Below are 112,039 nucleotides of genomic sequence, written 5' to 3' on the forward strand. Positions count from 1 at the left end.
CGTGCCTACGGGCGCGATTGCCGCACCGGCGGCGGTCGGTGCTGGTGGGCAGGTCGGGGCAGCTCGACCCGGGTTGGGAGGTCGCCGACCTGATGGGGATCGAGCACGTCGCCACCCTGCCCGCAGCCGAGCCCTGGCTGGTCGACCGGCTCGCCGAGTGCGGGCCGGACCAGGCGGTTCCGGGTGGCGCCCGGGCGGTCGCCGTGCTCGGCGGGCGAGGCGGTGCCGGCGCGAGCGTGCTCGCCGGCGGTCTCGCCGTCACGGCGGCCCGGTCCCGGCTCCGGACGCTGCTGGTCGACGCCGACCCGCTCGGCGGGGGACTGGACCTGGTGCTCGGCTGGGAGCAGTTGGACGGCCTCCGCTGGCCCGCGCTGACCGACGCCGAGGGGCGGGTCGACGCACCGTCGCTGGTACGGGCCCTGCCGAGCAGGGGCGACCTGGTCGTCCTCTCCTGGGATCGGGGTGACCTGCTGCCGCTGCCGGCCCCGGCGATGGCCGCGGCCCTCGACGCCGCCCGACGCGGTCGGGACGTTGTCGTGGTCGACCTGCCCCGACACCTGGACGACGCGGCGGTGATCGCCCTGCAGTCGGTCGACCGTGCCTTCGTGGTGGTACCCGCCGAGCTCCGCGCCACCGCGGCGGCGGCCCGCGTCGTCGCCGCCGCCGCGCCGCACTGCGTCGACCTGGCGTTGATCGTCCGTGGGCCGGCCCCGGGCCGACTCAAGGCCGCCGAGGTCGCGCGGGCGCTCGGGCTTCCGCTGGCCGGTACGTTGCGCCCGGAGCCCGCGCTGGGTCGAGGGCTGGAACGCGGTGAGGCGCCGGCCGCGGACGGGCGGGGATCGTTGGCCGCGCTGTGCCAGCGGCTCGTCGGCGAGCTGACCGGCAGGTCCACGGCGGGTGCGGCGTGACAGCCGGGGGAGAGGGCCTCGCCAGCCGGGTCCGGCAGCGGATCGCGTCGTCGGCCGCTCCGGTCACCCCGGCCGCGATCGTTTCCGCCGTACGGGCCGAGCCGACCGCCGCGGTGCTCGGCGACACCACCCTCCTCCGCCTGGCCGACCGGGTGCACGACGACCTGGTCGGTGCCGGCCCGCTGGCCCCGCTGCTGGCGGACCCCGAGGTCACCGACGTTCTCGTCAACGGCGTCCGCGTCTGGGTCGACCGCGGAGCGGGCCTCCGGCAGGTGGCGGTGCCGGTGGGTTCGGTGGACGACGTACGCCGGCTCGCCCAGCGGCTCGCGGCCGGCGCCGGTCGGCGGCTGGACGACGGCTCCCCGTACGCCGACGCCCGCCTCGCCGACGGCACCCGGCTGCACGCCGTCCTGCCTCCGGTGGCCACCGACGGGCCGTACCTTTCCCTGCGGACCTTCCGGCAGCGCCCGTTCACGCTCGACGAGTTGGTCCGCGACGGCGCCGTGCCGCGTTCGGTGGCCCCGGTGCTGGCGGCGGTGGTCGCGGCCCGGCTCGCGTACCTGGTCGTGGGTGGCACGGGATCCGGCAAGACGACTCTGCTCAACACGATGCTCGGTCTGGTGCCGGCGACGGAACGCATCGTGCTGGTCGAGGACGCCGCGGAACTCCATCCGGGCCACCCACACGTCGTCGGCCTGCAGGCCCGGACGGCCAACGTGGAGGGAACCGGTGCCATCGGCCTGACCGACCTGGTCCGGCAGGCCCTGCGGATGCGGCCGGACCGGCTGGTGGTCGGCGAGTGCCGGGGCCGCGAGGTCGTCGACCTGCTCGCCGCGCTCAACACGGGTCACGAAGGCGGCGCCGGGACGCTGCACGCCAACGCGCCGTCCGACGTGCCCGCCCGGCTGGAGGCGCTCGGTCTGCTCGGTGGGTTGCCCCGGCCCGCGCTGCACGCCCAGGTGGCCGCGGCGCTCCAGGTGGTGCTCCACGTCCGCCGCTCCACCTCCGGGCGGGTCCTGGAGTCCATCTGCCTGCTCCTGCCCGACGGCGCTGACCGGCTGGTCCGGGCCGTGCCCGCCTGGGCGCGCGCCGGGCTGGGGCCGGCGGCCGGCCGGCTGGCCGAGCTGCTGCGGGCGAGGGATGTGGCGGTGCCGCCCGTGCTGCGCGGACCCTGGCCCGGATCGGCGGGCCCCGAATGAACCGGCCCTACCTCCTGGCGGTCCTGGTCCTGGTCACCCTGACGGCCGTCGCGGCTCGTCCGGTGCTCGGTCAGCTTGCCCGCCGTCGTGCCGCTGCCGCCGGTGCCCTCCGGGTGGCCGAGGATCCGCTGGTCGCCTGGGTCGCCAGCCTGCGTCACGACGCCACGGCACCGGCTGACCGCCGCCCGACGGGTCGGGGCGGCGTAACGTCGTCCGGTCTCCCGCAGCGCGCGACCCCGGCTCGACCGCGCGCTCGGGCGCTCGACGCGACTCGCCCGGCCGGGCAGGGGGAGCAGACAGGTCCACCACCCCGGCGGGACTCCCGTCGCCCCGCCGGGTCGCCCCCACCGGCGGCGGACAGGCGTCACGTGCCCACGTCCGCCGGTGCGCCGGCGACGGGAACGGGGTCCGCATCGGCACGACGGTGGGGTGGCGTCCAGCTGACGCCGTTCATGGCTGGCCTGGTGGCGGCACCGCGACGGGCCCTGCTGACGGTGGGCGCGGCGACCGCTGCCGGGGGTGCCGTGCTGGGTGGTCCGGTGGCGGCCGTTGCCGGCGGCGCGTACGGGGCGCTGGCCGTCCGTGCGCTGCTGAGGCAGCGCGCGGTGCGCAGCGCCGAGCGGGCGCGGCGGCGTCGCCTGGACCAGCTTTGCGATCTGGCGGCCGACCTGCGGGCCGGCCTGCCGGTCGGCCAGGCGGTCGCGCTCTCGACCAGTGGCGCTCCGGCCGGCCTGGTCCGGGCCGCTGTCCAGCTCGCCGACCGCACCGGCGCGCCACTGGCCGAGTTGCTGGAGCGGATCGACGTGGACGCCCGGGCGGCCGACCGAGGTCTGGCCGCGGCGGCGGCGCAGGCCGCCGGTGCACGGGCCACCGCCTGGCTGCTCGCGGCCCTTCCGCTCGGAGGCATCGGCCTGGGGTACGGCATCGGTGTCGACCCGGTCGCGGTGCTCCTGCACACCCCGGTGGGCGGTGGTTGCGCCGGGCTCGCCGTCGTGCTCCAGGTCGCCGGCCTGCTCTGGGCCGAACGGCTCACCTCGGTTCCGCGCCGGGACGTCGGATGACCGGAGCGATGCTGGCCGCCTGCTTGCTGGCTGGCGGGGCCCTGCTGGTGCTGGTCGGACGGGTACGGCGTCGCCCGCTGCGCCGCCTGCGTGGCCTGGGCCAAACCCCGGCCGGCACATCCCCGGTCGAGCCGGACGGCACGCAGGGTCGCGCGGCACCTGGCCGGTCCCGTCTCCGGCCGGATGCGATCCGCCTCGTGGCGGTGCTCGCCGGTGTGTCGGTCGGCGTGGTGGTCGGCGGCTGGCCGGGCGCGCTCGGTGCCCCGCTCGCCGCGGCGCTGCTCGACCGGATGCTCCGGCGGATCGAACCGCCAGCGGTACGCGAGCGACGCCGGCGCGAGGCAGCGGACCTGCCGCTCGCCGCCGACCTCCTCGCGTCGGCGATGCGCGCGGGCGCCCCGGTCGACCGCTCGGTGTTGGCGGTGGCGGAGGCGCTCGACGGGCCGCTCGCGCAGCGGCTGGCCCGCGTCGGCCGCCTGCTCCGTCTCGGTGCCGAGCCGGAGGAGGCGTGGGCGACCCTCCACCCCGTGCCCGGCGCCGAGCGCCTGACCGCGGCCGCGCTCCGCTCCGCCGCCAGCGGAGCCGCGCTGGCCGGCGCGCTGACCCGGCTCGCTGACGACCTGCGCGCCGACCGGGCCACGGCCGCGGAGGCGGCCGCCCGCCGGGCCGGTGTGCTGATCGTGCTGCCGCTGGGACTGTGCTTCCTGCCGGCCTTCATTCTCGCCGGTCTGGTGCCGGTGATCGTCGCCGTACTCGGCGACGTGCTCTGAACACACTCAAGAAAGGACCATGCACGTGCGCAGAATCATCGCCCGCCTGCGCGGGGACGCCGGGATGAACACGGCCGAGTACGCCGTCGGCACGCTCGCCGCGGTCGCCTTCGCCGGCATCCTGCTCAAGGTGCTGACCTCCGGCAACGTGCAGTCGGCGTTGACCGCCGTCATCGACCGGGCACTCAAGTGAGGTGGCGCCGGAGGGCCGGCCGCGACCGGGGGTCCTTCACCGCCGAACTGGCGGCCGGCCTTCCGGCGCTGCTGCTCCTCCTGTTCGCCGGCCTGACCGCGGTCGACGCCGTGGGCACCAAGGGTGCCTGCCTGCACGCGGCCCGGGAGGCGGCGATCGCCACCTCCCGGGGCGAGGACGGGCGGGTCGCGGCGGGCCGGGTGGCCCCGACGGGAGCCGACATCTCGATCAGCAGCGACGGTGAGCGGGTACGCGTGACCGTCCACGCCCCGGTCCGGGTCATCGGTGCGCGACTGCCCCGGCTCACCGTCACGGCGACCGCGGTCGCGGCGATCGAGCCCGGTCCGGGGCCTCCCGCACCGGCGGTGGGCGTCCCGGGGGCGCCAGCGACGGAGGCGGGACGGTGATCGGACACGCCGTGGCGACTCGACCCGCCGGTCAGGGTGCCGCTGACCCGTATTCGATCAAGAACAGGAGGTCCGGGGTGAGGGTGGGCGCCGGCTCCGATCGGGGTGGCGCCACCCTCCTGCTGCTGGCGGTCGGGGTCGCGTTCGTCGTGTTCGGCACGGCCGGTGCGGCGATCGGTGCCGCCCGGGTCGCGCGGCAGCAGGCCGGCGTCGCCGCCGATCTCGGAGCCCTCGCCGGCGCCGCGGACGCCGCCCTCGGCCCGCCGACCGCCTGCGAAACGGCCGGCGAGGTCGTGCGGGACAACGGTGGGCGGCTCGTGGACTGCCGGCTCGACGGGCTGGACGTCCTGGTCACGGTCGAAATGGCCGCCACACCGTTGCCGGGGCTGGCCCGGGTCGCGACCGCCCGCGCCCGCGCCGGCCCCGTCCGGGCATGAGTGCCCGCAGGGCCGGCACAGGCCGGCGCGGGCGCGCTGCCGTCCCCGGCGCAGGCCGGCGGAATCGTCTGGTCGTCCCCGGGGGCAGGCCGGCGGAATCTCTGGCCCTCCCCGGGGCAGGCCGGCCGGGACCGTTGCCGGCCCGGCGCAGGCCCGTAGGCGGTGCCGGGCGGGGTCGGATCGGGTCAGCGGGACTGCAGCGCGTCCAAGGCGACGGCCATCGCGATGACCAGCCGACGGTCGATCTGGGGGTGCTGGATCTGGACGACGTACCGGTCGCGGAGGCCCCACTTCTTCACCACCGAGAAGACGGGCTGGCCGTTCGCGACGAAGTCGAAGTGGTACGGCAGCCAGGACAGCGAGTCGACGAAGCGGCGGAGCAGGGCCACCGGCAGGGACCGCTCCTGTCCGGTCACCTGGGGCAGCCCGGACTGCTCGACGTGCCAGGTGGACCGGAGCAGGGACTGGGCGAAGTCCTTGCGGAACAGGCCGATCGGGTTGCCGGCGTGGTCCGTGACGTCGTACGTGGCACCCAGGTCGAGGCGTTGCCGTGCCTTGAACCCGAGCAGCGGCTGCTGCTTCGAGTCGTCGGTGTAGATGGTCACCTGCTCCTTGAAGGCGAGCCGCTTCTGCTGTGCGAACGCCAGCAGGCCGCCCTCGGAGCCGTCCGGCGCGACGGAGTGGACCTCGTACTGGTTGACCATCATCCGGATGCGCTGCCGGATGTGGAACTGCTGCTGGGACTGCAGGATGTCGGGCTGCATCAGATCTCCTTCGAAAAGATGGGCGGGAGTCTCGCACAGCCGGGGCGTCCGCGCCTGCCCGCCGCCCCGGAGGAAGGACGCCGGCCCGCCGCCGAAAGGGATGGACGGCCCGCCGGGGAAGGAGGGATGCCGGCCGTCGGCCGAGGAGGGACGCCGGCCCGCCGGCGAAGGAAGGACGCTGGCCCGCCGGCGAAGGAAGACCCCCCATCCGGAAAGGACGCTGGTGCCCGCCAGGGATGGACGCGGGCCCTGCCCGCCCGGGAAGGTGAGGGTCAGCGTGTCCCGTCCACCGTCGAGCGCAGGGCCCAGCTCTGCAGGACCTGGTGGATGCCGTGCAGCCGTTCGTTGATCTGTTCCAGCCGCTCGGCTTGGGCGAGCGCGGCGAGCGCCGCACCGAACGCGATCTGCTGGTCGACGGTGAGGTTGTCCTGGTCGACCGTGTAGAGCAGGTCGACGGCCTCGGCGATGGTGTCGGCCACGGTCCCTCCTGCGACAAGAAGAAACAGGTCTATGGAAGCGCTCCCATTATTGCCCCGTCCCCCACCGATCCATGCGGGTCGAAGGACCTCAAGCCGGGCCTCCGGCACCGGTGAGCGCCGTGCCGGGACGGCCGTCCGACCGGGCGGTGCGGTCAGGAGGGCAGGCTCGCCAGCACCACGTCGAGGACGCGGATCGCGTCCGGTTTGGAGAGTGGGTTGTTGCCGTTGCCGCACTTCGGGGACTGCACGCAGGACGGGCAACCCGTCTCGCATCCGCACTCCGCGATCGCGTCCCGGGTCGCGCCCAGCCAGGCCGCCGCCGTCGCGTACGCGCGCTCGGCGAAGCCCGCCCCGCCCGAGTGCCCGTCGTAGACGAAGACCGTCGGCGCCTCGGTGTCCGGGTGGACGGCGGTCGACAGCCCGCCGATGTCCCACCGGTCGCACGTCGCCATCAGCGGTAGCAGCCCGATCGCGGCGTGCTCGGCGGCGTGCAGCGCGCCCGGCACGTCGGCCGGGTCCACCCCGGCCGACGTCAGGGACTCCGGCGAGAGGGTGAACCACACGGCCACGGTGCGCAGCTCCCGGGCCGGCAGGTCCAGCGGGCGGGTGTCGATGACCTCGCCGGTGGCGATCCGCCGCCGCTGGTACGACACCACCTGGCTGGTCACGTCGACCTCGCCGAGGAATAGCCCCACCGGGCCGGCGTCCACGTACGACCGCACCGACACCACGGACAGCGACGTGACGTCCCGGGCGTGGGTGGACCAGTCCGGCTCCTCGGGATGCACGAGCGCGCACCCGTCGGCGAGGTCGAGGGCGTCGACCACGTACGAGGCCCCCTGGTGCAGGTAGACCGCGCCGGGGTGGAGCAGGAAGTGCGACGATCCACCGTCGACCGTGCCGAGCAGCCGGCCGGTCGCGGCCTCCACCACGCAGACCGGCGCGCCGCCCTCCCCGCGCAGGTCCACCTCGGGGCGTTCGCGGTGCCGCCAGTACCAGCCGGTCGGCCGCTGCCGCAGCGCGCCGGCCTCGACCAGCGCGTCGACCGCCTCCTTCGCGCCGTCACCGAACAGCGCCAGGTCGGCCGGGGTGAGTGGCGCCTCGACCGCCGCGCAGGCGAGCTGCGGCCCGAGCACGTACGGGTTCGCCGGGTCGAGCACCGTCGCCTCGACGGGAGCGCCGAAGACCGCCTCGGGATGGTGGACGAGATAGGTGTCGAGCGGGTCGTCCCGGGCGACCAGCACCGCCAGGGCCTCCTGTCCGGAGCGCCCGGCCCGCCCGGCCTGCTGCCAGAGCGACGCGCGGGTGCCCGGATAACCGCAGATCAACACCGCGTCCAGCCCGACCAGGTCGACGCCCAGCTCCAGCGCGTTGGTCGAGGCGAGCCCGAGCAGGTCACCGCGCAGCAGCGCGCGCTCCAGTCCCCGCCGCTCCTCGCGCAGGTACCCGGCGCGGTAGGCGGCCACCCGGTCGCCGAGCCCGGGCACCGCCTCGTCGAGCGCCCGCCGGGCGTTGGCCGCCACCACCTCCGCCCCGCGCCGCGACCGCACGAACGCGAGCGTGCGGACCCCGGCGGCCACCGTGTCGGCGAGCAGGTCGGCGGTCTCGCGCAGCGCCGACCGCCGGACCGGTGCGAGGTCGGCGTCGTCGAGGGCGGTGGTGGAGGCCGGCAGCAGCGGCGGCTCCCACAGCGCGAAGGTCACCCCGCCCCGGGGCGAGGTGTCCTCGGTCACGGCCGTGACCGGCAGGCCGGTGAGCCGCTCGGCCGCCGCGGCCGGGTCGCCCGACGTGGCGGAGGCCAGCACGAAGACCGGGGTACGCCCGAGGCGGGCGCACTGCCGCCGCAGCCGGCGCAGCACGTGCGCGACGTGTGACCCGAACACGCCCCGGTAGGTGTGGCACTCGTCGACCACCACGTACGCGAGCCGGCGCAGGAACCCGGACCACTGGGCGTGGCCGGGAAGGATGCCGTGGTGGAGCATGTCGGGGTTGGTCAGCACGAACCGCGAGTGCCGCCGGATCCACTCCCGCTCGGCGCGCGGGGTGTCCCCGTCGTAGCAGGCGGGGCGTACCCCCTCCAGCTCCAGCTCGACGACGGACCGCAGCTGGTCGGCGGCGAGCGCCTTGGTCGGCGCCAGGTAGAGCACGGTGGCGCGGGGGTCGGCCAGCAGCGTGGCCAGCGCGGGCAACTGGTACGCCAGGGACTTGCCGGACGCCGTGCCGGTGGCGACGACCACGTGGGTGCCGGCGTACGCGAGACGGGCCGCCTCGGCCTGGTGCCGCCACGGCGCGGTCACCCCCCGCCGGGCGAACGCCGTGCGTAGCTCGTCCGGGGCCCAGTCGGGCCACGGCGCTGGCTCACCTTCCCGGGCGGGCACCCGTTCGACGTGGGTGACCGGGTCGGCCTCGCCGCGGGTGCGCAGCCGGCCCAGCAGATCGGCCGGCGACGGGCCGGCGCCCGCGCTGGGTCCGGCCGGGGACGACGGCTCCAGGTCCTGGCGCGGCCGCGGGCGCGCGGAGCTGAGGCTGTCGACAGTCACGTCCTGCACTCTCGCACGGGTGTTCGGAGATGGAAAGCAGCGGCTCGGGGTAAGAGGTGGAGCGCCGCCGGTGACCACGAGGTTCTCCGGCGGTAGTGGTTAGATGCCCTGGAGAGTTTACGGCTCTTGGAGGAGGGACCGATGGAGCTGTCGCTGGCGACCCGCACCGTGGGGGAGCACACGGTGCTCGAGGTCGGCGGTGAGGTGGACGTCTACACCGCCCCGCGGCTCCGGGAGCGGCTCCTCGAGCTGATCGACAGCGGGGCCCGGCACGTCGTGGTCGATCTGGGCCGGGTGGACTTCCTCGACTCGACGGGGCTCGGCGTGCTGGTGGGAGCCCTCAAGCGGCTGCGCACCGCGGGTGGCACGTTTTCCCTGGTCTGCGACAAGGAGCCGTTGCTCAAGATCTTCCGGATCACCGCGCTCGACCAGGTGTTCCCGCTGCACCCGACGGTCGACGCGGCGACCGGCGCGTGATGGCCACGGTCCGTCTCTCCTTCTCACCCGCGCCGGTGCACGTCCGTACCGCACGGTTGGTCGGCGTCGCGGTCGCCCGGCGGGCGGGTGTGCGGGAGGACCTGCTGGACGAGGTGCGCCTGGCGATCGGCGAGGCCTGCACCCGGGCGGTCGCCCTGCACCGGCAGTACGGCCTGACCGATCCGGTGCTGGTGGAGATGTCCGACTCCGGGACGTACACCGTGCGGGTCGTCGACCGCGCGCCGATCGAGGCGGGGATCGGTCTGGCGGCGTTGCCGCCGGACGAGCTGGCGAAGGAGTCGCTCAGCGAGGACGCGTTGACCACCGGCGTGGGCTTCGCGCTGCTCGCCGGCTTCGTGGAGGACCTTCAGGTGCGCCCGGTGGACGAGGGGGTCGGCACCGAGGTGCGGATGGTGTGGCCGGTCGGCCGCTGACCCTGATCTTCATACCGCAGGCCGTGTCCCGAGCGTGGGGCCCGGCCTGATCGCATGGACGCCCCCATATAACAGATTTTTCCTCATAACACAGCGACGAAGATCATCCGGACATGGTGCCCCCTCCCTGTGACCTCCGACACGGCGGACGGCTACAGTACGCGGGTTGTCAGCAAGTGATCCATCCCGCAGCCAGCGGGAACGGTGTTCCATCGCTGGTCCGCTCGGGGTGGGTTGGCGCGCGCTTGCGACACCGCATCCAGGCGCCGTCCGGTGCGTCTCCACTGGTCGGCGCGAGCGTTCGGTACAGGAGGACACAGATGTCCGACACCTTGGCCGCCGACAGCGGCGGGATATCCCTCACCGGGAACAATGTCACGTACGTGGTACTCGCCGCCGTGATCGCGGCCGTGGCGCTGGTCTTCGCCGCCACGCTGACGAGGACCGTGCTGGCTGCCGGCAAGGGCACCACAAACATGCAGGAGATCTCCGGGGCCGTGCAGGAGGGCGCCTCGGCGTACCTGCTCCGGCAGTTCCGCACCCTGGCGATCTTCGTGGTCGTAGCCGTCGTGCTGCTCTTCCTTCTGCCGGTGCACGACACCGACGGCAGCGAGACCGCGGTGAAGATCGGCCGGTCCGCCTTCTTCGTCGTCGGCGCGCTGTTCAGCGCGTTCATCGGCGGCGCCGGGATGTGGCTGGCCACCCGGGCCAACCTGCGGGTCGCGGCCGCCGCCCGCGAGCGTGAGGGCGGCCGGGAAGCGGCCATGAAGATCGCGTTCCGCACCGGTGGCGTCGTCGGCTTCCTCACCGTCGGCCTCGGCCTCCTCGGCGCCGCGCTGGTCGTCCTCTTCTACCGGGGTGACGCCCCCACCGTCCTGGAGGGCTTCGGCTTCGGCGCCGCCCTGCTGGCGATGTTCATGCGGGTCGGCGGCGGCATCTTCACCAAGGCCGCCGACGTCGGCGCCGACCTGGTCGGCAAGGTAGAGCAGGGCATCCCCGAGGACGACCCGCGTAACGCCGCCACCATCGCCGACAACGTGGGCGACAACGTCGGCGACTGCGCCGGCATGGCCGCCGACCTGTTCGAGTCGTACGCGGTCACCCTGGTCGCCGCGCTGATCCTCGGTCGCGCCGCCTTCGGCGAGCAGGGCCTGGTCTTCCCGCTGATCGTCTCCGGCATCGGCGCGATCATCGCGATCATCGGCGTCTTCATCACCCGGCTGCGCGCCTCGGACCGGTCCGGCCTGACCGCCATCAACCGGGCCTTCTACGCCTCCGCCCTCATCTCGGCGGTGCTGGTCGCCATCGCGACGTGGGCGTACCTGCCGGCGAGCTTCGCCGAGCTGGAGGGCGGCCTGACCGACGTCAACGAGAACCCGCGCGTGGTCGCCATCGGCGCGGTCGTCATCGGTATCGTGCTGGCCGCCGCGATCCAGGCGCTGACCGGCTACTTCACCGAGACCAACCGCCGCCCGGTGCAGGACATCGGCAAGAGCTCGCAGACCGGCCCGGCCACCGTCATCCTCGCCGGCATCAGCGTCGGCCTGGAGTCCGCCGTCTACTCGGCGCTGCTGATCGGCGCGGGCGTCTTCGGCGCGTTCCTGCTCGGTGGCAGCTCCATCACGCTGTCGCTGTTCGCGGTCGCGCTGGCCGGCACCGGCCTGCTCACCACGGTCGGCGTGATCGTGGCGATGGACACCTTCGGCCCGATCTCCGACAACGCGCAGGGCGTGGCCGAGATGTCCGGTGACATCGACGAGGAGGGCGCGCGCACGCTCACCGAGCTGGACGCGGTCGGCAACACCACCAAGGCGATCACCAAGGGCATCGCGATCGCGACGGCGGTGCTCGCCGCCACCGCGCTGTTCGGCTCGTACACCGACACGCTGCGCATCGCGTACGCCGACGCCGGTATCACCGACGTGGGCGGCGAGATCCTCAACTCGCTGAACGTGGCGAACCCGCGCAACCTGGTCGGCCTCATCATCGGTGCGGCGGTGGTCTTCCTCTTCTCCGGGCTCGCCATCAACGCGGTGTCCCGCTCGGCCGGCGCGGTCGTGATGGAGGTCCGCCGGCAGTTCCGCGAGCTGCCCGGGATCATGGACCGCACGCAGCGTCCCGAGTACGGCAAGGTCGTCGACATCTGCACCCGGGACGCGCAGCGCGAGCTGATGACCCCCGGCCTGCTGGCGATCCTGGCGCCGATCGCGGTCGGCTTCGGCCTCGGCCCGGGCGCCCTGGCGTCGTACCTGGCCGGTGCCATCGGGGCCGGCACGCTGATGGCCGTCTTCCTGGCCAACTCGGGCGGCGCCTGGGACAACGCCAAGAAGATGGTCGAGGACGGCGCGTACGGCGGCAAGGGCTCCGAGTCGCACGCCGCGACCGTCATCGGCGACACCGTCGGTGACCCGTTCAAGGACACCGCCGGTCCGGCGATCAACCCGCTGATCAAGGTGATGAACCTGGTCTCGCTGCTGATCGCCCCGGCCGTGGTGGCGTGGAGCGTGGGCGACGACCGCAACACCGGCCTGCGGATCACGATCGCGGTGGTGGCGACGCTGATCGTCGTCGCGGCGGTGGTGTTCAGCAAGCGCAAGGGAGTGGCCATGTCCGACTCCGACACCGGCGCGGGCAGCGCGGACCAGCGGCCGGAGACGGTCAACGCCTGATCCCCGGCCATCGGTCCCCGGCCGGCCCGCGCCGGCCGGGGACCGGTCGCCCGGCGCACCTGACCGGTGTGCCGGGCGACGCGACGCCGTACGCTGCAACGCATGCGTACGTGCCGGGCGGCAGCCGCCGGAAAGCTGACGGCGGTGCTGGCCACGGTCGTCGCGCTGGCCGCCGGCTGCGGCGGCGGGCCCAGCGCCCAGGCGTGGGCGGCGTCGGTCTGCTCGGCACTGACGCCCTGGCGGGCCGAGATCAGCAAGCTCACCAGCAGCACCGACCAGCAGATGACCGCCCAGACCACCCCGGCGCAGGCCAAGGAGAACCTCGTGCGGCTGTTCGGCGGCGCGGAGCAGGCCAGTGAGACCGCCCGGCGCAAGGTCGAGGAGGCCGGCGTCCCCGACGCCGAGCAGGGCGAGGAGGTCTCCGAGGGCTTCCGGACGTCGCTGGCGCGGATGCGCGACGCGTACGGCAAGGCGCGCGACACCATCGACGGCCTCAGCACCAGCCAGCCGACCGTGTTCTACGACGGCGTGCGGTCAGCGGTGGACACGCTGAACCAGGAGTACGACGCCGGCGCGCTGGACACCACCCGCCTCAACTCGGAGGAGTTGAAGCGCGCCTTCGCCGAGGTCCCCGAGTGCCGCTGACCGGTGCCGCCGAGCCGTCGGACGCGGAATCGCTGCCGGCGCTCTTCCCGGTGCCCGAGCCGGCCCAGCCGGCGCCCCGCCGCACCCCCGAGCCGGCCGCGCCGGCGCCCCGCGGTACCACCCGCCGGGCCGCGGGCCGGGCCGGTGGCGCGGCGGAGCCGCCCGCCCCGGAGGCGCCCGCCCGCGGCGCCGGCCCGGGGGATCCGCGCCGGCAGCTCGCCTTCTTCGGAGCCGAGGCCACCGATCCCGCCGTCGCCGACCTGGCCGGCCTGCTCGCCGGGCCCGCCGAGGCGTCGGTCATGGGCGGCACGGCCCGCCTGTCGCTGGTGGTCGACCACGCCTGGCGGGTGCACGCGCTGGTCGCCGAACTGGCGGCGCGCGGGCTGACCGCGAGCTGGGAGGCGACCGGTGACGGGCGGCACACGGTGCGCACGTCGTACACCAGGATCCTGAAACCGCTCGCGGCCGCGTGGCTGGGCGGTCCGGCGAAGCGCCCGCCGGACGGCTTCCACCTGAACGGCCGTCGGCTGCGGCTCTGGCTCGCGGCCGCCGGGTCGGTGGAGCCACCCGACCTCCTGCTGCACCTGGGCGCGGCCGGGGAGGAGCACGCGGCGGCCGTCGGCACCGCCCTCGCGGCGGTCGGCCTGCCGAACGCCGTCCTGGACCCCGGGCGGGCGGCCTACCGCATCACCAACCCCCGCGACCTGACCCGCCTGACCGAGTTGGTCGGCGACCCACCACCCCGGACCCCACCGTCAGCCTGGCCCGTCCGCCCCTGACCACGCGCCGATCATGGAGTTGTGGTGCCCGACAAAAGGCGCGAAACCCCGCGCTTCGCCCACCATGGCTCCATGATCGACGGGGTGGGGGCGGCCCGTTTCGTCACGGGGAGAAGCTAACGGGGGCACGGGCGGTGTACGGTGACGCCGGTCGGGGCTGGACGTCACTGGTTTGTCGCCCGCGAAACCGGAATCGCGGGCGACGCGTTACGTTGGACATCCGGGCCGGCGGGTACCGGAGGGTCGAGTGCGGTCCGAAACCGGGCACCCGAAGCGGTTGTGAGCAGGAGTTAGGTCAGGGAGAGACGTGCCGAGCAACGCTGGAACCACCCGTTTGGTCATCGTCGAGTCACCGGCGAAGGCCAAGACGATCTCGGGCTACCTGGGCCCGGGGTACGTCGTGGAGGCCAGCTTCGGGCACGTCCGCGACCTGCCGCGCAACGCCGCCGACGTGCCGGCGAAGTACAAGGGCGAGCCGTGGGCCCGGCTCGGGGTCGACGTCGACAACGGCTTCCACGCCCTCTACGTCGTGTCGTCGGACCGTAAGCAGCAGATCAGCAAGCTGACCAAGCTGGCCAAGGAGGTCGACGAGATCCTCCTGGCGACGGACGAGGACCGCGAGGGCGAGGCGATCGCCTGGCACCTGGTGGAGACGCTCAAGCCCAAGGTGCCGGTCAAGCGGATGGTCTTCCACGAGATCACCAAGCCGGCGATCCAGGCCGCCGTGGCGAACCCGCGCGAGATCGACCGGGACCTGGTCGACGCGCAGGAGGCCCGGCGCATCCTCGACCGCCTGTACGGCTACGAGGTCTCCCCGGTGCTGTGGAAGAAGGTCATGCCGAAGCTCTCGGCCGGCCGGGTGCAGTCGGTGGCGACCCGCATCGTGGTCGAGCGGGAGCGGCAGCGGATGGCGTTCCGCACCGCCGAGTACTGGGACGTCCTGGCCACGCTGGCCGTCGAGAAGACCGGCGAGGGACCGCGCACCTTCAACGCCACCCTGGTCGCGTTGAACGGTGACCGGATCGCCACCGGCAAGGACTTCGAGCCCACCACCGGCCGGGTGCGGCCGGGCGCGGGGGTCGTCCACCTTGACGAGGGCGGGGCGCGCGGGCTGGCCGCCCGGCTGGAGGGCCGGCCGTTCACCGTCACCCGGGTCGAGGAGAAGCCCTACCGGCGCCGCCCGTACGCGCCGTTCATCACCTCCACCCTCCAGCAGGAGGCGGCCCGCAAGCTGCGGTTCTCGTCGCAGCAGACGATGCGCACGGCGCAGCGGCTCTACGAGAACGGCTACATCACCTACATGCGTACCGACTCGGTGAACCTGTCGGAGACCGCCATCGCGGCGGCCCGCCGGCAGATCGTCGAGCTGTACGGCGAGCGCAGCGTCCCGCCGGAGCCGCGTCGCTACACCGGCAAGGTGAAGAACGCGCAGGAGGCGCACGAGGCGATCCGTCCGGCGGGGGACAACTTCCGCACCCCGGGCGAGGTGCGCAACGAGCTGTCGGTCGAGGAGTACAAGCTCTACGAGCTGATCTGGCGGCGCACCATCGCCTCGCAGATGACCGACGCGGTCGGCTCCAGCGTGTCGGTGCGCATCCGGGCGACCACTGCCGGCGGCGAGGAAGCCGACTTCGGGGCCACCGGCAAGACCATCACCGACCCGGGCTTCCTGCGGGCGTACGTGGAGTCGAGCGACGACGAGAACGCCGAGGCGGAGGACGCCGAGCGTCGCCTGCCGACACTGGTGAAGGACCAGCCGCTCACCGCCGAGGAGCTGGCCGCGCAGGGCCACCACACCCAGCCGCCCGCCCGGTACACCGAGGCGTCGCTGGTCAAGGCGCTGGAGGAGCTGGGCATCGGCCGCCCCTCGACGTACGCCTCGATCATGCAGACCATCCAGGACCGGGGGTACGTCTTCAAGCGCGGCCAGGCGATGATCCCGTCGTTCCTGGCGTTCGCGGTGGTCGGGCTGATGGAGCGGCACTATCCGCGCCTGATCGACTACGACTTCACCGCCAGCATGGAGAACGAGCTGGACGAGATCGCCGGTGGTGACCACGCGGCGGTTGACTTCCTCACCGCGTTCTACTTCGGCACCACGAACGGCGCCGGTGACCAGGACATCGCCCGCTCGGGCGGGCTGAAGAAGCTGGTCACCGAGAACCTGAGCGACATCGACGCGCGCAGCGTCAACTCGATCCCGCTCTTCACCGACGACGAGGGGCGTGAGGTGGTGGTGCGGGTCGGCCGGTACGGGCCGTACCTGCAGCGGGCGGTCCCCGGTGAGCAGCCCGCGCCCGCGGCGGAGGGCGAGGAGGGCGGCGGCCAGGGCGACCGCGCGCCGATCCCGGAGGGCCTCGCGCCGGACGAGCTGACCCCGGAGAAGGTGCACGAGCTGTTCCTCGGCGGTGGTGGCGAGCGCAAGCTCGGCGACGACCCCGCGACCGGGGAGCCGATCCTGCTCAAGTCCGGCCGGTTCGGCCCGTACGTGGCCAGCGGCGAGCGAAAGTCGTCGCTGCTGCGCTCCCAGTCGCCGGACACGCTCACCTTCGACGAGGCGCTCAAGCTGCTCAGCCTGCCCCGGCTGATCGGCGTCGACCCGGAGGGCAACGAGGTCTTCGCCAACAACGGCCGCTACGGCCCGTACGTCAAGCGGGGCGAGGAGTTCCGGTCGCTGGACTCCGAGGAGAAGATGTTCACGGTCACGCTCGACGAGGCGCTGGCCCTGCTCGCCGCGCCGAAGACCCGGCAGCGCCGGGCGGCCGCGCCCCCGCTGCGCGAGATGGGCGTCGACCCGCTGACCGAGAAGCCGCTGGTCATCAAGGACGGGCGGTTCGGGCCGTACGTGACCGACGGGGAGACCAACGCGTCGCTGCGGCGCGGCCAGACCCCGGAGGCGCTGAGCCTGGCGGAGGCGTCGGAGATGCTCGCCGAGAAGCGGGCGAAGGGTCCGGCGCCGCGCAAGAAGGCCGCCAAGAAGGCCGCGCCGGCCAAGAAGGCGGCGGCGAAGAAGACCGCTGCGGCGGCCAAGGCGACGAAGAAGACGGCCACGGCCAAGGCGACCCCCGCCAAGAAGGCGGCCCCGAAGAAGGCCACGGCCACCTCGGACTAACCCGGTTTCGACGGCGGGCCGCCGGTCGCTGCCGGCGCCCGCTGACGACCCTCGTGTCGCCCCCTTTGCTCTGCTTCAATCCACGCACTGGTTCTGGCCGGGTTCTGTTGCGTCCGTTGAAGCAGAGCAAAGGGGGACGAGCGGGCATCCGGGCCGCCGGTCGCCTCGAAGGACGCGGAACCGGCGGCGACGCCGACTCAGGAACCGAGGACGCGGGCCAGGTGCGGACTGGTGAAGACCCGGCCGGGGTCGAGCCGGTCGCGGGCGGCCTGGAAGTCGGCCCACCGGGGGTACGCGGGCGCCAGCGACGCCGCGTCGCGCCAGTGCAGCTTGCCCCAGTGCGGCCGGCCACCCAATCCCGCCGCCACCTCCTCGAAGGCGCGGAAGTACGGCTCGTACGGTGCGCCGACGTACTGGTGGATCGCGATGTACGCGGAGTCCCGGCCGTGGCCGTGGGACAGCCACACGTCGTCGGCGGCGGTGAAGCGCACCTCCACCGGGAAGAGCACCTTGAACGGCAGCCCGTCGACGATGCGGCGCAGCGCGTCCAGGGCCGGCACGAGGGCGTCGCGCGGCAGCGCGTACTCCATCTCGACGAAGCGGACCCGGCGCGGGGTGCAGAAGACCGCGTCGGACCGGCCGGTGTAGCGGCGTTCGGTGAGCGCCCGGGCGGACACGGCGCTGATCGTCGGGGCGAGCGCCGGTACGGCGCGGCCGAGCCGGCAGGCTCCGGCGAAGACGGTGTTGGAGAGCAGCTCGTCGTCCAGCCAGCCGCGCCAGCGGCGCAGCGGCTGGTCGTCGGTGGGCACCCGGTCGTTGCTCTTGACCTGCACCCGGTCGGTGTACGGGAACCAGTAGAACTCGACGTGGTCGTGGGCGGCGATCAGGCCGGGCAGGTCGGCGAGGACGGTGTCCAACGGCGCCGGCCGCTCGTGGGCGAGCAGCACGAACGCGTCCACGCAGCGCAGGGTCACGTCGACCAGCACGCCGAGCGCCCCGAGGGAGACCCGGGCGGCGGCCAGCACGTCGGGGTGCTCGTCGGCCGAGCAGCGCAGCACCTCGCCGGTGCCGGTGACCAGGGTGAGCGCCTCGACGAACGTCGAGAGGCAGCCGTACCCGGCGCCGGTGCCGTGGGTACCGGTCGAGATCGCGCCCGCCACGGTCTGCGCGTCGATGTCGCCGAGGTTGGGCAGCGCCAACCCGTGTCCGGCGAGCAGCCGGTTGAGTGCGCGCAGCGTGGTCCCGGCGGGTACGGTGACCAGTCGGCGATCGATGTCGACCCGGACATCGGTGGCCAGGTCCGCCAGCTCCAACCGACGACCGTCGGTCAGGGCGACGGCGGTGAAGGAGTGGCCGCTGCCGACCGCGCGGATCCGCTCCCCGTCCGCGGCGGCGGCCCGCACCGCGTCGGCGACCTCGGCGACGGAGGTGGGCCGCAGGACGGTGGTGGCGGTGCCACGCTGGTTGCCGGCCCAGTTGGACCAGGCGGCGGTTACGGAGGGTGCGGTGGCGGCCATGGACGCTCCTCGACATGAATATGAACTGACTTCATATCAGGAACGTTGTGCCTGGTAAATACCGCAATCGAGGTCCGCTCGTTGTACCGGTAGTCACAGACTCGTGACGTGCAGATATGTTCATCCGTCGAAGGGGGGTGGCGCCGAGTGTCCACACCAGCCGCCACGACCGGGCCGCTGCGCCGCGTACCGGTGCAGGGTCGAAGTGTCGCGCGGGTCCAGCGGATGCTGGACGCCTGCGCCGAGCTCGTCGACGAGGTGGGGTACGAAGGGCTGACCACGACTCTGCTCGCCGAGCGCGCCGAGGTGGCGATCGGGTCGGTCTACCAGTTCTTTCCGGACAAGCGGGCGATCGTGCAGGCGCTGACCCTGCGCACGATGGAGTCCTACCTCCAGCGGCTCGACGAGAGGTTCGCCTCGGACGACCTGACCCACTGGTGGGACGGCGTCGACGCGGCGATCGACGAGTACATCACGATGCACCGTACTGTCCCGGGGTTCCGTACCCTGCACTTCGGCGACGTGGTCGACCTGCACCTGCTCGATGAGCAGCGGGACAACAACGGGGTCATCGCGGACCAACTGGCCCGCGTCCTCACCGAACGCTTCGGGCTCACCGACGTCCCGGAGCTCCGGTTCCATCTCGAGATCGCGGTCGAGGCCGCCGACGCGCTCATCAAGCTGGCGTTCCGCCGCCGCCCGGAGGGCGACGACCAGGTGCTCAGCGAGGCGAAGGCGCTCATCCGGGAGTACCTGCACCGGCAGGTCGACGCCCGCGAGAGCGCGGCCCGGCCGGCGGAGGTGGCCCAGCCGGCCTGACGGCGTCCGACCTGCCCGGACCGCCCGCAACCGGCCCGGTCGACGGACGCGGGACCGGATACCCGGTCCCGTCGCCGGCGGCTCAGAGGAACGCCCGACCCTCGCCGCGGTACGTGGGGACGGTCGCCACGACGGCGTCCCCCTCCACCAGGTGCAGCTCGTTGACGTGCTCGGCGAGTTCGCCGGCCTTGGCGTGCCGGAACCAGACCCGGTCGCCGACCCGCAGCGCCCCGGCCGCGCGGCCGGTCAGCGGGGTCTGCACCTCACCGGCGCCCTCCGTGCCGACCAACTCCAGGCCGGCCGGCAGGACCGGGCGGGGGAGGCGGCTCCGCTCGGCGGGGCCGGAGGCGATCCAGCCGCCGCCGAGCACGGTGGCGTAGCCGGGTGCCGGGCGGCGGACCACCGCGCAGGCGAAGAACGCCGACGGGGTGGGCCGCCAGGCCCGGTAGGCGTCGAACAGGGTCGGCCCGTACAGGCCCGATCCCGCGGTCACCTCGGTGACCGCGGGATCGGCGCTGGTGGCGGCCACGCTGCCGGTGCCGCCGCCGTTGACGAATTCCAGCTCGGCGTGCTCGCGGACGGCGGCCACCGCCGCGCTCCGGCGCGCCAGCAGTTCCCGGTACGAACCGCGCTGGGCCAGCCGGATCGCGGCGCCGAGCAGCGCCCGCCCGGGCGGCGCGTCGCCCAGACCGGCGATCTGCGCCTCGTACGCCATCAGCCCGACCAGCCGGAAGCCGGGCCGGGCGGCGATGGTGGCGGCCAGCGCGCCGGCCGCCCGGGCGCTGTGCACCGGCGAGCGGCGGACCCCGACGTGCACCTTCCCGCCCAGCGGTCGCCAGGAGGCGTCCAGGTCGAGGCAGACCCGCAGCGCGGGCCGCCGGTCGGCGGCGCACACCGCGTCCACCAGGTCGAGCTGGTCGGTGCTGTCGACCATCAGCGTCACCGCGGCGGCGAGCGCCGGGTCACCGGCCAGCTCGGCGAGCGCGGCCCGGTCGGCGGTGGGGTACGCCACCAGCGCGTCGTCGGTCACGCCGCGGCGGACCAGCCAGAGCGCCTCCGGCAGGGTGAATGCCATCACGCCGTGCCAGCCGGGCCTGGCCAGGGCCCGGGAGATCAGCTCCCGGCAGCGTACGGACTTGCTGGCGACGCGGACCGGCTTTCCGGCCGCACGGCCGGCGAGGGCGGTGGCGTTGGCGTCGAACGCCGCGAGGTCGACCACCGCGTACGGCGGGTCGAGGTGCGCGGTCGCCCGGTCGAGTCGACCACGGAGGTCGGTGCTGTCGGTGGCCACATGGTGCACGCTAACCGTCTGATGGCTCAATGCGAAATACCCTCGCGTCCGGCCGAGCTGACGGCGGTGGTCCGGGCGGCCTAGGCTCGGCGAGCAGGAGAACGTAGCGGCGGGAAGGCTCCCCGCCGGGTTTAGAGTGTTGCACCGGGACCGCCCAGCGATGGGCCGCCACGTGGAGGTACGGCCATCGAAAACCAGCAGAACGGCGAGTCGCCCGGCGTGTCGCCGTCCGGAGCCCAGCCCGACCCGTCCGGCCCGACATCCGGCGGCCAACCCGGCCCGTCCGCGTCCGGGGGCCAGGCCACCGCGCAGCCCGACCACTCCGGCTACGCGGCCATCCGCTCGGTGCTGCGCATCCGCCCGTTCCGGCGGCTCTGGATCGTGCTCGGCGCCGCCTCGTTCGGCGACTGGTTCGGTCTGCTCGCCACCTCCGTCTTCGCCGCCTCCCAGGTCGAGGGGAGCACCGCCAAGGGCGCCGCGTTCGGCACGGTCATCGCGATCCGGCTGCTGCCCGCGCTCGTGCTCGGGCCGATCGCCGGCGTGCTCGCCGACCGGTTCGACCGGCGGTGGACCATGGTCATCTGCGACGTGCTGCGATTCGTGCTGTTCGCCTCGATCCCGCTCGTCGCCGTGCTGGGGGCCAGCGGCCCGGTGGTGGTCGGCTGGGCCACCGTCGCCACCTTCCTGATCGAGTCGATCACGCTGCTCTGGATCCCGGCCAAGGAGGCCGCGGTCCCGAACCTGATCCCCCGGGCCCGGCTCGAGGCGGCCAACCAGCTCACCCTCATCACCACGTACGGCCTCACCCCGGTCGTCGCCGCGCTCGTCCTCGCCGCGCTGGACGGCGCGGTCCGGGCCGCCACCGGCGGCGCCGCCCCGGACTGGGCCGAACCGGCCCAGCTCGCGCTCTGGTTCAACGCGCTCTCCCGGCTGGCCACCGCCGTCGTCGTGGCCTTCGGCATCCGCGAGATCAGCCAGGGCCGGGCCGCCGAGCGGGAGCGCGCCGAGCAGACGATGCTGCGCCAGTTCAAGGAGGGCTGGCGGTTCATCGGTCAGACCCCGCTGGTCCGGGGCCTGGTGCTGGGCATCTTCGGCGCCTTCGCCGGCGGCGGCATCGTGATCGGCACCGCCCGGTTCTTCGCCAACTCGCTCGGTGCCGGTGACGCCGCCTTCTACCTGCTGTTCGGCGCCATCTTCATCGGCCTGGCGGTCGGCATCGGGCTCGGCCCGATGATCGTCAAGGACATGTCGCGGCGGCGCTGGTTCGGCATGAGCATCGTGCTGGCCAGCGCGGCGGTGATGACGCTGGCGTTCGCGATCCACCTCTCCATGGCCATGGTCGGCGCCGTTCTGGTCGGCGCGGGCGCCGGGATGGCCTTCCTGGCCGGCACCACGCTGCTCGGTGGCGAGATCGCCGACGAGGTACGCGGCCGGGTCTTCGCGGTCGTCCAGATCGGCACCCGGCTGGTGCTGATCCTGGCCATCGCGCTGAGCAGCCTGCTCGCCGGTGTCGGCGGCTCCCGCCGGTTCGAGATCGCCGACCTGGGCGTGTCGATCTCCTCCACCCGCCTGCTGCTGCTCGCCGCCGGCGCCGCCGGCATCTTCGCCGGGATCAGCGCGTTCGGGCAGATGGACGACAAGAAGGGCGTTCCGGTCCTGGCCGACCTGTGGGGCTCGGTACGCGGGCGTCCGCTGATGCCGGCCGAGCCGTTCGTCTCCGCCGGGCTGTTCGTGGTCTTCGAGGGCGGCGAGGGGGCCGGCAAGTCCACCCAGCTCGCCCTGCTCGCCGGCCGGCTGCGCGACCAGGGCCGGGACGTGGTGGTCACCCGCGAGCCCGGTGCCACGTCGGTCGGCGAGCGGATCCGGTCCCTGCTGCTCGGCCAGCCCGGCTCCGAGGTGCCGTCGCCGCGCGCCGAGGCGCTGCTGTACGCCGCCGACCGGGCCCACCACGTGGCGACCGTGGTCCGGCCGGCGTTGGTGCGGGGTGCCGTGGTGATCAGTGACCGCTACGTCGACTCGTCCCTGGCGTACCAGGGCGCGGGGCGGACCCTGCCCGCCGACGAGGTCTCCTGGCTCTCCTCCTGGGCCACCGGCGGGCTCAAGCCCGACCTGGTGGTGCTCCTCGACGTCGACCCGCGCATCGGCCTGTCCCGGGTGGCCAGCCGCGGCGCGAACCCGGACCATCTCGAGGCGGAGTCGATCGGTTTCCACGAGCGGGTCCGGTACGCCTTCCTCGACCTCGCCGCCGCCGACCCGAAGCGCTACCTGGTGCTGGACGCCTCCCGCTCGCCCGACGAGATCGCCGCCGCGGTGGCCCACCGGATCGACGAGATGCTCGGTGCGCCGGGCGGCATCGTGCACCCGCGCCCGGCGCACGGGCCGGACACCTCGGTGCAGCCCGAGTTATCCGACTCGGAGCTGGTGACGATGGAGCATCGAACTTGATGCCGGACGTCTTCGCCGACCTGGTCGGCCAGGACGAGGCGGTCGACACCCTGCGCCGGGCCGCCGCGGCGGCCGCCGCCGTGCTGCGCGCCGCCGCGCCGGGGCCGGACGACGCCCCGGCCGCCCTCGCGGCGGAGGCGGAGGTGGCGCCCGCCGCCGGCGGCGTCGCGGCCGGCGATCCCGGCGCCGGGATGACCCACGCCTGGATCTTCACCGGGCCGCCCGGATCGGGCCGCTCGGTCGCCGCGCGGGCCTTCGCCGCCGCCCTGCAGTGCGTGCACGGCACCGGCTGCGGCACCTGCCCTGGCTGCCACACCACGATGGCCGGCACTCACGCCGACGTGCGCCTCGTGGTGCCCGAGGGGCTCTCCATCGGCGTCAGCGAGATGCGGGCCCTGGTGCTCCGCGCCGCCAGCACCCCGTCCGGCGGGCGGTGGCAGGTGGTGGTCATCGAGGACGCCGACCGGCTCACCGAGGCCGCCGGCAACGCCCTGCTGAAGGCGATCGAGGAGCCGCCGCCGCGTACCGTCTTCCTGCTCTGCGCCCCGTCCACGCACCCGGACGACATCTCGGTGACCATCCGGTCGCGCTGCCGGGTCGTACCGTTGCGGCAGCCGCCGGCGGACGCGGTGGCCGAGGTGCTGGTCCGGCGGGACGGCATCGCGCCGGACGTGGCGCGGTGGGCGGCGGCGGCCGCCCAGGGGCACGTCGGGCGGGCCCGGCGGCTGGCCCGCGACCCGGAGGCGCGCAAGCGCCGGGACGCGGTGCTCGCGGTGCCGCGGCGGCTGACCGGGGTCGGGGCCGCCTTCGACGCGGCCTCCGCGTTGATCGAGGCGGCCGAGGCGGAGGCCGAGGCCTCGGTGGCGGAGACGGACGCGGCCGAGCGGGCCGCGCTGGAGACGGCCCTGGGTGCCGGCGGCACCGGCCGCGGGGCGGCCGGCGCGATCCGGGGCGCCGCCAGCCAGCTCAAGGACCTGGAGCGGCGGCAGAAGTCGCGGGCCACCCGGGCGCAGCGGGACGCCCTGGACCGGGCCCTGGTGGACCTCGCCGGCTTCTACCGGGACGCCCTCACGATGGCGCTGCGCGCGCCGGTCGAGCCGGTGCACACCGACACCGCCACCGTCGCCGAGGCCGGGGCGCGCAAGTGGGCGGCCGAGGGCGCCCTGCGCCGCCTGGAGGCCGTCCTCGCCTGCCGGACCGCGATCGAGGCGAACGTGAAGCCCCGGATCGCCGTCGAGGCGATGATGCTCGCCCTCTGGAAGGGCTGACCTCCCGCGCGGTTGTGCACAGGCATCGACAGGCGCGATTCCGGTGCGGTACGGTCCGGTGTGCCGATGTGACGGCAGCGCCACGCAGAGTGACATCCGTCCGGGAGGAGTCCGCCGATGCCGCGGGGGGAGATCGACGAAGCCTGGATCGAGGAGGCGGTCCGGCGCTACCGCCGCATCGAGTCCCTCCAGGCCGAGTTCGACCAGGCGGTGACGACGGTGGAGGTCACCGTCCGCTCGCCGGACGGTCTGGTCGAGGTCGTGGTCACCGCCGGCGGGCGGATCACCGACGTGCGCTTCCTCGGTCCGCTGCACAACCGTCATCCGCGTGACGTCGCCGGGTCCGTGCAGGCCGCGGTCGCCGCGGCCGCCGACGCCGCACAGTGGGCGAGGGAGAAGCTGCACAACGAGACCTTCGCCGCCTACCGCCCGCTCGCGGGGGCCTGAGATGGACACCCTGCACGCCCTCGCCGCCCGGCTGGACGCGGCGAGCGAGACACTGGCCGGCCTGTCCCGTGCGGTCCCCGCCACCGACCCGGCGCAGGTCGCCTTCGGCGCCGACGCCGGCGGGCGGCCCGGCGAGATCGGCCGGGCCCTGCACCGGCAGTGGGCGGCCGCGACCGGTGACCGCGCCCGTGAGGCGTACGCCGCCGCGCTGCGGCTGGCCGCCGCCGCGTCCGCGGTACGGGAGGCGGCCGACCGCTACGCCGACGTCGACCGGGCCGCCGCGCGGCGGGTCGCCGGGGAGGCGTGATGGATCCGCTGGACCGGCTCGCCGAGCCCGGCCTCGACCTGCTGCGCCGCGTCGACACCCTGCTCGCCGCCGGTGCGCCCGAGGGCCACCGGGTCTGGCCGCTGCTGCGCCGCATGCAGGTGCTCCCCGGCGAGGCGGTGCGGAGCTTTCTGGACCTGCACCCCGCGCCGCTGGCCGGTGCCGGCCGGTCGGTGCGCCGGCTCGTCCGGGGGTACGACGAGGTGTCCGCCGCCCTCACCGACCCGCTGCTGTGGTCCGGTGCGGCCGCCGCCGCGTACGGGGAGGCCCGCACGGCGCTGCTCCGGCACCTCGACGAGGGGCCGGAGAGCCTGGTGGGGAGACTGGAGTCGACCGCCGGCTATGCCGACGCGCTCGCCGACTGGGTGGAGGGCAGCCGGCGGGCGCTGGCCCGGGCGCTGGCGGACGTGCTGGGGTCGACCGAGGCGGTGGCGGTGGTCGCCGCGACCTCGGTGCCGCTCGCCGTGTCCGCCCCGCGCGCCTCAGCCGGTTCGGAGGCCGCGGAGATCGCCGCACGGGTGCTGGCCGTGCTGTGCGTCGCGTACGACGGGGCGGAGACGATCCTGCGGCAGTGGGGGCCGAGCCTGGCTGAGTCCCGGTGGCGGACGCCGGTCGCCGAGCGGCCGCGGTACGACACCACGACCCGGGTCGGCGGGTAGGAGGTCGGGTCCCGGCCCGCTGGCCGGCCGGTTACATGGCACACGGCGTCGCGCTCGCGAGCCGGTCTCCGGCTCCGGCGGCGACGCCGCGGCCATCCCCTGCACCCCCCGCAGGTCTGTCTTCACTCAACGCTGCGCGACGGTGTTTGTCCCGTGCGTGGCGGCGGAATCAACCGTCCGGACGAGGACATCGGCACGGCGGGACGGCTCACGGGTCAGCCGATTCGATCGATATGGATGGCTGCATGGGGTAGCCGGATCGCGACGCCCGTCCGGCCGCGGCACGCCGCGGGACGTAGGGTGAGGGGATGGGCATGCTGTGCGCGGTCAGCTTCCACCGGTACGGGCGCCTCTACTACCTCGACCCCGGTGACCTCCGGCCGCAGGTGGGCGACAAGGTGCTGGTGCCCACGGACGAAGGGCCCGAGGTGGCCGAGTGCGTCTGGGCCGCCCAGTGGGTCGCCGAGGACACCGCCGGGTTCCCCCGGCTGGCCGGGGTGGCGCAGGAGGAGGACCTGCGCCGCGACGAGTCGCTGCGGCGGCGCAAGGCCGAGGCGAAGGTCGCGGCGAAGCGCCTGATCCGGGAGCACCTCCTGCCGATGAAGGTGGTGGCCGTGGACCACGTGCTCGGCGGCGCGGAGGGCGGCGAGCGGAGCACGATCTACTTCACCGCCCCGCACCGGGTGGACTTCCGGTCACTGGTCCGCGACCTCGGCGCGACGCTGCACTGCCGGGTCGAGCTGCGCCAGCTCTCCGCCCGCGACTCCGCCCGGGTGCAGGGCGGGATCGGGTCCTGCGGGCGGGACCTGTGCTGCGCGACGTTCCTGACCGACTTCGAGCCGGTGACCATCCGGATGGCCAAGGACCAGGACCTGCCGCTCAACCCGTTGCGCATCTCCGGCGCGTGCGGCCGGCTCATGTGCTGCCTGAAGTACGAACACCCCCTGTACGCGAAATTCCAGGAATCCGCCCCGGCGGTCGGCGCCCGCGTCACGACGCCGGAGGGCGAGGGCCGCGTAGTGGGCCACAGCGTCCCGCGAGACGCGGTCACGGTCCGCCTGGACGCCGACGGCTCGCGCTTCAGGTGCTCTCGCGCCGACGTCTGCGGCCCCCGCCAAGCCCACGAAACCCAGCACCCCCGCTGACCCCCGCCCTCTCACCCGACCCGGCGCGGCGGCCCCGTTGATCAAGGAGTTATTGCCGCGCCGACCGACGAATCGCCGCGACAAACTTCGTGATCAACTTGAGGTCTGGTCAGTGGATGACCACCGGGGGTTCGGCCAGGCGGGGGCGCAGGGGGGTGCCGGGGATCAGCCAGGAGGACTCGGCGGACTGGTCGGGATTGATCTGCCAGTCGCGGGACACCCGGTCGATGCCGACCGGATAGATGGTCAAGGTGCCGTCCGGGTCGATCCGCAGGCGGAGGAAGGCCTTCGAGTCCTCGATGCCCTGGCCGGCGAACAGCTCGTTGACGTTCACCCCGAACGCGCCGGCCACCAGCAGGTACGCCGCCACCAGCTGGCTCGCCACCAGTCCGCTGACCGGGCCGTACAGAACCACCGCGGCGACCGCCGACAGCGGCCACTGCCAGTCCTGGAACGGCAGGGCCAGCCACGCCCACGTGCCGGCCGCTGCCAGCCCCACGTGGGCCAGGCCGTGCCCGACGCCGAGGATCCAGTGCCGGGCGTGCCGCTTGCCGCCGGAGCTGGGCGGCTTGGCGAAGAAGGCAGCGCCGAGCAGGGTCACCAACAGCATCGCCACCAGCGGCACGCTGAACAGTCGCTGCTCGGTGCCGTCGGGGTTCGTCACCACTCCGACCATCGCCAGCATCAGCAGCGTGTGCAGGGTGCCGAGCAGGGTGGTGAAGCCCGGGTTGCGCAGCGGCAGCCGGGGGAAGATCCCCCAGGCGTACCGCCGGGACCGCGCCGCGGTCGGATAACGGCCCGCCAACTCGTACGTCTGGGAGGTGCTCGCCCGCCGCGCCAGCGTGTCCTTCGGCGGCACCTCGATCCGCTCCGGCAGCTTGTGCGTCGGGTAGAGGTACGCGCCGCCACTGCCACACGTGATGAGCTGGCGGTCCGGGCCGGCGTACCGGGCGTAGTGGTGCAGATCGCCGGAGATCAGCAGCCGCACCTGCGCGCCGGTCGGCGCGACGATCGTACGGATGAAGTAGTCGACCGAGTCGTACGCCGTGGGGTGGTCGACGGCCTTGACCCACGTCGGCGCCGGCACGGCCAGGATCACCCGGCTCTGCGGCCCCAGCCGCTCCGCCACCGCGTCGAAGTAGGTGAGCTGCGGGTCGTCCAGGTACGAGCCGGACTGGTCGTCCAGGCCGAGCAGCCACCAGTCGGCCGGCAGCCCCACGGCGAAGTACGAGCGGGACTGCCCGGTGTCCCAGCCGCCGAAGTGGCGGTCCCGGGACCGGACGAAGAGACGCAGGAAGGCGGTGAGACCGTCGTACCAGTCGTGGTTGCCGGGGACCGCGAACAGCGTCGGCCGCTCGGGCGGGGTGACCGGCAGCGCGGCCTGGTAAGGGCCCTTGCAACGGTCCTCGTACGCCTCGAACGCCGCCGACGGGTAGACCTGGTCGCCGCCCATCACCAGCACCTGCGCGCGGGGCAGGCGATGCCCGTCCACCTCGAGCTCGCGCTGGGCGAGCAGGTAGGCGACCGAGTACGTGGCGTTGAAGCCGTCGCCCAGGTCGGCCACGTAGTCCAGCCACAGCCCGCCGTCCGGCCCGACCGCGTCGGCGATCCCCGCGTCGAGGGAGTTCTGCAGCTCCCGCTTGTCCAGGTACGCCCCGAAGAGCATCGCCAGCAGCGTCCGGATGCCGGTGCTGATCAGCAGGAACGGTGCCAACCACGGCACCGGCTTGCGCGGGGTGAAGCCCAGCGCGAGAGGATCGGTGCTCCGCGGTCGCCGTGCCGGCCGGCCGCCGGCCGCCTCGCTGGCGTGCGGGTCGTCGTGCGGCGCTCGCCGGTCGGTGTGACGTGCCGGCTCGGAACCGCTGGTGTTGCCGTCCGGCGATCCGGAGGGATGATCGTCCGTCATCCGCCGGAGCGTAGTGGGGTGCGGCCGGTGGCGCTGTCCGGTGGACGTCCGAACGCGCGGCGTGTCCGGAACCGCGACCTGGCGGGGATCCCGTTCGGCGGCACGCCGGGGGTGGCGTACACTTGCTGATCGTTGCCGCCTTAGCTCAGTCGGCTAGAGCGACGCACTCGTAATGCGTAGGTCGACGGTTCGATTCCGTCAGGCGGCTCAGAGTAGAAGCCCAGGTCAACGGCCTGGGCTTCGCCGTTTCCGGAGGTCGATCACGTCGCCGCCGGCCGTGCCAGTCCGCAAATGGTCCGCATCCCGCGCCGCGACCGCCTCGTCCAGCCGGTTGGCAACGGCGTCCAGGTCGTCACCGAACAGCCCCGCGTACACGTCCAGCGTCATCGACGCCGAGGCGTGCCCGAGCATCCGCTGCACCGCCTTGACGTTCGCGCCCGCCGCCACCGCCAGACTCGCCGCCGTGTGCCGCAGGTCGTGGGGAGTCAGCCCGGCCAGCCCGACCGACGCCGCCGCCGGCCCGAAGACCCGAGTCCGGAAGTTGGTGTTGCGCAGCGGCCCGCCGTGCGGGGCGGTGAGCACCAGCTCGTCCCGGCGCTTCCCGGCGACCTGCGCGGCCAGCTCGTCGACGAGGAAGCGCGGGATCGGCACCGACCGGCGCTGGTGGTTCTTCGGCGTGCCCTCCACCAGCTCCCCGCCAACCTCTGCGAACGCCACGGCCACCGTGACCCGACGCCGCAGCAGATCCAGCCGCGACACCCGCAGCGCCGACGCCTCACCCCACCGCAACCCGGGGTAGGCAGGAACCGCACCAGCAGCCCGTAGGAGATCTTCACAGCGTGGCTACCAATCCGTACGGTGGCGGCGTGAACGACGAGGCCGATGATGGTCGGCGAGCAGGCTTGGCCAAGGTTGGGGCAGGCGCGTCACCGGTTGCTGGGCCAGCGACGCTACAGCCGTGCACCGAAACCGGTCCCGGCAGTGAGAGCCAGACGTACGGCGCGGTAACGGTCGAGTATCGCAGCGGCTTGTCGGACGCGGAGATCCGAGGCACCTACGAGGTGGTCGCCCGCGAGTCGGGCTGGAGGTTGGTGTCCGACCCCTCCGACCGACGGCTGCTGTTCGCCTTCTGGCCCAAATACCACGACCACTACTGCCATAAGTTCCCGTAAGGCAATCCCGCTCGTGTCCTTGTCCCGTGCGGCGACCGCCCCGTGGCCTTGACATCACGTGGATGATCGGTCGCATGAGCGTGGCTGATCCAGAGCCGGTGTGGGTCGCCCTGCGCCTGGTTGTCGTCGTACTCGGCCTTGTCCTGGTCATGTTCGGGGTGCGTGTCGCGGCGACACGACGGTTTCCGGTGACCTGGGTGCGGGTTGCGCGTTTGACGGCGAGCCAGCGATCCCAGCCTGTCCGCCACGGTGCTTGTGTCGCCCTGCTCGGTGCGAGCGTGCTCCTCCAGCAGGCACCGTTTCTCGTGCCCGTGCCCATCGCGGTAGGACGTGCTCTGTTCGCGGTGGCCCTACTCCTCGTGATGACTGCGGTGGGAGGGCTCGTCCTGCTCCGGCGCTAGACATCGAGCATGAGCACGTCCAGGTCGGTCACCGAGCGGGACCGTGTCCTACGGTTCGGGGACTGCCCGGCGAGTGGCCGCCGAGGCCGGTGACAGCTTGCGCAGGAGTCGGCCGACCACCTTCGGGGGTCAGGAGGTTGCCTGCTCGCTGTCGAACTGCTCGCTGTACGCGGCCGCGCCCCGTACCGAGTCCACCGCGAAGGCCACATGCCCAACGGGGATCCGACCGTCGACGGCGGCGACGACCTCCGCGGCTGCGGCCAGGCTGAAGCCGCCGCACAGCTCGATCAGGGCAACTCCCTCCTCGACGAGGGCGGCCGCCGCGCTGGGAGCCAGCGTCGCCTCCGGCACCGGCACCAGGAACGTCCGCTGCCCGCCACGGTCGATGACCACGCGGTCCGCAACCGGATCGGTATCGGGTTGTTCGAAGATGTACGCCCAACTGACGGTCACGTCACGTCTCCAGTCCTCATCACGGATCCCCGATCCGGTTCACCTTCGGTGCGCGGCGGCCGACACGCGTGCAGGAGAACCTAGGAGCTCAAGTCAGGTTGAGGTCAAGGCGGGACGCCGGCAGTGCAGCCAGTCGGGGCGCAGGCCGGCAAGCACGCCCCGGCCGCCGATTGACAATCGATAGGTTCTAGCTGATAGTCGATGTGTGTTCACAGAACGTCGGGCGGTAGCCGCCCTCCGGGTCTTCCTCGTCCTGCTGTTCGGGATCCTGGTGCTGCTCCAGACCATGTCGCTGCCCGGGCAGTTCGCGCACATGGCCGAGGAGTCCCCCGATTTCGCGTACCTCAGGTGGCCGGCGACGGCCGTGTCGGTGTTCCTGGTGCTGTGTGTCCAGGTGGTGATCGTGTCCACCTGGAAGCTGCTCACCCGGGTCAAGAACGACCGCATCTTCAGCGAGGACTCCCTCGTGTGGGTGGACGCGATCGTGTGGGCGATCGGTGCCGCGTGGGTGGTGCTGCTCGGCGTGTTCCTCTACGTCGGCTTCAACGCTGAAGACCCCGGACTGCCGCTCCTGCTGCTCCTGATGGTCGTGGGTGTCACCGTGCTGGGGCTCCTGATGGTGGTCATGCGCGCGCTGCTGCGGCAGGCCACCACGCTGCGCACCGACATGGAGGCGGTGATCTGATGCCCATCGTCGTGCGCATCGACGTCGAGCTGGCCAAGCGCAAGATGAGCGTCGGTGAGTTTGCCGAGCGGGTCGGGCTCACCCCGGCGAACGTGGCCGTGCTGAAGAACGGCCGCGCCAAGGCCGTCCGCTTCAGCACTCTGGAAGCGATGTGCCGGGTGCTCGGCTGCCAGCCCGGCGACCTGCTCGAGTACGTCGAGGAATGAACCGGCCGGAGAAGGAGTCCGTCATGAGCTACGTCCTCGCCGCCCTCGCCGTCGCGGTCGGCGTCGCCGCCATCGTGTACGGCGAGGGCGACGACTCGCCCGGCCTCCAGCTGATCGGCGTCGTGCTGGTCGTCGGCGCCGTCGTGCTCGCCGTGCGGGCCGCCCGACGCCGCCGGTAGCCCGGTCAGCGGGCGCGATCGGTGATCGCGGCCTCGATCCGCAGGCCGATTCCGGTCACGACCAGGAAGGCCGCGAGGATCTGCGGCTCGTGCCCGTCGTAGTCACTGCCGCTCGTGAGCAACGAGATCACGAAGCCGGCGAACAGCGACAGGGTGCCGAACGCCCGTACGGTGTCGGCCCGGGACGATCTGAAATTCATTCCTCCGAATCTAGAGCCCTTCGGTTCTTGTCGGACCGGCGGCGCCGGGACGAGAATCGATCCATGCCTGTGAAGACGCACGTCCCGCGTCTCGCCTGGGACGCGGCCCGGGCCGTCGTCGGTGCCCCGGACGACCCGGCGCGGACGGTTCGTTACGCCGACTGGCTCGACGCGCACGCCGGCCAGCCCTACGGGCAGCTGGTGCGCGAGTCCCGCGACCGCCTGATCGCACGCCACGACCTGGAGTCGAGGGCCGTGGAGTCGGGCGTCTGGCGGGTGCGGTTCGACGACCTCCTCCACGACCGGCCGGACCTGGTCGATCCACTGGCGAACCTGCTCCAGGAGCGCCGGGCCGCCTGACGCCGGCTGCCGCCCCGGCGACCCCCAGTGCCGGTGGTGGCAGCTCGTGCCCCTTGCCGGCAAGAAGTGAACGGTGATTCAATTCTTGCGTGGCGTACCGGACGACCGAGCGGGTCAAGGCTCGGCTCACCGCGTCGCGCGAGCGGACGATCGCGGCGGCGCTGGAGATCATGGCCGAGCACGGTTACGCCGGCTGCACGGTCGCGGCCGTCGCCGAGCGGGCCGGCATCGCCACCGGCAGCGTCTACCGGCACTTCCCCACCAAGGCCGAGCTGTTCGCCGAGGTGTTCCGGGCGGCGTCGCAGCGGGAGATCCACGCCGTCGCCCGCGCGGCCGGCCGGGAGCGTACGGCGGCCGCCCGGCTGTCCGCCGTCGTCGCGACCTTCGCCGGTCGTGCGCTGCAGTCGCCGCGCCTGGCGTACGCGCTGCTGGCCGAACCCGTCGACCCGGCGGTCGACGCGCAGCGGCTGGTCTTCCGCCGGGCCCACGCCGAGCTGATCGCCGGCTATGTGGCCGACGGCGTGGCGTCCGGCGAGCTGCCCCCGCAGGACCCGGAGCTGACCGCCACCGCGCTGGTCGGCGCCCTCGCCGAGGCCATGGTCGGCCCGCTGGCCGCCGGGGTGGCCGGCCCGGACACCATCCCCGGCCTCACCCGATTCATCCACCGCGCACTGGGAGTGTCATCGTGACCACGCACGAGGTGTTCAACCAGGTACCGCCGCTGGTCGGCTACGACGCGGCGGACGACCCGGCGCTGCTGACGGGGGTCGAGCGGGAGGGTGCCGGCTGGGCGATCGGCGAGCTGCACGAGCTCGGCCGGCTCGGGGGCGGAGCGGAGGCGATCGAGCACGGGCGGCTGGCCAACGAGTACCCGCCGGTGCTGCGGACCCACGACCGGTACGGCCACCGGGTGGACGAGGTGGAGTTCCACCCCTCCTGGCACGAGCTGATGCGGACCGCCGTCACCCACGGCCTGCACGCCGCGCCCTGGGCCGACGACCGGCCGGGCGCACACGTCGCCCGCGCCGCGAAGTTCTACACGTGGCGGCCGGATGCCGGCCACGGCTGCCCGATCTCGATGACGTACGCGGCCGTGCCCGCGCTGCGGCACGCACCGGAGCTGGCCGAGCGGTACGAGCCGCTGCTGGCCGCGTCCACCTACGACCCGGGGCTGCGGTCACCGCTGGGCAAGCGGGGGCTGCTGGCCGGCATGTCGATGACCGAGAAGCAGGGCGGCTCCGACGTCCGCGCCAACACCACCACCGCCCGGCCCGAACCGGACGGCACCTACCGGCTCGTCGGGCACAAGTGGTTCACCTCGGCGCCGATGTGCGACCTCTTCCTCACCCTCGCCCAGGCGCCCGGTGGGCTCACCTGCTTCCTGGTGCCCCGGGTGCTGCCCGACGGCACCCGCAACCCGATGCGGCTGATGCGGCTCAAGGACAAGCTCGGCAACCGGTCGAACGCCTCGTCGGAGGTCGAGTACGAGCACGCGCTCGCCTGGCGGGTCGGCGACGAGGGCCGCGGCGTCCGCACGATCATCGACATGGTCAACCTGACCCGGCTCGACTGCCTCATCGGCGCCGCCGCCGGGATGCGGCAGGGGCTCATCACGGCCGCCCACCATGTGGCGCACCGGCAGGCGTTCGGCCGCTACCTGGTCGACCAGCCGCTGATGCGCAACGTCCTGGCCGACCTGGCGGTCGAGTCCGAGGCGGCCACCGTACTCATGCTGCGGCTGGCGGGCGCGACGGACCGTTCGGCGCGGGGTGACGCCGGGGAGACCGCGGTCAAGCGGCTCGCCCTCGCGGTCGGCAAGTACTGGGTCTGCAAGCGCTGGCCCGGGCACGCGGCCGAGGCCCTGGAGTGCCTGGGCGGCAACGGGTACGTGGAGGAGTCCGGCATGCCCCGGCTGTTCCGCGAGTCGCCGCTGAACTCGATCTGGGAGGGCTCGGGCAACGTGGCCGCGCTGGACGTCCTGCGGGCCCTGACCCGGGAGCCGCAGGTCCTGGCCGCGTTCGAGGCCGAGGTGGACGCGGCGGCCGGCGGAGACGCGCGGCTGGACGCCGCGGTCCGGCGGCTGCGCGCGGACCTGACCGACCCGGCCGAGGCGGAACTGCGGGCCCGGCACCTGGTGGAGCGCCTGGCCCTCGTCCTGCAGGGCTCGCTGCTGGTCCGGCACGGTCACCCGGCCGTCGCCGACGCGTTCTGCGCGTCCCGGCTGGGCGGCGAGCACGGCTACGCGTACGGGACGCTGCCGGCCGGCGTCGACCACGCCGCGATCATCGACCGGGCGACGCCGAAGCTGGGCTGACGACATTGATGACAGTCAACCGCATCCGGTTGACTGCCGAACGCGGGGACCGCCCGGCGGACCCCTGACGATGAGTTCCGGTGCGCGGGCTGGTCCATCCTGGGTGTCCCGTCCCAGCCTGGAGGTCAGTCACGTGCCGAACGCACCCGTCGTCGTCAGCCTGCCCACCGCCGACCGCGCCGTCTCGTACCGCTTCTACGTCGAGGCCCTCGGCCTGGCCGCGATCGGCGAGCCGGCCGACGACGGCCTCCCGGAGCCCTTGCAGTTCGTCGTCAACGACGGGCTCCGCCTCATGTTCATTCCCACCGGCGGTTTCGGCTGGGTGACCAGCCCGCACCAGGTCACGGCCCCGGGGACGAACGAGTGCCTGCTCAGCTTCGCCGTCGCGACCGAGGCCGAGGTGGACGGGGCCGTCGAGCGGGCGCGGGCCGCCGGGGCGCGGGTCACGCTCGCCCCGGGCCCACAACCCTGGGGGTACGCGGGCACGTTCGCCGACCCGGACGGCCACCTGTGGATGGTGACGGTCCAGCCGCGGGCGGCCTGACTCGGACGCGCCGGGAACTGATCGCCGGCGTGGGCCGGGCGGACAGCACTGACCGGGCCCGGCAGACCGGGCCCGGTCAGGCGAAACGGTGGTCAGCTGCCGCGGCGCGGCTCGGGCGGGTAGGTGGCGACGCCGCTCTCCGGGACATCGGTGACCACGTACTCCGGCTCCGTGGTCGGCGTCGGCTCGTCCTCGTCGCCGGAGCGGTGCTTCGCCGCGGCCGCCGCCCCCGCGGCCGCCGCGCCGGCCACCGCCGCGCCGGCGGCCACGGCCTTGCCGGAGACGCCGGCCTTGCCACTGTCACCCTGGGTGCCGGCCGCGTACTCGACGCCCGGCGTACCGACACCGGCACCCGTGTCGACGGTGCCGCGCCAGGCGCCGGTCTCGGCACCCTGGCTCTCGATGAACGACTTGAACTTCGCCAGGTCCGACTCGGCCTGCCGCTCGACGACGTTCAGCTTGTCGCCGGCCTTCTCGACCAGGCCCTCCGGCTCGTACTCCAGGTGCAGCCGGACCATTGTGCGGTCGGTGCCGACCGGCTGGAAGTAGACGGCGCCGGCGTTGGTCGCGCCCTCGGTCGCCGCCCAGGCGACCTTGCGGTCCGGCACCTGCTCCAGGATCGTGGCGTCCCACTCGCGCCGGACGCCGGCGATCTCGGCGATCCAGTGCATCCGCCGGTCGTCGAGCTGGCGAACCTCGCGGACGCCGCCCATGAACTTCGGGAACTCCTCGAACTGCGTCCACTGGTTGTAGGCGGTGCGGACGGGCACCCGCACCTCGATGGACTTCTCGACCTTCGTGGTCATGGGTTTGAACCTCCTGGTCAGCTCCGACCGCCCGGCACGTTCGACGAACACCGGCGGGGGCGGTCCGTCAAAGGGAAGTCAGTACCCTCGGCTGCCAGCTCAAACGTGACCGTGGTCAGACGTACAGGCGGCGGGCGTACTCCGGGCCGTAGTGGCGCTCCAGGTCGGCCAGGCTCTCCGCCGGCGCCTCGACCTCCTTGACCAGCCGCGCCCGGGACGGCAGCACCTCCGGCGCCCAGGTCTCCGGCCGCCACAGCTCCGACCGGAGGAACGCCTTCGCGCAGTGGTAGAAGATCTGCTCGATCTCGACCACCACCGCGAGCACCGGCCGGTGCCCGTTGACCGTCATGTCGTCGAAGTAGGGAGCGTCGCGGACCAGCCGGGCCCGCCCGTTGATCCGCAGGGTGTCGGTGCGCCTGGGAATCAGGGAGATCAACCCGACGTGCGGATTGTCCAGGATGTTGCGGTAGCCGTCGGCGCGCTTGTTGCCGGGCCGCTCCGGGACGGCGATCGTCGTGTCGTCCAGCACCCGGACGAAGCCGGGCGGGTCGCCCTTCGGCGAGACGTCGCAGGTGCCGTCCGCACCCGCCGTGGCGATCAGGCAGAACGGGGAAGCGGCCAGCCACTGCCGGTCCCGCTCGTGCAGCCGTGTCCGCTCCTTCGCGGCGGCCCGGGGCGCCGGGACGCCCAACAGCTCCCGTAGCTCCTCGTGAGTCGTGATCTGCACCGTCACGCGACCCTCCCCCCGTCCGTTGAACCCAGGTGGCGGCATGGCCCGCCACCGACAGCCTAGGCGGTCCGAGCAGGGCGAGGTTTGCCCGCCGCGAGCACGGGTACCGCCTTCCCGACCTGCCAGCGGACCGAACTGTGGAGGCCCGGCCATGGAGAGCCGTATCAAGGTGCTGGGTCACCCCGTCCACCCGATGCTGGTGACGTTCCCGGTCGCCCTGTTCGTGACCGCGGTGCTCTTCGACGTCATCAATACCGTCGGCGGCCCCGACTTCCTCGGCGAGGTCGCGTACTGGAACATCGCCGTCGGCCTGATCGGCGGCCTGCTGGCCGCGGCCGCCGGAGCCGTCGACCTGCTCGCCATCCCCACCGGCACGCGTGCGAAGCGGGTGGGGGTCACGCACGCCGCCGCGAACCTGGCGGTGGTCCTGCTCTTCGCCGCGGTCTGGGTGGTCCGGCTCAACGCCGACTCCCGGGACGCCGGCGGCGCGCTGATCGCGATCGAGGTCGTCGCCCTGGCCATCCTCGGGGTCAGCGCCTGGCTCGGTGGGGAACTGGTCGACCGGCTCGGCGTCGGCGTGGACCGCGAGGCCAACCTGAACGCGCCCAGTTCCCTGCGGTCCCCGTCGGCCAGCCGGATCGGCGAGGCGTCATGAGCGGGCGCGGGCCGGGACGGGACGGAGGGCCGGCATGAGCGAACAGAGCGGTGGTGCGTCCGGCCGGGGCTGGCGTGGCCGGCAGCAGGGCTGGGACCCGATGGGGGAGCTGCAGTCGCTGCGGTCCGAGCTGAGCCGGCTCGTCGGCGGCCGTTCCGGCCCACCCGACCTGGAGTTGAACGAGACGGCCGACGGCTGGGAGGTCGTCGTCCGCCTGCCCGGCGTCGCGCCCGAGGAGGTGGCGGTCGAGCTGGACGACCGCGAGCTGTGCGTCCGGGCCCGGTCGGAGGCCGAGGTCAACGCCGACCACGGCATCCCGGGCGGCTTCGAGACCCGTGGCTTCGAGTACCGGGTGGACCTGCCGTCCCGGGTCGACCCGGACGCCATCGACGCGGTGATGGACCACGGCCTGCTCCGGGTCCGGCTGCCCCGGGCCGCCCGGCCCGCGCCGCGCACCATCACCGTCGGCCGCACCGGCGTCCGCGGCCCCACCACCGGTACGCCGAAGCCGGTCGACCCGGCCGCGGACCGGGAGCTGCACCAGCCGGACACCGAGATCGACCGGCCGTAGGGGTCGCGTGGTCGCCCCGCACCTGCTCGGCCCGGTCGCCGAGCGCGTACCCGACGTCGAGCGGATCGCCGTGCTGCGGGCCAACGCGCTCGGTGACTTCATCTTCGTCCTGCCGGCGCTGGAGGCGCTGCGGTCCGCGTACCCGGAAGCGGAGATCGTGCTGCTCGGCGCGCCGTGGCACGCGAAGCTGTGGCGCGACCGGCCCGGCCCGGTGGACCGCGTCCTGGTGATCCCGCCCGCGCCGGGGATCCGCTCCCCGGAGCCCGGCGAGCCCGAGTCGGCGCTGGCGGACTTCCTCGCGGCCGCCCGCAAGGAGCGCTTCGACCTGGCGTTGCAGGTCCACGGCGGCGGCGCCAACTCCAACCCGGTCGTCGCCGGCCTGGGCGCGCGGGTCACCGCCGGCCTGCGCGCCGACGACGCGCCGCCGCTGGACCGCTGGCTCCGGTACGTCTACTACCAGCACGAGGTGATCCGCTACCTGGAGGTGGCGGCGCTGGTGGGCGCGCCGGCCACGACGATCGTCCCGACCCTCGCCGTCACCGACGCCGACCGCGCCGAGGCGGCCGAGGTGCTCGGCCCCGCGGACCGGCCCCGCGTCGCGCTGCACCCGGGCGCCACCGACCCGCGGCGACGCTGGCCGCCGGAGCGGTTCGCGGAGGTGGCCCGGGAGCTGCACGGCGACGGGTACGAGGTGCTGGTCACCGGCACGCCCGCCGAGCAGGAGGTGGTGGACCGGGTGGTCACGGTGGCCGGGGTGGCGGTACGGCCGCTGGTCGGCGTGCTCAGTCTGGGCGGGCTCGCCGGCGCCTACGCCGGCTGCGCGCTGGTGATCTCCAACGACACCGGCCCGGTGCACCTGGCGGCGGCCCTGGGCACCGCGACCGTCGGCGTCTACTGGGTCGGCAACCTCATCAACACGGCCAACCCGCTGCGCGGCCGGCACCGCCCGATCAGCTCGTGGCGGGTGCACTGCCCGGTCTGCGGTGTCGACTGCACCCCGGGCATTTACCCGCACCGCCCGGGGGACGGCGAGTGCGCGCACCGCGACTCGTTCGTGGCCGACGTGCCGACGATCGAGGTGCTGGAGGCCGCCCGCGAACTGCTCGCCTGAGGGCGGTCAGGCGGGCTGGGGAGCGTCCTCCCCGAGGAGCACCTCCCACGCCTCCACCTCGCGCTCGGTGACCGTGGTCGGCGACTCCAGGTGGTACGCCCCGCTGGGCAGGACGCCGGCGCCGCCGTGCCGCTCCAGCACGGCGAGCTGGGCGGCGACGTCCTCGCCCTGGTGGTTCTCCTGCACCCGCTGCCAGAAGTCGAAGCCGCCCGCGTCCACCAGCTTCGTCCGGTCGTACAGCACGCACCCGCCGATCCAGGAGACCTTGTACGCCCGCCAGGCCCCCGGCGGCAGGTCCAGCTGCTCGGTCACGTGCAGCAGGTTCGCGGCCGGGTGGATCGACGCGCGCTGCCACTCCGGGGTGCCCGGTCGGACCCGCTCCGGCACCGGCGGCCCGTCCCACTCCTCGTAGTGCCGGTGCGTCTCCGGCCGAACGTCGTCGACGTACGACAGACCGTGCACGGCGTTGCCGACGAAGCCGCAGCCCAGCTCCCCGATCACGGTGACCAGCCGGCGCAGCGTCCCCGGTTCCAGCCACACGTCGTCGTCGAGGCAGAGCACGTACCGGGCGGCCGAGGCGGCCAGCAGCGAGGCGCGGTGCTCGGCCAGGCCACGCCGGGGCAGCCGGCGGGTCAGCAGCACCGGGTGTCCCCGGTGGCGCAGCGCCCGGACCATGGTCGCCGCCGCCGGATGCGCGTATGCGGGCTCGCCGTCGGACTGGTCGCTGACCACCACCCCGAAGTCCCCCACGCCCTCCTGCGCGGCCAACCCGGACAGGGTGACCGCCAGTTCGGCCGGCCGGTTCCGGGTGGGGATCAGGACGTCGAGCTGCCGGTCGGCGCGGAACCGGTCGGGCGCGCCGAGGTCGAGCGGTCGGTTCACGCCTGCTCCGTCACCGTCGAGTGGGCGCCGTGGGCGCGGATCCGGTCGATGATCGCCGAGGTGGAGCGGTCCGCCACGTACCCGAGGGTGCGTACCTGGCCGCCGAGCCGGCGCACGAGCGGTGCCTCCGGCACCATCTCCGGCGGGTAGTCGCCGCCCTTGACGTAGACGTCGGGCCGTACGGTCTCGATGAGCCGGGCCGGGGAGTCCTCCTCGAAGACCACCACATGGTCCACGCAGGACAGTGCCGCCAGCAGGGCCACGCGGTCCTCGACCGGGTTCACCGGCCGGTCCGCGCCTTTCAGGCGACGTACGCTGCCGTCGGAGTTCACCGCCACCACCAGCAGGTCGCCGAGCGCGCGGGCCTGCTCCAGGTACCGGACGTGGCCCGGGTGCAGCACGTCGAAGCAGCCGTTGGTGAAGACCACCGAGCGGCCGGCCCGGCGGTGTTGCCCGACGATCGTCGCCAGCTCGGTGGCGTCGACGACCGCCGGCCGGCCCTCGTCGACCGGGGAGTCGAGCGCGGTGAGCAGGTCCGTCCGCCGGCACACGCAGGTGCCCGTCTCGGAGACCGTGATGGTGGCCGCGAGCTGGGCGAGCTGCGCGGCGGTCGGCAGCGGCGCGTCGGCCGCCAGCGCGAGCGTCATCGCCGCCAGGTACGCGTCACCGGCGCCGACGGCGTGGCTCGCCGGCACCGGGGTGCTATGGCTGCGGCTGGGCTCGCCGTCGGGCCCGGCGACCACCGCGCCGTCGGTGTCCAGGGTGACCGCCACGACGTCCGCGCCGGTGTGCTCCCGCAGCTCGGCCAGGCGTGACTCGGCGAGCACCGCCCGGTCCACGCCCTCGCCCCCGCCCACGGTCAGCCCCGTGCCGGCGACGCTGAGCCCGTCGCCGGTCAGGGCGATCCGGTCCTCGCCGGGGCCGGGCTCGCCGGTCGGCCCGAGGTGCCCGGCGCCGCCGGGGCCGCTGATCCCGCCGGTGGTCCCGGGGCCGGCGGCTGCCAGGCGGGTGGTGTCCCCGGCGAGGCCGAGGCGGGCGGACGAGCCGTCGCCGGGCGCCACGCCCACGGTCAGCTCGGACGGGCCGTCGGACGGGTCGCCGTCGGGGTGGTCCAGGTGCAGGTCGTCGCCGGCCGGCCGGGCCGCCGCGCGGGCGAGCAGCCGGGTGGCCTCGGCGAAGCTCGGGGTGACCACCGTGGGCGCGAGGCCGCGCCAGTCCGCGAGGTCGTGCGCGTCGAGCGCGACGGTCGCGTACCGCTCCCGGTTGTTCACCAGCCAGGAGCGTACCGGCGCGGGCAGGGCGCCCAGCGCGTAGTCGCAGACCACCAGCGTCGGGGCCTCGCCACCCGCGGCGCGCAGCTCCTCGGTGGCGCAGTCCAGCGCGGTGAGCAGCCGGGCCACCCCCTCGTGGTCGAGCGGGTCGTCCGGGTCGCCGGAGTCCTCCCGGAGCAGGATCTGGTTGCCGGCGAGCATCCGCCGCTTCACCGGCGTCGGGCGGCTCGGATGGCTGACCGTCCGGTCCCAGACGCCCGCCCGGTCCAGGCAGTCGTGCAGCTCGTCGCCGGCCACGTCCGCGCCGACTGGTGCGACCAGCGCGGCCCGTCCGCCGAGCGCGGCGATGTTCACGGCGGTGTTCGCCGCCCCGCCGGCTGCGGAGATCCGCCGGCGCAGAGTGAGCACCGGGGCCGGCGCCTCCCGGCAGAGCCGGTCGGACTCGGCGAACCGCCACTCGTCGAGCATCGCGTCCCCGAGGACCAGGACGGGGCGCCCCAGCCAGCTCTCCACCACGGCGGCGAGCCGGCGCTGTTCCGCTGCTGCTCCTGCCATGCCCTTCGGGGTCCCCCCGGTCCGCCGGGTCAAACCTGGCGTGACGGCCGCCGCGTTTCGTGCCGGAGGCGGCGGGAACCGACGAAAGGTAACCCCGGAGAGGAGAAGGATCGAGATGGCAGCGACGACACTTGAGGGCAAGCGGATCGCGTTCCTCGCCGCCGACGGCGTGGAGGAGGTGGAGTACACCCAGCCCCGCGAAGCGGTGGAGCAGGCCGGTGCGACGGTCGAGCTGGTCTCGCTGAAGCCCGGGTCGATCCAGTCCGTCAACCATCTGGACCAGAGCAAGACGTACGACGTCGACGTGACCGCGGCCGACGCGGACGCCGGGCGGTACGACGCGCTGGTGCTGCCGGGCGGTGTGGCCAACCCGGACTTCCTGCGCACGGACCCGGATGCGGTGCGCTTCGTGAGGGCGTTCTTCGAGGCCGGCAAGCCGGTCGGGGTGATCTGCCACGGGCCGTGGACGCTGGTCGAGGCGGACGTGGTGCGCGGCCGCCGGATCACGAGCTGGCCGAGCCTGCGTACCGACCTGACGAACGCCGGCGCGACCTGGGTCGACGAGCCGGTGGTGACGGACAACGGCCTGGTCAGCAGCCGCAAGCCCGACGACCTCCCGGCCTTCTGCGCCAAGATCATCGAGGAGTTCGCCGAAGGCCCGCACTGAGCACGCCCCCGAGCCCGGGGGTGCCGTACGCCGGCACTCCCCGGGCTCGGCCAGCCCTACGCGCAGGTGGCGGTCGGTGTGGTGTTGTTGCCGTTCTTGTAGAGGGTGATGCCGAAGTTGTTGCCGTTGCCGTTGGGTCGGGCCGTCAGCGTGCCGGAGGTGCCCGAGATGGAGGCGTTCCAGCTGTTCTGCAGGCTCTGGCCGCCGTTCAGCCTGATGGTGACGGTCCAGGAGGTCTTGCCGCTGACCGACATGTTCACGTTGAACCGGTCGTTCCACTCCTGGCCGCGGTTGACGCTGACGGTGCAGCTGCCGGAGCCGCCGCCGGGGGTGGTCGGCGGCGGGTTGACGACGCCGCCCTCGCTGACGGTGATGTTCGAGCTGCCGTTGCTCTGGTAGCCCTCGACGGCCATGATCTGGTAGTTGTGCGTGCCGAGGTTCAGGCCGAAGTTGCGCCACGCGTTGAAGTGGTTGGCGACGGTGATGGTGCCGCTGCTGCGCTTCTGCTGGCGGACGCTCCAGTACTGGTAGAACGTCGCGGTCCCGTCGATCGACGGCGCGTTGACCCGCTGGGTGCGGTAGATGTCGTAGGTGCCGCCGTCGCTGCTCACCGAGCCGAGCCGGGTCGCGCCGGTGCTGGGGTTGTAGCTGCCGAAGTTCTCCACGACGTAGTACTCGATGAGCGGGTTCCTGGTCCATCCGTACAGGGCCAGGTAACCGTTGCCGTTCGGGCTGAAGGTGCCGGAGTAGTTGACGACCCGGTTGCTGCTGCCGGGGTTCCAGCCCTTGCCGCCGACCCAGTTGTTGATGCCGCTCATCTGGACCCGGAAGTTGCCGCCGGCACCCAGCGTCATCGTGACGTTGCCGCTGTCCTTCCAGTACGAGAAGAAGTAGCCGTTGTGCGTGCCCGTCGTGTTGGACGTGATGACCCGGTCCGCCTCGGCGTGCGCGGTGCCGGCCCACATCGCGCCGGTCACGGCTAGCGCGACCGCGGAGGCGGCACCGACGACGAGCTTGATCGCCCTGCGGGTGCGACGCCTGGGGTGAGCGGGAGCCTCGGACATGTCCATGTACCTCCTTGTGGAGCCCGGCCGGCAGGCCAGGCGGTGTGGCGACACCGACGACGCGGTCCGTGGCCGGTGCGGAGCGGCGGCGGTGGCCCGGCCGGCCCGGCGCCGGGGCCCGGCCGAACAAACCGACGTTCATAGATGTTTCGATGAAAGACTGTCGCGTGACGGCGTGGTCATGTCAATAACTTCCGGGAAACTTCCGGGACGCTTCCGGAGCGACGATAATGGGTATTCGCAGGTCACTGACCAGGGCGGCGTCGCATCACCGATGACCGGGCGGCCAGACCAGCTGTGCAATGAGTGAAAATTCCGGATGCCTTCCGGTGGTCTGGTAACGCCGCGCCGCCGCTCGTCCTGCCGCCCGGAGCGCATGGTCCCGGCCCGATCCGTCGGGACCGGAGCGGTAGTGGCGCAGCGGGCTCGGCGCGCATGTTCCGGGCAGGCCGGGAAAGAACCCGGAATGACGACCCAGACCGCGGTGCTGACCGCGCGCCAGATCCGGCTGCTGATGCTCGGCCTGATGACCGGCATGCTGCTGGCCGCGCTGGACCAGACCATCGTGGGCACCGCCCTGCCGACCATCGTCGGCGAACTGGGCGGGATCAACCACTACTCGTGGGTGGTGACGGCGTACCTGCTCGCGTCGACCGCCTCGACCCCGCTCTACGGCAAGATGGCCGACCTGTACGGACGCCGGCCGGTCTTCCTCTTCTCGATCGGGACGTTCCTGCTCGGCTCGCTGCTCGCCGGCCTGTCGCAGGACATGACCCAGCTGATCGTCACCCGGGGTGTGCAGGGCCTGGGCGCCGGTGGTCTGCTGACACTCGCGTTCACCATCATCTCGGACGTGGTGTCGCCCCGGGAGCGGGGCCGTTACCAGGGCCTCTTCGGCGCGGTCTTCGGGGTCTCGTCGGTGGCCGGCCCGCTGGTCGGCGGGTACTTCGCCGAGACCGACTGGCGGTGGATCTTCTACATCAACGTGCCGCTGGCGATCCTGGCCATCGTGGTGTGCTCGCGGGTGCTGCGGCTGGTCCCCTTCGAGCGCCGGAAGCACGCGATCGACTGGGTCGGCGCGGCGCTGCTGGTGGCCGGGGTGAGCAGCCTGCTGCTCGCGTTGAGCTGGGGCGGCAACGAGTACGCCTGGAGCTCCGGCGTGATCATCGGGCTCTTCGTCGCCGGGGCGGTGCTGGGGACGCTGTTCGTCCTCCAGGAGGCCCGCGTGGCCGAGCCGATCCTGCCGCTGCGGCTGTTCCGCAGCGCGACCTTCGCCCTGGCCAACTCGGCGGGCTTCGTGCTGGGCCTGGTGATGTTCGGGTCGATCATCTTCATTCCGCTCTACCTGCAGATCGTCAAGGGCGCCTCGCCGACCCGCAGCGGCCTGCTGATGCTGCCGATGATGGCCGGGGTCATCGTCACCTCGGTGCTGACCGGCCGGGCGATGAGCCGGATCGGCCGCTACAAGTGGTTCCCGGTCGCCGGGTCGGTGGTGCTGCTGGCCGGGATGCTGCTCTTCACCCGACTCGAGGTACGGACGTCCCTCTGGATCGCCTTCGGCTTCATGGTGGTGATCGGTATCAGCCTCGGCCTGTGCATGCAGTCGCTGGTCCTCGCGGTGCAGAACGCGGTGTCGACGCGGGACCTGGGCGCGGGCACCTCCGCCGCGACGTTCTTCCGGTCGCTGGGCGGGTCGTTCGGGGTGGCCATCCTCGGCGCGGTGCTGTCGTCCCGGCTCACGTCCGAACTGGCCGGCCGGCTGCCCGGCGCGATCGCCCAGCTCCCGCCCGAGCAGCGGGCCGCGGTGGCGGCGAGCGGCGGCGCCGACGTGTCGGTCAACGATCCGGCCACCATCCTCGCGCTGCCCGGGCCGGTGCGGGAGGCCGTCCAGGGATCCTTCGTGACGGCGCTGGACCTGGTGTTCCTCACCGCCGGGCTGATCGCGATCGTGGCGGTGCTGGTCACGCTGCTGCTGCCGGACGAGAAGCTGCGCGGGGCGGGGCCGCGGGGCGCGACCGGTGGCACCGACGGCCTGGGCGGTGTGGCGCCGGCGGCCGGCGGCAAGCCGCTGGCGAGGGAGTCGAAGGAGGAGGCCGCCGCCGACATGGAGGCCAGGTCGCAGACCCTGCTGTGACCGGAAGCCGGGCGCGGACGGCGGGTGGCTCGTACGCGCCGGCGGGCGCGGCGGTGCTGCGTCGTCGGACGGCAGGTGGCGGGGTTGCCGTTACTTCAGGATCAGGCGGTTGGTCTGCTCGAAGACGTCCAGGTCGGCCAGGGTCTCCGGGACGCTGGCCGACAGCGGGCTCGGCAGGTGCGTGCGGTGGAAGAAACCGGCGTCGCTGGTCTCGTCGGTGACCCGGGCGAGCTCACCGTCCCACTCCTCGACCCGGAACGCGGTGGTGAAGATCTGGTAGGTGTGCCCGTACATGTTGGTGTGGGTCCGGTCCGGGCCGGTGTAGAGGGCGAACGCGCTCACCCGCAGGGCGCGCAGCCCGGTCTCCTCGCGGACCTCGCGGACCGCGCAGTCGGCGATCGACTCGCCCAGCTCCATCGCCCCCGCCGGCATGGCCCACTGGCCGTTGTCGGAGCGCTGGATCAGCAGGACGCGGCCGGCGTTGTCCCGGACCACCGCGCGGGCCCCGACGAACATCAGCGTCCGGTCCCCGGCGAGGGCGCGCAGCTGCCCGACGTAGGAGTCTGCCCAGGAGATGCTCACCCGGACAATCTACGCAGCTTCCCCGGGTTGGTCCGGAGTTCCGGGGTTCCCAAGCTGTGACCGGCGACACTAGCTTGTTACCCATGCGTAGCACGATGATGGACGCCCCCCTCCAGGTCTCCCGGATCCTCGATCACGGCTCCACCGTGCACGGCACGGCCGAGGTGGTCACCTGGACCGGTGCCGAGCCCCGCCGCTCGACGTACGCCGAAGTCGGCCGGCTGGCCGCCCGGCTGGCGCACGCGCTGCGCGACGAGTGCGGCGTGACCGGTGACGAGCGCGTCGCCACCTTCATGTGGAACAACACCGAGCACCTGGTGGCGTACTTCGCCGTGCCCAGCATGGGCGCGGTGCTCCACACCCTCAACATCCGCCTCTTCCCCGACCAGGTCGCCTACATCGCCAACCACGCCGAGGACCGGGTGATCCTGGTCGACACGACGCTCATCCCGCTGCTCGCGAGGGTCATCGGTGACATGACCACCGTCCGGCACGTGGTGGTGGTCGGCGGCGGTGACCCCGCGCCGCTGGTCGCGGCGGCCGGCGACCGGATCGCCGTACACCACTGGGACGCCCTGCTGGACGGCCGGCCGGACACCTACGACTGGCCGGAGGTGGACGAGCGCGACGCCGCCGCCCTCTGCTACACCTCCGGGACCACCGGCAACCCCAAGGGCGTGGCCTACTCGCACCGCTCGATCTACCTGCACTCCCTCCAGGTCTGCATGCCGGAGTCGTTCGGGCTCGGGCCGCGCGACCGGGTGCTCGCCATCGTGCCGATGTTCCACGCCATGTCGTGGGGCCTGCCGTACGCGGCGTTCCTCTCCGGCGCCTCGCTGATCATGCCGGACCGCTTCCTCCAGGCCGCGCCGATCGCCGAGATGATCTCCGCCGAGCAGCCCACCCTGGCCGGTGCCGTCCCGACCATCTGGACCGACCTGCTCGCGTACCTGGACAGCCACGACGTCGACACCGCCTCGCTGGCGGAGGTGATCGTCGGCGGTTCGGCGTGCCCGCCGGCGCTGATGCACGCGTTCGAGGAGCGCCACGGCATCCGGGTCATCCACGCCTGGGGTATGACCGAGACCTCGCCGCTGGGCTCGGTGGCCCGCCCGCCGGCCGGCGTGGACGGCGCGGAGGCCTGGCGCTACCGCTACACCCAGGGCCGGGTGCCGGCCGGCGTCGAGGCCCGGATCGTCGGCCCGCTGGCCGAGCCGCTGCCCGCCGACGGGGCGTCGGTGGGCGAGCTGGAGGTGCGCGGGCCGTGGGTGACCGGGCGGTACGTCGGCGACGACACCCCGGACGAGGAGAAGTTCCGGGACGGCTGGCTGCGGACCGGTGACGTCGGCATCCTGTCGCCGGACGGGTTCATCACGCTGACCGACCGCGCGAAGGACGTCATCAAGTCCGGCGGGGAGTGGATCTCCTCGGTCGAGCTGGAGAACGCCCTGATGGCCCACCCGGACGTGGTCGAGGCCTGCGTGGTGGGCGTACCGGACCAGCGCTGGGGCGAGCGGCCGTTGGCCACGGTGGTGCTCCGGGAAGGCGCGGCCACCGGCGCCGAGGAACTGCGGGAGTTCCTCGCCGGCTCGGTGGCCCGCTGGCAGCTGCCCGAGCGGTGGGCGGTCATCGACGCCGTGCCGAAGACCAGCGTGGGCAAGTTCGACAAGAAGGTGGTCCGTTCCCGGTACGCCGAAGGCGGCCTGGAGGTTCGCGAACTCACCGCGCCGTAACGTTTTCCGGCACCCCGTCGCCTATTGGGGCAGGGGCTCATTGAGGCATCCCTCCCCAGGGGCGGCCCCGGCGTTCGCACCGCGCCGGGGCCGCCCGTTCCATGCGGGGCGACCCGCACCGTCATTCTTGCGAAACTTGTTCGCCTCTGTCCCGCTGATGGGAAAAAAGCCCAGGTCAGCCCTCGTCCGTGGTGCCGATCAGCACCTTGCCGACGACACCGTCCTCGACCACCTGGTGCGCCGCCGCGGCCGCCGCCAGCGAGTAGTGGTGCAACGGCAGGCCCGCGTCCTCACCGACCCGGATGCCGCCCTGCGCCACCGCCGCCGCCACGTCCCGCACCGCCTGCGCCTTCGCCGCCTTCGGCTCGGTGTAGACCAGCACGAACTGCCAGCGCGCGTTCGGCACCATGAGCGGCCGGATCGGCAGCGTCACCTCGGCGCCGCCGTCGTCGGCGTACACGCAGACCGCGCCGCCCGGCCGGAGCAGCTGGACGTCGGTGGCGGCGTTGCGCGCGGCGGAGACCTCGACGATCGTGTGGACCCCGTCGGGCGCGACCTTGCGGACCTCCTCGACCACGTCCTGCTCGCGGTAGTTGATCACGAGGTCGGCCCCGGCCGCCGCCGCCAGCTGCGCCTTCTCCGCACTGCTCACCGTCGCGATCACGCAGGCGTCGGCCCAACGGGCGAGCTGGATCGCCGCGTTGCCGACGGCACCCGCCCCACCCTGCACCAGCACCGTGTGATCGCCGAGGGCGCCCGCGTGCAGCGCGTCCGGCAGGTACTCACCCGCGGTCAGGCACCGGTGCGCGGTCAGGAACGGGATGCCCAGGCAGGCGCCGAGGTCGAAGGCGGCGTCGCCGAGGCGTACCGCCTGCCGGACCGGGACCACCGTGTACTCGGCGGCGGTCCCCCAGGGCCGCTGCCACGCGGCCTCCCACAGCCAGACCCGCTCGCCGATGAGCTGCTGGTCGACGCCCTCGCCGACCGCCTCCACCACACCCGCGCCGTCCTGACCGGGCGTCTGCCAACCGGCTGGCAGCGGCCACTGCCGCCGCGCCTTCCAGTCGGTCGGGTTCACCCCGGAGACCGCCACCCGGACCAGCACCTCACCGGGGCCGGGCTCCGGCACCGGCCGGTCGACCAGCTGCAGCACCGAGGGGTCACCGGTGCGCTCGTACACGATCGCCTTCATCCCCGTCTCCTCACCTGTGCCGCGGTGCGCCGCTGCCGTACCCGGCCGGCCCCCGCTCATGCCGGCCCCAGGTGTTCGCGCCGCACCCGATCCCGGCGGGACGACGACCGCGCACACCGATCCCGGCGGCCCCGGAAACCGTACAACGAGGTAGTTCGCGGGAGGGATGGGGACATGCGTCACAGGTTGCTGGAGAAGGACGCCGAACCGGCCTGCGGCGCCGGGTGGCCGGCGGATGCCGGAACCGGCCCGGAGGGCAGGTCGGCAGCGGCCGGACCGGGCGGGGAGCAGGCGGCCCGCCGGTTCCTGCCCCGGTCGAGCCGGAGCCGGTCGATCTGACCGCACCGCCGGAGCGTCAGCCCAGCGCCGCCACCGTCTCCGGGGTCAGCTCGCCGATCGACCCGAGCACCACCGCGGCGAGCCGCCCGGCGTCCGGGTCCAACGGGTACGACCCGTGCGGCACCGCCACCACGGCCATCCCCGCGGCGGCCGCGGATCGCACCCCGTTGGACGAGTCCTCCACCGCGACGCAGCGGGCCGGATCGACGCCGAGCCGCGCGGCGACGGCGAGGTAGACGTCCGGCGCGGGCTTGCCGTGCGCCGTCTCCTCGGTGGACAGCATCGCGCCGAACACGTCGGTGAGGCCGGTCGCGGCCAGCGCCGCCCCGATCAGCCGGGTCGGGGACGAGCTGGCCAGACCCAGCGGCCACCGCCCGGCCAGCCGGCGCACGACGTCGTCGGCGCCGTCGATCAGCGGTACGCGCTCCGCGTACCGCCGGGTCATCTCGTCGACGACCTCGGCGGCGACCTGCTCGGCCGTCCGGTCGACGCCCAGCTCCGCACTCAGGTAGCGGGACCACTCGCCGGTGCTCATGCCCATCAGCCGGCGCTGCGTGTCGGCCTGCCAGGTGCCGCCGTGCGCGGCCACGTACGCCCGCCGGACCTCCTCCCAGACCGGCTCGGAATCCACGATCACGCCGTCCAGGTCGAAGATCACCGCGTCCGCCACGTACCCATCCTGCCGGACCGGGGCCGGGGCGTCAGCTCTGCAGCGCGGGCAGGCCGATCGGGCTACCCGGCGGGATGACCGTGTGGCCGGCCCGCGCGACGGGGTCGAGCAACTCGCGGGCCCGCTCGGTACGCGCCGCGCCGAGCGCCCGCCACGGCCGGGCGGCGGCCGCGTCGGTGGCGTCCTCGACGGCGCGGAACCCGGCGCGACCCCGCTCGGTCGGCTCGCCCTCCGGAGTGAGCCAACCCCGCTCGACCAACCGGCCCCGGGCCGCCGCCCACTGCTCCTCGGTCCAGCCCCGACCCAGCAGGTTGGCCGGTGACATGTCGACCGCGACCCGCCAGGCGAGCGTCTCCACCGGGTCGAGGTCGGCGGCGACCAGCGCCGCGACGTGCCCGTCCCCCCGGTGCTCGCGCAGCGTGGTGGCGGCCTGCCAGAGCCGGGCGAGCGGGTACTCGCCGCGGGGCAGCGCCGCGTTCGCCGCGCCCAGCACCCGGCCGGCCACCTCGACCTCGGCCGCCGCGGCCTCCAGCAGGTCGGCGGCCTCCGCCAGGTGCGACTCGGGCAGCTCGTACGTCAGCTCGGCGAGCGCCTGGACGGCGCCGGTGAGCCGGGCCCGCAGCGCCTCCTGCGGGGTGGCCAGCTTCCAGACCGCCGGCAGGGCACGCCGCACCATGTGCGGGGCGAAGTTGTAGAAGGCGGCCACCACCGGCGCCGCCTCGGTCGCGCCGAGCGGCGCGGACCGGCCGGCGAAGTAACCCCGCCAGTAGCCGCGCAGGCCGACCGCCTCGTAGGCGGCCCGGGCGCGGGGATGGAAGTAGGTCACCGCGTGGACCGGCTCGAAGTGGGTCCACATCAACCGGGCGATCCGCCCCGGGTCGTCCGTCACGTGCACCTCCGCGTCCGCTCGGGTCACCCCGGTCGGCGGGGCGCCCGGGGTGACGCTGAAGCTACTGCCGGAAGGTGACGGGTCGGAAGCCCTCTGTGGGCAACGGCACCGCCCCGGGGTGGCACCCCGAGACGGTGCGGCCGGGTCACTGGGCGGCCAGCACGTCCACGACGAAGCGCAGCGGGCCGGTCGGCCGGCCGCTCGACGCGTCGTTGCCGTACGCCAGCTCCGCGGGGATGTCCAGCTGCACCCGGCTGCCGACGGTCACCCCGACCAGGCCCTGGTCCCAGCCCGGGATGACCTGCCCGACGCCGATCGCGAAGCTCGCCGGCTCCCCACGGGACCAGGAGGAGTCGAACTCCTTGCCGTCGGCGTAGAAGACGCCCACGTAGTTGGTGGTGATGTTCTGACCCTGCTTCACCTCGGGGCCGGTGCCCTCGATCAGCGGGGTGACGACGAGCTTCGTCAGCTCGCCGTTGCCCGCCGCCACGGTCGGCTTGGAGTTCAGCGCCGGGTCGGCCCCCTCCGGCAGCGGGGCGCCGGCACCGCCGGCGGCCGGGGCGGAGGCGCTCGCCGACGGGTTGCCCGCGGCCTGGTCCGCCGCGTCGTCCTTACCCCGGTCCACCAGCACGAACACGGTGATCAGGATCGCCACCACGGCGATCCCGGCGACGCCGCCGGCCCAGGCCTGCCGGCGCCGCTTGGCCTCGGCCGCCTTCTGCGCCGCCAGCTGCGCGGCCAGCCGCCGCTCCGACTTCTGTGCCCGGTTCTGCGTACGCTCGCTCACCGCGTCGACTCCCTGCTCGAAGGTGGTGGCCGGCACCGGGTGCCGGGGGGATGGCCGACGCACACGGTACCCGCCCGGAGCCCCTCCGTGCCTCCTGCACCGTCGCCGCATCGGGCGCAGGCGTCACGCCGTTCCCGGCACCACCACGAAGTCGGTTCCCGGGTGCTCCCCGCGACGGCGGATTCCGCCGGGGCTGAGGACGCCCGGTGCCGGCCGGGCCCGGACGCCCCGCCGGCACCGGACGGGCCAGGTCAGCTTTCCTTGGTGCAGGTCAGTACGACGAGGTCCGTGACGTCGACCTTGCTGCCCTTCTTGTGGGACTGCTTGGTCACCGTCCAGTTGGCCGCCAGGAGCACGAGGGTGTCGTTCTTGTCCTGGCTGCCCAGCTGGACGTTGGTGATGCCGAGCTTCCGGAGCTTGTCCTGCGCCACGGCGGCGTTCATGCCGACCAGGTCCGGCATCACGACCGTCGTGGGCGTCGGCGAGGGGGCCGGCTCGGTCGTGGCCACGCTGCTCGGCGTGGTGAGGACCGGCGCGGGCGCGGAGGTGGTCGGGGCGACGGACGCCACCGCCGCCTGAGCGGAAGGGCTCGACTGGGCGGTCGGCTCGCTGTCCTCGCCGACGATCGCGGCGATGGCGCCCAGTCCGCAGCAGCCGAGCACCACCGCGCCGAGGACGATCGCCACGATCGCGCCGGTGCCCAGTTTCCGTTTCGGAGGCGGAGCCGGCGCGAAGGGCGGCTGGCCGGGCGGCTGTTCGGGCGGGAAGGGGGTGGTAGGGGGTTCGCTAGTCACGATCGAGATCTTGACTTTCTCACCGGCAATAGTTGAACGCCCAAGCAGCTATTCCGGCCGACCGGCCGTCCGATCAAGTCAGCACGAGTGGATCACGAGAAAATCCGCCGGTCGGGGTCAGGCGGACTTGCGGGCGGTCTTCTTCGCGGCGGCCTTCTTGGCCGGGGCCTTCTTCGCCGGCTCCGCCTTCTTCTCGGCCGTCTTCTTGGCGGCGGCCTTCTTCGAGGCCGCCTTCTTCTCCGCTGTCTTCTTGGCGGCGGCCTTCTTGGGCGCGGCCTTCTTCTCGGCGGCCTTCTTCTGCGCCGAGCGGGCCGCCGAGATCGGGGTCGGCTCGCCGGCACCGCGGCCGGCCGGTGCCTCGCCACGAGCGGCCCGGGCCCGCTCCACGGACGCCTTCAGCGCCGCCATCAGGTCCACCGCCGCCGCCGGAGCCTCCTCGACCTCCTCCGGCTGGACGACCTCGCGGCCCTCCACCTTCGCGTCGATGACCTCCTGCAGCGCGGCCCGGTAGTCGTCGGTGAACGCGTCCGGCTGGAAGTCGCCGGCCATCGAGTCGATCAGGGAGCTGGCCATCGCCAGCTCGGGCGGGCGAACCTTCAGGTCCTCGTCCAGGAAGCCGAAGTCCGGCTTCCGGATCTCGTCCGGCCAGAGCATCGTGTTGAGCAGCAGCACGCCCTGGTGGACCCGCAGCGTGGCGAGCTGCTCCCGCTGCCGGATCGCCACCTTGACGATCGCCACCCGCTCGGAGTCGACGAGCGCGTCGCGCAGCAGCACGTACGGCTTGGTGGCGGTGCCCTCCGGCTCCAGGAAGTAGGACTTGGCGTAGAGGATCGGGTCGACCTGCTCGGCGGGGACGAACTCCAGCACGTCGATCGCCCGCGAGGTGCTCAGCGGCAGGTCGGCGAAGTCCTCGTCGGTGAGGATGACCATCTCGCCGCCGCCGATGTCGTACCCCTTGGCGATGTCGTCGTAGCTGACCTCCTCGCCGCAGACCTGGCAGGTGCGCTTGTAGCGGATCCGGCCGCCGTCCTCCCGGTGCACCTGGTGGAACCGGATGTCCTTCTCCTCGGTCGCCGAGTACAGCTTCACGCCGATCGAGACCAGCCCGAACGACACGGCTCCCTTCCAGATGGCGCGCATGCTGCACTCCCTTCCCCGGTATCGACCATGCTCCCATCCGATCGAACGAGGCGCGAGGCGTTCGGCGTGCCACTACAGTCGGGTCGTGCCCGGCGCGCCGATCAAGCCGATGCTCGCGATGACCGGGCAGCTCCCGGCGGGTGACGGCTGGGCGTACGAGTTCAAGTGGGACGGGGTGCGGGCCCTGGCCGACATCTCCGGTGGCCGGCAGCACCTGTACGCGCGCTCGGGCGTCGAGATCACCGTCGCCTACCCCGAACTGGCCACCCTGCGGACGCAGGTGGGCGACGCGCTGCTCGACGGCGAGGTGGTGCTCCTCGGCGAGACCGGGCAGCCCTCGTTCACCGCTCTCGCCGAACGGATGCACGTCCGGGACCGGACCAAGGCGGCCCGGCTGGCGGCGGCCATGCCCGTCACGTACATGATCTTCGACCTGCTCCGCCTCGACGGCGTCGACCTGACCGGCCGGCCGTGGCAGGAGCGGCGGGCCGCCCTGGAGGGGCTGGGGCTCGGCGGCGCGCGGTGGGCCGTACCCCCGGTCTTCCCGGACGGCCTGGCCACCTACCAGGCGGCGGGGGAGCACGGCCTGGAGGGGGTGATGGCCAAGCGGGTCGACTCGGTCTACCGGCCGGGCGTGCGTTCGCCGGACTGGGTGAAGGTCAAGCTGGAGGTGACCGGCGACTTCGTGGTGGGCGGCTGGCGGCCGGGGGCGCGCAAGATCGGCGGGTTGCTGGTCGGGGTGCCCCGGCCGGACGGCCGGCTCACCTACCGGGGGCGGGTCGGCGGCGGCATCGGCGCGGCGCTGGAGCGGGAACTGCTGCGCGAACTGGAGCCGCTGCGGACGACCGGGTCGCCGTTCGCCGCGGACGTGCCCCGCGAGGATGCCCGGGGCGCGATCTGGGTAACACCCCGGGTCGTGGTGGAGGTGAAGTACGGCCAGCGCACCCCGGACGGGCGGCTGCGCTTCCCCCGCGTGCTGCGGCTGCGGCCGGACAAGCCCGCCGAGGAGGTCGACGATGCCGGCTGACCGGTTCCGGGTCGAGGTCGAGGGCCGCACGCTGGAGCTGTCCAACCTGGACAAGGTGCTCTACCCGGCGGCCGGGTTCACCAAGGGCGAGGTGATCGACTACTACACCCGGATCGCCCCGGTGCTCCTGCCGCACCTGGCCGACCGGGCGCTGACCCGGATCCGTTTCCCCAACGGCGTGGACGGTGGCTCCTTCTTCGAGAAGAACGCCCCGGCCGCGACACCCGGGTGGGTCCGCACCGAGACGCTGCCCGCGCCCGGCTCGACGAAGGGCCGGGAGACCATCGACTACGTCGTCGCCGACGACCTGCCGACCCTGGTGTGGCTGGCCAACCTCGCCGCGCTGGAGCTGCACACGCCGCAGTGGAAGATCGGCGAGCACCCGGACATGATGGTCGTCGACCTCGACCCGGGTGCGCCGGCGGCGCTCAAGCAGTGCTGTGAGGTGGCGCTGCTGATGCGGGACCGGCTCGCCGACGACGGCGTCGACTCCTATCCGAAGACGTCCGGGAAGAAGGGCATGCAGCTCTGCTGCCCGATCGCCGGGACGCAGTCCTCGGACGACGTGTCGGCCTACGCGAAGCGGATCGCGCAGGAGCTGGAGAAGGCGCACCCGAAGCTGATCGTGTCGAAGATGGCGAAGAACCTGCGGCCGGGGAAGGTCTTCATCGACTGGAGCCAGAACAACGCGGCCAAGACCACCGTCGCGCCGTACTCGCTGCGGGCGCAGTCGGTGCCCTCCGTGTCCACGCCGCTGACCTGGGACGAGGTGGCGGCGGGCGCGGCCGGAAAGCGGCCGGCGACGAAGCCGTACACCGCGCAGGAGGTGCTCACCCGGGTGGCGAAGTCCGGCGACCTGCTCGCCCCGCTCCTCGACGGCGGCCCGGAGCTCCCGCTGTGAGAAAGGCCCCCGGTCAACGCCTGCGGTAGAGGAAGGGCTCCTTGTCGACACCGGCGCGGCGCGCCGACGGCTCGCGGCGCAGCCGCCAGTACGCCCCACCCACCAAGGCGAGCGCGATCACGCCGACGGCGATGTCGCCGACCAGGGCCGCCGCCGGCGACGCCGGTGCGTAGTTCGGGACGGTGTACACGCCCGCCGCCGCGACCAGCAGGCCCGCCGTGCCGGTGGCCAGGACGTGCCGCTGTCCCCAGCCCTCCCGCCCGGACCAGGCGAGGACGGCCAGCCCACCGGCGACACTCACCGCGACGGCGACGCCGATGCCGAGCCAGCCGGGCACCAGGTTCGGCGTCAGGTACGCGGGTAGCACGGCCAGCGCTCCCCAGACCGGGCGCGGCGCGCGAGCTGGCTCCGGGCGGGACACGCGACGGGCATCCGGGTGGGGCGCCAGGCCGGCCTCCGGGGCGGGACCCGCCTCCAGCGTGGGACCGGCTTCCGCGGCGCGGCCGGTTTCCGGATCGGCACCGGCCTGCGGACGACGCCCGCTCCACCGCCCGGTCAGCAGGGCTGCGCCGATCAGGAGCAGGGCGAGTACGGCCGCGAAAGCCAGCTGCCCGGGGCTGGCGAGGAAGTCCTTGCGGCCCGAGTCGTCCGCGAAGATCAGCGCGCTGCCGAGCAGGTACAGCACCCCCACGACGGCGAGGCCGGGGACGCCCAGCCACGGCCGGTGGCGGCGGTCTCCGCCCAGGTACGACTCGATGATCGCGATCGGCGCGCAGATGCTCAGCAGCACGTGTCCGCCGATGAAGCTCAACGCCTGCTGCGCGCTGAAGCCGAGCCCGGGCACCATGGTCGACTCCGCCATCTCCCGGGCGTCGGCGAACTCGGTGTCCGCCAGGTGATCGGAGTTGAACAGCGACTGGTCCACCAGCCCGGCCTGGACCACCCCGAAGGCGGCGGCGAGGAGCACGATCGCCGGCCAGCCACCGCCGGTGCGGCGGGCCGCTTCCCGGATGAGCACCGCCGCACCGCCGTACATCGGGGCGAGCACGACCACCACCAGCGGCATGTCGGCGAGGGTGAACCCACCCCACGAGCACTCGGCGGCCCACGGTGCGAGGAACAGCAGCGCCAGGACGGGCAGGAGCCGCCGCGACCGGGACGGCCGCTCGACCCGTACCTGCTGCGGCATCCCGCCTCACGCTCCTCCCCGGCAACGGCGGCAGGCCCCGCCCGCCCGCTCGTCGCCACAGGGTCTCCTGGCCGGCCGGCCCGGCGATACCGCCATCGGCCGATGACCGGGCCGACCAAAGTCGACGGGCCGGTGGTACCGGTTCGTGGTGGTGGGGGCGCGGCAGGTGGCAGTGCGTTGGGCGTCCGCGCGGAACGGGTTCCCGGTGCTGGACGGGCCGCGGACCGGCGGGGCACGCTGGGCCGTACCCGGTGGTGTTTGCATAGGGTGGTTGGGTGCGCGGCATGGCCGCGGGGGCCGGGCAGAGCAGCGAAGGAGTCCCGATGGCCAGCATCGACATCGCCGTGCCGGCGCCGAGCGGCGTCGTCCCGCCCGCAGCGGCCGACCGCCCGCTGCTCAGCTGGCTCGACGGCGCGACCGGCGAACGGGTCGACCTGACCGCGACACAGCTCGGCGGGTGGGCGGCACGCTCCGCCGGCCTGCTGCGCGACGGCTGCGGGCTGGCGCCGGGCAGCCGGGTGGCGGTGCTGCTGCCGCCGCACTGGCGTACCGCCGCGGTCCTGCTGGGCGCCTGGGCGGTCGGGCTGGCGGTGTCGTTCCGGCCGCGCGCCACCGCCGGGCTGCCGGTGCTCGAGCCGGGGGCGGATCGACCGTACGACGCGGTGTTCGTCACCCCGGAGCGCCTCGACGACTGGCTGGAGGACGTGCCGGACGGGCTGCACCGCTACCTGGTCGGTGCGTCCGGGCCGCTGACCGACGTGCCCGCCGGCTGGCTCGACTGGTCCGTCGAGGTGCTCCGGCACACCGCCACCCCGCCGGACCACGCGACGATCCGCGCGACCGACCCGGCCAGCCCGGACGGCACCAGCTACGGCGAGTGGGGCGGGCTGGCGAAGGCGGTCGCCGACCAACTCGACCTGCGCGCCGGCGACCGGCTGCTGGTCGACGTCGCCGAGCACGAACAGCCGGTCAAGTGGCTGCTCGCCCCGCTGTCGGCCGGGGCGTCCGTGGTGCTGGCCGCCAACCTCGACCCGGCCCGCCGGGACGCGCTGATCGCCGCCGAACAGGTCACCCGCGCCATCTGACGGCCGGATCCGCGCGGCCTCCGGGACTCACTCGGTGTCCAGTCGTTCGAGCAGGTCGACGGCGGCCCGCATGTACCCGCTGATCCAGCGGTCGTGGATGCGTTTGATCGGCAGCGGGGCGAGCGACAGGTGGCGCTCCCGGCCCACCTTGCGTCCGGTCACCAACCCGGCGCGCTCCAGCACCTTCAGGTGCTGCAGCACGGTGGTGCGGTCCAGCTCCGGCAGCAGGGCGCAGAGCGACCCGGTCGTGTGTGGGGACGCCTTGAGCGCGTCGAGCATCCGCCGGCGCGCCGGCGACGCGAGGGCCTTGAACACCAGATCGTCATCGTCCGGGTCCTTGGCGACCGAGCCAGTCATGTTGTAAAAATACAACATGAACGTCGACGGCACACTCACGGAACTGTCCTTCACCGTCTCCGGGCGGATCGCGCGACCGCGCGCCGAGGTGTACGAGGCGGTCGCCGATCCCGCGCAGCTCTCCCGCTACTTCACCACCGGTGGGGCGCGCGGGCGGCTGACGCCGGGGGAGCAGGTGACCTGGGACTTCCACGACTTCCCGGGCGCCTTCCCGGTCACGGTGGCCGAGGCCGACCCGCCGCGCCGGATCGTCATCGAGTGGGACGGCGAGGCGACCACCGGCGAGGGCGGCAACACCCGCGTCGTTTTCGAGTTCGAGTCGATCGACGACGACACCCGGACCCTGGTGACCATCACCGAGACGTCCTGGCAGCCGACCCCCGAGGGCGCCCGGGCGGCGTTCGGCAACTGCGCGGGATGGACGGGCATGCTCGCTGCCCTCAAGGTCTGGCTGGAGCACGGCATCAACCTGCGGGAAGGCTTCTACAAGTGAGCTGACCGCCCGTGCTCGCCGCCCGCCGGCCCCGGCTCGGGTGCGTCTCGGCGGTACCGAATCCGGTTGACGCCGGGCCCGTCGCCGGGTTGCCTCTGCCCAACTGGTGCCCGTCGCGCCGGCCGGTGCCGGCCAGTCGCACGGCGGGCGAGCGACGGGAGCAGAGGGCCATGCCGGAACCGCGGGATCTCACCTGGAAGGAGTACGGCGAGGAGCAGCTCGCGGAGCTGACCGAGCTGGCCGGGGCGTGCCTGGCCGTCGACGGTGGACTGCCGCTGTTCGCCGATCCTCCGTTGCTGCGGGCGCGACTGCTCCAGACCCGTACCCTCGGGGCCTGGCACGAAGGCCGCGTGGTCGCGGCCGTGAGCGTCGGCGCCACCGGGCAGCCGGCCACCAGCACCGGCCTGGTGCATCCGGCCTGGCGCGGGCGGGGTCTCGGCGACCGGCTGCTGCGCTGGGCGAGGGAGCAGGCCGGCGACGCCGACCTGCTGCTGACCACCGAGACGTGGAGTCCCGGCGCGGACGCGCTCTGCACGGCGCACGGCTTCGAGCGGACCTTCACCGAGTGGGTGCTGCGGCACGACCTCACCGCGCTCCCGGACGTCGCGCGCCCCGAGGGCGTACGCGTCGAGCCGGTGACCCGGGAGGCCGGTGCGGAGCTGTTCGCCACCTACCGGGCGTCGTTCGCCGACCGGCCCGGCTTCACCGAGCCTCCCGCCGAGGAGTGGCTGGACGACCTGTTCGGGGACGACGGGTACCGGCCGGACCTGTCGGTGATCGCTCGCGGTCGCGACGGTGGCGCGGTCGGCTTCCTGAACGTCCTCGACACCTGGGTCGACCAGGTGGGTGTCGTACCCGGGTGGCGGCAGCGGCGGGTCGGGGCGTACCTCGTGGCGGGCGCGCTGCGGTCGCTGGCCGCGGACGGCGCCCGGGAGGGGTGGCTCTGCGTCAACGACGACAACCCGGCCGGCGCGCTGTACCGGCGGCTCGGGTTCCGCGACGCCGGCCGCCGCGCCCGCTACCTGCGCCGCGCCGGGTGACGGCGGGGGCCGGGCGATTCGGCCTGCGGGGGTCTGTTGCCGGACGGCAATGACGTGGTCTCATACCGGAACGACGACGTCATTGACCGCACTTTGACAACCCCGCGTCGGTTCCGCACTCCTTTCATAGCTCTCGAAAGGTGCAACGATGCACAGAAGACCGACGTTCAGACTGGCCGTCCTCACCACCACCGCCGCGACATTCCTGGCGGCCGGCGCCGCCTCCGGGGCGGTCGCCTCGGCCGCGCCGGTGACCGCCTCCCCGGGCGTCGAGGCGTGTGAGCCGGGCGCCGACGCGCACAGCACGGCACGCGTCAAGGCGGGCGCCAATATCAAGGAGCCGGCGCTCTACTCCCAGAACGAGGCGAAGGCCTACGGCGTCATCAAGGACTCGCCGCGGCTGGCCAACGGCAGCGTCACCGTGCCCACGGTGTTCCACATGATCTCCGACCACCCGCTCACGGCGGCGGAGACCGCGCGGTTCAACACCATGATCGGGGACCAGATGAAGGTGCTCAACGACTCGTTCTCGGGCAAGACCGCGCCGGACGCCTCCGACACCCCGTTCCGGTTCGAGCTCGTCGACACGACGTGGACGGTCAACAGCACCTGGTACACCGTCGTGCCGGGCAAGAACGAGCGGGACATGAAGAAGGCGCTCTACACCGGCGACTCGGAGACGCTCAACGTGTACGCGGCCAACATCGGCGGCGGGCTGCTCGGCTGGGCGTACTTCCCGAAGGACTACAACAACGGCCGGGACTACATCGACGGAGTGGTGATGCTCGACGAGTCGATGCCGGGCGGCACGGCCGGCAAGTACGCGCTGGGTGACACGCTGACCCACGAGGTCGGCCACTGGCTGATGCTGGAGCACACCTTCGCGCACGGCTGCTCGGCCGCCGGCGACTTCGTCGCCGACACGCCGCGCGAGGCGTTCCCGCAGTTCAACTGCCCGGTCGGCGCGGACAGCTGCGACGCGCCCGGGCTGGACCCGATCCACAACTTCATGGACTACACGCAGGACTCCTGCATGAACATGTTCACCCCGGGCCAGGCGGACCGGATGAGCGACGCCTGGGTGGCCTTCCGGGCCGGCGGGCGCGGCTAACCACGCCGTTTGAAGGGGTTGACGGGTCGCGGCACGGCGACCCGTCAACCCCTTCGCCGTTCCAGGCCGGCCGCGCTCCGCGAACAGGGCGCGGTGTGGTCGACCGGCAGCGCACACCGCGCGCCGCCGGGCAGCAGCCGGTCGCAGAAGACCCAGTGGCGTACGGCCTGCTGGTCCTCGGCCGAGACGGTCACCCCGCCCGGCTCGACCCGGGCGCTGAGCCGGGCCAGTACCCGGGCGGCGGTGCGGGCGAAGATCCGGGCGCGCACGAGGTCGGGTGCGGTGACCGGCAGGTGGATCACCCAGCGCTCGCTCATCGGTAGCGGCGATTCGCGGACTGGGCGCTCTGCCAGGCACGCAGGGCGCTCTTGATTCGTACGTTCTCCTCCTGCACCGCGACCAGGGCGGTCTGCGCGGTGGCGAGCTCGTCGGCCACCTGGTGCAGGAAGGCGCGGATCTCGACCGGGTCGAGGCCACGCCGGCGGACGTTGAAGCACCGGTCCCGGATCTGCCAGGGCCGGAGCGGGAGCCGGGCCGGGTGTGGCCGGCTCGGTTCGGCCGCGATCGTTCGATGCCGGCGCGCGAGCCGGCGGAGCAGGTTGCGCACGCTGACCACCCTTCGTCGGTTCGGGTGACGGTGGAGGATCGGTTTCCGCCGGTTGCGGTCGGCGGAGACCGCCCGCGCCCTGCCGCCTTGTCGTGGCGGTAGGGCCGCGCCGGGGAAGGCGCGGAGGTGAGGTCTCGGCGGCGATGCGAGACCGGTACGAGAGGCGCCAACCGACCGCAGCGGAACCGCATCACCGAGAGCGACGCTACCGATACCTCTCACCTCTGTCAACGCTCTCTTACCTGCCGAATCTGGCTGGCCTGTGCCTGCTGCACCTCCTTCAGTTATTGCCGCTCTTTCACCTGGTGCTCGATACTGGGAGGGCCAACCGACTGCAAGGGGCCTTCACGTGCCGATTCCGCCGACTATGAACGAGTTGATCAAGGATCTGCTGAGGCGGATCGAGGTAGGCGAGTTTCAGCCTGGGTCGCAGATTCCGTCCACACAGGAGCTGTCCGACCATTACGACGTATCGGTGTCGACGATTCACCGTGCGGTGGCGAAGCTGCGAGGGCAGGGTGTGCTGGTCGGCCGCCCGGGTCGCGGCGTCTTTGTTGCCGAGGCGAGGAAGCGCTGACTCCGCTGACAGGATCAGGCCAGAGCGGGCCGCCGCCGGACCGCGATCTGCTGGACTTCGCCGTCGGGTTGGCCGACCGTGCGGGCGCACTGGCCGCCGAACGATTCTTCGCCGCCGATTTTGCGTTGACGCTCAAGGCGGACGGCACCGAGGTCACCGATGCCGACGTCGCGGTCGAGGCGCTGATCCGGAGTGAGCTGGCGGAGCGCTTCCCGACCGACGGGGTGTACGGCGAGGAGGCTGGTGTCACCGCCGGCACGTCCGGCCGCCAGTGGATCATCGACCCGATCGACGGAACCAGGTACTTCGCGTACCGGATTCCGATCTTCGGCACCAACCTCGCCCTGGAGGACGAGCACGGCCCGGTCCTCGCCGTCATCAACCAGCCCGTCGCCCGCCAGCTGATCTACGCGGCTCGCGGCCGCGGTAGCCGGATCCGCATCGGCGGCAGGGAGCTGACGCCGCTGCTACGGGACACTGCTGCCCTGGCCGATGCCCGAGTGGAGCTGGTCAACCCCGCAGGCTGGCCCACAGACCTGTTGGTCGCTCTGCACCGGCACACTCGGATCACCGGCCATCTGGGCGGCATGGGTGGCCTGCTCACCGGGTTGGTCGACGCGATGGTGATCGCCGGCTCGGAGATGGGGTACGAGGACCTGGCGCCGTTGCCGCTGATCGTTGAGGAGGCAGGTGGGCGAGCGACGGATCTGCGCGGTCGCCCGCTCCTCGCCGGGGACGGAACCGCGCTGCTCAGCACCGGCCGCCACCACGACGCGCTGCTGGACCTGCTGGCGCCGGTCCTGCCTAATTGATCCGCTCCATGCCGCCGGCATGGCGGTATCCGCAGCGGCCGGATGCCCCGATGCCGCCGGCATGGAGTCGATCAAGCCGAACGACAGCGCCGTACAACGGGATTAGCGCCCCGAGGGCCGCATCAAGCGGCGGCGTTCTCCTGCCTCTCCGGAATCCTGATCGCCCACCACGAGCCCGAGCGCGTGCACCTGGCGGTGTACTTCATCGACGCCCCCTCTCACCTCAAGCCCAGGGTGCGCCGGATGCCCCGCGCCGTACGCTCGTGGATTTCTTTGTGTCGAGGTCTGACCACGTTCTGCGAGTTGAGTCGTTTGCGACATCAGCTCCAAAGGCAGCGAGCGGCGACCTGTCCGGTCCGGACCGGAGGGCCGGTCAGTCGAACGAGGGCAGGGTCGGGCCGAGGACGTCGTCGGCGTCGACGATCGTGTACGCGTACCCCTGCTCGGCGAGGAAGCGCTGCCGGTGGGCCGCGTACTCGGTGTCGATCGTGTCCCGGGACACCACCGTGTAGAAGTGCGCCTGCCGCCCGTCCGCCTTCGGCCGCAGCACCCGGCCCAGCCGCTGCGCCTCCTCCTGCCGCGACCCGAACGTCCCCGACACCTGGATCGCCACCGCCGCCTCCGGCAGGTCGATCGAGAAGTTGCCGACCTTGGAGATCACCAGCGTGCGCAACTCCCCGGACCGGAAGGCGTCGAACAACCGCTCGCGTTCGCGATTCGTCGTCGAGCCCTGCACGATCGGCGCGTCCAGATACTCGCCGAGCTGGTGCAGCTGGTCGATGTACGCGCCGATCACCAGCGTCTGGTCGCCCGCGTGCCGCTCGACCAGGGCGCGCACCACCGGCAGCTTCGTGCGGGCGGTCGCCGCCATCCGGTAGCGCTCCTCGGCCTCCGCCGTCGCGTACGACATCCGCTCCGCGTCGGTCAGCGTCACCCGTACCTCGGTGCACTCGGCCGGGGCGATCCAGCCCTGCGCCTCGATGTCCTTCCACGGCGCGTCGTACCGCTTCGGGCCGATCAGGCTGAACACGTCACCCTCCCGGCCGTCCTCGCGTACCAGGGTCGCCGTGAGGCCCAGCCGGCGGCGGGCCTGGAGGTCCGCGGTGAACCGGAAGATCGGCGCCGGCAGCAGGTGCACCTCGTCGTAGATGACCAGGCCCCAGTCACGGGCGCCGAACAGGTCCAGATGGGTGAACACGCCCTTCTTGCGGGAGGTGAGCACCTGGTACGTGGCGATGGTGACCGGGCGGATCTCCTTGCGCTCGCCCGAGTACTCGCCGATCTCCTCCTCGGTCAGCGACGTGCGCGCGACCAGTTCCCGCTTCCACTGCCGCCCGGCCACCGTGTTGGTGACCAGGATCAGCGTGGTCGCCTGCGCCTCGGCCATCGCCGCCGCCCCGACCAGCGTCTTGCCGGCGCCGCACGGCAGCACCACCACGCCCGACCCGCCGGCCCAGAACGAGTCCACGGCCTCCCGCTGATACGACCGCAGCGTCCACGGCTTCCGGCCGTCCCTGCCGGCCTCGGCCAGCTCGATCGGGTGCGCCTCGCCGTCCACGTACCCGGCCAGGTCCTCCGCGGGCCAGCCCAGCTTCAGCAGGGCCTGCTTGAGCCGGCCCCGCTCGGACGGGTGCACCGCGATCGTGTCATCGTCGATCTTGTTGCCGAGCATCCCGGCGAGCTTCTTGCTCTTGGCGACCTCGACCAGCACCACCCGGTCCAGGGCACGCAGGACGAGGCCGTGCGCCGGGTCGTTGGCGAGCTGGAGCCGGCCGTACCGGTCCATCGTCTCCGCCACGTCGACCAGCAGCGCGTGCGGCACCGGGTAGCGGCTGTACTTGATCAGCGCGTCCACCACGCCCTCGGCGTCGTGACCGGCGGCCCGCGCGTTCCACAGCCCCAGCGGCGTGAGCCGGTACGTGTGCACGTGCTCGGGAGAGCGCTCCAGCTCCGCGAAGGGCGCGATCGCCATCCGGCAGGCCTGCGCGTCGGGGTGGTCGATCTCCAGCAGCAGGGTCTTGTCCGACTGCACGATCAGGGGTCCACCGCTCACGAAAGCGCCTCTCCTCCGCTCGGGACGCCGGCCACCGCCTGCGGGCTGACCTGCCCCGGGCCGACCATCCAGTGTTGCACGTCGGCAGCTGCCGGCAGGAAAACGCGTACCCGTGCAACCTTGTGACGCATTTACACGTCTAGGAGGGTGACGACCGTCGCAGGGGGAGGCGCCATGTTCACGTTCACGTTCGCCACCCGGCTCGTCGCCCTCGTGGTCGTCACGCTGGTCGGCGCCGGTGCGTGCGCGTTCGAGCCGCGGTCCGCGGGCGGTGTGGGCGGGGGAGCCGCACCGGTCGGGGCGGCGGAGCAGCCAACGGGGGCGAGCGGTACGCCCGGGCCGGACCGATCGGCCCCGGCGTCGCCGAAACCGAAGGCCACGCCGACCGGCCCCAGCGCGAAGCCCGAGCCGAGCCGCAGCGCGAAGCCCGAACCGACCCGCGGTTCACCCCGGCCCAGCAGCTCACCGTCGCCCGCCGGCTGCCCGCAGGGCGAGCGGCAGCGCGAGGTCGAGACGTACCTCACTCGGCTGGGCGGGTTCGGGAAGCTGACCGTGGACGGCCGCCAGTCCGCCGCCGACTGCGCGGCCATCAAGCGCTTCCAGAAGAGGTACGACATCCGCCCGGCCCACGGTCGTGCCGGGCCGCTGACGTACGCCGTGGCGAAGCGCCTCGCCACCACGAACACTGACGTGTGCGGCAAGCGTTCCGGGCTCACCTTCTGCGTCGACCTGACCCGGCAGACCACCTGGGTGATGCGGGACGGGAAGGTGATCGTGAAGCCGACCGTCACCCGCACCGGCATGGCCGGCTTCCGCACCCCGGCCGGCACGTTCACCATCGACCGGCGGAACCGGAAGGAGTGGTCCAACCCGTACGAGGTTTGGCTGCCCTACTGGCAGCACTTCACGCGCGGGATGGGCTTCCACGAGACCACCACCTACCTGCACGACTTCTCGCTCGGCTCGCACGGCTGCGTCAACCTGCTGCACGCCGACGCCGTCCGCTACTGGGAGCTCGGCCGGATCGGCAGCCGTGTGGTGCTGGTCGGCAGCCGCTCCGGGTGACACGCTGGACCCCTGGTTCGCATGCGGACGGGGAGGACGCAGATGACCGTCGACCAGGACGTGCCAGCCGAGGCGCGACAGGCGCCGGCCGAGCCGGTCTCCACCGCGACCGTGGTCGCGTACGTGATGGCCGGGGTGCTCCTCTTCGGCTGGTTCCTCTTCGGCTGGCTGGTGCAGCGGCAGGGCTTCGTCGCGTCGGTCGGCGAGACCGCCGGGACGGCGTTCGGCCTGCTGCTGGTGATCGCGATCGTCGGGACGTACCGCCGCGACCGGCGCTGACCCGCCGGCCGCGACCGGTCACTCCTCCAGCACCGCCGCCGTGATCCGGTGCAGGGCGAACGTGTGCAGCATCTCGGTGCGCTCGTCCTCCGCGCGCAGGTAGCCGGCCCCGATCGACACCGGCCGCACCAGCCGCGACGCGGTCGCCCCGTGCGCGTCGACGTAGCCGACCCAGACCAGCGCCCTGTCGCGTACCGCCTGCTGGAGCACGGCCAGCGTGTCGGCGTGACTGTGCACGGGCACCGGGCCGGCGGGCGGCTGCCCGCGTACCACCGCCGGCGCGCGCCGGGCGGCGCGGGCGGCGGCGTCGCCCCGGCGGATCTGCTCGACCACCCCGAGCAGCCGGGGCATCGGGAGTTTCGGGGCGGCGAGCGGGTCCATGGTCCGCGCGGCCACCACCACCCGGGTCGGCGCGCGCCGGGTCTTCGGCCGGGTGAGGACCGCGGCGCCGGTGGCGTCCTCGGGCACCGGCGCGTACCCGGCCTCGCGCAGCGCGGTGAGCATCCGGCCCACCTGGTACGGGGTGGCCAGCACGGTCGGGGCGAGCCGGCGCAGCGCCAGCACCTCCAGCCGCTTGTCCGCCAGCACCTCGGTGAGCAGCGCCTCGTCGTCGCTGCGCACGTACGCCCCGGCGGAGCCGACGCGCAGGCCGCCGTGCCGGCGGGCGATGTCGTCGACCAGGTACGTCAGCCCCTGCGGCACGGGTGTCCGCGACCGGCGCTTGAACAGCCCGTGCAGGTCGTCGGCGGAGTAGCCGGCGTCCAGCGCCCGCCGGACGCTCGCCGGGGTGAGCCGGTGCACGCTGGCACCGCCGGCCGACTCGTGCTCGGCCACCACGTCCAGTTCGGCGGCGAGCGCCGGGTCGGGCGGGCCGGGCACGACGACGGTGAGGTCGGCCTGCACCAGGAAGTGGTCGACCGGAGCGGGCAGCAGCGCGTCCAGCGCCCGTACGGCCGTCGACGCCTCGCCCCCGGCTTCGTCGCGTACCCCGAGCGGGTCGTCGGCGGCCCGCTCGTCGGCGGTGACGTCGGCGAGCAGCAGCCGCCCGTACGAGGTGAGCGCCCCCAGCCCGGTCACGCCCAGCGTGGCCGCCTCGGCCAGCACCTCCCGGTGCGCGGCCTCGCGTCCCCGGCTGCGCCGGGGCGCCTTCCAGTCGAGCAGCTCCAGCACCTCCTCGGGGGTCGGCGCGGTCGCCGGTTCCAGCTCGGCGAGGACGCCGAGGACAGCCCGTCGGGTGGCGGGCGCACCGGCCCGCTCCGCCTCGGGGGAGAGCACCGTGATCGGGCGGTCCCGGTCGTCACGCTGGCCGACCAGCCCCGGCTGCCGGGTCATCGTCAGCCACGCCCGGGCCAGCTGCTCCCACCGCTGCGCCAGTGACCCGGCGCGCCACACCTCGTACCCGGCGCTCGGCACCACCTGCTGGTCGGCGCCGTGGCGGGTGGACACCGCACCGGGCAGCTCCAGCTCCCCGGTCAGCCCCGCCGCGTACGACGTCTCCAGCAGCAGCGCGGCGGTCGGCTCGTCCAGACCCACGGCGCGGGCCAGCCGGCGCAGGTCGCGGACGCCCAGACCGCCGGAGCGCAGCACCGGTGCCGGTTCGGCGGCGAGCTGCTCCAGCAGCGCCTCGGTCTGCCGGACCACCTCCATGGTCTGCCCGGCGCCGGCCGAGTCGACCGCTTTCGGTTCCCGCGGCGGCGCCGAGACCGGCGGCGGGGTGGTGGACAGCGGGCCGAGCGGGCCGGTGTCCCGGCGCAGCAGCAGCCCGACCTCCCGGGGCAGCTCGACCGTTCCGGGCCCGCCGCTCCGCCCGGTGGGGACCCGCACCAGCAGCCGGTGGTCGACCAGCCAGCGCACCGGCGAGCCGGTCGGCGCACCGCCGTTGGTGGGGTCCGGCGGCAGTTCGTCCTCCGCGCCGACGGGCGGAGCCTGCAGCGCGCTCAGCGGCACGCTGCCCACCGGTGGGCCGGCGGCGAGCCGGTCCAGGATCGCCCGGGCCGAGGGCGGTGCCGACAGCACCGTGCGCCGCAGCTTCGCCGGGTCCGCGCAGAGGGCCGCCGTCCGCAGGTCCAGCTCCGCGGCGGGCCGGCCCAGCCCTGCCGGGTACGGGGAGATCTCGTCGATGCCGCCGACCAGGTGTACGCGGTCGTCCGGCCCGTACAGCAGCAGGAGGGACCGGAGTCGCTGCACGGCCGCCCGGACGGCGGCCGGGGCGGGTGGCTGCGCACCGGCGGTGGCCATGGCGAGCACGGCGTCGACGCTGGTGGTGCCGTCGGACGCGTTCCGGGTCAGCCGGGCGGCGTCGAGGATCAGCAGCGTGAACCGGTCCAGGCCGTCCAGGGCGCGGGCCACCGACACCCGGGACTGGGCCCGGATGGCGAGCGCGGAGACGTCGGCCGGTACCGGGACGACGAGGTCCGGCCGCTGCTGGAGCAGGGCCGCGAGCGTCTCGTCGGGCAGCGCGCGCAGGTGGTCGGCGAGTGAGGTGGTCATCGTCGTTCCACGCTAGCCCGGCGGGGGGCCGTCCCGCCCCTCGGACGTTCGGCTCGCCCGGTTACGGTCTCGGCATGCCCGCACCGCCGACGGTCGGTTTCGACCTCGACATGACCCTGGTCGACTCCCGCCCCGGGATCGCCGCCACGTACCGGGCGTTGACCGCCCAGACCGGCGTACCCGTGGACGCCGAGGCGGCGGTGTCCCGCCTCGGCCCGCCGTTGCGGACCGAGATCGCCCGCTGGTTCCCGCCGGAGCAGGTCGAGGGCGCGGTCCGCACCTACCGCGAGCTCTACCCGGCGTACGCGATCACGCCGACCGTGCCGCTGCCGGGCGCCCGGGGCGCGATCGAGGCGGTGCGGGCGTACGGCGGGCGGGTGCTCGTGGTCACGTCGAAGCTCGGCCGGCTGGCCCGGCTGCACCTGGACCACCTCGGCCTGGCGGTCGACGAGGTCGCCGGCGACCTGTTCGCCGAGGAGAAGGCGACCGCGCTGCGGGCGCACGGCGCCACGCACTACGTGGGGGACCACGTGGCCGACATGACGGCGGCCCGGGCGGCGGAGGTGCCGGGGATCGCGGTGACGACCGGCCCGTGCTCGGCCGACGAGCTGCGTGCGGCGGGCGCGGAGGTGGTGCTGGATGATCTCACCGGATTCCCGGCGGCGCTCGACCGCATGATCGGGCTAGCCTTGTAGGCCGTAGACGTCTTGAGCGAAGCAGAGGTTCTCAGGTGCCGACGGGTCGAGTGAAGTGGTACGACGCGACCAAGGGATACGGGTTCGTCACCAGTGACGAGGGTGGCGACGTGTTCCTGCCCAAGGCCGCGCTACCGGCGGGTGTCACCGACCTGAAGGGCGGGCAGCGGGTCGACTTCAGTGTGGTCGACAGCCGCCGGGGCGCCCAGGCGATGGGGGTCAAGCTGCTGGAGGCGCCGCCCTCGGTGGCGGAGCTGCGCCGTCGGCCGGCGGAGGAGCTGCACGGCCTCGTCGAGGACATGATCAAGGTGCTGGAGGCGAAGGTCCAGCCGGACCTGCGCCGGGGCCGCTTCCCGGACCGGAAGACCGCGCAGAAGATCGCTCAGCTGGTCCACGCGGTGGCCCGCGAGTTGGAGGTCTGAGGCACCAGCCCGGCGTCGGCGGCCCGGCCGAGCAGCGCCTCGACGGCGGCGAACCCGGCCTCGCCCAGGTCGGCGGTGAACTCGTTGACGTAGAGGCCGATGTGCCGGTCCACCACGTCGGGCTCCATCTCCTGCGCGTGCGCGAGCACGTAGTCCCGGCTGGCCGCCGGTTCCGCCCAGGCGCGGCGGACCGACTCGCGGATCCAGCCGGCGGCGGCCTCCGGGTCGACCGCGCCGCGGCGGGCCAGGATCGCGCCGAGCGGGATCGGCAGGCCGGTGTCGGCCTCCCACCACTCGCCGAGGTCGACCAGGGCGGTCAGCCCGTGCCGGGGGTAGGTGAACCGCGCCTCGTGGATCACCAGGCCCGCGTCGTACCGCCCGGCGGCGACGCCCGGCATGATCTCGTGGAACGGCACGACCTCGATCCGGGCCGGCGGCCGCCCGGCCGACCAGAGCCGGAAGAGCAGGTACGCCGTGGTCCGGTCGCCGGGCACCGCGACCGTGGCGCCGGTCAGGTCCGCGCTCGTCGGACCGGTGCTCGTCGGACCGGTCGCGTCGGCGGTGTCCGAGTGGTCGTTGCCCGCGCGGTCGGGCCGGGTCAGCACCAGCGGGCCGCAACCGCGGCCGAGCGCGCCCCCGCAGGGCAGCAGGTGGTGGTCGTCGAGCAACCAGGGCAGCGCCGCGTAGCTCACCTTGACCAGGTCGAAGGCGCCGCGCTCGGCGGCGGTGTTGGTGACGTCCACGTCCGCGTAGGTCACCTCGACCGGTGGCGCCCCCGGCACCTGCCCGTGCACGAGGGCGTGGAAGACGAACGTGTCGTTGGGGCAGGGCGAGATAGCCAGCGAGAGCGCCACGCCCCAACCGTAGCCCCGCCGCTGCTACCGCCTCCGCCCCGCTCGTCGGCAATTGACCGTTGTCACGGTGCCGGCAGCGGGTGGCGGCGTGCGACGGCCGATGATGCGCGGCTCCACACGCCGATAGCTAACTCGGCGCCTTTGGAGCTGATGTCGTTGGTGCATCAGCGCGGCGGTCCTCGCGCTGGTCCGGGACGCCTCGGCCGGTCCGGCACGGTCGAGCTGGTCGGGCACGGGTCGAGCTGGTCGGGCACGGGTCGAGCTGGTCGGGTTGCGCGTCGAGCTGGTCCGTCTGCTCGGGTTGGTCCGTGTGCGCGGGCTGGTCGGTTGTGCGGCGGGCCGGTCCGGTTGTGCGGCGGGCTGGTCGGTTGTGCGGCGGGCTGGTCGGTTGTGCGGCGGGCTGGTCGGTTGTGCGGCGGGCTGGTCGGTTGTGCGGCGGGCTGGGTCGGTCATGCGGCGGGCCGGTCCGGTTGTGCGGCGGGCTGGTCGGTTGTGCGGCGGGCCGGTCCGGTTGTGCGGCGGGCTGGTCGGTTGTGCGGCGGGCTGGTCCGGCAAGCGGGGCGGTGACTTGAACGAGTCAGTTCCAAAGCGAGCCGACCAGACATGCCGCTCCACGGGCCCGCCGCGTTATCCACAGGTTTTCCACAGCGCGATCGGCCCGGTTGATTGGCGCAGGCCGGCCGTGAAGCATCGACATCATGGCCGAACCCACCGAGGCGGAACCGACACCCACCGAGGCGGAACCGACGGAACCCGGCCCGACCGGAGTCGCCGACCTGGGCAGCCTGCTCCGGGCCCTCCGCCGCGCGGCGGATCTCAGTCAACGCGAGCTGGCCGAGAAGTCGGGCGTCCCGCAGGCGACCCTCGCGCGCATCGAGGCCGGGCACACCACCAACCCGAGGTTTCGGACGGTCGAGCAGTTGGTGCGGGCGGCCGGCGGGCTCGTCGTGGCCGGGCTGCCGGACGCCGGCACGGCCGTCGTCGCCCCGCCGCCCGTGCCGCATGACGAATGGGTGGACGAGGCGGGGCGCCGCTATCCGGCGCACCTCGACGCCTGGGCGGTGCGCGAGCCGCGGGACTGGCCCGGTGCCTGGTGGGCGGAGTGGTACCGGCTGCCACCGCGGCTTCATCCGCGCAAGGTGCCGGCGGTCGCCTACGAGCGGAACCGGCGGTACCGGGACCAGCGGCGGCGGGCCGAGGAGATCCGCCGGTCGATCCGGGTGCGGCGGGTCGTGGCACCGGATCTGCCGGAGACGTCGTGGCGGTTCGTGGCGGAGTTGCCGGACGGTGAACTGGTGGGCGAGCTACGGGCGCACGAGCGCAGCCCGCATCTGGCGTACGGCGACGAGCCGAGTGACGAGCGCGAGGCGGTCCTGGACGAGATCCTGGTCGCCGCCGGGTACCGCCGGCTGGGGGTGGGCCGGCGGCTGGTCGGGCAGCTCGTCGAGGAGATGGATCGGCGGGACATCCGCACCGGGTGGGCGATCGCCGAGGGCCCTGCCGCCGACCTGCTGTTCGCCTGCGGCTACCGGGTCGAACGGCGAGGGTGGACGCTTCGCCTCGACCGCCCGACCGGCCAGCGCGGCTGATCAGGCAGGGACGACGGCCAGGAGCGCCGGCGCCGCCCCGGTGAGGGCGGCGAGCGCCTCGCGGAGGCGCCAGGCGTCCCGGTCACGCGGGCCGACCGGGTTGGAGACGGTACGCAGTTCGACGAAGGGCAGGCCGGCCTGGGCGGCGGCGACGGCCACCCCGTACCCCTCCATGGCCTCGGCCACCGCGGCGGGGTGCCGGCGCAGCAGCGCGGCGGTGCTGGCGGCCGTGCCGGTGACCGTGCCGACGGTCAGCACCGGGCCCACCGCGGCGCCCGGCAGCGCGGCCCGGAGAGCACCGACCAGCGTCGGGTCGGCGGTGATGGTGGTGCCGCCGCCCAGCACCTCCGCCGGCATGCCGAGCTGGTCCACCGGGATGAAGCCCGCCGGGGACTCGGCGCCCAGGTCGGCGGCGATCGCGCTGGTGCCGACGACCGTGCCGCCGACCGCCACCCGCCCGACGAAGCCGCCCGCCACCCCGGCGCTCACCACCGCCCGGTACGGGCGGCCGGCGGCCTCGGCCAACGCCAGCAGCCGGGCCGTGGCGGCGGCGGCCACCGCCGGGCCGACGCCGGCCGGTGCGACGGTGACGACCCCGTCCGGCAGGCCGGCCCGGATCGCCTCGGCCTCCGCGGGCACCGCGGTGACCACCAGCAGATCGGTCACGGCTGCTCCGTCACGACAGCGGCCCCCGCGGCTCCCGCCGGGTCTCGTCGTCGCTGCCACCCGGCCCACCGACGGCCGACGACGGGCGGTAGATGTGGTAGCCCGGCGGCGCCAGGTCGTCGTCCAGCGGCTCACCCGGTGTCGGGGCGGGCGAGGTGGGCGCCGGGTTGCCGGAGCTGGTGCCGACGTGCGCGGGATCGTCCGGGGCCGACTCGTCCTCGGTCAGCTCGTCGTCGGCCAACGGCCGGCCCACGAGCTTCTCCGCCCGCAGGCGGCCCGCCATCACGACGCCGCGGGCGGTGGCGAGCGTGGCGACCCCGGCGGCGACGGCGATGCCGAGCCTGCCGTCGAAGGGTACGAGGCCCAGCCCGCCACCGGCGACGAAGGCGAGCATGAGGACCGTCTCGGAATGGGCGAAGGAACTGGCCCGCAGCCGTTCCGGGATGCGCTCCTGGATCGAGGCGTCCACGGCGAGCTTGGCGATGCCGCTCATCAAGGCGGCGGCCAGACAGAGCAGCGCCACCATCGGCAACGAGAACTTGAGCGCGGCGAGGACGGCCACCCCGGCGACGACGACCATGCCGCTCGACTGGAGCGCCGCCGGCCGGTGGATGCGCAACCGGGTGCCGATCGCGGTGGCGAGGAAGCTGCCGACGGCGAGTGCGCCACCGACCAGCCCGAGCGCGGCCTCGTCGCTCAGCTCGCGCCCGAGGACGGTGGTGGTCAGGTCCCCGGCCTTGATCGCGAACGCCAGGAAGAGCAGCAGGAAGCCGTAGACGGCGCGGAGCGTGGCAGCGCCGACCAGGGTGGCCATCACCAGCCGGCCGTGCGGCCGACCACGGCCGAGCGGACGGTCACCGGCACCCCGCCGGAACGCCCGCAGCGGGCGCGGCACCCGCTCCGGCGGCTCGGAGTCCGCCTTCGGCGGCAGCCGCAGCGAGATGACCATGCCGACCAGGAAGATCACCGAGGCGACCCGCAGCGGCCACTGCGGCCCGAACCAGAAGGCGGCCAGACCGATCGGGGCGACCAGCGCACCGGCGACCGTGCCGTACACGCTGGCCCGGGCACCGACCTGGGACAGGCCGAGACCCTCCGGCAGCAGCCGGGGAACGGCCGCCGAGCGGGCCACCCCGTACGCGCGGGACAGCGCCAGCACGCCGAAGGCCGCCGGATAAAGGCCGAAGCCGTGGATGTAGTCGGAGATCAGCCACGCCAGGAAGGCCCGGCCGAGCATGGTGGCGGCCAGCGCGTACCGGCGGCCGTGCCGGAAATGGTCGAGCAGCGGGCCGACCACCGGGGCGAGGAGCGCGAACGGCACCATCGTCACCAGCAGGTAGAGGGCGACCTTGCTGCGCGCCTCGCCGAGCGGGACGTTGAAGAAGATCGTCCCGGCCAGGCCGATCGCGATGAGCGTGTCACCGGCGCAGGAGACCGCGTGCAGGTCGAACAGGCGGACCATGCCCACCTCGCGGCCGGCGCCCCGCGCACGGGCGCGTCCCGCCGAGCGGGTCACCCAGCGGCCGCTGCTGACCGAACCGCGCAGGAGCAGGCGGACCGCCTTGACACCCGTGCCGACGGTCCGCCCCAGGACGGAACGCTCGGAGCGGGAGAACAGCGGCATGTGCACCAGTCTCGCCCATCCGGGGAGTGCCTGTCAGGCGGCCCTGCGCATGGGGAACAATGGTCGGGTGACCAGGCCCGCCTCCGCTCGTGCCGCCCGTCTCGACCAGGTCTGCGCCGCCGCCGTAGACGTGGCGCGTGACGCCATCACCGAGGTCGACCCGGCGGACGTCGGCGACCACCTGCAGGCGGTCGCGGAAGGCGACCGCCTCGTGACGCACTACTTCGAGTGCCGGCTGGCCGGCTACCGGGGCTGGCGCTGGGCGGTCACCGTCACCCGGGTGCCCCGCAGCCGCACCGTGACCATCTGCGAGACGGTGCTGCTGCCCGGCCCGGACGCGATGCTCGCGCCCGGCTGGCTGCCCTGGCAGGAGCGGCTCAAGCCGGGCGACCTCGGCCCGGGCGACCTGCTGCCCACCCCGCCGGACGACGAGCGGCTCCAGCCCGGCTACCTGCTCTCCGACGACCCGGCGGTCGAGGAGACCGCCTGGGAGCTGGGCCTCGGCCGGGCGCGGGTGCTGTCCCGGGAGGGGCGCATCGACGCCGCCCAGCGCTGGTACGACGGGGACCACGGCCCGGACGCGCCGATCTCCGCCGCCGCCCCCGTCGCCGCCCGCTGCGGGACGTGCGGGTTCTACCTCCCGCTCGCCGGTGCGCTGCGGCAGTCCTTCGGGGCCTGCGGCAACTTCTTCGCCCCGGACGACGGCCGGGTGGTCAGCGCCGACCACGGTTGCGGCGCCCACTCGGAGATCCTGGTCGAGACGCCGGAGACCCCGGTCGAGGAGATGCCCACCGTCTACGACGACAGCGCGGTGGAGGCCGTCTCGGTGAGCCGGGCGCACGGGTCGGTGGAGGCCGCCGAGCCGGCGGAGCCGTACGGGCACCCGTGAGGTGACGGCCGCCGCGGGTCAGTGACCTGCGCGGCGGCGACGGCGGTGCGCGTCGTGCCGCATCATCACCGCGAGACCGGGGAAACCCCACAGAAATCCGGCCAGGCAGGTCCAGAGCCAGCTTTCCCGACCGCTCTCGACCAGGTGGTCGCGGAAGAGCAGCAGCACGAGCCCGGCGACCGCCCAGGCGGCCATCCCGGCGAGGGCGAACGGCACCATCGGCGGGTCGAGCGGCTCCGGCCGCGGCGGCTGCTGCTTCGGCACGGGGCAAGCGTACGGGATCGGCTTCCGCACCCGGCCGGCGATCTGCGACGATGCGGCCGACAAACGGAAGATCACCTGCGAGGATCCGATGGCAGTAGCCCCGCCCGACAACGACACACCGCCCGCAGCGCCGCGGAACGGTTTCGACCGCTACTTCGAGATCTCCGCCCGCGGCTCGACGATGAGTCGCGAGGTGCGCGGTGGCCTGGCCACCTTCTTCACGATGGCGTACATCGTGGTGCTCAACCCGCTGATCCTCGGCTCGGCCGTCGACGGGGACGGCAAGACGCTTCCGATCCCCGCGCTCGCCGCCGCGACCGCGCTGGTCGCCGGGCTGATGACGATCCTGATGGGCGTGGTGGGCCGGTTCCCGCTGGCGCTCGCCGCCGGTCTCGGCGTCAACGCGCTGGTCGCGTACGAGATCGCCCCGGAGATGACCTGGGCGGACGCGATGGGCCTGGTGGTCATCGAGGGTGTGATCATCGCGGTCCTGGTGCTCACCGGCCTGCGCACCGCGGTGTTCCGCTCGGTGCCCACCCAGATGAAGACCGCGATCGGTGTCGGCATCGGCCTCTTCCTGACCATCATCGGCCTGGTCGACGCGGGCTTCGTCCGGCGGATCCCGGACGAGGCGAACACCACCGTGCCGGTCGGCCTGGGCATCGGCGGCAAGCTGGTGAGCTGGCCGATGCTGGTCTTCGTGGTGGGTCTGCTGCTGACCCTGGTGCTGGTGGTACGCCGGGTGAAGGGCGCGATCCTGATCGGCATCCTCACCTCGACCGCGCTGGCGATCGTCGTCGAGGCGCTGGGCAACATCGGCCCGTCCTTCGTCAACGGGGTGTCGAACCCGAAGGGCTGGTCGCTCAACGTGCCGGAGCTGCCCAGCACGATCGTCGACATGCCGGACCTGTCGCTGCTGGGCAAGTTCAACGTGCTCGACTCGTGGAGCCGGGCCGGTTGGCTGGTCGTGCTGATGTTCGTCTTCACCCTGCTGATCACCGACTTCTTCGACACGATGGGCACGATGGTCGCGGTCGGCCAGGAGGGCGGCATGCTCGACGAGCGGGGCGCCCCGCCGCGGGCGAAGGAGATCCTGCTGGTCGACTCGATCGCGGCTGCCAGCGGCGGCGCGGCGAGCGTGTCCAGCAACACGTCGTACATCGAGAGCGCCGCCGGTGTCGCGGAGGGCGCCCGCACCGGCGTGGCCAACCTGGTCACCGGCGTGCTCTTCCTGCTGGCGATGTTCCTCGCGCCGCTGGTGGTGGTCGTGCCGTTCGAGGCGGCGTCGACCGCGCTGGTGGTGGTCGGCTTCCTGATGATGACCGCGGTACGGACGATCGACTGGTCCGACTACGAGATCGCGATTCCGGCGTTCCTCACGATCGTGCTGATGCCGTTCACGTACTCGATCTCGAACGGCATCGGCGCGGGCCTGATCACGTACGTCGTGGTGAAGCTCGCCAAGGGCAAGGCGCGGGAGGTCCACCCGCTGCTGTATGCGGTTGCCGCGCTGTTCGTGCTGTACTTCCTGCGCGGGCCCATCGAGTCCGTGGTGCTGTGAACCCGCTCCGGGCCGGTCGGCCGAACCGGACGACCGGCCCGGAGCAGGGCAAACCTCCCCGTGAGACTGGTCATATCGCATGTCGTTAGCCAGGCTCATTAGTTAGGCTAACTATCGTGACGGAGCGGACGGTGACGGCGAAGAGCGTGCCACCGGCGCAACTGGCGGTCCAGTTGCGTAACGCGATCACCCGACTCAACCGACGGGTCCGCCAGGCCCGGCCGGTCGGTGACCTGACGGTCACCCAGCTCTCCGCGCTCACCAGCCTCCAGCTGGCGGGCGCCCTGACGCCCCGGGAACTCGCCGACGTCGAACGGGTCCAGCCACCGACGATGACCAAGATCGTCGCAAAGCTGGAGGAGCGCGGCCTCGTGCAGCGCACGCCCCACCCGACCGACGGCCGGCAGGTCATCCTGGCGGCGACCGAGGGGGGCCGGGCGGTGCTCGATCAGTTCGAGCGCGCCCGGGACAGTTGGCTGGCCCACCGGCTGGCCGCGCTGACCGATGAGGAACGGGACACGCTGCACCAGGCGGCGGAGATCCTGCACCGGCTCGCCCGCGCTTGACGCACCCGCGTCACCCGCGCCCGCGCCGTCGCACGGCGATGACGCGTACGCGAGGAGGCGGCACCTAGAGTGCAGGCGAAGTTGAGCACGATGTTCCAGTCCCTACAGGTCCGCAACTACCGGCTTTTCGCATCCGGGCAGCTGATCAAGCTGATCGGTGTCTGGATGATGTTCATCGCCCAGGACTGGCTCGTCCTCGAACTCAGCGACAACTCCGCCACCGCCCTCGGCATCGTCACCGCCCTCCAGTTCACCCCCGTCCTGCTGCTCACCCTGATCTCCGGCCGGCTCGCCGACCGGTACGACAAGCGGATGCTGCTCTTCGTCGCCAACGCGTTCTGGACGGTGCTGGCGCTGGCGATGAGCCTCCTGGTGATCACGGGGCTGGTGCAGCTGTGGCACGTCTTCACGTTCGCCGCCCTGCTCGGCGTCGCCAACGCCGTCGAGACCCCGGTGCGGCAGGCCTTCGTCTCCGAGCTGGTCGGCACCTCGCTGCTGCCGAACGCGCTCTCCCTCAACGCGGCCACCTTCAACTCCGCCCGGATCGTCGGCCCGGCCCTCGCCGGCCTGGCCATCGCCGTCCTCGACGTCGGGCCCGTCTTCCTGGTCACCGCGTTCAGCTCGATCGCCCCGCTGGTGAACGTGGTCCGCATGCGCCCGGCCGAGCTGCACCGGGAGGTGCTGCCGCCGCGTGAGGAACGGGCGGAGGCCAGGGTGGTCGACGGGCTGCGCTACGTCTGGGGCCGCCCCGACCTGCTGCTGCCGATGGTGATGGTCCTGGTCATCGCCACCTCCCTGTTCAACTTCCAGCTCACCCTGGCCGCCCTGGCCAAGACCGTCTTCAACACCGGGGCCGCGTCGTTCGGCCTGTTCAGCAGCGCGCTCGCGGTGGGAGCGCTGATCGGCGCGCTGGCCGGGACCGGGCGGCGCAGCCGCCCCTCGGTGTGGCTGGTGCTCGGCGCCGCCGTCGCCTTCGCCAGCTTCGGCACGCTGGTCGGGCTGGCGTCCACGTACTGGCTGGTGGTGGCGCTGCTGCTGCCGACCGGGTTCTTCATGGTGTTCTTCGCCCAGGCGTGCAACCAGCGCATCCAGCTCGGCACCGACGCCGCCTTCCGGGGCCGGGTCATGGCGCTGTGGGTGCTGGTCTTCCTCGGCACCAACCCGGTCGGCGCGCCGGTCATCGGCTGGCTCGCCGAGACGTACGGCGCCGGCGCCAGCATCTGGATCGGCGGCCTGGTCTCCCTCACCACCGCGCTGCTCGCCCTGGCCTGGCAGCTGCGCCGCTCGGGTGCCCGGCTGCGGCTCCGGATCCTGCCGATGCCCCGCTTCTACGTCACCGAACGGCTGTGAGGAAGGGCCCCCTATTTACGCCTCCGGCAGCGGAAGGGTCCCTTCTTGACACCCGCCCGGCCGACGGATGCGGCCAATCCGGTGGCGGGGCGGCACCGGTCGGCTTAGCGTCGGTTCGTGGAGGTGGGACGCGCACTGTTGCTGACCGTGATGGTCGCCGCCGTGGTGTGCCTGCCGGTGGCGATCGCGCTGCTCTTCTGCGCCGACGAACTGCTCGACCGACTGGTCTGCGGTTGCACGGAGTGGCGGCGACGGCGGCGGGAACGGCGTACGATCGCCCGGCTGAACCGGGCGGTCGGGGCCGACGTGCTCACCCGGGACATCGACCTCAACGCGTTCGACCGGCCGGACCGGCGGCCGCTGGAGCAGCTCGCCATCGACCTGCGCCGCCTCGGCGGCCAGCGGGTCGGCGCGGGCGGGCGGTCCGCCGTCTGGCACGACGCGGTGCTCCAGGCGTACGACGAGCGGCTCCGCCTGGCCTGCGCCGCCCTCCGCATCACGCAGCACCTCGACGAGCTGACCGGTGTGGACCGGGAGATCGAACGGGTCCGCGTCGAGGGCCTGCTGCACCGGGCCGGGTTGCTCCTGCCCGCCGCCCGACCGCAGCACCGGCAGCGACACCGGTGAGCGGCGGCCGGCGGATCGCTTGGTGGCCGGGGCCGGATTGAGGCTCTTCGCCGCCGTCTACCCGCCGCCGGAGGCCGTGGCGCACTTGAGCGCGCAGCTCGCCCGCCTGCGCGTCGGGGCGGCCGCCGCCGGAGGAATCAACGTGCGCCTCGCCGATCCCGCCCAGGCCCACGTCACCCTCGCCTTCCTCGGCGAGGTGGAGGCGGATCGGCTGGTGGCCGTGGAGAGCGCCCTCGGCCTGGCCGCCGAGTGGTCCCGGGACGGCCGCTCGGGCACGCCCCGGCTGCGGCTGGGCGGCGGCGGGAAGTTCGGTCGGGGTCGCTTCACCGTGCTGTGGGTGGACCTGCTGGGCGACGTGGCGGCGCTGACCGTACTGGCCCGGCTCATCCGCTCCCGCCTGCGCAACAACCGCCTGCCGTACGACGAGAAGCCGTTCCGCCCGCACCTGACCATCGCCCGCCCCGGCGACCGGGTGCCCGCGGCCGACGTGGCCGCCGACGTCGAGGCGCTGCACGCGTACCAGGGTCCGGAGTGGCCGGCCAGCGAGCTGGTGCTGATGCGCAGCCACCCCGGCCCCCGCCCCACCTACGACCGCCTGGCCGCCTGGCCGCTGTGACCGGCGCGCCGGACCGCCGTCACCAGGCCCAGGCCTCCGGGCCCGGGCCGCCGTTGCCGATGGGCGGGAACAGCTCGTCGAGCCGGGCCAGCGTGGCGTCGTCGAGCTTCACGTCCAGCGCGCCGAGGGAGCGGTCGAGCTGCTCCACGGTCCGCGGCCCGATGATCGGCGCGGTGACCCCGGGCCGGGCGAGCAGCCAGCCGAGCGCCACGTCAGCGGGGTCGTGCCCCAGGTCGTCGCAGAGTTTCTCGTACGCCTCGATGGTCGGCCGGTGCTCGGCGAGCGCGTCGGCGGCGCGGCCGGTGGTGCCGCGGGCGGCCCCGCCCTCGGACATCTTGCGCAGTACGCCGGCGAGGAGCCCGCCGTGCAGCGGCGACCACGGAATGATGCCCAGGCCGTGGTGCTGCGCGGCCGGCACGACCTCCAGCTCGACGTGCCGGGTGAGCAGGTTGTAGATGCACTGCTCGGAGACGAGACCGAAGAAGTTGCGTCGGGCGGCGGCCTCCTGCGCCACCGAGATGTGCCAACCGGCGAAGTTGGACGATCCGACGTAGAGCACCTTGCCCTGGGCGACCAGGGTCTCCATCGCCTGCCAGATCTCCTCCCATGGGGTGCTCCGGGAGATGTGGTGCATCTGGTAGAGGTCGATGGTGTCGGTCTGCAGCCGGCGCAGCGACGCCTCACAGCCCCGGATGATGTGCCGGGCCGAGAGCCCCTGCTCGTTGGGCCAGTCGCCCATCTTGCCGTACACCTTGGTGGCCAGCACGACCTTCTCGCGCCGGTCGCCGCCCTGGGCGAGCCAGCGGCCGATGATGTGCTCGGTGACCCCCTCGCCGAGCTTCCAGCCGTACACGTCGGCGGTGTCGAAGAAGTTGATCCCGCGCTCCAGCGCCCGGTCCATGATGGCGAAGCTGTCCGCCTCGCTGGTCTGCGGCCCGAAGTTCATCGTGCCGAGGCAGAGACGGCTGACCGACAGGCCGGTGCGACCGAGGTTCGTGTACTCCATGCGTCCCACCCTGCCACGGCCCCGGCCGGGCCGCCGCCCGTCAGTCGGGGCCGGCGACCAGGCTCAGGAGGACTCGCGGGCCGCCGGGCCGCTGCCGAAGAGCACGTCGTCCCAGCTGGGCAGGCGCTTGCGCGGCTTGCCACCCTCGCCCGACTCGGTGCCGCCCGCGGCCGCCGCCGCGCCGGTGCGGCGTGGCCGCAGCACCGCCAGCGACGGTACGGCCGGCACCTCCTTCGGCGCGTCCGAGTCGTCGTCGAAGGCGGAGCCGGGACCGCCGCCGAGCAGCGCCGCCGCGCCGCCGACGGCCCGCTGGCGCGGCGCGTCCGAACCCAGCGCGGCCGGGGTACGCGGCTCGAGGCCGCGGCCGGACGTGCCGCCGAGCGGACGGTCGAGGGAGGCGAGCAGGGCGTCGCGGCCGGCGCGGATCGGGTCGCGCCCCGGACGGGCGTGCTCGGCCGGCGCCGGCAGGCCGTGCCCACCCCGGCTGGGCTCGCCACGCGACGGCGTGGGCAGCCCGTGGCCGCCCCGCTCGGGCGCCGGCTCCTGGCCGAGGATCGGCGTGGGCCGCTCGGCGCACAGGTACTGCGCCATGTCGTCGTGCGGCGTGACCGACTGCCGGGTCTTGTCCAGATCCCAGACCGCCTGCGCGGTGGCCTTGCCGGACGGCCACGTGGCGACGATCCGCCAGGTGCCGTCGTCGCGGCGCCACGCGTCCCACGAGATCTTCTCGGTGTCGATGCCGTGCTGGGCCAGCCGGCCGCTGACCACCTCGGCGAGCGGGGTGGGCTTCTCCGCGCCCTTGAGCCGGGTGCGGCGGGCGTGCTGGGCGAGCATGGCCCGCTCCTGGAGGACCGGGCCGGCGTAGCGCAGCACCCGGTCGACCGGGACACCCGCGATGCGGGCGACGTCCTCGGCGGACTCGCCGGAGCGGATCCGGGACTGGATGTCCCGTGGGGACAGTGACGGCGCGGGATCGGCGGCCGGCGCCGGGGCCACCGCCAGCGGCGGGGCGCCGGGCTCCGGGTGCAGCGCGGTGGCGACACGCTCGTCCAGGGGCAGGGCGAGGAGTCGCCCCACCTCGTCGGCGAGCACCAGGGCCTGGCCGTCCTCGGAGAGGGCGACGAAGCGTACTGGGCGCATAGCGTTGCCTCCGTCCCGCTTCGCTGGCCGCACGCCACAGGTCCGGCCACCCGGGCGTCTCGCACCACCGTACGCTGATCTGCCCACGGGTGGGGGATGCGACACCCCGCGATTCGCGATTGAGCTGCGGTGATGATCACGGTGGGTGTCGGCCGAGGCCTCGGCCGACACCCACCGTGACGATGGTCAGAGTCGCTCGACGACGTAGTCGATGGACGCGGTCAGCGCCTCGACGTCGGCCGGCTCGACCGCCGGGAAGAGCGCGACCCGCAGCTGGTTGCGGCCCAGCTTGCGGTACGGCTCGGTGTCGACGATGCCGTTGGCGCGCAGCGCCTTCGCGATGGTGGTGGCGTCCACCCCGTCGGCGAAGTCGATGGTGGCGACCACGTTGGACCGCAGCGCCGGGTCGGCGACGAACGGCGTGGCCACCGCCGAGCGCTCCGCCCAGCCGTACACGATGCTGGCGCTCTCCGCCGTGCGCTTGGCCGCCCAGGCCAGGCCGCCCTGCGCGTTCATCCAGTCGGTCTGCTCCGCGGCCAGGAAGATCGTGGCCAGGGCGGGGGTGTTGTACGTCTGCTCCAGCCGCGAGTTGTCGATCGCGGTGATCAGGTCGAGGAAGGCCGGGATGTAGCGGCCGGACGCCTTGACCTCGGCGGCCCGGTCCAGCGCGGCCGGCGACATCAGGGCCAGCCAGAGGCCGCCGTCGGAGCCGAAGCACTTCTGCGGGGCGAAGTAGTAGACGTCGGTCTCGCCGACGTTGACCTCCAGGCCGCCGGCGCCGGAGGTGGCGTCGACCAGGAGCAGCGAACCCTCGTCCGCCCCCGGCACCCGGCTGATCGGCACCGCGACGCCGGTGGACGTCTCGTTGTGCGGAGTCGCGTAGACGTCCACACCGGCCTCGGCGGCCAGGGTCGGGGCGGTGCCCGCCGCCGACTTGCGGATCGTGGGGTCGCCGAGGAACGGGGCGTCCTTGACCGCCTTGGCGAACTTCGCGCCGAACTCGCCGAAGCTCGCGAACTGGGCCCGGTCCCGGATGAGGCCGAACGTGGCGACCTCCCAGAACGCGGTGGTGCCGCCGTTGCCGAGCACGACCTCGTACCCCTCGGGCAGGGCGAAGAACTCGGCGATGCCCCGGCGCAGGCGGGCGACCTGGTCGCGGACCGTCTGCTGCCGGTGCGAGGTGCCCAGGTAGCTGGTCGCCACGTCGGCGAGCGCGGAGACCGCCGCCGGACGGACCTTGGACGGCCCGCAGCCGAAGCGCCCGTCGGCGGGCTTGATGTCGTCGGGAATCCGGATGGTCGGTGCGTCAGCCACGGTCTTGGAGATCCTTCCGCATGGGCGAGGGCGGGCCCGGTCAACCCGGGCGCGGATCGACGGCGGGACGCGTGCGGAGGACGCACGGCTCGGCCGGGATCCGGACCCGGTCCGGCGACACTGCCGACCCCCATCCTCGCACCCGGGCCGGCACCGATCGCGGCTGGTCCCACGCCTGCCGGTGAGTCCTACGCCACATCGAACCGGCCGGGCTGCCCGAGGCGGGGCGCCGCGCCGCCCGGCCGGCGGCGGGCGGTCACCGGGAGCCGGGTGAGACGGAGGCCCCGGCCGGTGCGGCCGGGGCCTCCGGGACGGTGTCAACCGCCCTTCCTCACCCCTCAGACGCCGTGCGGGACCTGGTCCCAGCCCTCGACCTCGTGCGGCTTGCGGGGGCTCGGGCCGACGTAGCGGGCCGACGGGCGGACGAGCCGCTGGAGCTTCTTCTGCTCCAGGATGTGCGCGCTCCAGCCGCCCATCCGGGCGCAGGTGAACATCGAGGTGAACATGTGCGCGGGCACCTCGGCGAAGTCCAGCACGACGGCCGACCAGAACTCGACGTTGGTGGCGAGCACCCGGTCCGGCTTGCGGTTGTGCAGTTCCTCCAGGGCGGCCTTCTCCAGCGCCTCGGCGATCTCGAAGCGCGGCGCGCCCAGCTCCTTGGCGGTGCGGCGGAGCACCCGGGCGCGCGGGTCCTCGGCCCGGTAGACCCGGTGGCCGAAGCCCATCAGCCGCTCGCCGCGGTCGAGCACGCCCTTGACGTACCCCTCGGCGTCGCCGCTGCGCTCGACGGCCTCCAGCATGTTCAGCACCCGGGAGGGCGCGCCGCCGTGCAGCGGCCCGGAGAGCGCGCCGATGCCGGAGGAGATGCAGGCCGCCGCGTCCGCGCCGGTGGAGGCGACGATGCGGGCGGTGAAGGTGGAGGCGTTCAGGCCGTGCTCGGCGGCCGAGATGAAGTACGCGTCCACGGCCTTGACGTGCCGCGGGTCCGGCTCGCCCCGCCAGCGCTTCATGAAGCGCTCGACGATGGTGGACGCCTTGTCGATCTCCTTCTGCGGCACCGCCGGCAGCCCGAGGCCGCGCGCGGACTGGGCGACGAAGGAGAGCGCGGTCACCGACACCCGGGCCAGATCCTCCCGGGCCTGCTCGTCGGAGATGTCGAGCAGCTGGTGCAGCCCCCAGTACGGGGCGAGCATCGCCACCGCCGACTGCACGTCGACCCGGATGTCACCGGAGTGCACCGGGACCGGGAACGGCTCGGCCGGCGGCAGACCCGGGCCGAAGCGCCCGTCCACCAGCAGCGCCCACACGTTGCCGAACGAGACCTGGCCGATCAGATCCTCGATGTCGACGCCGCGGTAGCGCAGCGAACCGCCCTCACGGTCAGGTTCGGCGATCTCGGTCTCGAAGGCTACGACGCCTTCGAGACCGGGTTTGAAGTCGGCCATGTCGCTCTCCTGGATCTGGCTCGGTGCGCCCGCACGGGCCCTCATCCGGCCCAGCGTCTTAGGCGACCCTCAGGGATGTGTTCGTGACATCTTGCCTGCTGGTTAAGGAAACTTGCGACCCGTGACAACTGTGCCGCACGCCTCATCCCCCCGCAGGGCGACCGGGGGACCGTCGGTGACACTTGTCAGCGGGGGCTGGCCTGCGCCGTAGCGTGGCGGGTGGCCGGACGGGGAGAGGAGTGGACGTGACGGGCGACACAGTGCCGCCGGCGGACATGCGTAACGAGTACGCGGCGGACCTGGGCCTGACCGAGGCGGACCTGGCGGGGGACTGGCACACCCAGTTCGACCGCTGGTTCGCCGACGCGGTGGCCGCCGGGCTGCCCGAGCCGAACGCGATGGTCCTCGGCACGGCCGACGCCGACGGGCGGCCGAGCGGCCGCACCGTGCTGCTGAAGGGGTACGACCCGGACGGCTTCGTCCTGTTCACCAACTACGGCTCCCGCAAGGGCGCCGAGGTGGCCGCCAACCCGTACGCCAGCCTGGTCTTCCCCTGGTTCGCCATCCAGCGGCAGGTGGTGGTGACCGGCCGGGTGGAGCGGCTGGACCGGGCGGAGAGCGAGGCGTACTTCGCCAGCCGGCCGCGCGGCTCCCAGCTCGGGGCGTGGGCGAGCGAGCAGTCCCGGGTGCTCCCGGACCGGGCGGCCCTGGACGCCGCGTACCGGGCCGCGGCGGAACGCTTCGCCGACGTGGACATGATCCCCGCCCCGCCACGGTGGGGCGGGCTGCGGGTCCGACCGGACGGCGTGGAGTTCTGGCAGGGCCGGGCGAGCCGGCTGCACGACCGGCTGCGGTTCCGGCGTACCGGCGAGGGCTGGGTCGTCGAGCGGCTGGCACCGTGACCGAGGTCACGCAGACCCGCCGGGAGGGCGCCGGCCGGTGGGCCATCGACCTGCGCCCGCTGCGGGTGCCGGCGTTCCGCCGGATGTGGCTCGGCAACACCCTGGCGATGTTCGGGTTCCAGTTCACCGCGGTCGCCGTCCCGGTGGAGATGTACGCGCTGACCCGGGACTCGTTCTGGGTCGGCCTGCTGGGCGTCGCCGGCTTCGTACCCCTGCTGGTCTTCGGGCTCTGGGGCGGCGCGGTGGCCGACGCCCGCGACCGGCGGCGCGTGCTGCTCGGCGGCTCGGCCCTGCTCTGGGCGTCGATGCTCGGCCTGCTGGCGCACGCGCTGCTCGGGATCGGCAGCCCGGTGCTGCTGCTGGCGCTGGTCGCCGTCCACTCGGTGGCGTTCGCGATCAGCTCGCCCGCCCGCACCGCGATCCTGCCCCGGTTGCTGCCGCCGGAGCTGGTCCCGTCGGGCACCACGCTGAACTACACCACGTTCACGGCGGCGTCGGTGGTCGGCCCGCTCGCCGCCGGCCTGATCTTCGCGGCCTTCGGCACCGGGCACGGCCTGCCGATCGCGTACGCGGTGGACACCGTCCTCTTCACCGGCCTGGTCGTGGCCACGCTGCGGCTGCCGGCGATGCCGCCGGAGCCGCCCGCCGACGGCGAGGTGCGGCGCGGTGGGCTGGCCGGAATCGTCGACGGCTTCCGTTACCTCGCCACGACGCCGGTGCTGCTGCTGTCGTTCGCGATCGACCTGATCGCGATGATCCTGGCGATGCCGAGGGCGCTCTTCCCCGAGATCGCGCAGGAGCGGTTCGGCGGCGGTTCGGCGGTCGGCTGGCTGTTCAGCGCCATCGCGATCGGGGCGATGCTGGGCGGGCTCACCTCCGGCTGGATCGGACGGCTGCGCCGGCAGGGGCTGGCCCTGGTGGTGGCGGTCGTCGGGTGGGGCCTGGCCATCGCGGTGGCCGGGCTGGCCCGGCAGCTCTGGCTGATGGTGGTGCTGCTCGCGGTGGCCGGCGCGGCCGACCTGGTGAGCGCGGTGCTGCGCCAGTCGATGCTGCTGATCTACGCGCCGGACCGGATGCGCGGCCGGTTGCAGGGCGTCAACACGGTGGTGGTGGCGGGCGGTCCCCGCCTGGGCGACCTGCGGGCCGGTGCGATGGCGGCCGGCTTCGGCGGCGCCGGCGTGGCCTGGGTCGCCGGCGGGCTGGCGTCCGCCGTGCTGGCGCTGCTGCTGGCGGTGTCGTTCCCGGCCCTGGTCCGCTACCGGGCGGCGAGCGCGTCGAGCGGGAAGGCGAGTTGACCGGTTAAGGTCGCCGGCATGGAGATCACCGGAGCGCGCTCCCCCTCGGGCGCGCAGTGGACCATCGCCGCGGGCGGCCACGAGGCCGTGATCGTCGAGGTCGGCGGCGGGATCCGGACCTACCGGCACGAGGGCGTCGACCACCTGGACGGGTACGCCGCCGACGAGCTGTGCCCCGGCTGCGCCGGGCAGGTGCTCGCGCCCTGGCCGAACCGGATCCGGGACGGGCGCTACCGGTTCGGCGACCGGGACCTGCAGCTGTCGATCAGCGAGCCGGAGCGGGACGTGGCGATCCACGGCCTGGTGAACTGGGTGCCCTGGCAGCTGCTGGAGCGATCGGCCGACGCGGTGACGGTCGGGTACGAACTGGCCCCCACCCCCGGTTATCCCTGGCCGCTGCGGCTGCGGAGCCGGTGGAGCGTCGGCTCGGACGGGCTGCGCGCCGAGCACGAGGTCACCAACAGCGGCGGGGAGCCGGCGCCGTTCGGGTTCGCGTCCCACCCGTACCTGCGGGTGCCCGGCGTCGCGGTGGACGACGTTGTGCTGCGGCTGCCGGCCCGCAGCCGGCTGCAGGTGGACAGCCGCCGCCTGCTGCCGATCGCCGTCTCCCCGGTGGCCGGCACCGAGTACGACTGGACCGCGCCGCGCCGCATCGGTCCGGCGGTGCTCGACCACACCTTCGGCGACGTGGTCCGGGACGACGACGGCGGCTCGGCGGTCGACCTCACCGGACCGGACGGCGGGGTGCGGATCTGGGCGGACCGGCAGTTCGGCTGGTGGCAGGTCTTCACCGGGGACACGCTGACCGGGGAGCGGCACCGGCGCTCGGTGGCGGTGGAGCCGATGACCTGCCCGCCGGACGCGTTCCGGTCGGGGCGGGATCTGATCACGTTGGAGCCCGGCGACACCTGGCGGGGTGTCTGGGGCATACGGCCGACGGCCTGAGGAGGCGAGCGTGGAGTTCGCGGAGGTGGTCCGGCGCCGCCGGATGGTCCGCAACTACGACCCGGACCGGCCGGTCCCGCCGGAGGTGGTGGACCGGCTGCTGGACCACGGGATCCGGGCACCCTCGGCCGGCTTCTCCCAGGGCTGGGGCTTCCTGGTGCTGGAGGCCCCCGAGGACCGGGAGCGGTTCTGGGCGGCGGCCACCCCGGACACGGGCGGCCGGGACCGCTGGCTGGCCGGGATGCGGCAGGCCCCGCTGATCATCGTCCCGCACGCGAACCGCTCGGCGTACCTGGACCGGTACGCCGAGCCGGACAAGGGCTGGGCGGACCGGTCGACCGAGCGGTGGCCGGTGCCGTACTGGTACATCGACACCGGATTCGCCGCGCTGCTGATGCTGCTCACCGCCGTCGACGAGGGCCTGGGCGCGTGCTTCTTCGGCATCCCGCCGCAGCGGCTGGATGGCTACCGGACGGCGTTCGGGGTTCCGGAGGAGTACCACCCGATCGGCGCGGTCACCGTCGGTTACCGCGCGCCCGACCATCGGTCACCATCCCTGCGGCGCGGTCGGCGTTCGGTCGAAGAGGTGGTCCGTCGCGGCCGGTGGAGCTGACCGGGAAGCGCGGTTCGTCCGGTTGAGAAGCGGACTGCCGGTAGCGAAACTGACATCAGGGAACAGAACGCGACGTGACCGGGGCCGCTAGGCTGGCACGGTCATCGGTGCTGCGGGTCGCGGCGCCACGCCGCGACCCGCCCCGGTGTCGCGGGTCGGCCGGTCAAGGGGGAGGGGAGCGTGCCGTCGTGATCTTCAGAGCGGTCCGGGACGGGCGTCCCTACCCCGAGCACAACCTGACGCTCAAGCAGTGGGCCGAGATCCCCCCGCGTCCGCTGCGCCTGGACCAGTTGATCACCACGAAGCGCGAGCTGGCACTCGACAAGCTGCTCGCCGAGGATTCGACCTTCTACGGCGACCTCTTCCCGCACGTGGTCCAGTGGAACGGCGGGCTCTACCTGGAGGACGGCCTGCACCGGGCGCTGCGGGCGGCGCTCCAGCAGCGCAACCAGATCCACGCCCGGGTGCTCGTGCTCTCCGAGGCGGTGGAGTGAGCCTTCGTTAAGGTGGCCGCCATGAGCCCTCTCGACCTGCTGGACATCGACTCGTCGCTCAGCGCGGAGGAACGGCAGATCCGCGCCGTCGTGCGTCGGCTCGTCGACGACACGGTCCGCCCGCACGTCGCCGGCTGGTACGAGGACGGTCAGGTCCCCACCCGCGAGCTGGCCCGGGAGTTCGGCAAGCTCGGCCTGCTCGGCATGCACCTGACCGGGTACGGCTGCGCCGGCTCCTCGGCCGTCGCGTACGGGCTGGCCTGCCTGGAGCTGGAGGCCGGTGACTCCGGCGTCCGCTCGCTGGTGTCGGTGCAGGGTTCCCTGGCCATGTACGCCATCTGGCGCTACGGCAGCGAGGAGCAGAAGCAGCGCTGGCTGCCGGCGATGGCCGCCGGCGAGGCGATCGGCTGCTTCGGGCTGACCGAGCCGGACCACGGCTCCGACCCGGCGTCGATGAGCACCCGGGCCCGCCGCGACGGCGACGACTGGGTGCTGCACGGCACCAAGATGTGGATCACCAACGCGCCGGTCGCCGACGTCGCGGTGATCTGGGCGCGCACCGACGAGGGGGTACGGGGCTTCGCCGTACCGATGGACACGCCCGGTGTGACGGCGCGTGAGATCCGCCGCAAGATGTCCCTGCGCGCGTCGGTGACCGGCGAGGTCTCCCTCGACGACGTGCGGCTCCCGGCGGACGCGCAACTGCCTGGCGCGACCGGGCTGAAGGCGCCGCTGAGCTGCCTCACCGAGGCCCGGCACGGCATCGTCTGGGGCGCGCTCGGCGCGGCCCGCGAGTGCCTCGAGACCGCCCTGGCGTACGCGACCAACCGCACCCAGTTCGGCAAGCCGCTCGCCGCGTTCCAGCTCACCCAGGCGAAGCTCGCCGACATGGCGGTCGAGTGGAACAAGGGGTACCTGCTGGCGCTGCACCTGGGCCGGCTCGCCGACGCCGGGAGGCTGCGCCCCGACCAGGTCAGCGTCGGAAAGCTCAACAACGTCCGGGAGGCCCTCGCGATCGCCCGGCAGTGCCGCACGATCCTGGGTGCCAACGGCGTGTCCGGGGAGTACCCGGTGATGCGGCACGCCAACAACCTGGAGAGCGTCCTCACCTACGAGGGCACGTCGGAGATCCACCAACTGGTCATCGGCCAGCGGCTGACCGGCCTGTCCGCGTTCGCCTGAGCTGGGCTTTCACCCGATCGGGTCGCTCGCCGAGCAGGTGTCGTACGGGGGCCGTACCGTCATTGGCAGACGCAGTGTCTGACGAGGACGGAGAGGGCGATGGCCCGCGACGGTGACAGCAAAGAGCCCACCCGCGAGTTCCCGGGTTATCCGACCACCGACACGCTGAAGGACCGGTCCGACCTGCCACCGGAGCCTCCGGAGGCGCCGGCCTCCGCCCGGCCGCTGCGCGGCCTGCTCGTCGCGCTCGGCGCGGCGGCGCTGGTCGTGGTGGTGCTGCTCGGCGTCCAGGCCACCGGCATCCTGCCCGACTTCCGCAACCCGTTCGCCAAGGAGCAGACCGACCGCAGCCAGCCGCCGCTGCTCAAGTCGATCCAGGACCTGAGTCGCTACGTCGCCGCCGAGGGCAACTTCCAGGTGGTCGTCGACCTCCAGAACGACCGGCGCAACGTGCCGGACTGGCTGCTCAACCAGCGCACGCTCTTCGTCGGGGCCGGCAGCGTCGAGGCGTACGTCGACTTCACCACGATCTCCGAGGGGGCGATCGTCCAGTCCGCGGACGGCAAGTCCGTCGAGATCAAGCTGCCCGCGCCGCAGCTCGGCAAGACCAACCTGGACCTGGAGAAGAGCTACGTCTTCGCCGAGCAGCGCGGGCTGCTCAACCGGATCGGTGAGCTGGTGGACGGCGACCCCAACCGGCAGCAGGAGGTCTACCGGCTCGCCGAGGAGCGGATCACCTCCGCCGCCCGGGACAGCGGCCTGACCCAGCGCGCCGAGGAGAACACCCGCAAGATGCTGGAGGGGCTGCTCCGCTCCCTCGGCTACGAGCGCGTCACGGTGACGTACACGGCGCCCTGACGCGAGCGGGGCGGCACCCGCCCGTCGGGGCGGGCACCGCCCGCAGGCCCCACGGCACCGCCGTCCGCGGCCCCGCTGGCCGCACGCCGGCCCCACCGGCACTGAACGAGTGGCCTCGATCCCCGACGCTTTCTCGGAAAGCTCCGGATGAGGCGGGGCAGGGTCAGTAGGTGGTGGCGTAGCGGTCCTCGTTCGGCATCAGGATCCAGAGGACCAGGTAGACGATCACCTGGGTCCCGGGTAGCAGCAGGGACAGGAGGAAGAGCAGCCGGACGAGCCCGGCCGACCAACCGAACCGCTCCGCCAGGCCGGCGCACACGCCGGCGATCATGCGCCCCCGTCGGGGCCGGACCAGTCTGCGACTCATCGTCGTTCTCCCACTCTGCGGCGCTCCGCCGCCTCTGAGGTCAACGGTAGGCAGGGGTGGCGACCACGCCCTCGGTCGCGAGGAGGATCGGCACCCCGTCGACCCGTAGGTGCTTACCCGTGCGGCTTGCGCGCGACGCCCCCCGGGCGACTCTTGCCCCATTCCGCCTGCGCCGGGGGCGTCGAGCCCACCTGTGTCCTGGCGTCGAGCCGCGCCCCTTCAAGATCGCGCTGGAACGTCGATGTAGTTGCTTCCTCCGGGCAGCGAGGCCACTACTTCTGCGATCTAGTGCGCTGGCAGCGGGCAGCGGGCGGCGGGCGGCGGGCGGCCGGCGGCGGGCAGCGTGCGGGGCGGGATGAAGGGTGGGCTGGGCGGGTAGGCTGGCAGGTTGGGCCCCGGCGAACCCCGGGTGCCCAGTGAACGGCCGTCCCGACCGGGCGGTCACCACCGGGCCGGTAGCCCGCACGACGGGGACGGCGGCGAGGAAGTGCAGTCATGATCAGCGTCTTCGACCTCTTCAGCGTGGGTATCGGGCCGTCCAGCTCGCACACGGTCGGGCCGATGCGCGCCGCCCGGACCTTCGTCACCGGCCTCAAGGCCGACGGGCTGCTCGCCGACACCGCCGGGATCCGCGCCGAACTGTTCGGTTCGCTGGGCGCGACCGGTCACGGTCACGGCAGCGACCGGGCCGTCCTGCTCGGGCTGGCCGGCGAGGCACCGGAGACGGTCGACACCGACACGGTCGAGCCGCGGGTCGGCCGGATCCGCGCCGAGCGGCGGATCGCCCTGCTGGGCGCGCACGAGATCGACTTCGACCCGGACCGGGACCTGGTGCTGCACCGCCGCCGGTCGCTGCCGTACCACCCGAACGGGATGACCTTCGCGGCCTACGACGGCACGGGCGCGGAGCTGCGGACGAGGACGTACTACTCGGTGGGCGGCGGGTTCGTCGTCGACGAGGCGGCCGCCGGGGCGGACCGGATCAAGCCGGACAGCACCCCCGTGCGGTACCCGTTCGCCACGGGTGCCGAACTGCTCGCGGTGACCAGCGAGACCGGGCTGTCGATCAGCGAGGTGATGCTCGCCAACGAGCTGTCCTGGCGGAGCGAGCGCGAGGTGCGGGCCGGCCTGCTGGAGATCTGGCGGGTGATGCGCGAGTGCGTGGCGGCCGGGTGCGAGCGGGACGGCGTACTCCCGGGTGGGTTGAAGGTCCGGCGGCGTGCGGCCGAGCTGTACCGCGGCCTGATGGCGGACGCCGACCCGGTGCGGTCGGCGGCGGGCGCGGCCGGTCGGGGGGCCGCGGACCCGCTGCGGGCGATGGACTGGGTGACCCTGTTCGCCCTCGCGGTCAACGAGGAGAACGCGGCCGGCGGCCGGGTGGTGACCGCGCCGACCAACGGCGCGGCCGGGATCATCCCGGCGGTGCTGCACTACTATGACCGGTTCGCCCCGGGCGCCTCCGCGGACGGGGTGGTGCGGTTCCTGCTCGCGGCCGGCGCGATCGGCGTGCTGTTCAAGGAGAACGCCTCGATCTCCGGGGCCGAGGTGGGTTGCCAGGGTGAGGTGGGGTCGGCCTGCTCGATGGCGGCGGCCGGGCTGGCCGAGGCGCTGGGCGGCACCCCCGAGCAGGTGGAGAACGCCGCCGAGATCGGCATGGAGCACAACCTCGGGCTGACCTGCGACCCGGTCGGCGGCCTGGTGCAGATCCCGTGCATCGAGCGGAACGCGGTGGCTAGCATCAAGGCGATCACGGCCGCCCGGCTGGCGCTGCGCGGCGACGGGGTGCACCACGTCTCGCTCGACAAGGTCATCAAGACCATGCGCGAGACCGGGGCCGACATGAAGGTCAAGTACAAGGAGACGGCACGGGGCGGCCTCGCCGTCAACGTGATCGAGTGCTGAGAGCCGCCGGAGGCCGCCCGGCCTCGGCCAGGGGCGGTGACCGGGCAGGAGGCGACGCGGTGACGTCTGGCGTCGGGGCGCTCTGGTCCCACCGCGACGCGTTGCGCATCCTGGTCCGGCGTGACCTGGCGGTGAAGTACCAGCAGTCGGTGCTGGGGTACCTCTGGTCGCTGATCGAGCCGCTGGGCTTCGGTGCCATCTACTGGTTCGTCTTCGGCGTGCTGTACGAGCGGGACACCAGCCGGCACCTGGGCGAGGCGGCCGACTCGTACCCGCTGTTCCTGCTCACCGGGATCTTCGCCTGGATGTGGACCAGCTCGGCGCTGGGCGAGGCGACGAACGCCCTGACCGGCCAGGCCCGGCTGATCACGACGATGAACATCCCCCGGCAGGTCTTCCCGATCGGCCGGGTGGTCGGCCGGGTGGCCGAGTACGCGGCCGGCCTGCCCATCCTGGTGGCGGTCGCGGTGGCGTACGCGGTGGCGGGCCGGATCGACCTCGGCTGGTCGGTGCTCGCCCTGCCACTGGCCGTGGCCGTGCAGGGGGTCCTGCTCGTCGGGCTGGCGCTGCTGCTGTCGGCGGCCAACGTGCTGATGCGGGACGTCGAGCGGTTCATGCGACTGGTCGTCCGGGTGCTGTTCTACGCCACGCCGATCATCTACCCGCTCAGCCTGGTCCGGGACTCCGCGCTGCCCGGCTGCCTGACGGCCGCGTACGAGCTGAACCCGCTGGTCGGAATCTTCCAGCTGCACCACTCGGTGTGGTACCCGGACGAGTTCCCGGACGCCCGGCTGCTCGCCACCACCGTGGTGGGCAGCCTGTTGGTGTTCGGCGTCGGCTGGCGGACGTTCCGCCGCCTCGAACCGGCCGTCCTCAAGGAACTGTGAATGGCCGGTCCGATCATCGAGGCGGAGAAGCTCGGCATCCGGTTCGTCCGGAACCGCCGCCGGCAGCTGCGGCTGCGGGACCTCGTCATCCACCGGGGCCGGCGCGGGGGGCGGGCGGACGGCCGCTTCTGGCCGCTGCGCGACCTGTCGTTCTCGATCGCGGCCGGCGACACCGTCGGTGTGATCGGCCGTAACGGCACCGGGAAGAGCACGCTGCTGCGGTTGATCGCCGGGGTGCTGATCCCGGACGAGGGCCGGATCACCGTCCGGGGCGACGTGGCGCCGCTGCTGGAGCTGTCCGCCGGTTTCTCCAGCGAGCTGACCGGCCGGGAGAACCTCTATCTGGTGGGCGGCCTGCACGGGTTGTCGTCGGCCTACCTGCGCCGCCACTTCGACGAGATCGTGTCCTTCGCTGGCGAGCAGGTGGAGCGGGCCATCGACACGTCGGTGCGGCACTACTCGTCCGGGATGAAGGTCCGGCTCGGCTTCGCGATCATCTCCCACCTGCCGCACCCCGTCCTGCTCATGGACGAGGTGACCGCGGTCGGGGACGCGGAGTTCCGCCGGAAGTGCTATGCGACGATCGAACGTCTGCTCGGGGAGGGGCGCACTCTGGTGCTGGTGTCACACAACGAACAGGATCTGACCCGGTTCTGCCGTCGCGGGTTCTACCTCGACGCCGGCCGGATGACCGTCGACGGGACCATCGACGAGGCGCTGGCCGCGTACCACCGGGAGGTGCCCCGGTGACGCTCGCGATCGTGCTGACCGCCGGGGCGCCGGCCGGTCTCGCCGACCGGCTGGTTGAGCAGTGCCGGTGGGCGGGGGCCGACGCGGTGCGGCCGGCCGCCGACCTGACCACGCTGGCCGACCTGGTCGAGACGGCCACCGGGCCGGTGCTCGTCACCGGCGCCGACCTGGTCGCGCACACCGCCGTCCTGCGGCACCTCGCCACCAGTCCGGTCGGGCCGACCGTGGCGCTGGTGCTCACCGACCCGCCCGCGCACGGGCGTACCGCGGTGCGCGAGGACCGGGGCCAGGTGGTGGCCGCCGGGCTGCCGGACGACCTGGACGGCGCCACCGGGACGTTCGGCGGGGCGCTGCGGGTCGGGGCGGAGGACCTGCCGGCGCTGGCCGCCGCGGCGCGAGCCGCCGCCGCGGTGGTGCCGGCCGGCGCCGCGTCCGCCCCGGGTCCGGCCGTCGCCGGGCCCGCCGTGGACCGGCTCTTCGCCGAGCTCACGGCCGGCGGCACGCTGACCTTCGCCCAGCGGGTACGGCTGCTCGTCGCGCACCGGGTCACCGACGCCGCCGAGCGGGCGGCCGCCGAGACGGCCGTGGCCGCCGTCGACGAGGACCGGGCCGAGCTGAAGCTGTCGGTGAAGGAGCGGGACGACTTCTTCACCACGTACTTCGTGAGCACCTGGTCCCCGTACGTGACGAAGGTGGCGGCGCGGCTCGGCCTGACCCCGACCGCGGTCACGATGATCTCGGTGGCGTTCGCGGTGGCCGCCGCGCTGCTCTTCGGCACCGGGGGGCGGCCCGCGCTGGTCGCCGGTGCGGTGCTGCTCTACCTGGGCTTCGTGCTGGACTGCGTGGACGGGCAGCTGGCCCGCTACACCCGTACGTTCAGCGCCTGGGGCGGCTGGCTGGACACGATGGCCGACCGGGCCAAGGAGTACGTGGTCTACGCGGGTCTCGGGTACGGCGCGACTGCCGCCGGATACCGGTACGGGTGGGCGCTCGCGATCGCCGCGATGACCGTGCAGACCGTCCGGCACATGACCGACACCTGGTACGGCGCGCTGCACGACGAGGCGGCCCGCCGTCCGAGGCCGGCCACCGGTGGCGGTGGGATCGGTGACCGGCTCAGCGCCGCCTCGAACCGGGTGCAGGCCGACATCGGCTCGGTCACGTACTGGCTGAAGCGCACGGTGGTCTTCCCGATCGGTGAGCGGTGGGCCCTGATCGCGGTCGTCGCGGCGCTCTTCGACCAGCGGATCGCGCTGTTCGCCGTGCTGGCGTGGAGTGTGCTGGCGTTCGCGTACACCGGTGGCCTGCGTACGCTGCGGGCCCGGTCGATGCGGGTCGGGGTGCTCGACACGGTCGACACCGGCCTGCACCGCGACGACGGGCCGCTGGCCCGCGCCCGGCCGGTCGCCCGACGGCTCGGGCCGTTGGTGCTGGCCGTGCTGGCGGTGCTCGCGGCGGCGGCCCTGCTCCTGCTCGCGCTGCTCGGCGGTGCCGCCGTCCCGAGCTGGACGGCGCTGCTCGGCCTCGCGGGTCTGCTGCTCGCGGCGAACGGGGCCGGTGTTTCGCACGGTGGGGCGCTGGACTGGCTGGTGCCGGGGGCGCTGCGGGCGGCCGAGTACCTCTTCGCGATCGCCGTCGGCGTGCTCGGCGCCGTGCCGGCCTGGGTGATCTTCGGGTACGTCTTCGTGCTCACCCTGCACCATTACGACCTGACCGCTCGACTGGAGAAGCGCAAGGCCGCGCCGCCGCTGCACCCCGCCACGCTGGGCTGGGAGGTGCGCTCGGCGCTGCTGGCCCTGGCGGCGATCGCCGGAATTGCGAGTATCGGCATGGTTACACTCGGTGCGTACCTTCTCGTGGTTTTCGTGGGGAGCGTCGCCCTCGCCTGGCTGGTCCTGCCCGCCCGCGCCGCGCGGGTGGCGGCGGGCCCGGTCAATGCCGGAGGCCGCTCACCGGGCTGACGGGGGCGGCCGGGTGACACTGATCAGCTTCGTGGTCCCGGCCTACCGGGTGCAGGGCTACCTGCGCGAATGCCTCGACTCGATCCTCCGGCAACCGGAGACCGACATCGAGGTGATCGGTGTCGACGACCGCTCCCCGGACGGCAGCGGCGAGATCCTGGCCGAGTACGCGGCCCGCGACCCGCGGACCCGCGCGCTGCGGCTGCCGGAGAACGTCGGGCTCGGTCCGGCCCGCAACGCGGGGCTGGACCGGGCCACCGGCGAATACGTGTGGTTCGTCGACGGCGACGACTGGCTGGCTCCGGACTGCCTCACCGAGGTGGCCGAGCGGCTGCGCACCACCCGTCCGGACGTGCTGGTGGTCGACCACGTGCGGGTCTGGTGGAACGGGAGGGCCACCCGCAGCGGGATGCTCGACGTCTATCCCGAGCCGCCCGGGCCGGGGACGTTCCGGCTGCGCGAGCGGCCGGAGGCGATCCAGTTGCTGCACACCGCGTGGAACAAGGTGCTGCGGCGGGAGTTCCTGCTCGACCACGGGCTGCGCTTCGCGCCCGGCTGGTACGAGGACGTCTCGTTCAGCTACCCCGCGCTCCTGCTCGCCGAGCGGATCGGGGTGCTGGACCGGGTGTGCGTGAACTACCGGCAGCGCCGGGCCGGCGCGATCACCCGTACCCGGGGTGACCGGCACTTCGAGGTCTTCGCCCAGTGGCACCGGGTGTTCCGGCTCCTGGACGAGTGGGGGCCGGCGGTCGACGACCTGCGGCCGGCGCTCTTCGAACGGATGATCTGGCACTACCTGACGGTGCTGGGCAACGGGGAACGGATCGCGCCGGAGCTGCGCCCGGGGTTCTTCGCCCAGATCACCGCCGACCACGCCCGGTGGCGCCCACCGCAGGGCTACCCGGTGCCGGGCGGCGCGGAGGGGCTCAAGCACCGCCTGGTCGCCGACGGCCGGTGGCGGACGTTCAGCGCGTTGCGTGGGGCGTACCGGGTGCGCGACGTCGCCGCGCGGCAGGCGCGCCGGGTGCGGCGGCGGGTCGTGCCGGCCGCCCGGCGCAGCGTCCGGCTGGCCCGGGACACCGTGCTGCGCGAGTACTACCGCGCCGAACTGCTGCGCCCGGTGGACCCGAAGCTCGCGGTCTACGCCGCCTACTGGTACCGCGGTTACGCCTGCAACCCGGCCGCCATCCACGAGGCCGCCCGCCGGCTCGCTCCCGACGTGCGCGGGGTGTGGATCGTCCGGCGCGACCGGGTGGCCGGCATGCCGGCGGGCGTCGAGTACGTGGTGGCCGGCACCCCGGCGGAGTACCGGGCGCTGGCCCGGGCCCGCTGGCTGGTCAACAACGTCAACTTCCCGGACTTCGTCCGCAAGCGCCCCGGGACCGTCCACGTGCAGACCCACCACGGCACGCCGGTCAAGGTGATGGGGCTGGACCAGCAGCGCTACCCGATCGGGGCGGTGGGGATGGACTTCGCCGGGTTGCTGCGCCGGGTGGACCGGTGGGACTACAGCATCACCTCGAACAGCTTCTCCACCCAGATGTGGGAGCGGGCGTACCCGGCCGGATACACCACGCTGGAGGTCGGGTACCCGCGCAACGACCGGTTGGTCACCGCCACCACCGAGGACGTGCTGCGGGTCCGCGCCGAGCTGGGCCTCGGCATCGGCGAGCAGGTCGTCCTGTACGCGCCCACGCACCGCGAACACCTGCCGGGCTACCGGCCGCCGTTCGACCCGGACCGGTTCCTCGCCGCGCTCGGGCCGACCGGCCGGCTGCTCATGCGCAGCCACTACTTCCACGACCGGGAGCGGCGGGCGCTGCGGGCGGTCACCCGGGACCGGGTGCGCGACGTGAGCGCCCACCCGCGGGTCGAGGACCTCTACCTCGCCGCCGACGTGCTGGTCACCGACTACTCGTCGGCGATGTTCGACTACGCCGTCCTGGACCGGCCGATCGTCGTGTACGCGCCGGACTGGGAGGCGTACCGGCTGGCACGGGGTGTCTACTTCGACGTGACCGCCGAGCCGCCGGGTGCGGTGGCGATGGACTTCGACGGCCTGCTCGACGTGTTCCGGTCCGGTGCGGTCCGCGGACCGGAGGCGGAGGCGGCGCGGTGCCGGTTCCGGGAGCGGTTCTGCCGGCTGGACGACGGCCACGCCGCCGAGCGGGTGGTCCGGCGGGTGTTCCTCGGCGAGTCCGCCGAGCCTGGTCCGGCCGGCTGACGTGGGCCGATGCCGGGATTGTCGCATTAATGTGGATCGATGGCACGCAATGGGACTGTCACGGCCTCAACATGGCACGTTCACCCGATGTGCAAAATGGGTGCTCTTCGTCACAGTCATCTCCGGGTTCGGCCGCCGAGCTGGGGGAGGAGACGGTGACCACCGTCGCGCTCAAGGATGTGACCAAGGTCTTCAACGACGGCACCCGCGCCGTCGACAGCGTGAACCTCGACGTCAACGACGGCGAGTTCATGGTGCTGCTGGGTCCCTCGGGCTGTGGCAAGTCGACGGTGCTGCGCATGGTCGCCGGCCTCGAGGACCCGACCTCCGGCGCCGTGCTCCTCGACGGGGAACTGGCCAACGACCTGCCGCCCCGCGACCGGGGTGTGGCGATGGTCTTCCAGGACTTCGCGCTCTACCCGCACATGACCGTCGGCGACAACATCGCCTTTCCGCTCCGGCTGGCCGGGCTGGAGCCGGAACGGCGGGGTGAGCGGGTCGCCGACGTCGCCGGCGCGCTCGGCATCGGCGACGTCCTCGCCCGCCGGCCCGGCCAGCTCTCCGGCGGTCAGCGCCAGCGGGTGGCGATGGGACGGGCGATCGTGCGCCGGCCCGGCCTGTTCCTCATGGACGAGCCGCTGTCCAACCTCGACAGCGGGCTCCGCGCCGAGCTGCGGGCGGAGATCTCCGGCCTGACCCGCGAGCTGGGCGTGACCACCCTCTACGTGACGCACGACCAGGCCGAGGCGCTGACCATGGCCGACCGCGTCGCCATCATGCGCAAGGGGGTCCTCCAGGACGTCGGCACCCCGACCCAGGTGTACGGCCGCCCCGCCACCCTCTATGTGGCCGCGTTCCTCGGCAGCCCGCGGATGAACCTGCTGGAGGCGTCGGTCTACGTGCACCTGGACCGGTACGTCACGCTCACCCTCGGGGAGCAGGCGCTCTACCTGCCGTGGGACGACATCCGCAGCCGGGCGGTCGCCCACTACCACGGCGAGCGGATCGTGATCGGCATGCGGGCCGAGGCGCTCACCCCGGTCGCTCCCGACACTCCGGGCGACGTCCTGTACGGCCGCATCCGCTACCTGGAGCACCACGGGCACGAGTCGCTCGCCTTCCTCGACATCGGCGCCACCGCTGTCGTCGTCGACGAGATGGGCGCGCCGATGGAGTCGATGCCGGTGGGGCAGCGTGGCCTGCGCCGGTTCAACCAGGTCGTACAGCGGATCACCGGGCGGGCCGGCGACTCGCCGGTCGAGGAGGCCCCGACGACCACCGGCACCCGGACCAGCGTGCTCCCCGACCCGGGCCGGCACCACCGTCGCCCGGCGGAGCTGGCGGTCCGGCTGGCCCCCTACCCGGCGGTGTCACCGGGACACCAGCTCGCGGTGCAGGTCCGGATGGACGCGCTGCACTTCTTCGACGAGCGCGGCGACCGCATCGACGTCGGCTGGCGCTGACGCTTGCCCAGAAAGTTACCCGTGGGTAGCGTGCGGGTATGAGCATCGACCCTCGCCAGGTGGCCACCGGGATGCTGGAGGCCGTGCCGTTCGCCCGTACGCTCGGGTTCGAGTTCGTCGAGGTGGCTCCCGAGGCCGACGGCGGCATCCGGGCGGTGGTCCGGCTGCCCGACTCGCCCGCCACCCACAACCACATCGGCGGGCCACACGCCGGCGCCATGTTCACCCTCGGCGAGACCGCCTCCGGCACGGTCGTGCTGGCCGCGTTCGCCCACGTGCTCGACCGGGCCACGCCGCTCGCCGTGCGCGCGGACATCGCGTACCGGAAGCTGGCCCTCGGTGCGGTGCGCGCGACCGCGCGGCTCGGTCGCCCGGCCGCCGAGGTGCTCGCGGAGCTGGCGGCCGGCCAGCGACCGGAGTTCCCGGTACGCGTCGAGATCGCCACCGAGGAGGGCAAGCCCACCGGCGAGATGACCGTCGTCTGGACGCTGCGCCCCAACTGAACAGCCCCTCATGATCAGATGATGCCGTGCCGGTCGGATCCGGCCCCGGAGACCGGCTGAGCATCATCCGTCCGGAAGCCATCGGGCCGTCGGGGTGCCGGTGGCGCGGCTAACCTGCGGGCATGGAGCAGCGGATCAGCCTGGTCACCCTCGGCGTCGCCGACATCGCCCGTGCCCGCACGTTCTACGAGCGGCTCGGCTGGCGGGGGCAGGAGGTCGAGGAGACCGTCTTCTTCCAGGCCGGCGGGCTGGCGCTGGTCCTGTGGGGGCGGGACAAACTGGCCGCGGACGCGGGCCTCGCCGACCCGGGTGACGACGGGTTCGGTGGCCTGAGTCTGGCGCAGAACGTCCGTTCCCGCGCCGAGGTGGACGCGATCCTCGCCGACGCGGTGGCGGCCGGAGCGACGCTGACCCGGCCCGCCCGGGAGACCTTCTACGGCGGGTACGCGGGCTGCTTCACCGACCCCGACGGGCACGTCTGGGAGATCGCGTACAACCCGGGCTTCCCGTTGGCCCCGGACGGCACCCTCACCGTCCCCGACTTCAGTGCCGGCTGAGCGGAACGGTGTTTGACCCGGCGGGGCACTGGATAGATTCGTACGATGCTGGGCCTGCCTGCTCATGTGACCGCGTGCCTCTTCGATCTGGACGGTGTGCTCACCCAGACCGCCCGGGTCCACAACGCAGCCTGGACCGCGACCTTCGACGAGTTCCTGCGCCGCCGCGCCGCGGTCACCGGGGAGCCGTTCCGCCCGTTCGACCCCGGCGAGGACTACAACCGGTACGTGGACGGCCGCCCCCGCGCCGACGGGGTGCGTACCTTCCTCGCCTCCCGGGGCATCGTGCTCCCCGAGGGACGGCCCGACGACCCGCCGGACGCGGACACCGTCTTCGGGATCGGCAACCGCAAGAACGCCCTGCTGCTGGATCACCTGCGGACACACGGCGTCGACGTCTATCCGGGCTCGGTGACCTACCTGAAGGCGGTGGCCGCGGCGGGGCTGCGCCGCGCGGTCGTGACGGCCAGCGCGAACGGGCGGGAGGTGATCGCCGCCGCCGGGGTGGAACCGCTCATCGAGGCCCGGGTGGATGGCCTCGTCGCCCGTGCCCAGGGGCTGCGCGGCAAGCCCGAACCGGATTCGTTCCTCGCCGGCGCGAAGCTGCTCGGGGTGGACCCGGCCAACGCCGCCGTCTTCGAGGACGCCCTGGCCGGTGTCGCCGCCGGCCGCGCCGGCGGGTTCGGGTACGTGGTGGGCGTCGACCGGGTCGGCCAGGCGACCGAGCTGCTGGCGAACGGCGCCGACATCGTGGTGCGGGACCTCGCCGAGCTGCTCCAGGCCGAACCCGCCAGCCCGCACCGCGAGGCGGCGACACGGGAGTCGAGCCGGATGGACCGCGGGCCGGTCGTGCGGGACCGGGGGACGGGCGAATGATCCGGGAACGGGCGTACCCCGTCGAGCCCTGGCACGTCCGGGAGATCCGGCTGGACATGGATGTGCTGGCCCAGTCCGAGTCGGTGTTCGCCCTGTCCAACGGGCACATCGGGCTGCGCGGCAACCTCGACGAGGGCGAGCCGCACGGCCTGCCGGGAACGTACCTGAACTCCTTCTACGAGCTGCGCCCGCTGCCGTACGCGGAGGCCGGCTTCGGATTCCCCGAGTCCGGCCAGACGATCGTCAACGTCACCAACGGCAAGCTCCTCCGGCTGCTCGTCGACGACGAGCCGCTCGACGTGCGCTACGGCGAGCTCCTGTCGCACGAGCGGGTGCTCGACATGCGGGAGGGCACGCTGCACCGCTCGGTCCACTGGCGCTCGCCGGCCGGCCGGGAGGTACGCGTCCGCAGCACCCGCCTGGTCTCCTTCCGCCAACGGTCGGTGGCCGCGATCAACTACGAGGTGGAGGTCGCCGACGACAAGCCGCTGCGGCTCATCCTCCAGTCCGAGCTGGTGGCGAACGAGACGCTCCCCGCCCAGAGCAAGGACCCCCGGGTCGCCGCGGTCCTCGAGTCGCCGCTGCTCGCCGAGGAGGAGCTGACCACCGACGACGGTGGGCTGCTGATCCACCGCACCAAGGTCTCCGGCCTGCGCCTCGCCGCCGCCATGGAACACGAGGTGGAGACCACCGCGCGCACCACCGTCGAGTCCGAGGGCTACCAGGACTGGGTCCGTACCACGATCGCCTGCGTGCTCAAGCCCGGCGAGACGCTGCGGGTCGTGAAGTACCTGGTGTACGGGTGGTCGAGCCGCCGCTCACTGCCGGCGCTGCGCGACCAGGTCGGCGCCGCGCTCGCCGGCGCCCGCCTCGACGGTTGGGAAGGGCTGCTGCGCGAGCAGCGGGAGTACCTCGACGAGTTCTGGGACTCCGCCGACGTCGTGGTGGAGGGCGACCCGGAGGTCCAGCAGGCGGTGCGCTTCGGGCTCTACCACGTGCTCCAGGCGGGCGCCCGGGCGGAGCGCCGGCCGATCGCCGCCAAGGGCCTGACCGGACCCGGGTACGACGGCCACGCCTTCTGGGACACCGAGATGTTCGTGCTGCCGGTGCTCACGTACACCCATCCCGCCGCCGTGGGCGACGCCCTGCACTGGCGGCACCGCACGCTGCCCACCGCCCGGGAACGGGCCCGGATGCTCAACCTGGAGGGCGTCGCCTTCCCCTGGCGCACCATCGACGGCGCCGAGTCCTCCGGGTACTGGCCGGCGGGCACCGCCGGCTTCCACATCGCCGCCGCCGTCGCCGACGCCGTCCGCCGCTACGTGCTCGCCACCTGCGACACGAGCCTGGAACGGGAGATCGGCCTCGAACTGCTCGTGGAGACCGCCCGGCTGTGGCGGTCGCTGGGCCACCACGACCGGCACGGCCAGTTCCACATCGACGGGGTGACCGGCCCGGACGAGTACACCGCGATCAAGAACGACAACATCTACACCAACCTGATGGCCCAGCGGAACCTGATCACCGCGGCCGACGCGGTGATGCGGTACCGGGACGAGGCGTACCACCTCGGCGTCACCGACGAGGAGGCGGCGGCCTGGCGGGACGCGGCCGCCGCCATGCACGTCCCGTACGACGAGGAACTCGACGTACACGAGCAGGTGGAGGGCTTCACCCGGTTCCAGGAGTGGGACTTCGCGGGCACCCCGCCGGAGAAGTACCCGCTGTTGCTGCACTACCCGTACTTCGACCTGTACCGGAAGCAGGTCGTCAAGCAGGCCGACCTGGTGCTGGCGATGCACTGGCGGGGGGACGCCTTCACCCCGGACGAGAAGCTGCGCAACTTCCTGTACTACGAACGCCGTACCGTCCGCGACTCGTCGCTGTCGGCGTGTACCCAGGCGGTCGTCTCCGCCGAGGTGGGCTACCCGGAGCTGGCCCACGTCTACCTGCGCGAAGCCGCGCTGATGGATCTGCACGACCTCAACGAGAACACCCGCGACGGGGTGCACATGGCGTCGCTGGCCGGCGCGTGGATCGCGCTGGTCGCCGGGTTCGGTGGGCTGCGCGACCACGACGGCACGCTGTCGTTCACGCCGCGGCTCTCCAGCCGGCTGAGCCGCCTGGCGTTCTCGCTGCACTGGCGTGGGATGCGGCTACGGGTCGACATCGAGCCGCACCAGACCACGTACGCCCTGCGCAACGGCGACCCGGACGACGTACTGGACCTGCGCCACTACGGCGAGAAGATCCAGATCACCTGCACCGAGCCGGTGACCGTGCCGATCCCCGCGATGGAGACGCCGGAACCGCCCCCGGAGCAGCCGCAGGGTCGCGGGCCGCTCATCCGCCTGCCGGAACGGATGTGAGGAAGGGGCCCTTCGCAACGTCTCCGGTAGCGGAAGGACCCCTTCTCGACCCGCTCAGCGGGTCAGCGCGATGTGGGTCAGAGCGGCCGGCCCTGCGACGGCCGGCCCGCGGCGTCGCGGGGCGCCATCGCCCGCGGATCGTCGGCGGTACGCGCCTGCGCCGCCTCGTCCGCCCAGTCCCGGCCGCGTTCGGTGTCCTGTTCCCGTCGGTCCCGTTCCGCGGCCTGCTGCCGGGACTCTCGCTGCTGCTGAGCCATGGCGATCCTCGCGATCCCGTCGGGGCGCTGCGCGCGCCGGTACGGTCTGCGGTCAACCACCGGCTACCCGGCGCGCATACCGGCAAACGCGGGCGGGCGACGTGCCGGGCGGCCAGCGACGCCGAGGTGCCGTCGGATCGCAGCGGCGCCGGCCTGCCGTCCGGATTACGACGGCGGTGGCGTTCCGGCGGTTTGCGACGGCGCCGACGTCCCGGCGGGTGTTGACGAAGGGCTCGTCCTTGCACGCATGGCGTGGGGTTGGTGGGGAACGTGCCGGGCATGGACGTACGGAGCAGCGAGGTGACGATTCCGGCCGGAGACGCTCAGCTCACGGCGGACCTGCTGGTTCCGGCCGAGCCGACCGGTGTGGTGGCGTTCGCGCACGGCAGCGGCAGTTCCCGGCACAGTCCCCGCAACGTGGCGGTGGCGCACGTGCTCAACGGCAGCGGGCTCGGCACCGTGCTGGTGGACCTGCTCACCCCGGCCGAGGACGCGGTCGACGCGCGGACCGCCGAGTTGCGCTTCGACATCGGACTGCTCGCCGGCCGGCTGGCCGCGATCGTGGACTGGCTCGCCGCCGAGCAGCCGTTCGGCGCGGTGCCGATCGGGTTGTTCGGGGCCAGCACCGGCGCGGCCGCCGCCCTGGTGGCCGCCGCCGAGCGACCCGACCAGGTCCGGGCGGTGGTGTCCCGGGGCGGCCGGCCGGACCTCGCCGGGCCGGCGCTCGACCGGGTGACGGCACCGACCCTGCTGCTCGTGGGCGGCCTCGACGAGCAGGTGATCGCGCTGAACGAGCAGGCCCAGGACGCCCTGCCGGACAGCGCCGAGCTGACCGTCATCCCCGGCGCCACGCACCTCTTCGAGGAGCCCGGCACCCTGGAGCAGGTCGCCCACGAGGCCGCCACCTGGTTCACCACCCATCTCCGTTGACCGCCGCCGGCCCCCGGCCCGCCGCCGTCAGCCGGCCGGAGCGGGGGGCGGCGCCGCCCGGTGACGCTGGACCGTGTCCACCACGCGCCAGAACACCGCGGTGATGGGGACGGCGACGAACGCGCCGGCGATCCCGGCGATCAGCGTGCCGGCGGTGACCGCGACGAGGATGACGGCCGGGTGCAGGCGGACCTGCCGCTTCATGATCAGCGGCTCCAGCAGGTTGCCCTCCGTCTGCTGCACCGCGATCACGGCGGCCAGCGCGAGCAGGGCGGTCACCGGGCCGTTGGCGGCGAGGGCCACCAGCACCGCCATCGCGCCGGTGACCGTCGCGCCGATGATCGGGACGAACGCGCCGAAGAAGACCAGCAGCGCGAGCGGGAACGCCAGCGGCACCCGCAGCACCACCAGCGCCAGGCCGATGCCGATCGCGTCGATCGCCGCGATCATCAGGGTGCCCCGGCTGTACGCGCCGAGCGTCTGCCAGCCGGCCCGACCCGCCTCGGCGGCCAGCGCCCGGTTCGGGCCGGTCATCCGGTCCAGCGTCCAGCGCCACATCGACCGGCCGTCCTTGAGCAGGAAGAACAGCAGCACCAGGGCGAGCAGGGCCGAGCCGAGCACCTCGGCGGCGGTCCGCGCGCCGGACACCGGGTCGAGGCCGCCGCCCGGGCCGAGCCCCTGCCGGGCCTGGTCGACCAGCCGGTCGAGCTGCTGGTCGCTCACCGGCAGGGTGGAGGTGACGAAGTCACGGGTCTGCTCCATGCCCCGGGTCAGTTCCCCGGCCAACTCGTCGAACTGGCTCGCCGTCAGGTTCCACACCAGCGCGCCCACGCCGAACAGGACGCCGAGCAGCAGCACCACGGTCAGCAGCGCGGCCAGCGCGGCCGGCAGCCGTAGCCGGCGCAGCAACCGCTGCACCGGATCCAGCAGCGCGGTCAGGAAGACGGTGGCGGCCACCGCGATGGCCAGCGGCGCGAGCAGCACCGCGATCCTGCCCAGCAGGTACAGCCCGGCGACCACCACGACCAGGCACGCGCTCCACACCACCGCGGAGCGGACGAGCCAGGGCAGGCCCGTCCAGCTCGACCGGGGTTCCCGGTCCCGCATCTGCTCAGACGTCCGCCCGTCCTCGACCACGTCGACCCTCCTCGATTCCGGGCGAGTCGGTACCCGGCCGGCGTTCCCGCCACACCCACGTTATGGCCTGTGCCGGCATCGCGCCCGGGCTCGGGCCGGATCGACACCGGTCCCGGTCACGCCGCCGGCGACGTTCCCTTGTCGACCGGGTCGCGTGCGCCGCGCCGCGGCCGGTCCGCGCGGTCGCGTGCGCCGCGCCGCCGGCGGTCCGCGTCCGGCTGTCCGGCGCATGCCGGCGCGGGCGCCGCACGCGGTCGAGGGGGCGCCCGCCAGCCCGAGCTGCCGGCGGGGCGGCACCCGTCCCGGGCCGGCAGCGCGGCCGGTTGCGGGTCACGTCCGGGGCACGCGCTGCGGCACGTTCCGCCAGCCGGTTTGCGCTCAGGGCCTCCGGGAACGCAGAAGATCGAACCGCGAGACGAGGAGGATCCCGTGGGCAACTTCATGAACAAGGCCAAGGAGCTCGTCGACAAGTACGACAAGCAGGTCGACAAGGGCATGGAGAAGGCCGGTGACATGGCTGACAAACGCACCGGCGGCAAGCACGGCGAACAGATCGACAAGGGCGTGGACATGGCGCAGGCCCGTACCGGTCAGCGCGAACCGGGCCGCTGACGGCGTCCGCGATCCCGGGCCGCCCGATACGGGCGGCCCGGGATCGTCCTGTCAGCTCTCCTTCTCGCGCAGCTCGGCCGTCGTGGTGGGCCGGCCGCTGAACAGGTCGCGTACCCGGTCGACGAGGCCGGTGCCCGGGGCGAGCAGCTTGTTCGCCGGCGGGCGGTCCGGGGCGGCCGGGTGCGGGCGGGTGGGTGCCGCCCGCTTCGCCGTCTCCACCTTGCCGGCCAGCTCGACCAGTTCCTCGCGGGCCACCGCGGCCCGCAGCCGGGGAAAGAGATCCCGCTCCTCGTCCTGGACGTGGTGCCGGATGGTGCTGGTCAGGTGGGCGAGCAGCTCGTCGAAGCGGAGGTCGGACGGGTCCACCGCCTCCAGCTCCTGCATGGTCCGTTCGGCGTCGGCGTGCTCGGAGATCTCGTGGTCGGCGATCTGGTCGCCGTCCGGCAGCGCCTTGCGGGCCGCCGGGTAGACGTACATCTCCTCGGCGATCGCGTGGCGGACCAGCTCGGCGATCACCACGTCGGCCAGGTGCCGGCGGTGCTCGGGGGTGCCCTGCCGGCTCTCCAGCTCGACGAAGAGGACCTCGACCTCACGATGATCCGCGGTGAGGACGTCGACGACGTCGCGTTCCCTGGTGGTGCTCGGATTGGTCATGGCGTGCCCCTTACCGGTTGCGGAATCGGTGCGGGCCCTCCTACCCTCGCGCCGCCCGTCGAACCGTTCCGCCGCCCCGACAGCGGACGGGCCGGCCTCCCTGGTCGGGAGACCGGCCCGTCGACGGTCAGGAGGAGTAGCCGCGCTCGGCGATCCAGTTGGCGACCTTCTCCAGGGTCATCCAGTACTCGGCCTGCGGCGCGGCCGGGTCGGCGATCCGGACGAGGTCACCGCCGTCGCGGTAGCCCACCAGGGTCAGGTAGTGGCCGCCCTCGTACGAGTGCGGCGCGCCGTCGGTGTCGACCGCGGTGCCCTTGATGTTCGCCACGACCGGACGTCCCTCGTCGAGCGAGCGGAGGACGTCCCCGCGCAGCCGGTCGATCTCCGCCGGCTTGGCCACCGGGCCCGGGATCTCGGTGGTCCGGTACTTCCCGCCGGTCAGTTCGTTGAGCACACGGGTGGTGTCGAGAGCGGAGTCGGTGCCGGCCTCGGTGGTACCCAGCCGCTTCGCGACCTCGTCCTGGGACAGTGCCTTGCCCAGCGCCGACAGGGCGATCCGGGTCGCGGCCGGCCCGCAGTAGTAGAAGTTGGGCTGCGCCTGGTACTCGATGCCCACCGTGCGCTCGGCACGCTTGTCTCCGCGACCCGGCTTGTCGGCCTTGTCGGTGCGGACCGACGTGACGGGTCCGGTCCCGGTCGGGGCGGCGTGGGCCGCGGCAGCCGGGCCCACCACACAGCCGCCGGCGACCAGCAGGCAGGCGACGGACAGACCGCTCTTCTGCACGATCGGGTTCATGCGTCGGGCTCCGTTCGGGGGTCTGACGTCTCCGGACGTTCCGGAGACGGCAAGCACCGGGAAGGCGCTCGGCTCACGGACTGGACGGCCCGGGGCGTCGCGGCCCACGGGCGTACTGCGAGGGGCCGGATTCCGGTCGGCGCCGCGCCTCCGGTTTCGGCCATCTGGGGGTGCAACCGCCGGGGCGGGCGGGGGATTCCGGGCTGCGGGTGGCGCTGCCCACCCGCACGCTCGTCGCGTGGGCGGGCGGCCGGTCGATCCGGTCAGGCGGTCACAGACCGCCCAGAAGGCGGCGCACCGTGATCTCGATGACCACCCGGGACGGGTTGGGACGCGGGGTGCGGTAGCGCTCGGCGTACCGGCGTTCCGCATCGGCGACCGACTCGGGGTCGGTGCGTACGACGGCCCGGCCCTCGATGGTCAGCCACCGGCGCCCGTCGACCTGGCAGACGGCCACCGGGGCGCCGCCGGGGCCGGCGGCCGCGACGTGCCGTGCCTTGCGGGAGGTCCCGCTCGTGATGACCCGGGCCAGGCCGGCCGCCGGATCGAGGGTGACCCCGACGGGTACGACGTGCGGCGTCCCGTCGGCGCGCAGCGTGGTCAACGTGGCGAGCCGCCGCTCCTGGCAGAACCGCACCACCCGTTCGTCGGCCAGGTCCACGCACGCCCCCTCGTCCACCGCCTGCCGGCGATCCTCCCACGCCAACCCGGCGGGGCTGGCCGGCCTGGGCTAGCGTGACGTTGTGTCGCGGGAGCTCTGGCTGATCCTCGGCGTCGTGGCGGTGGTCACGCTCGTCGGGGCGGTGGTGCTGGCCGTCCGGGTGGTCCGCATGCGCCGGCTGCTCGGCAGCCTCGGGGTCGGTGGCCGGGTCGCGTTCTACGGTGCGCTCGTCTACACCGTGCTCCCGGTCGACCTGCTGCCCGACCCGATCTACCTGGACGACATGGCCGTGCTGGCCGGCACCCTGCTCTACCTGGGCCGCCTCGTCCGCCAGCGCCGCCCCGGGCAGCTCGCCGACGCCGCCCGCCCGGTCCCGCCCGCGGTGACCCGCCGAGCCGGGGACCGGTAGCTACCACCGGTCGCGCCGGCGCCCGCCTGGCCGGCCTGCTCGCCCGGGCCGGCGGTCAGTAGGCCGGGACCGCCGCGTGGCCCCGGGCCGTCGCCGGCATCGCCGGGATCTCCCGGGTCTGCTCGGTCGCGGGCGCGGCCGCGGCGCCGATCAGGGCCAGCACCGACGGCTGCTCCTCCGGGCGGCGACCGATCGCCGCGTACGCCTCCTCGCGCAGCGCGCGCGCGGCCTCCGCGGCCCGCTCGGCCGCCCGCCAGGCGGCCTGCTCCCGGTCCCGGGCCGTCCGGTGACGGGCGGCGAGGTTGTCCCGTACCGCCCGGCGGAGCATCAGCTCCTGCTCGACCGGGTGCAGCCGCGGGTCCCACCCGTCCTGGTGCGCGAAGACCGCGCTGAGCTGCTCCACGGACAACTCCCGTCGCCAGTACGCGGCCAGCGCGGCCCGGTGCAGGAAGCGTTCCCGCTCGGCGTACTCGGCCGGCGTCCGCTCGGTGCGCGGCAGGGGGAGTGCCGTCGCGGCGCTGAGCCGGTGGACCTCGGCCTCCGCCTCCTCGTACGCCGTCCACGCCGACTCGACCGCCTCCTGCGCGGTCAGCCACTCGGTGCGCAACCGGCGGGCGGTGGTGGCGGCGCGCTCGGCGGCGACGGTGACCTCCTCCGCGTACCGGTTCAGGTCCCGTTCCTCGACCACGCGTTCCAGGTCGCTCGGCAGGGCCGCCCGGCGGATCCGCAGGCCGGCGTCGAAGCCGACGCGGCCGGGACGGAGCAGCAGGGCGGCCACGGAGACGGCGACGACGGCGAGCAGGCCGAGCCAGATGGCGGCGGCGCGGGGGACGTCGGGGAGGACGGACGAGAGGACGGTCTGCATCAGGTGACACCTCGCGGTCGACGGAGGGACTCGACTGTGGTTGGCCCGGTCGCGGGCGGGGACTGTGGCGCCGG

At 73.5% G+C, this 112,039-nt stretch carries 115 protein-coding genes, 1 tRNA gene and 2 pseudogenes (1 of these 118 running past the window's edge); 76 read left to right on the plus strand and 42 right to left on the minus strand.

Annotated features, from left to right (window positions below; genetic code table 11):
- The 7 genes in view from ssd to EV376_RS07130 are tightly spaced (at most 56 nt apart) and all read left to right on the plus strand, a layout consistent with a single transcriptional unit that may run on beyond the window.
- Positions 1-908: the 3' portion of a septum site-determining protein Ssd gene (gene ssd / locus EV376_RS07100; RefSeq protein WP_207228063.1), read on the plus strand. The gene continues 148 nt to the left of window position 1, outside the view; the window shows 908 of its 1,056 coding nt (coding positions 149-1,056); its start codon lies beyond the left edge, outside the window; it ends in the stop codon at positions 906-908.
- Positions 905-2,107: a TadA family conjugal transfer-associated ATPase gene (locus tag EV376_RS07105; RefSeq protein ID WP_130321333.1), complete on the plus strand. Its 1,203-nt coding sequence runs from the start codon at positions 905-907 to the stop codon at positions 2,105-2,107. The genes ssd and EV376_RS07105 overlap by 4 nt, the downstream gene beginning before the upstream one ends.
- Positions 2,104-3,168, plus strand: a complete 1,065-nt coding sequence (locus EV376_RS07110; RefSeq protein WP_130321334.1) for a hypothetical protein — start codon at positions 2,104-2,106, stop codon at positions 3,166-3,168. Before EV376_RS07105 ends, EV376_RS07110 begins: the two co-directional genes overlap by 4 nt.
- Before the next feature lie 11 nt (positions 3,169-3,179).
- Entirely contained in the window at positions 3,180-3,938 is a 759-nt protein-coding gene (locus EV376_RS07115) for a type II secretion system F family protein (protein WP_486482873.1), read from the plus strand.
- Positions 3,939-3,957: 19 nt separating this feature from the next.
- Complete coding sequence (locus EV376_RS07120; protein WP_207228064.1) at positions 3,958-4,131, plus strand: DUF4244 domain-containing protein; 174 nt, start codon at positions 3,958-3,960, stop codon at positions 4,129-4,131.
- On the plus strand, positions 4,128-4,538 hold the full coding sequence (locus EV376_RS07125) for a TadE family type IV pilus minor pilin (RefSeq protein WP_130321337.1): 411 nt from the start codon (positions 4,128-4,130) through the stop codon (positions 4,536-4,538). The genes EV376_RS07120 and EV376_RS07125 overlap by 4 nt, the downstream gene beginning before the upstream one ends.
- A 56-nt stretch (positions 4,539-4,594) precedes the next feature.
- The gene (locus EV376_RS07130) at positions 4,595-4,975 is read left to right on the plus strand and encodes an Rv3654c family TadE-like protein (protein ID WP_486482874.1); all 381 of its coding nucleotides are present in this window, start codon (positions 4,595-4,597) and stop codon (positions 4,973-4,975) included.
- A 185-nt stretch (positions 4,976-5,160) separates the two neighbouring features.
- Here EV376_RS07130 and EV376_RS07135 read toward each other — a convergent pair whose 3' ends face one another.
- The 3 genes from EV376_RS07135 to EV376_RS07145 all read right to left on the minus strand — a co-directional run bounded on the left by EV376_RS07135 (position 5,161) and on the right by EV376_RS07145 (position 8,710).
- A complete protein-coding gene (locus EV376_RS07135; RefSeq protein WP_130321339.1) occupies positions 5,161-5,739 on the minus strand; it encodes an LURP-one-related family protein in 579 nt (192 codons plus the stop codon).
- 272 nt (positions 5,740-6,011) lie between these two features.
- Entirely contained in the window at positions 6,012-6,218 is a 207-nt protein-coding gene (locus EV376_RS07140) for a hypothetical protein (RefSeq protein ID WP_130321340.1), read from the minus strand.
- A gap of 152 nt (positions 6,219-6,370) precedes the next feature.
- Positions 6,371-8,710 (minus strand): DEAD/DEAH box helicase, encoded by a 2,340-nt coding sequence (locus tag EV376_RS07145; protein WP_486482875.1) that lies wholly within the window; start codon positions 8,708-8,710, stop codon positions 6,371-6,373.
- Between the two features lie 189 nt (positions 8,711-8,899).
- Here EV376_RS07145 and EV376_RS07150 point away from each other — a divergent pair, with 189 nt between their 5' ends.
- The 6 genes from EV376_RS07150 (at position 8,900) to topA (ending at position 16,874) form a co-directional block, all read left to right on the plus strand.
- Complete coding sequence (locus EV376_RS07150; protein ID WP_130321342.1) at positions 8,900-9,235, plus strand: STAS domain-containing protein; 336 nt, start codon at positions 8,900-8,902, stop codon at positions 9,233-9,235.
- The gene (locus EV376_RS07155) at positions 9,235-9,669 is read left to right on the plus strand and encodes an ATP-binding protein (RefSeq protein WP_130321343.1); all 435 of its coding nucleotides are present in this window, start codon (positions 9,235-9,237) and stop codon (positions 9,667-9,669) included. The genes EV376_RS07150 and EV376_RS07155 overlap by 1 nt, the downstream gene beginning before the upstream one ends.
- A 320-nt stretch (positions 9,670-9,989) precedes the next feature.
- Positions 9,990-12,338: a sodium-translocating pyrophosphatase gene (locus EV376_RS07160; RefSeq protein WP_130321344.1), complete on the plus strand. Its 2,349-nt coding sequence runs from the start codon at positions 9,990-9,992 to the stop codon at positions 12,336-12,338.
- 102 nt (positions 12,339-12,440) lie between these two features.
- On the plus strand, positions 12,441-12,983 hold the full coding sequence (locus EV376_RS07165; protein WP_130321345.1) for a hypothetical protein: 543 nt from the start codon (positions 12,441-12,443) through the stop codon (positions 12,981-12,983).
- Entirely contained in the window at positions 12,974-13,762 is a 789-nt protein-coding gene (locus EV376_RS07170; RefSeq protein ID WP_130321346.1) for a cell wall-binding repeat-containing protein, read from the plus strand. The genes EV376_RS07165 and EV376_RS07170 overlap by 10 nt, the downstream gene beginning before the upstream one ends.
- A gap of 307 nt (positions 13,763-14,069) precedes the next feature.
- A complete protein-coding gene (gene topA / locus EV376_RS07175; protein ID WP_130321347.1) occupies positions 14,070-16,874 on the plus strand; it encodes a type I DNA topoisomerase in 2,805 nt (934 codons plus the stop codon).
- Between the two features lie 197 nt (positions 16,875-17,071).
- Here topA and EV376_RS07180 read toward each other — a convergent pair whose 3' ends face one another.
- Positions 17,072-18,391: a D-arabinono-1,4-lactone oxidase gene (locus EV376_RS07180; protein WP_130321348.1), complete on the minus strand. Its 1,320-nt coding sequence runs from the start codon at positions 18,389-18,391 to the stop codon at positions 17,072-17,074.
- A 225-nt stretch (positions 18,392-18,616) separates the two neighbouring features.
- Here EV376_RS07180 and EV376_RS07185 point away from each other — a divergent pair, with 225 nt between their 5' ends.
- Positions 18,617-19,210 carry a TetR family transcriptional regulator gene (locus tag EV376_RS07185; protein ID WP_130328557.1) on the plus strand — a complete coding sequence of 198 codons (594 nt, stop codon included), beginning with the start codon at positions 18,617-18,619 and terminating at the stop codon, positions 19,208-19,210.
- A gap of 82 nt (positions 19,211-19,292) precedes the next feature.
- Here the strand turns inward: EV376_RS07185 and EV376_RS07190 are convergent, their stop codons facing one another.
- Positions 19,293-20,510, minus strand: coding sequence for an amino acid deaminase/aldolase (locus tag EV376_RS07190; protein WP_486482546.1), 1,218 nt, complete (start codon positions 20,508-20,510; stop codon positions 19,293-19,295).
- A gap of 345 nt (positions 20,511-20,855) precedes the next feature.
- On the opposite strand from EV376_RS07190, the gene tmk reads away from it, so the two are divergent.
- The 6 genes from tmk (at position 20,856) to EV376_RS07220 (ending at position 26,790) form a co-directional block, all read left to right on the plus strand.
- Positions 20,856-22,946 (plus strand): dTMP kinase, encoded by a 2,091-nt coding sequence (tmk, locus tag EV376_RS07195; RefSeq protein WP_486482876.1) that lies wholly within the window; start codon positions 20,856-20,858, stop codon positions 22,944-22,946.
- Positions 22,946-24,214, plus strand: coding sequence for a DNA polymerase III subunit delta' (locus EV376_RS07200; RefSeq protein ID WP_130321350.1), 1,269 nt, complete (start codon positions 22,946-22,948; stop codon positions 24,212-24,214). The genes tmk and EV376_RS07200 overlap by 1 nt, the downstream gene beginning before the upstream one ends.
- Before the next feature lie 117 nt (positions 24,215-24,331).
- Positions 24,332-24,661, plus strand: a complete 330-nt coding sequence (locus EV376_RS07205; RefSeq protein WP_130321351.1) for a YbaB/EbfC family nucleoid-associated protein — start codon at positions 24,332-24,334, stop codon at positions 24,659-24,661.
- 1 nt (position 24,662) lies between these two features.
- Positions 24,663-24,968 carry a hypothetical protein gene (locus tag EV376_RS07210; protein WP_130321352.1) on the plus strand — a complete coding sequence of 102 codons (306 nt, stop codon included), beginning with the start codon at positions 24,663-24,665 and terminating at the stop codon, positions 24,966-24,968.
- Complete coding sequence (locus EV376_RS07215; protein ID WP_130321353.1) at positions 24,968-25,645, plus strand: hypothetical protein; 678 nt, start codon at positions 24,968-24,970, stop codon at positions 25,643-25,645. Before EV376_RS07210 ends, EV376_RS07215 begins: the two co-directional genes overlap by 1 nt.
- A 308-nt stretch (positions 25,646-25,953) precedes the next feature.
- A complete protein-coding gene (locus EV376_RS07220; protein ID WP_130321354.1) occupies positions 25,954-26,790 on the plus strand; it encodes a regulatory iron-sulfur-containing complex subunit RicT in 837 nt (278 codons plus the stop codon).
- A gap of 109 nt (positions 26,791-26,899) precedes the next feature.
- Here EV376_RS07220 and EV376_RS07225 read toward each other — a convergent pair whose 3' ends face one another.
- On the minus strand, positions 26,900-28,696 hold the full coding sequence (locus EV376_RS07225) for a metallophosphoesterase family protein (protein WP_486482547.1): 1,797 nt from the start codon (positions 28,694-28,696) through the stop codon (positions 26,900-26,902).
- 134 nt (positions 28,697-28,830) lie between these two features.
- Between EV376_RS07225 and EV376_RS07230 the strand changes: the two genes are divergently transcribed.
- Positions 28,831-28,904 (plus strand) — tRNA-Thr (locus EV376_RS07230).
- A 17-nt stretch (positions 28,905-28,921) separates the two neighbouring features.
- On the opposite strand, the gene EV376_RS07235 is transcribed toward EV376_RS07230, so the two are convergent.
- Positions 28,922-29,485 carry a tyrosine-type recombinase/integrase gene (locus EV376_RS07235; protein ID WP_130321355.1) on the minus strand — a complete coding sequence of 188 codons (564 nt, stop codon included), beginning with the start codon at positions 29,483-29,485 and terminating at the stop codon, positions 28,922-28,924.
- 77 nt (positions 29,486-29,562) lie between these two features.
- Between EV376_RS07235 and EV376_RS07240 the strand changes: the two genes are divergently transcribed.
- On the plus strand, positions 29,563-29,868 hold the full coding sequence (locus EV376_RS07240) for a hypothetical protein (protein WP_130321356.1): 306 nt from the start codon (positions 29,563-29,565) through the stop codon (positions 29,866-29,868).
- Positions 29,869-29,942: 74 nt separating this feature from the next.
- Positions 29,943-30,269 carry a hypothetical protein gene (locus tag EV376_RS07245; RefSeq protein WP_130321357.1) on the plus strand — a complete coding sequence of 109 codons (327 nt, stop codon included), beginning with the start codon at positions 29,943-29,945 and terminating at the stop codon, positions 30,267-30,269.
- 129 nt (positions 30,270-30,398) lie between these two features.
- Here the strand turns inward: EV376_RS07245 and EV376_RS07250 are convergent, their stop codons facing one another.
- On the minus strand, positions 30,399-30,722 hold the full coding sequence (locus tag EV376_RS07250) for a DUF6506 family protein (protein WP_130321358.1): 324 nt from the start codon (positions 30,720-30,722) through the stop codon (positions 30,399-30,401).
- A gap of 205 nt (positions 30,723-30,927) precedes the next feature.
- Between EV376_RS07250 and EV376_RS07255 the strand changes: the two genes are divergently transcribed.
- From EV376_RS07255 to EV376_RS30095, 3 genes are read left to right on the plus strand one after another with little or no spacing between them, the layout of a single operon-like run.
- Entirely contained in the window at positions 30,928-31,407 is a 480-nt protein-coding gene (locus tag EV376_RS07255) for a DUF2975 domain-containing protein (RefSeq protein WP_130321359.1), read from the plus strand.
- Positions 31,407-31,613 (plus strand): helix-turn-helix domain-containing protein, encoded by a 207-nt coding sequence (locus EV376_RS07260; protein ID WP_130321360.1) that lies wholly within the window; start codon positions 31,407-31,409, stop codon positions 31,611-31,613. The genes EV376_RS07255 and EV376_RS07260 overlap by 1 nt, the downstream gene beginning before the upstream one ends.
- Positions 31,614-31,636: 23 nt before the next feature.
- A complete protein-coding gene (locus EV376_RS30095; RefSeq protein WP_165437963.1) occupies positions 31,637-31,792 on the plus strand; it encodes a hypothetical protein in 156 nt (51 codons plus the stop codon).
- Between the two features lie 5 nt (positions 31,793-31,797).
- Here the strand turns inward: EV376_RS30095 and EV376_RS07265 are convergent, their stop codons facing one another.
- Positions 31,798-31,992 carry a hypothetical protein gene (locus EV376_RS07265; protein WP_130321361.1) on the minus strand — a complete coding sequence of 65 codons (195 nt, stop codon included), beginning with the start codon at positions 31,990-31,992 and terminating at the stop codon, positions 31,798-31,800.
- A 63-nt stretch (positions 31,993-32,055) separates the two neighbouring features.
- Between EV376_RS07265 and EV376_RS07270 the strand changes: the two genes are divergently transcribed.
- The 4 genes from EV376_RS07270 to EV376_RS07285 all read left to right on the plus strand — a co-directional run bounded on the left by EV376_RS07270 (position 32,056) and on the right by EV376_RS07285 (position 35,210).
- Positions 32,056-32,352: a hypothetical protein gene (locus EV376_RS07270; RefSeq protein ID WP_130321362.1), complete on the plus strand. Its 297-nt coding sequence runs from the start codon at positions 32,056-32,058 to the stop codon at positions 32,350-32,352.
- 89 nt (positions 32,353-32,441) lie between these two features.
- The gene (locus tag EV376_RS07275) at positions 32,442-33,041 is read left to right on the plus strand and encodes a TetR/AcrR family transcriptional regulator (protein WP_130321363.1); all 600 of its coding nucleotides are present in this window, start codon (positions 32,442-32,444) and stop codon (positions 33,039-33,041) included.
- Positions 33,038-34,666: an isovaleryl-CoA dehydrogenase gene (locus tag EV376_RS07280; protein ID WP_130321364.1), complete on the plus strand. Its 1,629-nt coding sequence runs from the start codon at positions 33,038-33,040 to the stop codon at positions 34,664-34,666. Before EV376_RS07275 ends, EV376_RS07280 begins: the two co-directional genes overlap by 4 nt.
- A 133-nt stretch (positions 34,667-34,799) precedes the next feature.
- On the plus strand, positions 34,800-35,210 hold the full coding sequence (locus EV376_RS07285) for a VOC family protein (RefSeq protein WP_207228065.1): 411 nt from the start codon (positions 34,800-34,802) through the stop codon (positions 35,208-35,210).
- Positions 35,211-35,566: 356 nt separating this feature from the next.
- Here EV376_RS07285 and EV376_RS30760 read toward each other — a convergent pair.
- A pseudogene (locus EV376_RS30760) lies at positions 35,567-36,016 on the minus strand (SRPBCC family protein); the annotation flags it as partial.
- Between the two features lie 115 nt (positions 36,017-36,131).
- Positions 36,132-36,749, minus strand: a complete 618-nt coding sequence (locus EV376_RS07295) for a pyridoxamine 5'-phosphate oxidase family protein (RefSeq protein ID WP_130321367.1) — start codon at positions 36,747-36,749, stop codon at positions 36,132-36,134.
- Between the two features lie 148 nt (positions 36,750-36,897).
- On the opposite strand from EV376_RS07295, the gene EV376_RS07300 reads away from it, so the two are divergent.
- From EV376_RS07300 to EV376_RS07310, 3 genes are read left to right on the plus strand one after another with little or no spacing between them, the layout of a single operon-like run.
- A complete protein-coding gene (locus EV376_RS07300) occupies positions 36,898-37,401 on the plus strand; it encodes a DUF2231 domain-containing protein (RefSeq protein WP_130321368.1) in 504 nt (167 codons plus the stop codon).
- Positions 37,402-37,435: 34 nt separating this feature from the next.
- Positions 37,436-37,972 carry an Hsp20/alpha crystallin family protein gene (locus tag EV376_RS07305; RefSeq protein ID WP_130321369.1) on the plus strand — a complete coding sequence of 179 codons (537 nt, stop codon included), beginning with the start codon at positions 37,436-37,438 and terminating at the stop codon, positions 37,970-37,972.
- A 7-nt stretch (positions 37,973-37,979) separates the two neighbouring features.
- Positions 37,980-39,083, plus strand: a complete 1,104-nt coding sequence (locus tag EV376_RS07310) for a glycosyltransferase family 9 protein (RefSeq protein WP_130321370.1) — start codon at positions 37,980-37,982, stop codon at positions 39,081-39,083.
- A 6-nt stretch (positions 39,084-39,089) separates the two neighbouring features.
- On the opposite strand, the gene EV376_RS07315 is transcribed toward EV376_RS07310, so the two are convergent.
- Both EV376_RS07315 and rfaE2 read right to left on the minus strand, forming a co-directional pair.
- The gene (locus EV376_RS07315) at positions 39,090-39,965 is read right to left on the minus strand and encodes a glycosyltransferase family A protein (protein WP_130321371.1); all 876 of its coding nucleotides are present in this window, start codon (positions 39,963-39,965) and stop codon (positions 39,090-39,092) included.
- Positions 39,962-41,791: pseudogene (rfaE2, locus tag EV376_RS07320) on the minus strand (D-glycero-beta-D-manno-heptose 1-phosphate adenylyltransferase). The gene EV376_RS07315 and the pseudogene rfaE2 overlap by 4 nt, the downstream one beginning before the upstream one ends.
- A 115-nt stretch (positions 41,792-41,906) precedes the next feature.
- Between rfaE2 and EV376_RS07325 the strand changes: the two are divergent.
- A complete protein-coding gene (locus EV376_RS07325; protein ID WP_130321373.1) occupies positions 41,907-42,458 on the plus strand; it encodes a type 1 glutamine amidotransferase domain-containing protein in 552 nt (183 codons plus the stop codon).
- Positions 42,459-42,514: 56 nt separating this feature from the next.
- Here EV376_RS07325 and EV376_RS07330 read toward each other — a convergent pair whose 3' ends face one another.
- The gene (locus EV376_RS07330; protein WP_130328559.1) at positions 42,515-43,522 is read right to left on the minus strand and encodes a glycoside hydrolase family 11 protein; all 1,008 of its coding nucleotides are present in this window, start codon (positions 43,520-43,522) and stop codon (positions 42,515-42,517) included.
- A 466-nt stretch (positions 43,523-43,988) separates the two neighbouring features.
- Between EV376_RS07330 and EV376_RS07335 the strand changes: the two genes are divergently transcribed.
- Positions 43,989-45,656 (plus strand): MDR family MFS transporter, encoded by a 1,668-nt coding sequence (locus EV376_RS07335; protein ID WP_130321374.1) that lies wholly within the window; start codon positions 43,989-43,991, stop codon positions 45,654-45,656.
- A gap of 90 nt (positions 45,657-45,746) precedes the next feature.
- Here the strand turns inward: EV376_RS07335 and EV376_RS07340 are convergent, their stop codons facing one another.
- A complete protein-coding gene (locus EV376_RS07340; RefSeq protein WP_130321375.1) occupies positions 45,747-46,238 on the minus strand; it encodes an NUDIX domain-containing protein in 492 nt (163 codons plus the stop codon).
- A gap of 83 nt (positions 46,239-46,321) precedes the next feature.
- On the opposite strand from EV376_RS07340, the gene EV376_RS07345 reads away from it, so the two are divergent.
- Positions 46,322-47,971: a fatty acid--CoA ligase gene (locus tag EV376_RS07345; RefSeq protein ID WP_130321376.1), complete on the plus strand. Its 1,650-nt coding sequence runs from the start codon at positions 46,322-46,324 to the stop codon at positions 47,969-47,971.
- 175 nt (positions 47,972-48,146) lie between these two features.
- Here the strand turns inward: EV376_RS07345 and EV376_RS07350 are convergent, their stop codons facing one another.
- Positions 48,147-49,163, minus strand: coding sequence for an NADPH:quinone reductase (locus EV376_RS07350; protein ID WP_130321377.1), 1,017 nt, complete (start codon positions 49,161-49,163; stop codon positions 48,147-48,149).
- Positions 49,164-49,337: 174 nt separating this feature from the next.
- Here EV376_RS07350 and EV376_RS30100 point away from each other — a divergent pair, with 174 nt between their 5' ends.
- Positions 49,338-49,502: a hypothetical protein gene (locus EV376_RS30100; protein WP_165437964.1), complete on the plus strand. Its 165-nt coding sequence runs from the start codon at positions 49,338-49,340 to the stop codon at positions 49,500-49,502.
- A gap of 16 nt (positions 49,503-49,518) precedes the next feature.
- On the opposite strand, the gene EV376_RS07355 is transcribed toward EV376_RS30100, so the two are convergent.
- From EV376_RS07355 to ku, 5 genes are all read right to left on the minus strand, one after another.
- Positions 49,519-50,172, minus strand: coding sequence for an HAD family hydrolase (locus EV376_RS07355; RefSeq protein ID WP_130321378.1), 654 nt, complete (start codon positions 50,170-50,172; stop codon positions 49,519-49,521).
- A 31-nt stretch (positions 50,173-50,203) separates the two neighbouring features.
- Positions 50,204-51,061, minus strand: coding sequence for an SCO6745 family protein (locus tag EV376_RS07360; protein WP_130321379.1), 858 nt, complete (start codon positions 51,059-51,061; stop codon positions 50,204-50,206).
- Between the two features lie 145 nt (positions 51,062-51,206).
- A complete protein-coding gene (locus EV376_RS07365; protein ID WP_130328560.1) occupies positions 51,207-51,884 on the minus strand; it encodes an FKBP-type peptidyl-prolyl cis-trans isomerase in 678 nt (225 codons plus the stop codon).
- A 215-nt stretch (positions 51,885-52,099) separates the two neighbouring features.
- Positions 52,100-52,642, minus strand: coding sequence for a PASTA domain-containing protein (locus EV376_RS07370; RefSeq protein WP_130321380.1), 543 nt, complete (start codon positions 52,640-52,642; stop codon positions 52,100-52,102).
- Between the two features lie 117 nt (positions 52,643-52,759).
- A complete protein-coding gene (gene ku, locus EV376_RS07375) occupies positions 52,760-53,782 on the minus strand; it encodes a non-homologous end joining protein Ku (RefSeq protein WP_130321381.1) in 1,023 nt (340 codons plus the stop codon).
- A gap of 85 nt (positions 53,783-53,867) precedes the next feature.
- On the opposite strand from ku, the gene ligD (EV376_RS07380) reads away from it, so the two are divergent.
- Together ligD (EV376_RS07380) and ligD (EV376_RS07385) are read left to right on the plus strand one after the other, a co-directional pair.
- Positions 53,868-54,809, plus strand: coding sequence for a non-homologous end-joining DNA ligase (ligD, locus tag EV376_RS07380; RefSeq protein WP_130321382.1), 942 nt, complete (start codon positions 53,868-53,870; stop codon positions 54,807-54,809).
- Positions 54,799-55,710, plus strand: coding sequence for a non-homologous end-joining DNA ligase (gene ligD / locus EV376_RS07385; protein ID WP_130321383.1), 912 nt, complete (start codon positions 54,799-54,801; stop codon positions 55,708-55,710). The genes ligD (EV376_RS07380) and ligD (EV376_RS07385) overlap by 11 nt, the downstream gene beginning before the upstream one ends.
- 13 nt (positions 55,711-55,723) lie before the next feature.
- Here ligD (EV376_RS07385) and EV376_RS07390 read toward each other — a convergent pair whose 3' ends face one another.
- Positions 55,724-56,899, minus strand: coding sequence for a hypothetical protein (locus EV376_RS07390; protein ID WP_130321384.1), 1,176 nt, complete (start codon positions 56,897-56,899; stop codon positions 55,724-55,726).
- Positions 56,900-57,222: 323 nt separating this feature from the next.
- Between EV376_RS07390 and EV376_RS07395 the strand changes: the two genes are divergently transcribed.
- Positions 57,223-57,984, plus strand: coding sequence for a TIGR03089 family protein (locus tag EV376_RS07395; RefSeq protein ID WP_130321385.1), 762 nt, complete (start codon positions 57,223-57,225; stop codon positions 57,982-57,984).
- 27 nt (positions 57,985-58,011) lie between these two features.
- Here the strand turns inward: EV376_RS07395 and EV376_RS07400 are convergent, their stop codons facing one another.
- On the minus strand, positions 58,012-58,341 hold the full coding sequence (locus EV376_RS07400) for a metalloregulator ArsR/SmtB family transcription factor (protein ID WP_207228066.1): 330 nt from the start codon (positions 58,339-58,341) through the stop codon (positions 58,012-58,014).
- Between the two features lie 16 nt (positions 58,342-58,357).
- Here EV376_RS07400 and EV376_RS07405 point away from each other — a divergent pair, with 16 nt between their 5' ends.
- The 3 genes from EV376_RS07405 (at position 58,358) to EV376_RS07415 (ending at position 60,985) form a co-directional block, all read left to right on the plus strand.
- Positions 58,358-58,834 (plus strand): SRPBCC family protein, encoded by a 477-nt coding sequence (locus EV376_RS07405; protein ID WP_130321386.1) that lies wholly within the window; start codon positions 58,358-58,360, stop codon positions 58,832-58,834.
- Between the two features lie 170 nt (positions 58,835-59,004).
- On the plus strand, positions 59,005-59,874 hold the full coding sequence (locus tag EV376_RS07410; RefSeq protein WP_130321387.1) for a GNAT family N-acetyltransferase: 870 nt from the start codon (positions 59,005-59,007) through the stop codon (positions 59,872-59,874).
- Positions 59,875-60,022: 148 nt separating this feature from the next.
- Positions 60,023-60,985, plus strand: a complete 963-nt coding sequence (locus tag EV376_RS07415; RefSeq protein ID WP_130321388.1) for a zinc metalloprotease — start codon at positions 60,023-60,025, stop codon at positions 60,983-60,985.
- Positions 60,986-61,029: 44 nt separating this feature from the next.
- Here EV376_RS07415 and EV376_RS07420 read toward each other — a convergent pair whose 3' ends face one another.
- Together EV376_RS07420 and EV376_RS07425 are read right to left on the minus strand one after the other, a co-directional pair.
- Positions 61,030-61,302 (minus strand): hypothetical protein, encoded by a 273-nt coding sequence (locus EV376_RS07420; RefSeq protein ID WP_130321389.1) that lies wholly within the window; start codon positions 61,300-61,302, stop codon positions 61,030-61,032.
- The gene (locus EV376_RS07425; RefSeq protein WP_486482877.1) at positions 61,299-61,550 is read right to left on the minus strand and encodes a DivIVA domain-containing protein; all 252 of its coding nucleotides are present in this window, start codon (positions 61,548-61,550) and stop codon (positions 61,299-61,301) included. The genes EV376_RS07420 and EV376_RS07425 overlap by 4 nt, the downstream gene beginning before the upstream one ends.
- A 391-nt stretch (positions 61,551-61,941) precedes the next feature.
- Between EV376_RS07425 and EV376_RS07430 the strand changes: the two genes are divergently transcribed.
- Positions 61,942-62,169, plus strand: a complete 228-nt coding sequence (locus EV376_RS07430) for a winged helix-turn-helix domain-containing protein (protein ID WP_207228070.1) — start codon at positions 61,942-61,944, stop codon at positions 62,167-62,169.
- A gap of 50 nt (positions 62,170-62,219) precedes the next feature.
- Positions 62,220-62,981, plus strand: a complete 762-nt coding sequence (locus EV376_RS07435; protein ID WP_486482878.1) for an inositol monophosphatase family protein — start codon at positions 62,220-62,222, stop codon at positions 62,979-62,981.
- 373 nt (positions 62,982-63,354) lie between these two features.
- Here the strand turns inward: EV376_RS07435 and EV376_RS07440 are convergent, their stop codons facing one another.
- Complete coding sequence (locus EV376_RS07440; protein ID WP_130321391.1) at positions 63,355-65,034, minus strand: DNA repair helicase XPB; 1,680 nt, start codon at positions 65,032-65,034, stop codon at positions 63,355-63,357.
- Between the two features lie 174 nt (positions 65,035-65,208).
- Here EV376_RS07440 and EV376_RS07445 point away from each other — a divergent pair, with 174 nt between their 5' ends.
- Positions 65,209-66,099, plus strand: coding sequence for a L,D-transpeptidase family protein (locus EV376_RS07445; protein WP_130321392.1), 891 nt, complete (start codon positions 65,209-65,211; stop codon positions 66,097-66,099).
- 42 nt (positions 66,100-66,141) lie between these two features.
- Positions 66,142-66,378 (plus strand): hypothetical protein, encoded by a 237-nt coding sequence (locus tag EV376_RS07450; RefSeq protein WP_130321393.1) that lies wholly within the window; start codon positions 66,142-66,144, stop codon positions 66,376-66,378.
- An 18-nt stretch (positions 66,379-66,396) separates the two neighbouring features.
- Here EV376_RS07450 and EV376_RS07455 read toward each other — a convergent pair whose 3' ends face one another.
- The gene (locus tag EV376_RS07455; protein ID WP_130321394.1) at positions 66,397-68,868 is read right to left on the minus strand and encodes a helicase-associated domain-containing protein; all 2,472 of its coding nucleotides are present in this window, start codon (positions 68,866-68,868) and stop codon (positions 66,397-66,399) included.
- A 74-nt stretch (positions 68,869-68,942) separates the two neighbouring features.
- On the opposite strand from EV376_RS07455, the gene EV376_RS07460 reads away from it, so the two are divergent.
- Both EV376_RS07460 and EV376_RS07465 read left to right on the plus strand, forming a co-directional pair.
- Positions 68,943-69,563 carry an HAD family hydrolase gene (locus tag EV376_RS07460; RefSeq protein ID WP_130321395.1) on the plus strand — a complete coding sequence of 207 codons (621 nt, stop codon included), beginning with the start codon at positions 68,943-68,945 and terminating at the stop codon, positions 69,561-69,563.
- A gap of 35 nt (positions 69,564-69,598) precedes the next feature.
- Positions 69,599-69,985: a cold-shock protein gene (locus tag EV376_RS07465; protein ID WP_130321396.1), complete on the plus strand. Its 387-nt coding sequence runs from the start codon at positions 69,599-69,601 to the stop codon at positions 69,983-69,985.
- Here the strand turns inward: EV376_RS07465 and EV376_RS07470 are convergent.
- Complete coding sequence (locus EV376_RS07470) at positions 69,946-70,839, minus strand: 1,4-dihydroxy-6-naphtoate synthase (RefSeq protein ID WP_130321397.1); 894 nt, start codon at positions 70,837-70,839, stop codon at positions 69,946-69,948. The genes EV376_RS07465 and EV376_RS07470 overlap by 40 nt on opposite strands.
- A gap of 698 nt (positions 70,840-71,537) precedes the next feature.
- Between EV376_RS07470 and EV376_RS30105 the strand changes: the two genes are divergently transcribed.
- Positions 71,538-72,428, plus strand: coding sequence for a GNAT family N-acetyltransferase (locus EV376_RS30105; protein ID WP_165437965.1), 891 nt, complete (start codon positions 71,538-71,540; stop codon positions 72,426-72,428).
- Here EV376_RS30105 and EV376_RS07480 read toward each other — a convergent pair whose 3' ends face one another.
- Positions 72,429-73,094 (minus strand): futalosine hydrolase, encoded by a 666-nt coding sequence (locus EV376_RS07480; protein WP_130321398.1) that lies wholly within the window; start codon positions 73,092-73,094, stop codon positions 72,429-72,431.
- Positions 73,095-73,104: 10 nt separating this feature from the next.
- Entirely contained in the window at positions 73,105-74,718 is a 1,614-nt protein-coding gene (locus EV376_RS07485) for an MFS transporter (RefSeq protein WP_130321399.1), read from the minus strand.
- Between EV376_RS07485 and EV376_RS07490 the strand changes: the two genes are divergently transcribed.
- Positions 74,717-75,607 carry a DUF3027 domain-containing protein gene (locus EV376_RS07490; RefSeq protein WP_486482548.1) on the plus strand — a complete coding sequence of 297 codons (891 nt, stop codon included), beginning with the start codon at positions 74,717-74,719 and terminating at the stop codon, positions 75,605-75,607. The genes EV376_RS07485 and EV376_RS07490 overlap by 2 nt on opposite strands.
- Positions 75,608-75,625: 18 nt before the next feature.
- Here EV376_RS07490 and EV376_RS07495 read toward each other — a convergent pair whose 3' ends face one another.
- Entirely contained in the window at positions 75,626-75,871 is a 246-nt protein-coding gene (locus tag EV376_RS07495) for a DUF2530 domain-containing protein (RefSeq protein WP_130321401.1), read from the minus strand.
- Between the two features lie 88 nt (positions 75,872-75,959).
- On the opposite strand from EV376_RS07495, the gene EV376_RS07500 reads away from it, so the two are divergent.
- The 5 genes from EV376_RS07500 (at position 75,960) to thpR (ending at position 80,591) form a co-directional block, all read left to right on the plus strand.
- The gene (locus EV376_RS07500; RefSeq protein WP_130321402.1) at positions 75,960-77,432 is read left to right on the plus strand and encodes an NCS2 family permease; all 1,473 of its coding nucleotides are present in this window, start codon (positions 75,960-75,962) and stop codon (positions 77,430-77,432) included.
- Positions 77,433-77,548: 116 nt separating this feature from the next.
- On the plus strand, positions 77,549-77,998 hold the full coding sequence (locus tag EV376_RS07505; RefSeq protein WP_207228074.1) for a MarR family transcriptional regulator: 450 nt from the start codon (positions 77,549-77,551) through the stop codon (positions 77,996-77,998).
- A gap of 69 nt (positions 77,999-78,067) precedes the next feature.
- Positions 78,068-79,348 carry an MFS transporter gene (locus EV376_RS07510; protein ID WP_130321403.1) on the plus strand — a complete coding sequence of 427 codons (1,281 nt, stop codon included), beginning with the start codon at positions 78,068-78,070 and terminating at the stop codon, positions 79,346-79,348.
- A gap of 117 nt (positions 79,349-79,465) precedes the next feature.
- Positions 79,466-79,975: a hypothetical protein gene (locus EV376_RS07515; RefSeq protein ID WP_130321404.1), complete on the plus strand. Its 510-nt coding sequence runs from the start codon at positions 79,466-79,468 to the stop codon at positions 79,973-79,975.
- 37 nt (positions 79,976-80,012) lie between these two features.
- Positions 80,013-80,591 (plus strand): RNA 2',3'-cyclic phosphodiesterase, encoded by a 579-nt coding sequence (thpR, locus tag EV376_RS07520; protein ID WP_130328565.1) that lies wholly within the window; start codon positions 80,013-80,015, stop codon positions 80,589-80,591.
- A 19-nt stretch (positions 80,592-80,610) separates the two neighbouring features.
- Here thpR and EV376_RS07525 read toward each other — a convergent pair whose 3' ends face one another.
- The 4 genes from EV376_RS07525 to EV376_RS07540 all read right to left on the minus strand — a co-directional run bounded on the left by EV376_RS07525 (position 80,611) and on the right by EV376_RS07540 (position 85,496).
- Entirely contained in the window at positions 80,611-81,597 is a 987-nt protein-coding gene (locus tag EV376_RS07525) for an aldo/keto reductase (protein ID WP_130321405.1), read from the minus strand.
- Positions 81,598-81,660: 63 nt separating this feature from the next.
- Positions 81,661-82,737, minus strand: coding sequence for a septation protein SepH (gene sepH, locus EV376_RS07530; RefSeq protein ID WP_130321406.1), 1,077 nt, complete (start codon positions 82,735-82,737; stop codon positions 81,661-81,663).
- Between the two features lie 186 nt (positions 82,738-82,923).
- On the minus strand, positions 82,924-84,051 hold the full coding sequence (gene serC / locus EV376_RS07535; protein WP_130321407.1) for a phosphoserine transaminase: 1,128 nt from the start codon (positions 84,049-84,051) through the stop codon (positions 82,924-82,926).
- A gap of 338 nt (positions 84,052-84,389) precedes the next feature.
- On the minus strand, positions 84,390-85,496 hold the full coding sequence (locus tag EV376_RS07540) for a citrate synthase 2 (protein WP_130328566.1): 1,107 nt from the start codon (positions 85,494-85,496) through the stop codon (positions 84,390-84,392).
- A gap of 239 nt (positions 85,497-85,735) precedes the next feature.
- Here EV376_RS07540 and pdxH point away from each other — a divergent pair, with 239 nt between their 5' ends.
- From pdxH to EV376_RS07575, 7 genes are all read left to right on the plus strand, one after another.
- Entirely contained in the window at positions 85,736-86,398 is a 663-nt protein-coding gene (pdxH, locus tag EV376_RS07545) for a pyridoxamine 5'-phosphate oxidase (RefSeq protein WP_130321408.1), read from the plus strand.
- A complete protein-coding gene (locus tag EV376_RS07550) occupies positions 86,395-87,693 on the plus strand; it encodes an MFS transporter (RefSeq protein WP_130321409.1) in 1,299 nt (432 codons plus the stop codon). Before pdxH ends, EV376_RS07550 begins: the two co-directional genes overlap by 4 nt.
- Positions 87,694-87,711: 18 nt before the next feature.
- The gene (locus EV376_RS07555) at positions 87,712-88,638 is read left to right on the plus strand and encodes an aldose 1-epimerase family protein (RefSeq protein ID WP_130321410.1); all 927 of its coding nucleotides are present in this window, start codon (positions 87,712-87,714) and stop codon (positions 88,636-88,638) included.
- A 10-nt stretch (positions 88,639-88,648) separates the two neighbouring features.
- Positions 88,649-89,251 (plus strand): nitroreductase family protein, encoded by a 603-nt coding sequence (locus EV376_RS07560; RefSeq protein ID WP_130321411.1) that lies wholly within the window; start codon positions 88,649-88,651, stop codon positions 89,249-89,251.
- A 188-nt stretch (positions 89,252-89,439) separates the two neighbouring features.
- On the plus strand, positions 89,440-89,745 hold the full coding sequence (locus EV376_RS07565; protein WP_091593012.1) for a type II toxin-antitoxin system VapB family antitoxin: 306 nt from the start codon (positions 89,440-89,442) through the stop codon (positions 89,743-89,745).
- A gap of 21 nt (positions 89,746-89,766) precedes the next feature.
- Positions 89,767-90,927 (plus strand): acyl-CoA dehydrogenase family protein, encoded by a 1,161-nt coding sequence (locus tag EV376_RS07570; protein ID WP_130321412.1) that lies wholly within the window; start codon positions 89,767-89,769, stop codon positions 90,925-90,927.
- 99 nt (positions 90,928-91,026) lie between these two features.
- Positions 91,027-91,785, plus strand: coding sequence for a DUF4230 domain-containing protein (locus EV376_RS07575; RefSeq protein ID WP_130321413.1), 759 nt, complete (start codon positions 91,027-91,029; stop codon positions 91,783-91,785).
- Positions 91,786-91,948: 163 nt separating this feature from the next.
- On the opposite strand, the gene EV376_RS07580 is transcribed toward EV376_RS07575, so the two are convergent.
- Positions 91,949-92,152, minus strand: a complete 204-nt coding sequence (locus tag EV376_RS07580) for a PspC domain-containing protein (RefSeq protein ID WP_130321414.1) — start codon at positions 92,150-92,152, stop codon at positions 91,949-91,951.
- 495 nt (positions 92,153-92,647) lie between these two features.
- On the opposite strand from EV376_RS07580, the gene EV376_RS07585 reads away from it, so the two are divergent.
- The 10 genes from EV376_RS07585 (at position 92,648) to EV376_RS07630 (ending at position 105,644) form a co-directional block, all read left to right on the plus strand.
- Complete coding sequence (locus EV376_RS07585; RefSeq protein WP_130321415.1) at positions 92,648-94,054, plus strand: L-serine ammonia-lyase; 1,407 nt, start codon at positions 92,648-92,650, stop codon at positions 94,052-94,054.
- A gap of 59 nt (positions 94,055-94,113) precedes the next feature.
- Entirely contained in the window at positions 94,114-94,941 is an 828-nt protein-coding gene (locus tag EV376_RS07590; protein ID WP_130321416.1) for an ABC transporter permease, read from the plus strand.
- Complete coding sequence (locus EV376_RS07595) at positions 94,942-95,691, plus strand: ABC transporter ATP-binding protein (protein WP_130321417.1); 750 nt, start codon at positions 94,942-94,944, stop codon at positions 95,689-95,691. It begins immediately after the preceding gene.
- Entirely contained in the window at positions 95,688-97,652 is a 1,965-nt protein-coding gene (locus EV376_RS07600) for a CDP-alcohol phosphatidyltransferase family protein (RefSeq protein WP_130321418.1), read from the plus strand. The genes EV376_RS07595 and EV376_RS07600 overlap by 4 nt, the downstream gene beginning before the upstream one ends.
- A gap of 13 nt (positions 97,653-97,665) precedes the next feature.
- Entirely contained in the window at positions 97,666-99,876 is a 2,211-nt protein-coding gene (locus EV376_RS07605) for a bifunctional glycosyltransferase family 2 protein/CDP-glycerol:glycerophosphate glycerophosphotransferase (RefSeq protein WP_130321419.1), read from the plus strand.
- Between the two features lie 155 nt (positions 99,877-100,031).
- Positions 100,032-101,339 carry an ABC transporter ATP-binding protein gene (locus tag EV376_RS07610; protein ID WP_130321420.1) on the plus strand — a complete coding sequence of 436 codons (1,308 nt, stop codon included), beginning with the start codon at positions 100,032-100,034 and terminating at the stop codon, positions 101,337-101,339.
- Positions 101,340-101,377: 38 nt separating this feature from the next.
- Positions 101,378-101,842 carry a DUF4442 domain-containing protein gene (locus EV376_RS07615; RefSeq protein WP_130321421.1) on the plus strand — a complete coding sequence of 155 codons (465 nt, stop codon included), beginning with the start codon at positions 101,378-101,380 and terminating at the stop codon, positions 101,840-101,842.
- A gap of 122 nt (positions 101,843-101,964) precedes the next feature.
- Complete coding sequence (locus EV376_RS07620; protein ID WP_130321422.1) at positions 101,965-102,399, plus strand: VOC family protein; 435 nt, start codon at positions 101,965-101,967, stop codon at positions 102,397-102,399.
- A 45-nt stretch (positions 102,400-102,444) separates the two neighbouring features.
- Positions 102,445-103,275 carry an HAD-IA family hydrolase gene (locus EV376_RS07625; RefSeq protein WP_130321423.1) on the plus strand — a complete coding sequence of 277 codons (831 nt, stop codon included), beginning with the start codon at positions 102,445-102,447 and terminating at the stop codon, positions 103,273-103,275.
- Positions 103,272-105,644 carry a glycosyl hydrolase family 65 domain-containing protein gene (locus tag EV376_RS07630; protein ID WP_130321424.1) on the plus strand — a complete coding sequence of 791 codons (2,373 nt, stop codon included), beginning with the start codon at positions 103,272-103,274 and terminating at the stop codon, positions 105,642-105,644. The genes EV376_RS07625 and EV376_RS07630 overlap by 4 nt, the downstream gene beginning before the upstream one ends.
- A gap of 77 nt (positions 105,645-105,721) precedes the next feature.
- Here EV376_RS07630 and EV376_RS07635 read toward each other — a convergent pair whose 3' ends face one another.
- A complete protein-coding gene (locus tag EV376_RS07635; RefSeq protein WP_130321425.1) occupies positions 105,722-105,901 on the minus strand; it encodes a hypothetical protein in 180 nt (59 codons plus the stop codon).
- Between the two features lie 279 nt (positions 105,902-106,180).
- Between EV376_RS07635 and EV376_RS07640 the strand changes: the two genes are divergently transcribed.
- Positions 106,181-106,831, plus strand: coding sequence for a dienelactone hydrolase family protein (locus EV376_RS07640; protein WP_130321426.1), 651 nt, complete (start codon positions 106,181-106,183; stop codon positions 106,829-106,831).
- Between the two features lie 27 nt (positions 106,832-106,858).
- On the opposite strand, the gene EV376_RS07645 is transcribed toward EV376_RS07640, so the two are convergent.
- Positions 106,859-107,968 (minus strand): AI-2E family transporter, encoded by a 1,110-nt coding sequence (locus EV376_RS07645; protein ID WP_486482549.1) that lies wholly within the window; start codon positions 107,966-107,968, stop codon positions 106,859-106,861.
- 441 nt (positions 107,969-108,409) lie between these two features.
- Here EV376_RS07645 and EV376_RS07650 point away from each other — a divergent pair, with 441 nt between their 5' ends.
- Positions 108,410-108,580: an antitoxin gene (locus EV376_RS07650; RefSeq protein ID WP_486482879.1), complete on the plus strand. Its 171-nt coding sequence runs from the start codon at positions 108,410-108,412 to the stop codon at positions 108,578-108,580.
- Positions 108,581-108,631: 51 nt separating this feature from the next.
- On the opposite strand, the gene EV376_RS07655 is transcribed toward EV376_RS07650, so the two are convergent.
- The 3 genes from EV376_RS07655 to EV376_RS07665 form a co-directional block, all read right to left on the minus strand.
- Positions 108,632-109,234, minus strand: coding sequence for a hemerythrin domain-containing protein (locus tag EV376_RS07655; RefSeq protein ID WP_130321428.1), 603 nt, complete (start codon positions 109,232-109,234; stop codon positions 108,632-108,634).
- A gap of 127 nt (positions 109,235-109,361) precedes the next feature.
- Positions 109,362-110,030: a C39 family peptidase gene (locus tag EV376_RS07660; RefSeq protein WP_130321429.1), complete on the minus strand. Its 669-nt coding sequence runs from the start codon at positions 110,028-110,030 to the stop codon at positions 109,362-109,364.
- A gap of 271 nt (positions 110,031-110,301) precedes the next feature.
- Positions 110,302-110,709 (minus strand): TIGR03618 family F420-dependent PPOX class oxidoreductase, encoded by a 408-nt coding sequence (locus tag EV376_RS07665; RefSeq protein WP_130321430.1) that lies wholly within the window; start codon positions 110,707-110,709, stop codon positions 110,302-110,304.
- 64 nt (positions 110,710-110,773) lie between these two features.
- On the opposite strand from EV376_RS07665, the gene EV376_RS07670 reads away from it, so the two are divergent.
- Positions 110,774-111,100, plus strand: coding sequence for a YkvA family protein (locus EV376_RS07670; protein WP_130321431.1), 327 nt, complete (start codon positions 110,774-110,776; stop codon positions 111,098-111,100).
- A 55-nt stretch (positions 111,101-111,155) separates the two neighbouring features.
- Here EV376_RS07670 and EV376_RS07675 read toward each other — a convergent pair whose 3' ends face one another.
- Complete coding sequence (locus EV376_RS07675; RefSeq protein WP_130321432.1) at positions 111,156-111,965, minus strand: hypothetical protein; 810 nt, start codon at positions 111,963-111,965, stop codon at positions 111,156-111,158.
- Positions 111,966-112,039 lie beyond the last annotated feature (74 nt).

The organism is Micromonospora sp. CNZ295 (genome assembly GCF_004217535.1).

Bases quoted from the DNA above. Each gene is read 5' to 3' on its own strand.
- EV376_RS07635 (WP_130321425.1), bottom strand. From the start codon at position 105,901: ATGGCTCAGCAGCAGCGAGAGTCCCGGCAGCAGGCCGCGGAACGGGAC.
- EV376_RS07155 (WP_130321343.1), top strand. From the start codon at position 9,235: ATGGCCACGGTCCGTCTCTCCTTCTCACCCGCGCCGGTGCACGTCCGT.
- EV376_RS07300 (WP_130321368.1), top strand. From the start codon at position 36,898: ATGGAGAGCCGTATCAAGGTGCTGGGTCACCCCGTCCACCCGATGCTG.
- EV376_RS07335 (WP_130321374.1), top strand. From the start codon at position 43,989: ATGACGACCCAGACCGCGGTGCTGACCGCGCGCCAGATCCGGCTGCTG.
- ku (WP_130321381.1), bottom strand. From the start codon at position 53,782: ATGCGCGCCATCTGGAAGGGAGCCGTGTCGTTCGGGCTGGTCTCGATC.
- EV376_RS07580 (WP_130321414.1), bottom strand. From the start codon at position 92,152: ATGAGTCGCAGACTGGTCCGGCCCCGACGGGGGCGCATGATCGCCGGC.
- EV376_RS07485 (WP_130321399.1), bottom strand. From the start codon at position 74,718: ATGCCGCTGTTCTCCCGCTCCGAGCGTTCCGTCCTGGGGCGGACCGTC.
- EV376_RS07185 (WP_130328557.1), top strand. From the start codon at position 18,617: ATGCTGGACGCCTGCGCCGAGCTCGTCGACGAGGTGGGGTACGAAGGG.
- EV376_RS07160 (WP_130321344.1), top strand. From the start codon at position 9,990: ATGTCCGACACCTTGGCCGCCGACAGCGGCGGGATATCCCTCACCGGG.
- EV376_RS07325 (WP_130321373.1), top strand. From the start codon at position 41,907: ATGGCAGCGACGACACTTGAGGGCAAGCGGATCGCGTTCCTCGCCGCC.
- EV376_RS07400 (WP_207228066.1), bottom strand. From the start codon at position 58,341: ATGACTGGCTCGGTCGCCAAGGACCCGGACGATGACGATCTGGTGTTC.
- EV376_RS07395 (WP_130321385.1), top strand. From the start codon at position 57,223: ATGGCCAGCATCGACATCGCCGTGCCGGCGCCGAGCGGCGTCGTCCCG.
- EV376_RS30105 (WP_165437965.1), top strand. From the start codon at position 71,538: ATGGCCGAACCCACCGAGGCGGAACCGACACCCACCGAGGCGGAACCG.
- EV376_RS07220 (WP_130321354.1), top strand. From the start codon at position 25,954: ATGGGCATGCTGTGCGCGGTCAGCTTCCACCGGTACGGGCGCCTCTAC.
- EV376_RS07625 (WP_130321423.1), top strand. From the start codon at position 102,445: ATGCTGGGCCTGCCTGCTCATGTGACCGCGTGCCTCTTCGATCTGGAC.
- EV376_RS07345 (WP_130321376.1), top strand. From the start codon at position 46,322: ATGCGTAGCACGATGATGGACGCCCCCCTCCAGGTCTCCCGGATCCTC.
- EV376_RS07205 (WP_130321351.1), top strand. From the start codon at position 24,332: ATGCCGCGGGGGGAGATCGACGAAGCCTGGATCGAGGAGGCGGTCCGG.
- EV376_RS07575 (WP_130321413.1), top strand. From the start codon at position 91,027: ATGGCCCGCGACGGTGACAGCAAAGAGCCCACCCGCGAGTTCCCGGGT.
- EV376_RS07405 (WP_130321386.1), top strand. From the start codon at position 58,358: ATGAACGTCGACGGCACACTCACGGAACTGTCCTTCACCGTCTCCGGG.
- EV376_RS07655 (WP_130321428.1), bottom strand. From the start codon at position 109,234: ATGACCAATCCGAGCACCACCAGGGAACGCGACGTCGTCGACGTCCTC.
- EV376_RS07620 (WP_130321422.1), top strand. From the start codon at position 101,965: ATGGAGCAGCGGATCAGCCTGGTCACCCTCGGCGTCGCCGACATCGCC.
- EV376_RS07135 (WP_130321339.1), bottom strand. From the start codon at position 5,739: ATGCAGCCCGACATCCTGCAGTCCCAGCAGCAGTTCCACATCCGGCAG.
- EV376_RS07445 (WP_130321392.1), top strand. From the start codon at position 65,209: ATGTTCACGTTCACGTTCGCCACCCGGCTCGTCGCCCTCGTGGTCGTC.
- EV376_RS07455 (WP_130321394.1), bottom strand. From the start codon at position 68,868: ATGACCACCTCACTCGCCGACCACCTGCGCGCGCTGCCCGACGAGACG.
- EV376_RS07150 (WP_130321342.1), top strand. From the start codon at position 8,900: ATGGAGCTGTCGCTGGCGACCCGCACCGTGGGGGAGCACACGGTGCTC.
- EV376_RS07415 (WP_130321388.1), top strand. From the start codon at position 60,023: ATGCACAGAAGACCGACGTTCAGACTGGCCGTCCTCACCACCACCGCC.
- EV376_RS07260 (WP_130321360.1), top strand. From the start codon at position 31,407: ATGCCCATCGTCGTGCGCATCGACGTCGAGCTGGCCAAGCGCAAGATG.
- EV376_RS07555 (WP_130321410.1), top strand. From the start codon at position 87,712: ATGGAGATCACCGGAGCGCGCTCCCCCTCGGGCGCGCAGTGGACCATC.
- EV376_RS07110 (WP_130321334.1), top strand. From the start codon at position 2,104: ATGAACCGGCCCTACCTCCTGGCGGTCCTGGTCCTGGTCACCCTGACG.
- EV376_RS07660 (WP_130321429.1), bottom strand. From the start codon at position 110,030: ATGAACCCGATCGTGCAGAAGAGCGGTCTGTCCGTCGCCTGCCTGCTG.
- EV376_RS07120 (WP_207228064.1), top strand. From the start codon at position 3,958: ATGCACGTGCGCAGAATCATCGCCCGCCTGCGCGGGGACGCCGGGATG.
- EV376_RS07490 (WP_486482548.1), top strand. From the start codon at position 74,717: ATGTGCACCAGTCTCGCCCATCCGGGGAGTGCCTGTCAGGCGGCCCTG.
- EV376_RS07630 (WP_130321424.1), top strand. From the start codon at position 103,272: ATGATCCGGGAACGGGCGTACCCCGTCGAGCCCTGGCACGTCCGGGAG.
- EV376_RS30100 (WP_165437964.1), top strand. From the start codon at position 49,338: ATGCGTCACAGGTTGCTGGAGAAGGACGCCGAACCGGCCTGCGGCGCC.
- EV376_RS07540 (WP_130328566.1), bottom strand. From the start codon at position 85,496: ATGGCCGACTTCAAACCCGGTCTCGAAGGCGTCGTAGCCTTCGAGACC.
- EV376_RS07265 (WP_130321361.1), bottom strand. From the start codon at position 31,992: ATGAATTTCAGATCGTCCCGGGCCGACACCGTACGGGCGTTCGGCACC.
- ligD (WP_130321383.1), top strand. From the start codon at position 54,799: ATGCCGGCTGACCGGTTCCGGGTCGAGGTCGAGGGCCGCACGCTGGAG.
- EV376_RS07615 (WP_130321421.1), top strand. From the start codon at position 101,378: ATGAGCATCGACCCTCGCCAGGTGGCCACCGGGATGCTGGAGGCCGTG.
- EV376_RS07525 (WP_130321405.1), bottom strand. From the start codon at position 81,597: ATGGAGTACACGAACCTCGGTCGCACCGGCCTGTCGGTCAGCCGTCTC.
- EV376_RS07215 (WP_130321353.1), top strand. From the start codon at position 24,968: ATGGATCCGCTGGACCGGCTCGCCGAGCCCGGCCTCGACCTGCTGCGC.
- EV376_RS07350 (WP_130321377.1), bottom strand. From the start codon at position 49,163: ATGAAGGCGATCGTGTACGAGCGCACCGGTGACCCCTCGGTGCTGCAG.
- EV376_RS07390 (WP_130321384.1), bottom strand. From the start codon at position 56,899: ATGCCGCAGCAGGTACGGGTCGAGCGGCCGTCCCGGTCGCGGCGGCTC.
- EV376_RS07500 (WP_130321402.1), top strand. From the start codon at position 75,960: ATGGCAGTAGCCCCGCCCGACAACGACACACCGCCCGCAGCGCCGCGG.
- EV376_RS07165 (WP_130321345.1), top strand. From the start codon at position 12,441: ATGCGTACGTGCCGGGCGGCAGCCGCCGGAAAGCTGACGGCGGTGCTG.
- EV376_RS07225 (WP_486482547.1), bottom strand. From the start codon at position 28,696: ATGACGGACGATCATCCCTCCGGATCGCCGGACGGCAACACCAGCGGT.
- EV376_RS07410 (WP_130321387.1), top strand. From the start codon at position 59,005: ATGCCGGAACCGCGGGATCTCACCTGGAAGGAGTACGGCGAGGAGCAG.
- EV376_RS07245 (WP_130321357.1), top strand. From the start codon at position 29,943: ATGAGCGTGGCTGATCCAGAGCCGGTGTGGGTCGCCCTGCGCCTGGTT.
- EV376_RS07595 (WP_130321417.1), top strand. From the start codon at position 94,942: ATGGCCGGTCCGATCATCGAGGCGGAGAAGCTCGGCATCCGGTTCGTC.
- EV376_RS07180 (WP_130321348.1), bottom strand. From the start codon at position 18,391: ATGGCCGCCACCGCACCCTCCGTAACCGCCGCCTGGTCCAACTGGGCC.
- EV376_RS07210 (WP_130321352.1), top strand. From the start codon at position 24,663: ATGGACACCCTGCACGCCCTCGCCGCCCGGCTGGACGCGGCGAGCGAG.
- EV376_RS07420 (WP_130321389.1), bottom strand. From the start codon at position 61,302: ATGAGCGAGCGCTGGGTGATCCACCTGCCGGTCACCGCACCCGACCTC.
- EV376_RS07270 (WP_130321362.1), top strand. From the start codon at position 32,056: ATGCCTGTGAAGACGCACGTCCCGCGTCTCGCCTGGGACGCGGCCCGG.
- EV376_RS07330 (WP_130328559.1), bottom strand. From the start codon at position 43,522: ATGTCCGAGGCTCCCGCTCACCCCAGGCGTCGCACCCGCAGGGCGATC.
- sepH (WP_130321406.1), bottom strand. From the start codon at position 82,737: ATGCGCCCAGTACGCTTCGTCGCCCTCTCCGAGGACGGCCAGGCCCTG.
- EV376_RS07585 (WP_130321415.1), top strand. From the start codon at position 92,648: ATGATCAGCGTCTTCGACCTCTTCAGCGTGGGTATCGGGCCGTCCAGC.
- EV376_RS07200 (WP_130321350.1), top strand. From the start codon at position 22,946: ATGCCGGACGTCTTCGCCGACCTGGTCGGCCAGGACGAGGCGGTCGAC.
- EV376_RS07675 (WP_130321432.1), bottom strand. From the start codon at position 111,965: ATGCAGACCGTCCTCTCGTCCGTCCTCCCCGACGTCCCCCGCGCCGCC.
- EV376_RS30095 (WP_165437963.1), top strand. From the start codon at position 31,637: ATGAGCTACGTCCTCGCCGCCCTCGCCGTCGCGGTCGGCGTCGCCGCC.
- EV376_RS07460 (WP_130321395.1), top strand. From the start codon at position 68,943: ATGCCCGCACCGCCGACGGTCGGTTTCGACCTCGACATGACCCTGGTC.
- EV376_RS07650 (WP_486482879.1), top strand. From the start codon at position 108,410: ATGAACAAGGCCAAGGAGCTCGTCGACAAGTACGACAAGCAGGTCGAC.
- EV376_RS07450 (WP_130321393.1), top strand. From the start codon at position 66,142: ATGACCGTCGACCAGGACGTGCCAGCCGAGGCGCGACAGGCGCCGGCC.
- EV376_RS07305 (WP_130321369.1), top strand. From the start codon at position 37,436: ATGAGCGAACAGAGCGGTGGTGCGTCCGGCCGGGGCTGGCGTGGCCGG.
- EV376_RS07640 (WP_130321426.1), top strand. From the start codon at position 106,181: ATGGACGTACGGAGCAGCGAGGTGACGATTCCGGCCGGAGACGCTCAG.
- EV376_RS07570 (WP_130321412.1), top strand. From the start codon at position 89,767: ATGAGCCCTCTCGACCTGCTGGACATCGACTCGTCGCTCAGCGCGGAG.